The sequence below is a fragment of the Alcanivorax sp. NBRC 102024 genome (assembly GCF_001602235.1).
GTDB lineage: Bacteria > Pseudomonadota > Gammaproteobacteria > Pseudomonadales > Alcanivoracaceae > Alcanivorax.
In genome coordinates this window covers 1-111,467 of record NZ_BDAS01000009.1, presented here as the reverse complement: position 1 = coordinate 111,467, position 111,467 = coordinate 1, and the positions used below count along the sequence as shown (strand labels likewise).

112 protein-coding genes, 2 tRNA genes, 2 pseudogenes and 1 riboswitch (1 of these 117 running past the window's edge) are annotated in these 111,467 nt (G+C 58.7%); of the genes and pseudogenes, 56 read left to right on the top strand and 60 right to left on the bottom strand.

All coding sequences use genetic code 11. The features are described from left to right. Together A0251_RS13885 and A0251_RS17710 are read right to left on the bottom strand one after the other, a co-directional pair. Nucleotides 1–1,257: the 5' portion of a sodium:solute symporter gene (locus A0251_RS13885; protein WP_062817439.1), read on the bottom strand. 288 nt of this gene lie to the left of the window's left edge; 1,257 of the gene's 1,545 nt are visible here — the first part of the coding sequence; it begins with the start codon at nt 1,255–1,257; its stop codon lies off the left edge, out of view. A 72-nt stretch (nt 1,258–1,329) separates the two neighbouring features. After that, nucleotides 1,330–1,929 carry a cold-shock protein gene (locus tag A0251_RS17710; protein WP_082810900.1) on the bottom strand — a complete coding sequence of 200 codons (600 nt, stop codon included), beginning with the start codon at nt 1,927–1,929 and terminating at the stop codon, nt 1,330–1,332. Nucleotides 1,930–2,192: 263 nt separating this feature from the next. On the opposite strand from A0251_RS17710, the gene A0251_RS13875 reads away from it, so the two are divergent. Next, the gene (locus tag A0251_RS13875) at nt 2,193–3,239 is read left to right on the top strand and encodes a GNAT family N-acetyltransferase (protein ID WP_082810899.1); all 1,047 of its coding nucleotides are present in this window, start codon (nt 2,193–2,195) and stop codon (nt 3,237–3,239) included. 376 nt (nt 3,240–3,615) lie between these two features. Here A0251_RS13875 and A0251_RS13870 read toward each other — a convergent pair whose 3' ends face one another. From A0251_RS13870 to A0251_RS13835, 8 genes are all read right to left on the bottom strand, one after another. After that, nucleotides 3,616–3,981: a hypothetical protein gene (locus A0251_RS13870; protein WP_062817437.1), complete on the bottom strand. Its 366-nt coding sequence runs from the start codon at nt 3,979–3,981 to the stop codon at nt 3,616–3,618. A gap of 194 nt (nt 3,982–4,175) precedes the next feature. Then, nucleotides 4,176–6,083, bottom strand: coding sequence for a M48 family metallopeptidase (locus A0251_RS13865; RefSeq protein ID WP_062817436.1), 1,908 nt, complete (start codon nt 6,081–6,083; stop codon nt 4,176–4,178). A gap of 10 nt (nt 6,084–6,093) precedes the next feature. Continuing rightward, nucleotides 6,094–6,681: a LemA family protein gene (locus A0251_RS13860; protein WP_062817435.1), complete on the bottom strand. Its 588-nt coding sequence runs from the start codon at nt 6,679–6,681 to the stop codon at nt 6,094–6,096. Between the two features lie 319 nt (nt 6,682–7,000). Then, on the bottom strand, nt 7,001–7,456 hold the full coding sequence (locus tag A0251_RS13855) for a DUF962 domain-containing protein (protein ID WP_062817434.1): 456 nt from the start codon (nt 7,454–7,456) through the stop codon (nt 7,001–7,003). Between the two features lie 160 nt (nt 7,457–7,616). Then, nucleotides 7,617–8,528, bottom strand: a complete 912-nt coding sequence (gene cyoE / locus A0251_RS13850; protein ID WP_062817433.1) for a heme o synthase — start codon at nt 8,526–8,528, stop codon at nt 7,617–7,619. Nucleotides 8,529–8,530: 2 nt separating this feature from the next. Further along, complete coding sequence (locus A0251_RS13845) at nt 8,531–9,601, bottom strand: heme A synthase (RefSeq protein ID WP_062817432.1); 1,071 nt, start codon at nt 9,599–9,601, stop codon at nt 8,531–8,533. Nucleotides 9,602–9,614: 13 nt separating this feature from the next. Then, nucleotides 9,615–10,229, bottom strand: coding sequence for a hypothetical protein (locus A0251_RS13840; protein WP_062817431.1), 615 nt, complete (start codon nt 10,227–10,229; stop codon nt 9,615–9,617). After that, nucleotides 10,229–10,981: an SURF1 family protein gene (locus A0251_RS13835; RefSeq protein WP_062817430.1), complete on the bottom strand. Its 753-nt coding sequence runs from the start codon at nt 10,979–10,981 to the stop codon at nt 10,229–10,231. The genes A0251_RS13840 and A0251_RS13835 overlap by 1 nt, the downstream gene beginning before the upstream one ends. Nucleotides 10,982–11,141: 160 nt before the next feature. On the opposite strand from A0251_RS13835, the gene A0251_RS13830 reads away from it, so the two are divergent. Next, entirely contained in the window at nt 11,142–11,399 is a 258-nt protein-coding gene (locus A0251_RS13830) for a twin transmembrane helix small protein (RefSeq protein WP_062817429.1), read from the top strand. Between the two features lie 476 nt (nt 11,400–11,875). Here A0251_RS13830 and A0251_RS13825 read toward each other — a convergent pair whose 3' ends face one another. Then, on the bottom strand, nt 11,876–12,205 hold the full coding sequence (locus tag A0251_RS13825) for a DUF1820 family protein (protein ID WP_062817428.1): 330 nt from the start codon (nt 12,203–12,205) through the stop codon (nt 11,876–11,878). A 401-nt stretch (nt 12,206–12,606) separates the two neighbouring features. On the opposite strand from A0251_RS13825, the gene coxB reads away from it, so the two are divergent. The 4 genes from coxB to A0251_RS13805 are packed head-to-tail and all read left to right on the top strand — an operon-like array spanning nt 12,607 to nt 16,950. Continuing rightward, nucleotides 12,607–13,815: a cytochrome c oxidase subunit II gene (coxB, locus tag A0251_RS13820; RefSeq protein ID WP_062817427.1), complete on the top strand. Its 1,209-nt coding sequence runs from the start codon at nt 12,607–12,609 to the stop codon at nt 13,813–13,815. A gap of 14 nt (nt 13,816–13,829) precedes the next feature. Beyond that, entirely contained in the window at nt 13,830–15,437 is a 1,608-nt protein-coding gene (gene ctaD / locus A0251_RS13815; RefSeq protein ID WP_062817426.1) for a cytochrome c oxidase subunit I, read from the top strand. A gap of 29 nt (nt 15,438–15,466) precedes the next feature. Further along, nucleotides 15,467–16,042 (top strand): cytochrome c oxidase assembly protein, encoded by a 576-nt coding sequence (locus A0251_RS13810; protein ID WP_062817425.1) that lies wholly within the window; start codon nt 15,467–15,469, stop codon nt 16,040–16,042. 29 nt (nt 16,043–16,071) lie between these two features. Beyond that, entirely contained in the window at nt 16,072–16,950 is an 879-nt protein-coding gene (locus A0251_RS13805; RefSeq protein ID WP_062817424.1) for a cytochrome c oxidase subunit 3, read from the top strand. Nucleotides 16,951–17,209: 259 nt separating this feature from the next. Here the strand turns inward: A0251_RS13805 and A0251_RS13800 are convergent, their stop codons facing one another. From A0251_RS13800 to A0251_RS13790, 3 genes are all read right to left on the bottom strand, one after another. Next, on the bottom strand, nt 17,210–17,869 hold the full coding sequence (locus A0251_RS13800) for an alpha/beta hydrolase (protein WP_062817423.1): 660 nt from the start codon (nt 17,867–17,869) through the stop codon (nt 17,210–17,212). Nucleotides 17,870–18,023: 154 nt separating this feature from the next. Then, complete coding sequence (rapA, locus tag A0251_RS13795; protein ID WP_062817422.1) at nt 18,024–20,930, bottom strand: RNA polymerase-associated protein RapA; 2,907 nt, start codon at nt 20,928–20,930, stop codon at nt 18,024–18,026. 64 nt (nt 20,931–20,994) lie between these two features. Then, nucleotides 20,995–21,780 carry a helix-turn-helix domain-containing protein gene (locus A0251_RS13790; protein ID WP_062817421.1) on the bottom strand — a complete coding sequence of 262 codons (786 nt, stop codon included), beginning with the start codon at nt 21,778–21,780 and terminating at the stop codon, nt 20,995–20,997. Between the two features lie 143 nt (nt 21,781–21,923). On the opposite strand from A0251_RS13790, the gene A0251_RS13785 reads away from it, so the two are divergent. From A0251_RS13785 to A0251_RS13770, 4 genes are all read left to right on the top strand, one after another. Continuing rightward, nucleotides 21,924–22,310 (top strand): hypothetical protein, encoded by a 387-nt coding sequence (locus tag A0251_RS13785; RefSeq protein ID WP_062817420.1) that lies wholly within the window; start codon nt 21,924–21,926, stop codon nt 22,308–22,310. A gap of 132 nt (nt 22,311–22,442) precedes the next feature. Beyond that, nucleotides 22,443–22,622, top strand: a complete 180-nt coding sequence (locus tag A0251_RS13780) for a hypothetical protein (protein WP_062817419.1) — start codon at nt 22,443–22,445, stop codon at nt 22,620–22,622. A gap of 69 nt (nt 22,623–22,691) precedes the next feature. Then, a complete protein-coding gene (locus tag A0251_RS13775) occupies nt 22,692–22,883 on the top strand; it encodes a DUF1272 domain-containing protein (protein ID WP_062817418.1) in 192 nt (63 codons plus the stop codon). Next, a complete protein-coding gene (locus tag A0251_RS13770; RefSeq protein ID WP_062817417.1) occupies nt 22,870–23,718 on the top strand; it encodes an alpha/beta fold hydrolase in 849 nt (282 codons plus the stop codon). The genes A0251_RS13775 and A0251_RS13770 overlap by 14 nt, the downstream gene beginning before the upstream one ends. Before the next feature lie 111 nt (nt 23,719–23,829). Here A0251_RS13770 and uca read toward each other — a convergent pair whose 3' ends face one another. The 11 genes from uca to A0251_RS13715 form a co-directional block, all read right to left on the bottom strand. Beyond that, nucleotides 23,830–27,417, bottom strand: a complete 3,588-nt coding sequence (gene uca, locus A0251_RS13765; RefSeq protein ID WP_062817416.1) for an urea carboxylase — start codon at nt 27,415–27,417, stop codon at nt 23,830–23,832. A gap of 86 nt (nt 27,418–27,503) precedes the next feature. Next, nucleotides 27,504–28,145, bottom strand: coding sequence for an urea amidolyase associated protein UAAP2 (locus A0251_RS13760; protein WP_062817415.1), 642 nt, complete (start codon nt 28,143–28,145; stop codon nt 27,504–27,506). Between the two features lie 10 nt (nt 28,146–28,155). Next, entirely contained in the window at nt 28,156–28,872 is a 717-nt protein-coding gene (locus tag A0251_RS13755) for an urea amidolyase associated protein UAAP1 (RefSeq protein WP_062817414.1), read from the bottom strand. Nucleotides 28,873–28,888: 16 nt separating this feature from the next. Further along, the gene (locus tag A0251_RS13750; RefSeq protein ID WP_062817413.1) at nt 28,889–29,680 is read right to left on the bottom strand and encodes an ABC transporter ATP-binding protein; all 792 of its coding nucleotides are present in this window, start codon (nt 29,678–29,680) and stop codon (nt 28,889–28,891) included. Between the two features lie 2 nt (nt 29,681–29,682). Further along, nucleotides 29,683–30,501 (bottom strand): ABC transporter permease, encoded by an 819-nt coding sequence (locus tag A0251_RS13745; RefSeq protein ID WP_062817412.1) that lies wholly within the window; start codon nt 30,499–30,501, stop codon nt 29,683–29,685. Between the two features lie 61 nt (nt 30,502–30,562). Next, nucleotides 30,563–31,627: a putative urea ABC transporter substrate-binding protein gene (locus A0251_RS13740; protein ID WP_062817411.1), complete on the bottom strand. Its 1,065-nt coding sequence runs from the start codon at nt 31,625–31,627 to the stop codon at nt 30,563–30,565. A gap of 56 nt (nt 31,628–31,683) precedes the next feature. Next, nucleotides 31,684–31,823, bottom strand: a riboswitch (guanidine-I (ykkC/yxkD leader). 232 nt (nt 31,824–32,055) lie between these two features. Beyond that, the gene (locus A0251_RS13735; protein ID WP_062817410.1) at nt 32,056–32,841 is read right to left on the bottom strand and encodes a dienelactone hydrolase family protein; all 786 of its coding nucleotides are present in this window, start codon (nt 32,839–32,841) and stop codon (nt 32,056–32,058) included. Nucleotides 32,842–32,923: 82 nt separating this feature from the next. Beyond that, nucleotides 32,924–33,271 carry a hypothetical protein gene (locus A0251_RS13730; RefSeq protein ID WP_231865977.1) on the bottom strand — a complete coding sequence of 116 codons (348 nt, stop codon included), beginning with the start codon at nt 33,269–33,271 and terminating at the stop codon, nt 32,924–32,926. A gap of 45 nt (nt 33,272–33,316) precedes the next feature. Continuing rightward, the gene (locus A0251_RS13725) at nt 33,317–33,859 is read right to left on the bottom strand and encodes a glutathione peroxidase (RefSeq protein ID WP_156478297.1); all 543 of its coding nucleotides are present in this window, start codon (nt 33,857–33,859) and stop codon (nt 33,317–33,319) included. Nucleotides 33,860–33,930: 71 nt separating this feature from the next. Next, nucleotides 33,931–34,293: a HopJ type III effector protein gene (locus tag A0251_RS13720; RefSeq protein ID WP_062817409.1), complete on the bottom strand. Its 363-nt coding sequence runs from the start codon at nt 34,291–34,293 to the stop codon at nt 33,931–33,933. Nucleotides 34,294–34,484: 191 nt separating this feature from the next. Further along, the gene (locus A0251_RS13715) at nt 34,485–34,880 is read right to left on the bottom strand and encodes a hypothetical protein (RefSeq protein WP_062817408.1); all 396 of its coding nucleotides are present in this window, start codon (nt 34,878–34,880) and stop codon (nt 34,485–34,487) included. Between the two features lie 69 nt (nt 34,881–34,949). Between A0251_RS13715 and A0251_RS13710 the strand changes: the two genes are divergently transcribed. The 8 genes and pseudogenes from A0251_RS13710 to A0251_RS13680 all read left to right on the top strand — a co-directional run bounded on the left by A0251_RS13710 (nt 34,950) and on the right by A0251_RS13680 (nt 39,610). Then, entirely contained in the window at nt 34,950–35,270 is a 321-nt protein-coding gene (locus tag A0251_RS13710) for a GIY-YIG nuclease family protein (protein ID WP_062817407.1), read from the top strand. After that, entirely contained in the window at nt 35,254–35,844 is a 591-nt protein-coding gene (locus A0251_RS13705) for a LemA family protein (RefSeq protein ID WP_062817406.1), read from the top strand. The genes A0251_RS13710 and A0251_RS13705 overlap by 17 nt, the downstream gene beginning before the upstream one ends. After that, on the top strand, nt 35,841–36,557 hold the full coding sequence (locus tag A0251_RS13700) for a YgcG family protein (protein WP_231874239.1): 717 nt from the start codon (nt 35,841–35,843) through the stop codon (nt 36,555–36,557). The genes A0251_RS13705 and A0251_RS13700 overlap by 4 nt, the downstream gene beginning before the upstream one ends. Before the next feature lie 14 nt (nt 36,558–36,571). Further along, nucleotides 36,572–37,183: a TPM domain-containing protein gene (locus A0251_RS13695; protein ID WP_062817405.1), complete on the top strand. Its 612-nt coding sequence runs from the start codon at nt 36,572–36,574 to the stop codon at nt 37,181–37,183. Nucleotides 37,184–37,464: 281 nt separating this feature from the next. Further along, complete coding sequence (locus tag A0251_RS13690; protein ID WP_062817404.1) at nt 37,465–37,677, top strand: hypothetical protein; 213 nt, start codon at nt 37,465–37,467, stop codon at nt 37,675–37,677. 164 nt (nt 37,678–37,841) lie between these two features. Continuing rightward, the gene (locus A0251_RS13685) at nt 37,842–38,369 is read left to right on the top strand and encodes a hypothetical protein (RefSeq protein WP_062817403.1); all 528 of its coding nucleotides are present in this window, start codon (nt 37,842–37,844) and stop codon (nt 38,367–38,369) included. Nucleotides 38,370–38,484: 115 nt separating this feature from the next. Next, a pseudogene (locus A0251_RS17250) lies at nt 38,485–38,685 on the top strand (tyrosine-type recombinase/integrase); the annotation flags it as partial. Next, nucleotides 38,678–39,610 (top strand): hypothetical protein, encoded by a 933-nt coding sequence (locus A0251_RS13680; protein WP_062817402.1) that lies wholly within the window; start codon nt 38,678–38,680, stop codon nt 39,608–39,610. The pseudogene A0251_RS17250 and the gene A0251_RS13680, both read left to right, overlap by 8 nt. A gap of 70 nt (nt 39,611–39,680) precedes the next feature. On the opposite strand, the gene A0251_RS13675 is transcribed toward A0251_RS13680, so the two are convergent. Further along, nucleotides 39,681–39,757 (bottom strand) — tRNA-Met (locus tag A0251_RS13675). A 215-nt stretch (nt 39,758–39,972) separates the two neighbouring features. Between A0251_RS13675 and iscR the strand changes: the two genes are divergently transcribed. The 4 genes from iscR (at nt 39,973) to A0251_RS13655 (ending at nt 43,271) form a co-directional block, all read left to right on the top strand. Further along, nucleotides 39,973–40,437, top strand: a complete 465-nt coding sequence (gene iscR / locus A0251_RS13670; protein WP_062817401.1) for a Fe-S cluster assembly transcriptional regulator IscR — start codon at nt 39,973–39,975, stop codon at nt 40,435–40,437. 134 nt (nt 40,438–40,571) lie between these two features. Next, the gene (locus A0251_RS13665; protein WP_062817400.1) at nt 40,572–41,723 is read left to right on the top strand and encodes an IscS subfamily cysteine desulfurase; all 1,152 of its coding nucleotides are present in this window, start codon (nt 40,572–40,574) and stop codon (nt 41,721–41,723) included. 95 nt (nt 41,724–41,818) lie between these two features. Next, a complete protein-coding gene (locus A0251_RS13660; RefSeq protein WP_062817399.1) occupies nt 41,819–42,385 on the top strand; it encodes a heme NO-binding domain-containing protein in 567 nt (188 codons plus the stop codon). 322 nt (nt 42,386–42,707) lie between these two features. Further along, on the top strand, nt 42,708–43,271 hold the full coding sequence (locus tag A0251_RS13655; RefSeq protein ID WP_062817398.1) for a heme NO-binding domain-containing protein: 564 nt from the start codon (nt 42,708–42,710) through the stop codon (nt 43,269–43,271). A 28-nt stretch (nt 43,272–43,299) separates the two neighbouring features. Here the strand turns inward: A0251_RS13655 and A0251_RS13650 are convergent, their stop codons facing one another. The 7 genes from A0251_RS13650 to sufB form a co-directional block, all read right to left on the bottom strand. Then, the gene (locus tag A0251_RS13650; protein WP_156478296.1) at nt 43,300–43,746 is read right to left on the bottom strand and encodes a SufE family protein; all 447 of its coding nucleotides are present in this window, start codon (nt 43,744–43,746) and stop codon (nt 43,300–43,302) included. Nucleotides 43,747–43,845: 99 nt separating this feature from the next. Further along, a complete protein-coding gene (sufT, locus tag A0251_RS13645) occupies nt 43,846–44,391 on the bottom strand; it encodes a putative Fe-S cluster assembly protein SufT (protein WP_062817396.1) in 546 nt (181 codons plus the stop codon). A gap of 1 nt (nt 44,392) precedes the next feature. Then, complete coding sequence (locus tag A0251_RS13640) at nt 44,393–44,752, bottom strand: iron-sulfur cluster assembly accessory protein (RefSeq protein ID WP_062817395.1); 360 nt, start codon at nt 44,750–44,752, stop codon at nt 44,393–44,395. A gap of 149 nt (nt 44,753–44,901) precedes the next feature. Then, nucleotides 44,902–46,116 carry an aminotransferase class V-fold PLP-dependent enzyme gene (locus A0251_RS13635; RefSeq protein WP_062817394.1) on the bottom strand — a complete coding sequence of 405 codons (1,215 nt, stop codon included), beginning with the start codon at nt 46,114–46,116 and terminating at the stop codon, nt 44,902–44,904. Next, entirely contained in the window at nt 46,116–47,342 is a 1,227-nt protein-coding gene (sufD, locus tag A0251_RS13630) for a Fe-S cluster assembly protein SufD (protein ID WP_062817393.1), read from the bottom strand. The genes A0251_RS13635 and sufD overlap by 1 nt, the downstream gene beginning before the upstream one ends. Next, nucleotides 47,339–48,094, bottom strand: coding sequence for a Fe-S cluster assembly ATPase SufC (gene sufC / locus A0251_RS13625; RefSeq protein WP_062817392.1), 756 nt, complete (start codon nt 48,092–48,094; stop codon nt 47,339–47,341). The genes sufD and sufC overlap by 4 nt, the downstream gene beginning before the upstream one ends. Nucleotides 48,095–48,235: 141 nt before the next feature. Then, complete coding sequence (gene sufB / locus A0251_RS13620) at nt 48,236–49,675, bottom strand: Fe-S cluster assembly protein SufB (RefSeq protein WP_062817391.1); 1,440 nt, start codon at nt 49,673–49,675, stop codon at nt 48,236–48,238. Nucleotides 49,676–49,984: 309 nt separating this feature from the next. Between sufB and ndk the strand changes: the two genes are divergently transcribed. The 12 genes from ndk to A0251_RS13560 all read left to right on the top strand — a co-directional run bounded on the left by ndk (nt 49,985) and on the right by A0251_RS13560 (nt 64,230). Beyond that, nucleotides 49,985–50,416: a nucleoside-diphosphate kinase gene (gene ndk, locus A0251_RS13615; RefSeq protein WP_062817390.1), complete on the top strand. Its 432-nt coding sequence runs from the start codon at nt 49,985–49,987 to the stop codon at nt 50,414–50,416. 82 nt (nt 50,417–50,498) lie between these two features. Beyond that, entirely contained in the window at nt 50,499–51,644 is a 1,146-nt protein-coding gene (rlmN, locus tag A0251_RS13610) for a 23S rRNA (adenine(2503)-C(2))-methyltransferase RlmN (protein WP_062817389.1), read from the top strand. Continuing rightward, nucleotides 51,641–52,423 carry a type IV pilus biogenesis/stability protein PilW gene (gene pilW / locus A0251_RS13605; protein WP_062817388.1) on the top strand — a complete coding sequence of 261 codons (783 nt, stop codon included), beginning with the start codon at nt 51,641–51,643 and terminating at the stop codon, nt 52,421–52,423. Before rlmN ends, pilW begins: the two co-directional genes overlap by 4 nt. After that, entirely contained in the window at nt 52,420–53,334 is a 915-nt protein-coding gene (locus A0251_RS13600; protein ID WP_062817387.1) for a RodZ domain-containing protein, read from the top strand. The genes pilW and A0251_RS13600 overlap by 4 nt, the downstream gene beginning before the upstream one ends. A 20-nt stretch (nt 53,335–53,354) precedes the next feature. Beyond that, nucleotides 53,355–54,473, top strand: coding sequence for a flavodoxin-dependent (E)-4-hydroxy-3-methylbut-2-enyl-diphosphate synthase (ispG, locus tag A0251_RS13595; protein WP_062817386.1), 1,119 nt, complete (start codon nt 53,355–53,357; stop codon nt 54,471–54,473). 51 nt (nt 54,474–54,524) lie between these two features. Continuing rightward, nucleotides 54,525–55,793 carry a histidine--tRNA ligase gene (gene hisS / locus A0251_RS13590; RefSeq protein ID WP_082810896.1) on the top strand — a complete coding sequence of 423 codons (1,269 nt, stop codon included), beginning with the start codon at nt 54,525–54,527 and terminating at the stop codon, nt 55,791–55,793. A gap of 177 nt (nt 55,794–55,970) precedes the next feature. After that, on the top strand, nt 55,971–56,612 hold the full coding sequence (locus A0251_RS13585; RefSeq protein WP_062817385.1) for a tetratricopeptide repeat protein: 642 nt from the start codon (nt 55,971–55,973) through the stop codon (nt 56,610–56,612). Further along, complete coding sequence (gene bamB / locus A0251_RS13580; protein ID WP_062817384.1) at nt 56,612–57,751, top strand: outer membrane protein assembly factor BamB; 1,140 nt, start codon at nt 56,612–56,614, stop codon at nt 57,749–57,751. Before A0251_RS13585 ends, bamB begins: the two co-directional genes overlap by 1 nt. Before the next feature lie 128 nt (nt 57,752–57,879). Then, a complete protein-coding gene (gene der, locus A0251_RS13575) occupies nt 57,880–59,286 on the top strand; it encodes a ribosome biogenesis GTPase Der (RefSeq protein ID WP_062817383.1) in 1,407 nt (468 codons plus the stop codon). A 77-nt stretch (nt 59,287–59,363) separates the two neighbouring features. Then, nucleotides 59,364–61,442, top strand: a complete 2,079-nt coding sequence (locus A0251_RS13570; protein ID WP_231874245.1) for a TonB-dependent siderophore receptor — start codon at nt 59,364–59,366, stop codon at nt 61,440–61,442. A 2-nt stretch (nt 61,443–61,444) separates the two neighbouring features. Then, nucleotides 61,445–62,302 carry a hypothetical protein gene (locus A0251_RS13565; protein WP_062817382.1) on the top strand — a complete coding sequence of 286 codons (858 nt, stop codon included), beginning with the start codon at nt 61,445–61,447 and terminating at the stop codon, nt 62,300–62,302. Further along, on the top strand, nt 62,299–64,230 hold the full coding sequence (locus A0251_RS13560; protein WP_062817381.1) for an ATP-binding protein: 1,932 nt from the start codon (nt 62,299–62,301) through the stop codon (nt 64,228–64,230). The genes A0251_RS13565 and A0251_RS13560 overlap by 4 nt, the downstream gene beginning before the upstream one ends. Here the strand turns inward: A0251_RS13560 and xseA are convergent. Further along, a complete protein-coding gene (gene xseA, locus A0251_RS13555) occupies nt 64,175–65,533 on the bottom strand; it encodes an exodeoxyribonuclease VII large subunit (protein WP_062817380.1) in 1,359 nt (452 codons plus the stop codon). The two genes, A0251_RS13560 and xseA, sit on opposite strands and share 56 nt — an antisense overlap. A 479-nt stretch (nt 65,534–66,012) precedes the next feature. Here xseA and guaB point away from each other — a divergent pair, with 479 nt between their 5' ends. Together guaB and guaA are read left to right on the top strand one after the other, a co-directional pair. Next, nucleotides 66,013–67,482 (top strand): IMP dehydrogenase, encoded by a 1,470-nt coding sequence (gene guaB / locus A0251_RS13550; protein WP_062817379.1) that lies wholly within the window; start codon nt 66,013–66,015, stop codon nt 67,480–67,482. A 97-nt stretch (nt 67,483–67,579) separates the two neighbouring features. Next, nucleotides 67,580–69,151 carry a glutamine-hydrolyzing GMP synthase gene (guaA, locus tag A0251_RS13545; protein WP_062817378.1) on the top strand — a complete coding sequence of 524 codons (1,572 nt, stop codon included), beginning with the start codon at nt 67,580–67,582 and terminating at the stop codon, nt 69,149–69,151. Nucleotides 69,152–69,492: 341 nt separating this feature from the next. Here guaA and cadR read toward each other — a convergent pair whose 3' ends face one another. After that, nucleotides 69,493–69,903: a Cd(II)/Pb(II)-responsive transcriptional regulator gene (cadR, locus tag A0251_RS13540; protein ID WP_197461939.1), complete on the bottom strand. Its 411-nt coding sequence runs from the start codon at nt 69,901–69,903 to the stop codon at nt 69,493–69,495. Nucleotides 69,904–69,981: 78 nt separating this feature from the next. On the opposite strand from cadR, the gene A0251_RS13535 reads away from it, so the two are divergent. After that, nucleotides 69,982–70,887 (top strand): cation transporter, encoded by a 906-nt coding sequence (locus A0251_RS13535; RefSeq protein WP_062817377.1) that lies wholly within the window; start codon nt 69,982–69,984, stop codon nt 70,885–70,887. A 102-nt stretch (nt 70,888–70,989) separates the two neighbouring features. Here the strand turns inward: A0251_RS13535 and A0251_RS13530 are convergent, their stop codons facing one another. The 6 genes from A0251_RS13530 to A0251_RS17420 form a co-directional block, all read right to left on the bottom strand. Beyond that, nucleotides 70,990–71,898 carry a cation diffusion facilitator family transporter gene (locus A0251_RS13530; RefSeq protein WP_062817376.1) on the bottom strand — a complete coding sequence of 303 codons (909 nt, stop codon included), beginning with the start codon at nt 71,896–71,898 and terminating at the stop codon, nt 70,990–70,992. A 123-nt stretch (nt 71,899–72,021) separates the two neighbouring features. After that, nucleotides 72,022–72,129 (bottom strand): DUF6316 family protein, encoded by a 108-nt coding sequence (locus tag A0251_RS17735; protein ID WP_404840820.1) that lies wholly within the window; start codon nt 72,127–72,129, stop codon nt 72,022–72,024. Between the two features lie 164 nt (nt 72,130–72,293). Further along, complete coding sequence (locus A0251_RS13525) at nt 72,294–75,440, bottom strand: efflux RND transporter permease subunit (RefSeq protein ID WP_062817375.1); 3,147 nt, start codon at nt 75,438–75,440, stop codon at nt 72,294–72,296. A 13-nt stretch (nt 75,441–75,453) separates the two neighbouring features. Then, a complete protein-coding gene (locus A0251_RS13520; RefSeq protein ID WP_062817374.1) occupies nt 75,454–76,668 on the bottom strand; it encodes an efflux RND transporter periplasmic adaptor subunit in 1,215 nt (404 codons plus the stop codon). Between the two features lie 23 nt (nt 76,669–76,691). Beyond that, nucleotides 76,692–77,963, bottom strand: coding sequence for a TolC family protein (locus A0251_RS13515; RefSeq protein WP_231874238.1), 1,272 nt, complete (start codon nt 77,961–77,963; stop codon nt 76,692–76,694). A gap of 102 nt (nt 77,964–78,065) precedes the next feature. Next, nucleotides 78,066–78,413, bottom strand: a complete 348-nt coding sequence (locus tag A0251_RS17420) for a hypothetical protein (RefSeq protein WP_156478295.1) — start codon at nt 78,411–78,413, stop codon at nt 78,066–78,068. Nucleotides 78,414–78,520: 107 nt separating this feature from the next. On the opposite strand from A0251_RS17420, the pseudogene A0251_RS17245 reads away from it, so the two are divergent. Then, nucleotides 78,521–78,778: pseudogene (locus tag A0251_RS17245) on the top strand (mercuric reductase); the annotation flags it as partial. Nucleotides 78,779–78,793: 15 nt separating this feature from the next. On the opposite strand, the gene A0251_RS13510 reads toward A0251_RS17245, so the two are convergent. Continuing rightward, the gene (locus A0251_RS13510; protein WP_062817372.1) at nt 78,794–79,750 is read right to left on the bottom strand and encodes an arsenic resistance protein; all 957 of its coding nucleotides are present in this window, start codon (nt 79,748–79,750) and stop codon (nt 78,794–78,796) included. Nucleotides 79,751–80,479: 729 nt separating this feature from the next. Between A0251_RS13510 and infC the strand changes: the two genes are divergently transcribed. The 8 genes from infC (at nt 80,480) to A0251_RS13470 (ending at nt 86,435) form a co-directional block, all read left to right on the top strand. Beyond that, nucleotides 80,480–81,040, top strand: a complete 561-nt coding sequence (infC, locus tag A0251_RS13505) for a translation initiation factor IF-3 (protein ID WP_062817371.1) — start codon at nt 80,480–80,482, stop codon at nt 81,038–81,040. Nucleotides 81,041–81,078: 38 nt separating this feature from the next. Then, nucleotides 81,079–81,273, top strand: a complete 195-nt coding sequence (gene rpmI, locus A0251_RS13500; protein WP_062817370.1) for a 50S ribosomal protein L35 — start codon at nt 81,079–81,081, stop codon at nt 81,271–81,273. Between the two features lie 26 nt (nt 81,274–81,299). Beyond that, nucleotides 81,300–81,659, top strand: a complete 360-nt coding sequence (gene rplT, locus A0251_RS13495; protein WP_062817369.1) for a 50S ribosomal protein L20 — start codon at nt 81,300–81,302, stop codon at nt 81,657–81,659. A 263-nt stretch (nt 81,660–81,922) separates the two neighbouring features. Then, a complete protein-coding gene (gene pheS / locus A0251_RS13490) occupies nt 81,923–82,942 on the top strand; it encodes a phenylalanine--tRNA ligase subunit alpha (protein ID WP_062817368.1) in 1,020 nt (339 codons plus the stop codon). Between the two features lie 98 nt (nt 82,943–83,040). Continuing rightward, the gene (gene pheT, locus A0251_RS13485; RefSeq protein ID WP_062817367.1) at nt 83,041–85,416 is read left to right on the top strand and encodes a phenylalanine--tRNA ligase subunit beta; all 2,376 of its coding nucleotides are present in this window, start codon (nt 83,041–83,043) and stop codon (nt 85,414–85,416) included. Nucleotides 85,417–85,441: 25 nt separating this feature from the next. Beyond that, a complete protein-coding gene (gene ihfA, locus A0251_RS13480; protein ID WP_062817366.1) occupies nt 85,442–85,744 on the top strand; it encodes an integration host factor subunit alpha in 303 nt (100 codons plus the stop codon). Beyond that, on the top strand, nt 85,725–86,084 hold the full coding sequence (locus A0251_RS13475; protein ID WP_035249051.1) for a MerR family transcriptional regulator: 360 nt from the start codon (nt 85,725–85,727) through the stop codon (nt 86,082–86,084). Before ihfA ends, A0251_RS13475 begins: the two co-directional genes overlap by 20 nt. Before the next feature lie 274 nt (nt 86,085–86,358). After that, nucleotides 86,359–86,435, top strand: a tRNA-Pro gene (locus A0251_RS13470). A gap of 346 nt (nt 86,436–86,781) precedes the next feature. On the opposite strand, the gene A0251_RS13465 is transcribed toward A0251_RS13470, so the two are convergent. Then, entirely contained in the window at nt 86,782–87,480 is a 699-nt protein-coding gene (locus A0251_RS13465) for a hypothetical protein (RefSeq protein WP_035249049.1), read from the bottom strand. 191 nt (nt 87,481–87,671) lie between these two features. Here A0251_RS13465 and A0251_RS13460 point away from each other — a divergent pair, with 191 nt between their 5' ends. The 3 genes from A0251_RS13460 to A0251_RS13450 all read left to right on the top strand — a co-directional run bounded on the left by A0251_RS13460 (nt 87,672) and on the right by A0251_RS13450 (nt 90,352). Next, a complete protein-coding gene (locus A0251_RS13460; RefSeq protein WP_197461938.1) occupies nt 87,672–89,018 on the top strand; it encodes a winged helix-turn-helix domain-containing protein in 1,347 nt (448 codons plus the stop codon). 376 nt (nt 89,019–89,394) lie between these two features. Further along, on the top strand, nt 89,395–90,105 hold the full coding sequence (locus A0251_RS13455; RefSeq protein ID WP_062817365.1) for an inovirus Gp2 family protein: 711 nt from the start codon (nt 89,395–89,397) through the stop codon (nt 90,103–90,105). 49 nt (nt 90,106–90,154) lie between these two features. Then, a complete protein-coding gene (locus A0251_RS13450; protein ID WP_062817364.1) occupies nt 90,155–90,352 on the top strand; it encodes an AlpA family transcriptional regulator in 198 nt (65 codons plus the stop codon). 243 nt (nt 90,353–90,595) lie between these two features. On the opposite strand, the gene A0251_RS13445 is transcribed toward A0251_RS13450, so the two are convergent. From A0251_RS13445 to A0251_RS13435, 3 genes are all read right to left on the bottom strand, one after another. Continuing rightward, entirely contained in the window at nt 90,596–90,952 is a 357-nt protein-coding gene (locus tag A0251_RS13445; RefSeq protein ID WP_062817363.1) for a hypothetical protein, read from the bottom strand. Nucleotides 90,953–91,035: 83 nt separating this feature from the next. Then, nucleotides 91,036–91,824 (bottom strand): hypothetical protein, encoded by a 789-nt coding sequence (locus A0251_RS13440; RefSeq protein ID WP_062817362.1) that lies wholly within the window; start codon nt 91,822–91,824, stop codon nt 91,036–91,038. Between the two features lie 38 nt (nt 91,825–91,862). After that, the gene (locus A0251_RS13435) at nt 91,863–92,423 is read right to left on the bottom strand and encodes a DUF4339 domain-containing protein (protein WP_062817361.1); all 561 of its coding nucleotides are present in this window, start codon (nt 92,421–92,423) and stop codon (nt 91,863–91,865) included. Nucleotides 92,424–92,665: 242 nt separating this feature from the next. Here A0251_RS13435 and A0251_RS13430 point away from each other — a divergent pair, with 242 nt between their 5' ends. After that, nucleotides 92,666–92,995 carry a helix-turn-helix domain-containing protein gene (locus tag A0251_RS13430; RefSeq protein WP_197461936.1) on the top strand — a complete coding sequence of 110 codons (330 nt, stop codon included), beginning with the start codon at nt 92,666–92,668 and terminating at the stop codon, nt 92,993–92,995. On the opposite strand, the gene A0251_RS13425 is transcribed toward A0251_RS13430, so the two are convergent. The 8 genes from A0251_RS13425 to A0251_RS13390 all read right to left on the bottom strand — a co-directional run bounded on the left by A0251_RS13425 (nt 92,992) and on the right by A0251_RS13390 (nt 100,097). Next, a complete protein-coding gene (locus tag A0251_RS13425) occupies nt 92,992–93,867 on the bottom strand; it encodes a hypothetical protein (RefSeq protein WP_062817359.1) in 876 nt (291 codons plus the stop codon). The two genes, A0251_RS13430 and A0251_RS13425, sit on opposite strands and share 4 nt — an antisense overlap. Before the next feature lie 104 nt (nt 93,868–93,971). Beyond that, on the bottom strand, nt 93,972–94,979 hold the full coding sequence (locus tag A0251_RS13420) for a YqaJ viral recombinase family protein (RefSeq protein WP_062817358.1): 1,008 nt from the start codon (nt 94,977–94,979) through the stop codon (nt 93,972–93,974). Then, nucleotides 94,976–95,476, bottom strand: a complete 501-nt coding sequence (locus A0251_RS13415; protein ID WP_231874237.1) for a hypothetical protein — start codon at nt 95,474–95,476, stop codon at nt 94,976–94,978. Before A0251_RS13415 ends, A0251_RS13420 begins: the two co-directional genes overlap by 4 nt. 84 nt (nt 95,477–95,560) lie before the next feature. Continuing rightward, nucleotides 95,561–96,508, bottom strand: coding sequence for a DUF932 domain-containing protein (locus A0251_RS13410; RefSeq protein WP_404840819.1), 948 nt, complete (start codon nt 96,506–96,508; stop codon nt 95,561–95,563). Between the two features lie 120 nt (nt 96,509–96,628). Continuing rightward, on the bottom strand, nt 96,629–97,123 hold the full coding sequence (locus tag A0251_RS13405; RefSeq protein ID WP_062817356.1) for a RadC family protein: 495 nt from the start codon (nt 97,121–97,123) through the stop codon (nt 96,629–96,631). An 82-nt stretch (nt 97,124–97,205) separates the two neighbouring features. Next, nucleotides 97,206–97,400 carry a hypothetical protein gene (locus A0251_RS17640; protein WP_230457875.1) on the bottom strand — a complete coding sequence of 65 codons (195 nt, stop codon included), beginning with the start codon at nt 97,398–97,400 and terminating at the stop codon, nt 97,206–97,208. Nucleotides 97,401–98,074: 674 nt separating this feature from the next. Continuing rightward, nucleotides 98,075–99,409, bottom strand: coding sequence for an ATP-binding protein (locus A0251_RS13395; protein ID WP_011588647.1), 1,335 nt, complete (start codon nt 99,407–99,409; stop codon nt 98,075–98,077). 19 nt (nt 99,410–99,428) lie between these two features. Beyond that, nucleotides 99,429–100,097, bottom strand: a complete 669-nt coding sequence (locus A0251_RS13390) for a response regulator transcription factor (RefSeq protein ID WP_062817477.1) — start codon at nt 100,095–100,097, stop codon at nt 99,429–99,431. Nucleotides 100,098–100,302: 205 nt separating this feature from the next. Here A0251_RS13390 and A0251_RS13385 point away from each other — a divergent pair, with 205 nt between their 5' ends. The 5 genes from A0251_RS13385 to A0251_RS13365 all read left to right on the top strand — a co-directional run bounded on the left by A0251_RS13385 (nt 100,303) and on the right by A0251_RS13365 (nt 107,274). Next, entirely contained in the window at nt 100,303–100,836 is a 534-nt protein-coding gene (locus tag A0251_RS13385; RefSeq protein ID WP_062817353.1) for a plastocyanin/azurin family copper-binding protein, read from the top strand. Between the two features lie 88 nt (nt 100,837–100,924). Continuing rightward, on the top strand, nt 100,925–102,706 hold the full coding sequence (locus A0251_RS13380) for a copper resistance system multicopper oxidase (RefSeq protein WP_062817352.1): 1,782 nt from the start codon (nt 100,925–100,927) through the stop codon (nt 102,704–102,706). Beyond that, nucleotides 102,703–103,452 carry a copper resistance protein B gene (locus tag A0251_RS13375; protein WP_011588644.1) on the top strand — a complete coding sequence of 250 codons (750 nt, stop codon included), beginning with the start codon at nt 102,703–102,705 and terminating at the stop codon, nt 103,450–103,452. The genes A0251_RS13380 and A0251_RS13375 overlap by 4 nt, the downstream gene beginning before the upstream one ends. Before the next feature lie 129 nt (nt 103,453–103,581). Beyond that, entirely contained in the window at nt 103,582–104,934 is a 1,353-nt protein-coding gene (locus tag A0251_RS13370) for an APC family permease (RefSeq protein ID WP_081737601.1), read from the top strand. A gap of 30 nt (nt 104,935–104,964) precedes the next feature. Continuing rightward, entirely contained in the window at nt 104,965–107,274 is a 2,310-nt protein-coding gene (locus A0251_RS13365; protein WP_007151136.1) for a heavy metal translocating P-type ATPase, read from the top strand. Between the two features lie 414 nt (nt 107,275–107,688). Here A0251_RS13365 and A0251_RS17235 read toward each other — a convergent pair whose 3' ends face one another. The 6 genes from A0251_RS17235 to merT form a co-directional block, all read right to left on the bottom strand. Beyond that, nucleotides 107,689–107,898, bottom strand: a complete 210-nt coding sequence (locus tag A0251_RS17235) for a hypothetical protein (RefSeq protein WP_082810895.1) — start codon at nt 107,896–107,898, stop codon at nt 107,689–107,691. 5 nt (nt 107,899–107,903) lie between these two features. Further along, nucleotides 107,904–109,553 carry a mercury(II) reductase gene (gene merA, locus A0251_RS13355; RefSeq protein WP_082051506.1) on the bottom strand — a complete coding sequence of 550 codons (1,650 nt, stop codon included), beginning with the start codon at nt 109,551–109,553 and terminating at the stop codon, nt 107,904–107,906. Beyond that, nucleotides 109,546–109,782 carry a mercury resistance system transport protein MerF gene (locus A0251_RS13350; RefSeq protein WP_062817350.1) on the bottom strand — a complete coding sequence of 79 codons (237 nt, stop codon included), beginning with the start codon at nt 109,780–109,782 and terminating at the stop codon, nt 109,546–109,548. The genes merA and A0251_RS13350 overlap by 8 nt, the downstream gene beginning before the upstream one ends. A gap of 73 nt (nt 109,783–109,855) precedes the next feature. Further along, nucleotides 109,856–110,113: a mercury resistance system transport protein MerF gene (gene merF / locus A0251_RS13345; protein ID WP_033988342.1), complete on the bottom strand. Its 258-nt coding sequence runs from the start codon at nt 110,111–110,113 to the stop codon at nt 109,856–109,858. A 2-nt stretch (nt 110,114–110,115) separates the two neighbouring features. Beyond that, nucleotides 110,116–110,412: a mercury resistance system periplasmic binding protein MerP gene (merP, locus tag A0251_RS13340; protein WP_022519794.1), complete on the bottom strand. Its 297-nt coding sequence runs from the start codon at nt 110,410–110,412 to the stop codon at nt 110,116–110,118. Nucleotides 110,413–110,425: 13 nt separating this feature from the next. Beyond that, the gene (gene merT, locus A0251_RS13335; protein ID WP_027965778.1) at nt 110,426–110,776 is read right to left on the bottom strand and encodes a mercuric ion transporter MerT; all 351 of its coding nucleotides are present in this window, start codon (nt 110,774–110,776) and stop codon (nt 110,426–110,428) included. A 73-nt stretch (nt 110,777–110,849) separates the two neighbouring features. Between merT and merR the strand changes: the two genes are divergently transcribed. After that, complete coding sequence (gene merR, locus A0251_RS13330; RefSeq protein WP_006911920.1) at nt 110,850–111,296, top strand: Hg(II)-responsive transcriptional regulator; 447 nt, start codon at nt 110,850–110,852, stop codon at nt 111,294–111,296. The last annotated feature ends 171 nt before the right edge of the window (nt 111,297–111,467 follow it).

Sequence of the window (111,467 nt, the reverse complement as noted above, 5' to 3'; positions counted from 1 at the left end):
GGTGGACGTGTCCTGCAGCGTTTTGGTGTCTGCCTCATTCAGCCACAGGGCTCCGGCAATCATCAGGCCGGTAACGGCCACCGCGATGCCCCAGGCCACTTTCAGATAGTGGCGGTCATCCTGGCCGGGGTGAAAATGGCGGCGGTAGAGGTCCACCACGCTCACGGTCGTCACCGAATTGATGCTGGAATCCAGCGAACTCATGGCCGCCGCCAGGGCCGCAGCAATCACCAGGCCCGCCACGCCGGCGGGCAGGTAGTTAGTGATGAAATAGGGCATCAAGGTTTCAGCGCGAGCTTCGCCACTGAGAATGGCGCCGGCCTGGACATCCGGATAGACCTGAAAGAACACCCACAGGGCCGTGCCCAGAAACATGTAGAACGCCCAGATGGGCAGCGCAGTGAACAGGTACACCCACAGCCCCTTGCGGGCTTCCGCGGTAGACTGGGAGGCACAATACCGCTGTACGGTATTCTGGTTGCTGGAGTATTCGGTGAGCCAGTTTGTCAGGCCGATCAGCAACATCATGGTGGCGGTTTTTTCGCTCAGCGATAGTGACCAGGAGGTCTCGCCGGGAGCGCCGTCCTCCCAGGGGGCAAGGGCAAATTTTCCGGCCTTGCCTGCCTGATCAAAAATTTGTCCGAGCCCGCCGGGCAGGGCCTCCAGTACCACCCACAGGCAGAGCAGCCCGCCCAGCAACAGCACCACGGTCTGCAGCACATCGGTCCAGATCACCGCATCAATGCCACCAATTACCGTATACAGGCCCACAAAAAGCCCGCCGAGGACGATGGCCGTGGCAGGGGACAGGTCGGTGACCTGCTGGATCAGCAGGGACAGCAGCCACAGGATCATCGCCAGGCGCACTATCTGGGCGACGAGGAAGGCAACGGCTCCGTAGACACGGATGGAGGGGCCGTAACGTTGTTCCAGAAATTCATAGGCGCTGGTCATATTGCCGCGTCGAAAATACGGCAGGAAAACAAACGCCGCCACCAGCATGGCCGGCAACAGGGCCAGGTTGGGCAGGTAGCGAAGCCAGTCGGTCTTGAACGCGTCGGCCGGGTAGGCCAGGAAGGTGATGGAGCTGATGGAGGTGCCTACCAGAGACAACCCGATGACCCAGCCGCGAAAGCGGCGGCCACCCACAAAGTATTCCTCGGTACTGGTGTTGCGTCGGGAAAAGTAGATGCCGATGCCCAGCACCACACACAGGTAGCCCGCCAGGACCACCCAGTCAGCCGTTGCCAATGTCATTATTGTTCTCTCGATACAGGCAACCGGCGACCGGCAGCGCGCCTGCTGGCGTGTTGCCGGTCGCGAGCAGCGTTATTGTTCGATGTAAACGTTATCGGCCTGCTCGCCGCGGTCGGACATGCGGGTGTCAAAGCTGACCCGGGTGCCGGTGCGCAGGCTGCGACGACCGCCGTTCTGTACCGCCTTGAAATGTACGAACAGTTCTTCGCCACTATCGGTGAGGATGAAGCCGAAGCCCTTGTTGGGGTTGAACCACTTCACTTCGCCACGCTGCTGGCCATTCCCGCCCACCAGCGGCAGTTTGGACGGTACCAGTTTGCCCAGTGGCAACAGCGGCAGCAGGTAGACCAGCACCGGCAGCCACAGCCACCACTGGTCCGCAAAGACCACACTGCCATGGCTGGCCACCAGGCCGGCCAGATAGAAGAACACCGCCACGTGCAGAGGCAGGCGTTGTCCGCCACCCAGCAGACAAACCAGATTTACCACCGCCGCCAGCAGCAGGCCCAGGCCGGTTTGCTGACTGTGGATATTGGAGATTTTCACCACGGCAAGATTCTCGTGGAGGGTGACCAGTGCCATTTCCGGAGCAAAAAGCAGCCAGGCGCCGGGAATGGCCAGTAACAGGGCTGCAACCACATAAAAAACGGTCAGGGGTTTAGAGACATTCATGAAATTGACGTTACCTTGTTGAGCGATGAGTGATAAAAGTAGCTGATTCTGGCCAAAACGCCGCTGTTCCGCGGAGAATATGCGGTCACAATGGGTGGCGCCGGCCTGAAACAGTCTCTGTAAACCGCCGGGAAACGAGGCGGTATTGCACGGTGTCACTGTTTGCGACGGGATCCCAGCCGTCGACACAGGTTATTGAACCGTACAATTTGCGCATTGTACCCAAGCCGGCGACGAAACTCATGCGGCATTCTGGAGAGGCTGTGTCTGTATACCCCTTCCTAGGCAAGGATTTTTTCGATGCCCTGCAGGGCTGTGGGGCCGTTGCCCCGAAAACCGGCTGGCAACCCTGCCACCTGGAGACAGAGCAGGGCTGGATGCCTCTCTATCTGCGCAGCCATTCCCGGGGCGAGTATGTATTCGATTACAGCTGGGCGGAGGCCTATCACCGCCATGGCCTGGCTTACTATCCGAAACTGGTCACCTCGATTCCTTTTACGCCGGTTACCGGGCCCCGTTGGCGTGGTGAACTGTCTGCAGCGTCGCTCTGGTCCGGGGTAAAGGACAGGATGGCTGAACATCAGGCCAGCGGCTGGCACCTGCTGTTTCCCGATGCCGCTGCGCGGGAACAGTTGCAGGAACTGCCATTGGTATCCCGGCAGGCCTGCCATTTTCGCTGGCTGAACCGGGACTACCGGGACTTTGAGGATTTTCTTGGCCAGTTCCAGTCCCGCAAACGCAAGAATCTGCGCAAGGAGCGGCGACGCGTCCAGGAGCAGGGGCTGACTATTACCCGTCATCATGGTGACCGGATCAGCGCCAGCGATTGGGCGTTCTTCTACCAGTGCTATGCCAGCGCGTACCTGAAGCGAGGCCAGTTGCCCTACCTGAACGAGGCCTTCTTTTCGGCTGTGGGCGAGCGGTTGTCGGAACAACTGATGCTGGTACTGGCACGGGACGGAGAGCGTCCCGTGGCGGCCGCATTATATTTTTTCGATGCAGAGTGTCTGTACGGACGGTACTGGGGGTGTCTGGAAGAGCGGGACGCCCTGCATTTCGAGCTGTGTTACTACCAGGGCATCGAGTTTGCCATTGAGCAGCAGTTGGCGGCGTTTGATCCGGGAGTCCAGGGGGAGCACAAGATTCTCCGTGGCTTCGAGCCGGTGATTACCTGGTCCATGCACCATTTGCGTGAGCCGGCTTTTCACCGCGCCATTGCGGATTTTTGCCGGGAAGAGGCGGTGCACGTGCAGCGTTACCGGGAAGAGGCCATGACGCTGTTGCCGTTCAGAAAAGGGGGCGGAGACTAGCTACAAGCTACGCTTGTTGGGTAGGCAAAGGTTGGAAAATTCCCGGAATATTGGCGCTTCGACGAAGTCGCTGTGGGAACGGAGCGTAGCGAAGTAACGCACGTTGTTCCGTGCGGCCCGAAGGGTGAGCGAAGGGAATAACCCCGCTTGAGCCGCGAACCGCGCTTGCGCGGAAATCGGTCGCAGGGAGATCAGGAATGCCAGCGCTCGACAGGTCTATCCAAATCCCCCCCTGATGCCATCTCCCATTCGCCATGCGAGCATGGGCTCCAACGGGGTTGGTGGGTGGCATGGAAGGAATCGCGCCGCCAGCGACGCACCAGCGGCAAGCTGAATACCTTGCCGGAATTCCCGATCTTCGGTTTCGTATTTGGTGTTAAGCAGCCACTTGCTGTTCGCGCTGGTAGTAAATCGCCATGGTAACCAGATCGCAGAGATCGGCGTTGGGGTGGTCCGGGGATTTCGGCCCCAGGTTGGCGGTGACATCTTCCAGCTCGCTGCCATAGGGGTCATTCAGGTCGGCCAGGAACTCCCAGGCGTGGCCCTGATGATCCACCAGGGTGCCGGTGTAGACGCCATCATCAAAACGGCAAACGCTGGAAAATACGGTGCTGGTGAGAGCAAAGCCGCGGGCGGTGATCCAGTCAGTCAGCGCCGGGTCCAGGCTGCCGTCGCGGATTTGTGTGGTGATGCTGGCCACAGCATCCCAGGCATTGCGAGTGCTGGCTTTGTTCGGTTCCATGGCGTCTTCCTCGACCTTGCTTCCGGATCGTCCTTGAATGCGGCTGGCTTATCACACGGCTTGCGACCGGTGGCAGCGTTATGGCGATGACTGCATTGTGCCTGCAATCAAAAGCCGGTACAGCGGCGATTTGCCGCAAAAAGTGTAAGAGATATCGGACAAATGAACATTATTCATTTTTTTGATGTGCGCATTTAGCCGTGTTGTCGGCCTGCGAAAAGGGGCGGCAAGGGGCACTCCATCAAGGCGGATATGGCGCGCAGCATTTCGGCTTCGCTCACCTGCACTTTGCCGTCCACCAACACCAGGTCCGCCAGCCCGTCGATCACCGGGCCCTTGAGCAGGGGAGACAGGTCGGCAAGCCGATCCAGCGCCTGTCCCAGTCGTTGACTGCTGCACTGGGACAGAGGCAATAGGGTGCGAGCCTCCGGCAGCAGTCCATGACTGGCTTGTCGGAACAGGGCCCGGGCCTGCTCGTCGCGAGCGCCACTGGTCCAGGTCATCACCGAGAATGCCAGTTGCAGCTCACCTGCCACTGAGCGGTAGCGATTGAAGCGGGTGTGACGGTTGCGCCTGGCGTGATCGTCGAGTTGCTGTCGAGCCAGGGCGACCAGTGCCCACTCAAACAGGGTGGTGCGCTGGTCGGCCTGGGTCAGGCTTGTCAGCCGCTCCAGAATAGCCTTGCGCTGGGCTGAAGGTTGCCCCTTGAGGGTAGGAAGTGCCAGATCGATGATGGGCAGGCGCAGTCGGCTGCCCAGCTCGGACAGTTGCTGGCGCAAGGGCAGCAGATCAGACAGGTGTTCGCCCAGGCCGGCGCTCTGCAGAAGGCGTTGTGGATCGCTGTCCGAGCTGCTGAGTATCAGCGCATACAGGGCCAGTTCGGCCTGGTGCGGGTTGTGAAGCTTTTTGTGCAGATCGGCAGGAAGGGTCTCCAGCAGGGTGCGGGCATAGCCCAGGTCCGCGTCGCTGACTGTCCCCACCCGCCGGGACGTTGCCGGCTCGGCCACAGTCGGCTCGACGCTGGCGCCACTGTCTCCCTGGAATGCTGACACACCTTCCGGTACGGATGCGGTGGATGGCGTGGCGGCCTGGGTCGCCGAACGTGCGCGGGTGCGGGCCCGGGCAACCCAGTCGCTGCCCAGGGCGCCAAGACGGTCATCCAGTGGGGGGTGGGTGGCGAGCAGATTGCGAAAACGAAACCCCAGGGTTTCGCCGAAACACATATGGCTCATGTCTTCGGCGTGTACCGAATCCAGGTGGGAGCCGTCGCCGTTACGGATCTTGATCAATGCACCGGCCAGGCCGGCCGGGTTACGGGTGAACTGTACCGCGGAGGCGTCGGCCAGCAACTCTCGCTGCCGGGAAATGGCGGCCTTGATCAGCCGACCGAAAAACAGGCCCAGATAGCCCACCACTACCAGAGCCAGCGCTACCAGTATCAGGCTGTTGCCCTTGCGGTTGGAGGTGCTGCGACGGGAGGAGCCGCGCAGCATGAATTCGCCGATCTTGCCCACTGCCAGAATGCCCGCAAGCACGGCGATCAATCGCAGATTCAGGCGCATGTCAGCGTTAAAAATATGACTGAATTCATGGGCGATCACGCCCTGGAGTTCGTCCCGGTCCAGTTTTTTCAAGGTACCATGGGTGACCACCAGCACGGTTTCCGAGGGGCGGAAGCCGGCCACAAAGGCGTTAATCGCCTCTTCCTTGTCCAGAACATAAAGCTGAGGGGCGGGGATGCCGGAGGCGATACTCATTTCCTCCACCACATTGATCAGTTTCTTTTCGTCGCCGTGCCGGGTATCCGGATCAATCGGGCGAGCGCCGAGCATGGCAGCAAGTCCCTTGCCTCCCCGCCGCAATTGCCAGGTCTTGAACAGGCAGCCACACACCATCACCAACAGGGTGAAGAGGGTGATCCAGAGCGTCAGAGGGTGACTAAACCACTGGCTGGGGGGGACCAGTTGTACATCCATCCACACGAAGGCCAGCAGCAATGCCAGATTGACGCAGAGGACCACCGCCGCCACCGCGAGAATAAAATACAGGACCAGCAGTCCGGTCTTGCGGCGGGCCCGCTCCTGATGCTGAAAGAAATCCATGGTGGCCGACTCAGAAGGTGACTTTCACCGCCTGACGTGCTTCCTCGGTTTCAATCTTGAGCAGTTGGGCTTCCTTGAAGCTGCCGAACAGGCCGCCGATAAAATTCTGCGGGAACTGTTCACGGTAGGTGTTGTAGTTCATCACCGCATCATTGAACGCCTGGCGGGCAAAACCGATGCGGTTTTCCGTGCTGCTGAGCTCTTCCATTAATTGGGCCATGGTCTCGTTGGCCTTCAGATCCGGGTAGTTTTCGCTGAGGGCGAAGAAGTTGGCCAGGGAGCCGGAGAGCAGGGATTCGGCCTTGCCCAGATTGCGGACCGCGCCAGCATCGTCAGGATGGTCTGCAGCGGTTTTTTTGGCGTTCACTGCCTGATTACGGGCCTCAATCACCTGGGTCAGGGTATCTTTTTCATGGCTCATGTAGGCCTTGGCGGTTTCCACCAGATTGGGGATCAGGTCATGACGGCGCTGCAGTTGCACATCAATCTGGGCGAAGCCGTTCTTGAAACGGTTCTTGAGTGCAATCAAACGGTTGTAGACGGCGATGATGTAGATGATGACGGCGACGATCACACCGATAAAGATAAGAGTCCCCATGACGACAGCCTTCCCCGTGCAGTTTTATTGTGGCTATAAACTACTGCAAAAGTGTTAATGGGGAAAGGCGGCACTAGTAGGCGCCTGTAGGAACGGAGCGTAGCGGAGTAACGCACGCAGTTCCGTGCGGCCCGAAGGGTGAGCGTAGCCAGTACACCTCTTGAGGTGCGAATCTGAGCCCTGGCGAAGGAGTAGCGGTGATCCTTGCTTCAATGCTTTATCAATAAAATGCTTTTGGCGCTCACCTCTAACGCCTCCCTCGCTATCGCTCGGTTCGCACCTCGAGAGGTGCTCCTACAGTGGTTTCGTAGAGAGGCTGTCAGTATTTGATCCCCCACTTGCGATACAGAAATCCCATGATCCAGGCCGGACCGATCATCAGGTACTGGATATCCTCGAAGAAGGACGGTTTCTTGCCTTCCACTTTGTGGCCCCAGAACTGGCCGATCCAGGCGACCACGAACAGAACCAGGGAAACCCAGAAGACGCTGGCACCGCTGGCGGCAATCAGGGAGAGAACGAACAGGCAGGCCAGACTGAAAATCAGCATTCCTAGGGCAATGGGGCGGGAAAGACGCGCGTAATAGAGGGTGACGCCAACCAGGGTGAGAAAGGCCCAGAAGCCGGCGAAGAAGGGTGCAGGCAGTGCCCACAGGAACCCCACTATGCTGAAGAAGATCACCGGGACACAGATAAAGTGTACTTTCTTGTTCGTTGGGTTCTGGTGGCTCTCGCCGTAGGCGTCCAGCCACTCATCCATGCTGCGGGTAGTCATGATTTACTCCCTCGGTGTGTTTGGCGTTATCAGGAGTATCGCACCCAAAATGCAGCTCGGAAAGTTCGGCTGCGAGCGACGAGAAGCGAGTTGCGAAAGGCCTGGTCGGGCCTGGGGCTTGCTTTTCGCGACTCGAAACTCGTATCGGGAAATGCCTTGCTTACGCGCCAAGCCACCCGGCCACAGCCTGCGGCGTCACCGGCAGATAGTGGTCCACCAGCAGCGCGGTGAACAGCGCGAACAGATAGGTAATGGAATAGCCGAAGGTTTTCATCGGCAGCTTGGGGTCGGTGGAGAACCGCAGTCGCACCGCGTGGTAGAGAAACACCAGCCCGAGAATCAGGGCGCTGAGCAGGTAGATCAGGCCGCTCATGCCGGTGAGATAGGGCAGCAGGGTGCAGATAAACAGCAGGATGGTGTAGTAGAGCACCGATTCCCGGGTAAAGGGGATGCCGTGGGTCACCGGCAGCATGGGGATATCTGCCTTGGCGTATTCGTCCCGGCGGTGAATGGCCAGGGCCCAGAAATGCGGTGGCGTCCAGACGAAGATGATCAGCACCAGCAGCCAGGCGTAGGGATGCACTTCCCCGGTGACCGCCACCCAGCCCAGTAGCGGGGGAATCGCCCCGGCAATACCGCCGATAACGATATTCTGCGGGGTGGCACGCTTCAGATAGAGGGTATAGACGAAGGCGTAGCCGACGAAGCCGAACAGGGTCAGCCAGGCGGTGATCGGATTGACCAGAAAATACAGCATGACCATGGATGCGGCCGCCAGCAGCACCGCGAAGGCAATGGCGGCTTTTGGGCTCAGCTTGCCGGCCACCAGCGGGCGTTTTTCGGTGCGTTTCATTATCGCATCGATTTTCTGGTCCATGATCTGGTTGATGGCCGCGGACGACATCATGGCCAGGGTCAGTCCCAGGAACGCCGGAATGAAGATATCCATGGGCACCATGCCGGCTGGCTCGGTGGCCAGAAACATGCCGGCCACGGCAGTCACCATCAGCAGCATGACAACCCCGGGCTTGGTCAGGGCCAGATAGTCGCGCCAGGTGGCGGGTTGGCTCATGGTCACGCTCCTTGCGCTTTGGACGATGTTGACGCAGATGGTTTGCGCAGGCCGCATTTCACGTTGATGGCACGGATAAACAGCACCAGGCTGGCAAGCAGCAATACGGCCACGAAGTTATGGGCCACGGCCACATCCAGGGGAACGGCAAACATCACATTACTCAGCCCCAGGCCGATTTGCACCACCAGCAGGCCAAGGATCACCAGGGCAAAATTGCGGAAAAAGACGCTGCGGGCCCGCAGCAAGATTTTACCCACCAGTGCCAGTACCAGCAGGGTCACCAGCAAGGCGCCGAAGCGATGCATCACATGAATCGTGGTGCGGGCGTCGTTATCCAGCACGCCAAATTCGTAGTCCGGTTTGTCATGCTCGTGCCCCCAGAAAATAAAGGCCTCCTCGAAGTCCAGACGGTCCTGCCAGCCTTCTTCGCACACCGGCAGTTCGGTACAGGCGACCGCCGCATAGTTGCTGGCGGTCCAGCCGCCCAGCGCAATCTGCAGGATCACGGCTACCAGGGTGATCGAGGCAAGCGGTTTCAGCATGCGCACGTCGCAATCATTGAGGAAGCTGGGCCACCGGTAAAGCCGCGCCGTCAGAAGTACCAACAACGTGAATGTGGTGAATCCCCCCAGCAAGTGCAGCATCACGATGGTGGGTTGCAGCCCCATGGTGACGGTCCATTTGCCGAGAATCCCCTGGAAGATCACCAGAGCCAGCAGGAACAGGGGCAGTTTGACCGGTTGTTTCTCTTTTTTGCGATTGAGTAATGAGAGTGCGGCGATGATCAGGATCACCAGGCCCAGCTTGGAGGCAAAATAGCGGTGGACCATCTCCGGTACGGTTTTGTGCGCTTCGCGAAGGCTGCCCGGCATGGCGCTGTTGGTCGTGTTGACATGATCGATGGCTTTTCGAACATCCAGGTGTCCATAGCAACCGGGCCAGTCCGGACAACCCAGGCCGGCATCCGACAGACGTGTCCAGGCACCAAGGATAATGACGACTGACACCATAAGCACAGCCAGTACGCAAAAACGGCGCAGCCAGATTTGAGAGCGAGTAAGCGCTTGCATAGTTAGCGTTCCGTTAACCGATCAGAGACCCTTTCAGGGTGCGTTTGAGATCGACGCGGATGTTTTCCGCCTCTTCCAGGGTGGCATCCATGTTTTCGTGCGTGGGATAACGCATGAAGATCTGGCCGTCCGGGCTGACCAGGAAAATATCGCCAATCGGTTCACCGGTGGTCGTGTCGTAAACCGGTGCCAGGGCGGTATTCACGGTTTGCGGATCGGCATGAATGGAGACCATGCCGTCCACGTTATTGTTGAGGAAGTCGTTCAGGGCTTCGCTGGGCGGGGCCGTATGCAGGATTACGCGGCGCACCCTGTCCACATCGGCACCCAGGGTCAGGCGTACCTGGCGAATCTGGTAGTAGAGACCATTCTTGCAGCGGGTGTCACAGTCGCTGCCTGCCACATACAGGATGGTCCACAGGCCGGCCATGTCGTCGCCGTTATAGTTTTCACCCTCTTCATCGACGGCATTCAGGGTGGCCATGTCGATATGGGGAATCAGCAGTTGGCCCTTGTTTTCCCTTGGCAGTTCCCAGGGGTCTATCAGAAAGCGACCCGCCAGAAAAAACAGGATAAAAGGGGCAACGATTGCCACCAGAGTGGCAATGTTCTTGATCCGTGGAGACATTAGGTGTCCTCTCGGGTTCTGCGCCGGTTGCGCACGGCGGCGGCAACATATATCAGCAGTGCGGCCAATGCCAGTGCAAACCACTGCAGCGCATACGCCTTGTGTTTGTCCGGGCCCATGGGGGCGATGTCCTGCCAGGGGCGAGGCAAGGGCACCTGGCCGCCCAGAGCCAGATCCGGGCGCACCCGGATTTCGAAGGGCGCCAATTCTACCCCAAGTTTTTCGCCAATGGCGTCAAAATCCACTTTCTGTACACGCAAAGGCCACTGATTGTCGGGCAATGGGGCATTCTGCAGGACAAATGTCTCCCGGGAGGGGCGATACACCGTGCCCTCCACCGTAATTGTCCCGCTGATGGCGGCTATCTCCGGCAACTGCTCCCGGCTGGCGCCGCGAGGCAGCCAGCCCCGGTTGATCAACACCCAATGATTCTCCGGGGTCTGCAGGGGGGTAAGAAGATAGTAACCGGCGATTCCATCGCGGATGCGGTTGTCCAGCAGCACGTTGTGGGTGTTATCCAGTCTGCCGGAGAGCGCGGCTTGTCTGTGAAGGGGGGCAGGATCAGCCAGCAGGGCGGGCAGGCCTGCTGCCGGTTGGCGAGCCTTTTCTTCCTGTGTCGCCAGCCACAGACGTTTTTCCTCGGCCCGTTCCAGCTGCCACCAGCTCAGCCGCAGGCAGATGGCTACCACCGCAAGGGTAGCCAGAAAGGCGATCCAGGACAGAACCGGGCGCCGGTTCTCGGTGTTTGACATGATCTTTGCTCTCGCGATTGCAGCATCCATGATGAATGGGCTGCAGCGGATAGTGCGTGCACTGGCAGGTGCGGCCATTACAATGGCGGCACAGTATAGTAAAGCCCGCTTGACGCCAAGCGCGTGTCAAGACCGAGGGCCATCGAGACGGAGTGTATGTATGTGGTGGGTGAAACTGATAGTCATCGTGCTGTTGATTGCGGCGGTGGTTTCCCTGGGCCGGGCGCTGTTCTCCCTGGTCAAGGATGATGGCAAGTCCGGCAAGACCATGCGTGCCCTGGCCTGGCGGGTAGGGTTTTCGGCGGTGATCTTCCTGTTCATTCTGCTGAGCATGATGATGGGCTGGATTCAGCCTCACGATGTGAATCCCACCAAACGTTACGGTCAGCCCATCGAGCAGAGCGCCCCGGCCCAGTAACGCTCCCTGTCTATATAAGAAGAAGCGGCTTGTAAAAGTCAGGTAAAAACGGGCCGGGTCCCCGAACTTCTCCTGAGTGCCGGCCTCTCACCTGACGAGCCCGCCGGGTGCGGGCACAGTGTGGTGAAGGGCCAGGAAATGGATGGCCAGGGAGCAGGATGCACTTCACCCCATCCCCGAATTGTCTGGAGGCTGCGTTATGGAATGGATAACCCGAGTGATGGTGGTTCTGTTCGTGCGGTTGCTGGCCCGGGCCGAGCAGGTGGCGCTCAATACCGGCGACCCGCTGCGCGATTCGACGAAACCCCGGGTTTGAACCCGATCACATTTTTTTCCGGTGGGTGGAACCTTTTTCCCCGCCGGTGGACCAATCAGGTAAGCAAGATACGTTTTCTCCTCTTGTAACATCAGGCAACCCTCGGGGCGTTCAGTAAGACTGGCGCCCTTCTTTTTTGTCTGGTGTCCGGCGAGAAGGGTTACTTCTTGGGTGCCGGCCCCGGCGGCATGGGAAAAGCGGTGATATTGTTGCCGCTGGACTCGATGATCTTGCCGACGCCTTCCTTTTCCACCTCATCGATACGGATCACCGCGTGCAGGGGAATAAAGGAACGCATCACATCGTTGAATTCCCGTTTCAGCTTTTCCTCCCCCGGGTCCACTACCAGGCTGGCCCGCTCTCCGAACAGAAAGTCTTCCACCTCGACAAAGCCGTAAAGGTCGCTTTGGTATATCTGTGAGGCATAGATCTCGTACACATGACCTTGATTGTGGAATATCACCCGATAGATTTGACGTCGTTTTGACATGGATGTGGTACAAGCTGTGTGTGGTAAAGGGGAGCGGAGTCTAGCACGATGAGGGAGGGCTCGTATCTGCCTGAAAGGCTTGATAAACCCTACCTTTCGGCTGGACTTTGGCCATCCGAATGACTAGAGTTGGCGCCCATATATGCAGTGGGGCAATTTGCCGCACCTGTGGCTATCCGGCGAAATTGATCATGCTGATTTCTAGCTGTTTGATTTTATTGGATTTTGCCACCCGTATGATCCCTATTGGTGGCCGCCCCCTTGGTCGCTGAGGTCTGCGGGTCAAGGCGTTGGCTGCGGCTCCACCGCATCATCCTGAAACTTCGCTTTCCAGGTGCCGGTGACGGCAAAGAACAAGCGTGCCCTACGAGGCCATGCTGGGGAAAACAGGGAGCAAACGCATGCAGTCAACTCTGTTCCACCGCGCGGCGGCGGGTCTGACGTCACTGATGATCAGTGGTATGACCTTCGCCAGCGACTGGACCGAACGTTCCGACCTCGACCTGCGACCGGGGGTGACCCAGGTCAGTCAGGATATTCAAGATCTTCACACCACCGTGCTCTGGATTGTGACCGTTATTGGTCTGCTGGTGTTTGGCCTGATCGTGTATTCCATGATCCGCCATCGCCGCGCCAAGAACCCCAATCCGGCCACCTTCCATGAGAATGTCTTTCTGGAAGTCCTCTGGACCGTGATTCCCTTCGTGATTCTGATCGCCATGGCGGTGCCTGCCACCCGGGTTCTGGTGCAGATCGACGACAGCGCAGAATCGGAACTGACGGTGAAGGTGACCGGCTACCGCTGGAAGTGGAGCTACGAGTACCTGACCTACGAAGACGACAACGACATTGGTGTGTCTTTCTTCTCCAACCTGGCGACTCCCCCGGAGCAGTACAACAACCCGGTGCTGTCCGGTGGTCTGTTCCCCTATGGCACCGCCAAAGAGCTGGTCGGCAAGGAAGCTCCCGAGAAAGATCACAACTACCAGCTGGAAGTGGATAACAAGCTGGTCATTCCGTCCGGCCAGAAAGTTCGCTTCCTGGTAACCTCCGACGACGTGATCCACTCTTTCTGGATCCCCGATTTCGGTGGCAAGAAAGACGCTATCCCCGGTTTCGTCAATGAAATGTGGGCCAAGGTTCCGGAAGGCAAGGAAGGCACTTACTACGGTCAGTGCGCCGAGCTTTGCGGCAAGAACCACGCTTTCATGCCGATCGCAGTGGAAGTGGTCAGCCAGGACGAATTCAAGACCTGGATTGCCGAAGAGAAAGAGAAAGCCGCCTCCGGACCTGACCTGACCCCGTTCAGTGGTCTGGATCAGGCGATGGAAGAAGGCAAGCAGGTCTATGCCAGCGCCTGTGCACTGTGCCACGGCGCCAATGGTGAAGGTGGTATCGGTCTGCCGTTTGCGGGTACCGATTTCTCCACCAAGCCGGAGTACCTGAACGAACACATCGATGTGCTGGTTAATGGCCGTGCTGCCATGCCTGCATTCAAGGCTCAGCTGACTCCGCGCCAGATTGCCGCGGTAGTGACCTACGAGCGTAACGCATTCGGCAACGACACCGGCGACCTGATCCAGCCCGCCGACGTTAACGACCACGAATAAGGGAGGGGATAGCAATGTCTACTGCAGCTGCAACCCATGATGATCACCACGATCATCACCACGCCCCGACCGGCCTGAAACGTTGGCTGTTCAGCACCAACCACAAAGATATCGGTACTCTGTACCTGTGGTTCAGCTTCGCCATGTTCCTCGCTGGCGGCTTCATGGCCATGGTGATTCGTGCCGAGCTCCTCGAGCCCGGCATGCAGTTTGTCGATCCGGAATTCTTCAACCAGATGACCACCGTACACGGCCTGGTCATGGTGTTTGGTGCGGTAATGCCCGCCACGGTTGGCCTGGCCAACTGGATGATTCCCTTGATGATTGGTGCGCCGGATATGGCGCTGCCGCGGATGAATAACTGGTCCTTCTGGATTCTGCCTTTCGCCTTCGCGATCCTGATCGGTTCCGTGATCATGAGTGCCTTCGGTGATGGCAACCCCAGTGCGCCGAACTTCGGTTGGACTTTCTACGCTCCGCTGTCCACCAAATATGGCCCGGACTCCACGGACCTGTTCATCCTGTCCGTCCATATGATGGGTATTTCTTCCATCATGGGTGCCATCAACGTGGTCGTTACCGTCTTCAACATGCGTGCCCCAGGCATGACCCTGATGAAGATGCCGCTGTTCGTCTGGACCTGGCTGATCACCGCCTTCCTGCTGATCGCGGTTATCCCGGTACTGGCCGGTGCAGTCACCATGATGCTGACTGACCGTCACTTCGGCACCAGCTTCTTCGATGCCGCCGGTGGTGGTGATCCGGTCCTGTTCCAGCACATCTTCTGGTTCTTCGGGCACCCCGAGGTGTACATCATGATCCTGCCGAGCTTCGGTATCGTGTCAGCGATCATCCCGGCCTTTGCCCGCAAGCCGCTGTTTGGTTATGCCTCCATGGTGTATGCGACCGCGTCCATTGCGCTGCTGTCCTTCGTGGTCTGGGCCCACCATATGTTCACCGTGGGCATGCCGCTGGCCGGTACCCTGTTCTTCATGTACATGACCATGCTGATCTCCGTTCCCACCGGTGTGAAGGTGTTCAACTGGGTGGCTACCATGTGGCGCGGCTCCATGAGCTTCGAGCTGCCGATGAAGTGGGCCATCGCCTTCGTGGTGCTGTTTACCTGTGGCGGTCTGTCCGGCCTGATGCTGGCGATCACTCCGGTGGACTTCCAGTACCACGACACCTACTTCGTGGTGGCTCACTTCCACTACGTACTGGTGACCGGCGCGATCTTCTCCATCTTCGCCGCCGCCTACTACTGGCTGCCGAAGTGGTCCGGCGTGATGCCCAACAAGACCCTGGGTGAGCTGCACTTCTGGAACTCCCTGATTTCCGCCAACCTGCTGTTCTTCCCCATGCACTTCGTGGGTCTGGCCGGCATGCCGCGTCGTTACGCTGACTACGCGCTGCAGTTTGCGGACTACAACTTCTGGATTTCCATTGGTGGCTTCTGGTTCGGTCTGTCCCAGCTGCTGTTCCTTGCGGTCGCCGTGCTGTGCGCCATGAAGAAAGGCGAGAAAGCCCCGGCCAAGCCGTGGGATGGGGCCGAGGGTCTGGAATGGGAAGTGCCGTCTCCGGCGCCGTTCCACACCTACGACACCCCGCCGGTGGTCAAGTAAGTCCCGGATAACGGACAGGAGCGGGCACCATGAGTGAAAAACAGCTCAGCGTGGAAGAACGCAACCAGCGTACGCTGAAGAAGCTGTTGATCTGGGCGGTAGCCATGTTCGGCTTCGCCTTTCTCATGGTGCCGTTCTATAACGTTATCTGTGACATCACCGGTCTCAACGGCAAAACATCCAGTACGGCAGCCACCGATGTTCCCGAACAGGTGGTGGCTGACCGTACCGTGACCGTGGAATTCATTACCCAGAAAGGCGATGGTCTCACAGGAGAATTCACCTCCGAGACCAAGCGGGTCAAGGTACATCCGGGGGAAATCACCCTGGTGCATTTTTACGCCAGCAACCCGACATCAAAGGACATGATTACCCAGAGCATCCCTTCCGTGTCACCGGGGGAAGCTGCGCGCTACCTGCACAAGACCCAGTGTTTCTGCTTTGATCAGCAGACCCTGGCGGCTGGAGAGCGCAAGGACATGCCGATGATTTTCTATCTGGACCCGGAAATTCCCGGTCACATTAATCAATTCACTCTGTCCTATACGATCTTCGATGTGACAGAGCGGGTCGCCGGTAAAAATAACAGCGTGGCTGTGAACTGATAACAGCCGGTTGTAGAGGAGATTTTCGAATGGCTACTGAAAAGTATTACGTTCCCGAGAGCAGCCCGTGGCCGCTGACCGCGTCCATCGGCCTGTTCATGACCGCCATTGGCGGTGCCAAGTTCATTCAGCAGAGCACCATGGATACCATGGAGCCGAACTTCTTCGGCAAGCCGCTGTTCTTCATTGGTCTGGCCTGGTTGCTGCTGGTGATTGCCGCCTGGTGGCGCGACACCATCAAGGAATCCGTGGGCGGTCTGCACAGCAACCAGCTGGGCGGGTCCTATCGCCAGGGCATGCTGTGGTTCATCTTTTCCGAGGTGATGTTCTTTGCCGCCTTCTTTGGCGCCATGTTCTACACCCGCTGGTTGATCATTCCGTGGCTGTCCGGTGAAGGCTCCAACGCCATGACCCACGAACTGCTGTGGCCGGGTTTCCAGGCCATGTGGCCGCTGACTGTGACCCCGGACGGTACCACCACCACGCCCATGGGGGCCTGGGGTCTGCCGGCCATCAACACCGCCATCCTGCTGGTTAGCTCCATTACCCTGACCATTGCCCACCACGCTCTGCTGGAAAACCAGCGTGGCAAGCTGATCATCTTCCAGGCCATTACGGTGGTACTGGGTGTCATCTTCCTGGGTCTGCAGGGCCTGGAATATGTGCACGCCTATGACATGGGTCTGACGCTGGATGCAGGCATCTACGGCAGCCTGTTCTTCCTGCTCACCGGCTTCCACGGTGCCCACGTGACCATCGGGACCATCTTCCTGTTTATCACTCTGATCCGTGTGATCAAGGGTCACTTCAGCCCGGATAACTGCTTTGCCTGGGAAGCGGGTGCCTGGTATTGGCACTTTGTGGACGTGGTCTGGCTGTTCCTGTTCGTGACCGTTTACTGGTTGTAAGCAGGCGGCAGCACGCTTCACGCTGCAGGCAACACCAAAAAAGCCGCGCTCCGAGAGGATCGCGGCTTTTTTGTTTCGATCTGAATGGTGTGAGTAACGCCCCGGCGAAGGGCCGTTATCGAGGCGCCATTGTGAATGGCGTTGGAAAGAGAGTAGAGATGACCGCGTTGGAGCCTTGCTTGCAAGGCGAAAGGCTATCCTTTTTCACAAAGCTAGCCAGGCCTCGCCTTGCAAGCAAGGCTCCAACAGAAAGGGAAGATCAGTCTGAGAGTACGCGGCTCAGCCACTGCCCGATATCGCGGATCTGTTCCAGGCAGACCATGTGCTCCATGGGATAGGTCAGGTATTCCGGCGCGAAGCCCATAGTGGTCAAGGTGTCTGCGGCGCGACGACCCAGCACTTCCGGGACCATCGGGTCCTGGCTGCCGTGGCAGATCATGACGGGCAGGGACGCATTGGCAGCAGACGGTGTGACCGGCATGGCCATATAGGTGGACAGGGTCAGCAGCCCGGCCAGCTTCTGCGGGTAGCGCAGTGCAGCCTGGTAGGCAACGGCACCGCCCTGGGAGAAACCGGCGATGACGATCCGATGGGCGGGAATGCCGCGCTGGATTTCCCGTTCGATCAGAGCGTCTACGGCATCTGCGGACGCCAACACGCCGGCCTCGTCCACCTTGCGGTCGATATCCATGGCCAGAATGTCGTACCAGGCAGGCATTACCATGCCGCCGTTAACAGTGACGGGAATGTCCGGCGCATGGGGAAAGACAAAGCGTACCGGCAATGCAGCGGGCAACTGCAACTCCGGTACGATGGGCTCGAAATCGTGGCCACTGGCCCCAAGGCCATGCAGCCAGATCACGGTAGCCGTGGCGTCGCCGGCCGGCTCGATTTCCACACACTTCAACAGTTCGCTCATGCTTTGTCCTTGTCTGTCATGGGGCTGCCCTTCCTCGTTGGAGCCTTGCTCGCAAGGCGAAGGGTTGGTCAAGCCAGGCGCCTATGAAACCTTCGCTTTGCGAGCAAAGCTCCAACGGCGAGGTTTGGGGGCTGCTGCTCCTCGTACCTCGATTTCACGCCCCGCCGGCCACAATCACGCGCACGGCTTCCAGCTGACAGCGGGCTTCGCCGAGTACTTTTTCCAGCGCCTCAGTCTGGGCTTCCAGCGCCTGGATCTCCTCATCGCGCACCGCCGGGTTCTTGGCTTGCAGGGCTTTCAGACGGGCCAGTTCATGGGCCTGTTCCCGGCGCATTTTTTCCAGGGCATCGTCGATGGTGCCGCGGGCCTCTTCGGCGGCGCGGGCTTCATCGGCCTTGAGCAGTTTGTCCAGCAGCGGCTTCTGGCTGCCGACAATCTTGCGGCTCAGTGGCTTGTCCATCTTGTGGCATTGCTGGCTCAGGCCCTCGTGGCTGATCGCCTGGCTGATGTTCTTGCCGTTGGCATCCAGCAAGTGGCGAATCACCGTGGTGGGCAGGAAGCGGTCCGCCTGCAGGTATTTGGGGGCCACCGCATCGATGGTGTAGATGGCCTCAATCAGCAGGGTGCCGGCATTGATCTTGGGGTTTTTGAGCAGACTCACGGCAGCCTTGCCACGGTGTTCGGTAAGCAGCATGTCCAGGCTGCCGGTGACCATGGGATGCTCCCAGGTAAGGAACTGCATGTCATCCCGGGCCAGTGCGGTGGCCCGGTTGTCGGTCATGGTCACGCCTTCCTCCGGCAGCCCCGGGAAGGCATCGCGCATATGCGGGCCGGGTTTGAGGATCACGGCGGTGTCGGAATGGTCTTCCTGATCCACACCGTAGCGATCGAAGACCCGCTGCATGAAGGGCAGGGGGCTGTCGTTATCGGAGTCGGCGAGGGCCTGTTTCAGTTGTTCGGCCCGATCGTTGTCGAAGGAACTCAGCTCCAGCAACCGGTCGCGGCCGGTTTCCATCAGGGTATGCAGTTCATCGGCAATGGTGCGGGTCTCCGACACCAGGGCATCAATGGCGGTGTATTCCGGGTCGCCACACAGCAGCGGTTCCAGGGCATCGCGGCTACGCAGGTAGATGTCGTGGCCGGCCGGGTTGGTGTGCTCGAAGGCATTCATGCCTTCGTGGTACCAGCGGAACAGCACTTCCTGGGCGTGGGCCTCAAAGTAGGGCACATGGATCTGGATGTCTTCAGTCTGGCCGATACGGTCCAGCCGGCCGATGCGCTGTTCCAGCAGGTCCGGATTCAGCGGCAGGTCCAGCAGCACCAGATGGTGGGCAAACTGGAAGTTCCGGCCTTCGGAGCCGATCTCGGAACAGATCAGCGCCTGGGCACCATCCACATCATCGGCGAAGAAGGCGGCAGCCCGGTCCCGCTCGATCAGGTCCATGTCCTCATGGAACATGGCCACGTTCATGCCCAGCTTGTAGTTGCAGTGGGCATGCAGATCGGTGGCGGTATGGCGGTTGGCACAGATCACCAGCACCTTGTCTTTGCGGTGTTCCTTGAAGAACTTTTCCAGCCAACTGACCCGAGGGTCCAGGGTGCACCAGCGGTCGTCGTGGAACAGGGTTTCCGGGTGCAGATGGCCTTCCCGTTCCTCGTCGCTGTCGTACTGGTATTCCTCCGGCAGCGGTAACGGAATGCCGTGCACGTGGCGGGTCGGGAAGCCGGCAATGTTATGACGGGTGTTGCGGAACATGACCCGGCCGGGGCCCGAGCGGTCCAGCAGTTCGGCCAGAATTGCCTCGCGCTGGTCTTCGCTGATAGTCATGTCCGGCAGCAGGCGGGCTGCCTCGGCCTTCAGGTCAGCGGACCAGCTGTCCTCGTCATGGAGCTTGCCGGCCAGGCTGGCGATTTCCTGGTAGTGGGTCTGTTCCTCGCGGAAGGCCTCCAGGCTGGGATAGCGGTCCGGGTCCAGCAGACGCAGGCGCGCATAGTGGCTTTCCAGACCGAGCTGTTCCGGGGTGGCGGTGAGCAGCAGCAGACCACGGGCCTGGCGGGCAATGGTCTCTACCCGCTGGTAATCGTCGCTGGGGGTGTCTGGCGCCCATTCCAGGTGGTGGGCTTCGTCCACCACCAGCAGATCCCAGTCGGCAGCCGCCAGCTGGTCGATATCGCACTCGGCAAGAAAATCAGTGCTGCACAGGATCAGCTGTTCACTGAGAAAGGGGTTGTCCCAGGTCTGCTCTGCGGCCTCGTCGGCGTCATCGCCCCCGTCGTTCTCCGCGGCGGCTTTTTCCTCTTCGATAATCTGCGCCAGCATATCCTTGATGCTGGTTTGCGGCTGCAGCGCGTTAAGCCGCTCCGCATCGAAAATGGAAAAATGCAGATTGAAACGACGCACCATTTCCACAAACCACTGGTGCACCAGCGGTGAAGGCACCACCACCAGCACCCGCTTGGCACGGCCGCTGAGCAATTGCTGATGGAGAATCAGACCGGCTTCGATGGTCTTGCCCAGGCCCACTTCATCGGCGAGCAGTACCCGGGGAGCGAAGCGGTTGGCCACCTGGTCGGCAATGTAGAGCTGGTGGCCGATCAGGTCGATGCGCGGGCCACGCAGTCCCTTGATGGTGGACTGCTGTTGCTGGCAGTGAGCGTTCAGCGCATCCACCCGCAGTTCGAACCAGCGATTGGAGGACAACTGGTTGGACAGCAGGCGATCCAGGGCGGTGGTCAGGCGCAGTTTGTGGCCCAGATGGGTTTCCGGCACCGGCTGCACGTCTTCTGGTTGGCCCAGTGGGTGAGCCATGTAGACCTTGAGGCCGTTGAGTTCGTTGACCTCGGTCACCACCAGCTCCAGCTCGTCGGCGGTGCGGATGGTATCGCCGGTGCTGAAGATGACCCGCGACAAGGGAGCGTTGTTGATGGCGTAGGTACGCTCCTCTTCTACCGCCGGGTAGCCCACGGTGACCAGTCGGTAATCCAATTCCTTGATGATGCCGAGGCCCAGTTCGGTTTCGGATTCGCTCAGCCAGCGCTGGCCGGGGGTAAAATCAGTCATTATCACTGCCGGTTGATTCTCGGGGGGCGAATTATACGGGTTTGCGCCTGCCCCTTCGATGGGGTTATTGAATCTGCTTGCGAAACCAGCGGCGGGTGGCGTCATCGGCGGGGAAAAAGTGCTCGATACACAGCTCTTCCATCACCACATCCAGAGCGGTGCCGAAACTGGCCAGGGTGGAGAAGCTGCGCAGGCGTTGCCCGGCCAGGTGGATATCCAGAGCCAGCATGGGCTCGTTGCGGTCGCTCGGCGGGTCCCGGTGGAGCAGGGTCTCCACATCCGCCAGTGCTCCGAGGCGTTCCAGCAGGCGGGTCAGCGCCGGGGTCGGACGGGCTTGCTGGTCCCGATGCAGGCGCCGTAACAGAAAGCTTGCCACTTCCTCCCAGTTGGCCAGGAAAGGCCGGTAACCCTGGGGGTGAAACACCAGTTCCACCACATTGGTGGTCTGTGGGAAGGGGCCACGCTCCTGCATCATCATGGCCATCAGCTGTTGCTGTGCCTGATTGGCCATCAACACGTTCCACTGGGCATCCAGCACCACGGCAGGGAAAGGATTGTGATTGACCAGCATGACCTCCAGCGCCTGGCGCACCGGTGCCATGGACTCGCTGTCCAGATCGGTTTCACTGAAGGCCGGGGCATAACCGGCGGACAGCAGCAGCCGATTGGTGTCCCGGCAGCTCAACTCCAGCTCCATGGCCAGACGTTTGAGCATCTGCGAGCTGGCCTGGCTACGGCCGGTCTCGATAAAACTCAGATGTCGACTGGAAACGTCCGCACGCAGAGCCAGATCCAGTTGGCTCAGGCGCCGTGTCTTGCGCAGTTCAGCGAGTATCTGTCCGGTCTGCATGGGCTCTCCTGGAGCGGGGTTGTCCGAGTGCCGGGTAAGCATGAAAGAGCGTGGCAGGCTTCACCATTACCTCTGAGGTAATTGTTCCTCTTCCCTGATCAGGGAAATCTGAATGTACCACTTAATCAAATCGGAGGTGCATCATGCCTTGGACGTCTCTTAAATCTGCTCTGCTGTTCAATGCCCTGTGTTCTACCATTTTGGGAGTGATTCTGCTGTTTTACCCCAGTGCCGTGGCGGCGCTGATGGGTGAGTTCAATCCGCTGATCCTGATGGTACTTGGCGCCGGGCTGCTGCTGTTTGCCGCCGATGTGGCCTGGGTGGCTACCCGCAAGCCGATTTCTCAGCGCCTGGCCAAAATGATCACTACAGCGGATGCTGCCTGGGTGGTGGCCACCCCGGTGGCCATGATCGTGGCCGCTCCCTGGCTGTCCTTTTGGGGCCAGATCCTGCTGCTGGATGTGGCGTTACTGGTGGCGTTTTGTGCGCTATGCCAGCGGCGGGGCCTGCAACGTCAACAACTGGCCTGAGCGAGTGCCGGGGCCTGGCAGGGGCTCCGGTTTCTTTATCAAGGAAATGACATCTCTCGCCATGGGCTGCTGACGCTTTGAACGGGAAATTACGCTATCCTCGGTGGATCGTTATCAAGATGTGCTGTGGTCATGGGCGATATTCTGCCGTTCAAGAAACCGGAAAAGAAAACCCCGCGCAAAGGCATGTGTCAGCATGGCTTTCATAAATGGGTGGTGTGCAAGGACAAGCAGTTCGATGTGAAGCAGGGAAAGCTGGTGACGGTGTATCGCTGCGAGCGCTGCGGCAAACAGAAAGTGAAGGCCTACTAGCTGCGTGTTGAAGAGCCCGTTTCACGCTGAGCATGCAACGGGCACTTCGACAGCCTGCAAGGACATTTCATGCTGAAGATGAAAACACAGTGCGAGACCTGCCAGCGTCTTTTGTCGGCCCAGGCAGAAGCCTATATCTGCTCCTACGAATGCACTTACTGCGTGGACTGTTGCACCGTCCATGCCAGCCGTTGCCCCAATTGTCAGGGGGAGCTGGTGCGTCGCCCCCGCCGTCAGGAGGCCAGCAATGAGGGCGGCTGAATCCGTCTCCCTGCCTGCCGGTGCCGGTTATAGGCTTCCCTTGCAGTGGTTTGCCGCCGAGGCTGCTGCTGCCACGGTGGTGGTGATGCCGGCGTTGGGGATGGGGGCACGGTTCTATCAGCCCCTGGCTTTGGCGATGCAGGACAAGGGCATTAATGTGGCTCTGCTGGAACAGCGCGGCCACGGCGACAGTCCATGGCGTGCATCGCGCCGTTGTGACTGGGGGTTTCGAGAGACCCTGATCAATGAAATCCCCGCCGCCCTGGAATGGCTGACGGCCACCGCGCCGCATCAACCGGTTTATCTGATGGGCCACTCCCTGGGCGGGCACTACGCCGCCATGGCGGCGGGGCTCTATCCCCAACAGGTGAATGGGGTGATTCTGGCTGCCTGCGGCAGTCCCTGGGTGGGAGGCTTCAACGGTGACACTGCACGGAAGTTAAAATGGCTCTGCAGACTGATTCCGCCGGCCTGTGCGTTGCTCGGCTATTACCCCGGAAAGCAGTTGGGTTTTGGGGACCGTGAGGCCCGGACGCTGATGACGGACTGGCTGGCCGTGGCAAAAACCAACCGCTATCAGGCCAGTGGTCTGAGCAAGGACCTGGACAGTGGCATCGCCGCCTATACCGGTCCGGTGCTTTGCCTGCGCATGCAGGATGATGCCTTTGCGCCCCGGGAATCGGTTCACGCGGTCAGCGACAAATTCATTCAGGCCGAGGTGGAACATCGTGTCCTCAATGCCCAAGTATTGGGTGACAAGGCGGACCACTTCCGCTGGGCGCGCAAACCTGAAGCGGTCACGCAGACCATAGCGACCTGGTTGGATAATCTCTGAAAAAGCGCAAAGGCCTGGCTGGAGGGTCCCCTCTCCCTTGAGGGGAGAGGGACAGGGAGAGGGTGAGAGGCACCAAGGCTGGCCCATCGCTCCAGCCTTGTTCCTGTCGGTTCAGTCCAGCACCATGATCGCCTGGCCGGCATTGATCTGCTGACCTTCCTGGCGGTTGATGGCAACCACCTTGCCGCTTTCCGGGGCGCTGATCTCGATTTCCATTTTCATGGATTCCAGTACGGCTACCACGTCGCCTTCGTTCACGGCGTCCCCTTCGCTCACGTTCAGTTTCCAGATGTTGCCGGCCACCGGGGACTCCACCGGGGTGCCGGCCACCTCTTCGGTGACGTTGTCTGCATCCAGATCCTGTGCAGACTGGAAGTGGATCTGGCCGCTCTCCACCCAGCGTTGCAGTTCTTCATCAAAGGCCCGGTTACGTGCTTCGGTGAATTGGGTAATGTCCTGCTGGTTGTCATCCAGAAAACGCTGATACTCGCTCAACTTGAAGGTGGTTTCTTCCACCTTGATGGGATAGTCCCCTTTGGGGAAATCCCGGCGGATCTGGTTGAGTTCTTCGTGGCTGACTTCATAGAAGCGAATCTGGTCGAAGAAGCGCAGCAGCCAGGGTTTGTCGAAGGCCCCGGTTTTTCGGTAACGGTTCCACATCTGCAGGGTGCGGCCCACGAACTGGTACCCCCCGGGACCTTCCATGCCGTACACGCACAGGTAGGCGCCGCCAATGCCCACGGAGTTTTCCGCGGTCCAGGTACGGGCCGGGTTGTACTTTGTGGTGACCAGACGGTGACGCGGATCGTAGGGCGTGGCCACCGGCGCACCCAGATACACATCGCCCAGCCCCATGACCACATAGCTGGCGCTGAACAGGATCTCTTTTACCTCATCGATGCTGTCCAGGCCGTTGATGCGGCGAATGAATTCCAGGTTGGAGGGGCACCAGGGGGCATCCTTGCGCACTGACTGCATGTATTTCTCGATGGCCTGGTGGCAGGCCTGGTCATCCCAGCTCAGCGGGATATGCACGATCCGGGAGGGAACCTCCAGATCATCCTGTTGTTGCAGGGCCCGTTCGGCTTCGGCCAGCGTTTTCAGCAGGGTGTGACGGGGCAAGCGTTGCGGATCGAAATGCACCTGCAAGGAACGGATGCCCGGGGTCAGCTCAATCACGCCGTCGAGGTTCTGTTCTTCCAGCCACAACATCAACGCATCAGCCCGGAAGCGCAAACGCAAGTCCAGCACCAGCGGGCCGTATTCCACCAGCAGGTAGCGATCACCGGCGGCGCGGTAGATCACATCCACACCCACTTCCTGCTCTGACAATGTATTGAGAACCGGCGTGGTGATGGGCGCACTTTCTACCTGTTTGTTCGGCTCACTGAGTGAAGACAGGCAGGCGTCCTGTTCAGCCGCCAGGGCGTCCGCATCCTCCAAGCTGATGGCCTGGAAGCGCAGGGTGTCGCCGGCTTTCAGTTGACCCAGCTTCCAGCGGTCGGCCATGACCACCGTGGCGGGGCAGACAAAGCCCCCCAGTGACGGTCCGTCCGGGCCCAGGATCACCGGCATGTCGCCGGTGAAATCCACCGTGCCCACGGCGTAGGCGTTGTCATGAATATTGGACGGGTGCATGCCCGCTTCACCACCGTCACTGCGCGCCCATTCGGGTTTTGGGCCCACCAGACGAATACCGGTTCGGCTGGAGTTGTAGTGCACCTGCCAGTCGGTGGCGAAGAACATGGCCATGTCGTCGTCGGTGAAAAAGTCCGGCGCGCCATGGGGGCCGTAGATCACCCGCAGGGTCCACTGTTTGCCCAGCGCGGGTTTGAGACTTTCCGGGATCGTCACCTTGCTGGCGGTGCCGCTATCTTCAGAAAAGTGCAGCACATCTCCGGTGCGCAGGGCACGACCGCCGTGGCCGCCAAACTGGCCCAGGGTAAAGGTGCTGCGTGAGTCCAGGTAAGGAGTGCACTGGATGCCACCGGCGATGGCCAGGTAGGCCCGGGCGCCTTCGCCGCTGACCTTGCCCAGTTTCAGTACCTGGCCAGGTTTTACGGCAATGGCCTGGTAAGTTTTCAGCGACATGCCATCCAGGGTGGCCTGCATGTCCGCACCGGTGAGGGCAATACGGGTGGCCTGGTTGAATTTCAGGGTCGGGCCGTTGAGTGTGAACTCCAGTCCGGCCGCATTCTCCTCATTACCCAGCAAACGGTTTGCGAGACGGAAGCTGAGGTTGTCGAAGGGGCCGGACGGCGGCACGCCCACCGGCCAGTAGCCGCTGCGACCCGGGTAGTCCTGCACCGTGGTCATGGTGCCGCCGGCCAGTACATCCAGGGTAAAGGGGGCGTAGCTGAAAGCATTCAGATAGCGGGTGGTCATGCGGCCTTCTGCGAACACCGGGTCGGTGAGGATGGCGCGGACATAGTCCCGGTTGGTTTCGATGCCTTCCAGGGTGATGCTGTCCAGCGTGTCGCTGAGTGCGGCCAGGGCGCTGTCACGATCCCCTTCGTGGATGATCACCTTGGCCAGCATGGGATCGAACAGGGGAGAGACGGTGAGGCCGGCTTCCACCCAGTGATCGATACGCAGTGCATTGCCATCCGCCTGCGGAAACTCCACGGCAGTGAGCAGGCCGGCGCTGGGCTGGAAATCCTTGTTGGGATCTTCCGCATACACCCGTGCCTGAATCGAGTGGCCGTCAGGATGAAAGGGGCCGAGGGAATCCAGTGGTGGCAGATCACCGGCGGCCAGCTTGACCATCCATTCCACCAGATCCACGCCGAAGACCTGTTCGGTGACACCGTGTTCCACCTGCAGGCGGGTGTTTACTTCCAGAAAATAAAACGCGTTGGAATCCTGGTCGAGAATGAATTCCACGGTGCCGGCATTGCGGTACTGCACCGCTTCCATCAGGGCCCGGGCGGTGTCCTGCAGTTCGCTGCGGACTTCATCCGGCAGATTGGGCGCGGGGGTTTCTTCCAGCACTTTCTGATGGCGGCGCTGGGCGGAACAGTCGCGCTCGCCCAGGGTGATGGCCCGGCCCTTGCCATCGCCGAACACTTGCACTTCGATATGGCGGGCGCGGGCGATGTATTTTTCGATAAAGACGCCGTCATTGGAAAAGTTGTTGGCACTGAGACGGCGCACGCTGTCCCAGGCCTTGTCGAGACTGTCGGCGTTTTCGCAGATCTGCATACCGATACCGCCACCGCCGGCGGTGCTTTTCAACATCACCGGATAGCCAATCTCTTCAGCCGCTTTCAGGGCCGCATTCTTGTCGGTAAGCAGATCCGTGCCGGGCAACAGGGGTACGCCGGTTTTTTGTGCCAGTGTCCGGGCGGTGTGCTTGAGACCAAAGGTATCCATTTGTTCCGGCGTGGGGCCGATAAAGGCAATGCCACGGGCCTCGCAGCCTTTCACAAAATCTGGGTTTTCACTGAGGAAACCATAGCCGGGGTGGACGGCATCCACGCCGTGCTGTTCCATCAGCGCAAACAGTTTGTCTTGGTTCAGGTAGGTCTCGCGGGCGTTTCCCTCGCCAAGACAGTAAGCCTCATCGGCCTGGCTCACATGCAGGGAATCCCGATCCGCTTCGGCAAAGACGGCAACGGCTTTCACGCCGAGGGTCTTGAGGGTGCGGGTGACACGGGTGGCGATGGCGCCGCGGTTGGCAATCAGAACCTTGTTGAACATGGCATTGTCTCTTCGACAGGCGACGGGTCGTCCCGTCGATTCACACCTTGGCCGCCGAGGTCGTCCCCGGGGAAATTGATCGGTACTCAGTCGTTCCAGATCAGGACTTCAATGGGTGTCGGGTTATAGCCGTTGCAGGGGTTGTTCAGCTGCGGGCAGTTGGAAATCAGTATCACCGTATCCATACGGGCGGTCAGTTCCACATACTTGCCCGGTGCAGAAATGCCGTCTTCAAAGGTGAGTCCTCCGTCGGCAGTCACCGGCACATTCATGAAGAAATTGATGTTGTGAGTGATGTCCTGCTTGGCCAGATGGAATTCCGGGTGTTCGTTTACGGCCAGCATCCAGCTGTCGCGACAGGCATGCATGCAGCGCTTTTCCAGGTCGTAGCGGACAGTGTTGCTTTCCGTGGCACAGGCGCCGCCCAGGGTGTCATGACGACCGCAGGTGTCGGCAACAATCTCCAACAGCGGATTCATGCGGTTGCTCATTAGTGTAGTGCCGGCGGTGAGGTACACATTGCCCTGTTCACGGATGGTGTCCATGGCGCTGTACCGCTCGGCGGGATCCTCGGCGCTGTAGAACAGGGTGTCGGCGGCCTGGTTTCCTTCCAGGTCCAGCAGACGCACGGTCTGACCCTTCTTGATGGTGCGGATAAAATAATCACCGGCAGCCACCACTTCACGGAAGCAGGCCTGTTCCGGTTGTCGTGTGCTTTCCTTGATCATGGTCAGCTCCTTATAAACCCAGATGATAGAGGCGGTTGTTTTCAAAGGCGCGACCGTTTTCCGGACGGAAGTTCTTACAATAGTCATCGTCAGCAACCGGATCGGCTTTCCGCATCTCAATCTGTACCGGTTTCATCGGGTATTCCTCTGACGGATTCAGCGGATGTGGACAGGTGTGGAGAATCACCAGGGTGTCCATCTCAAAGCGAAGAGTGATGCTGGCGCCGGGCGTTGCCGCAGATGCATCGAACACCAGGTTGCCGTCGCCATCGGTGGTCACTCTGGAGAACAGGTTCAGGTTGGCGGCCATGTCCCGTTCGGTGAGGCCGTATTTGGCCAGCTCGGTAAGAAAGCTGTGCTCGCCGCTCAGCGTCCACTGGTTGTGGCAATCCTGGTAGGAGCGCACCGCATATTTTTCCTTCAGGGTTTTCTCGCTGAGGGTGCCGCATACGGTGTCATGCCAACCAAAATCGTCTTCCACGATAGAGGCGAACACCCGGCCCATGTCCGAGTACAGGCAGTGGCCTTTGCTCAGCTTGAAGGTGTGCTGGCCCTTGAGACTGTCCGGGGCGTTATAGCGTTCCAGCAGCATTTCCGGGTTGTACATCAGCACCGACAGGTTGGCACCGCCTTCCTGGTCGGTAAAACGCAGCTGCATGCCGCGTCGTACCCGCAGCGACCAGTGGGCGCTGCCAGGCAGGAGGGTGGTGTAAAGGCTTTCGTTCATGGCGAAGTCCTAGTTGTCACAGGATGTTGTTAAGAGCGCGGCTGGTTTCGCCCACGTTCTGGTTGATATTGCTCAGGGTGCCGCTGGCGCAGTCCCCTACCGGCAGGTCATAGGTAACCTTGGCGCCATAGGCATTCGGTGCCTGCGGGTCCAGCCGGGGCTTGTCAAACACCCACAGGCGAGTGCCAAGGTAGAACCCCTCGGTGATATCGTGGGTGATCATGAATACGGTCAGGTTCTGCTCTTTCCACAGGCTCAGCACCAGTTTGTGCATGTCCGCCCGAATACCCGGATCCAGGGCACCGAAGGGTTCATCCAGTAGAAGGATACGGGGACGTTTGATCAGTGCCTGGGCCAGCGCCAGGCGTTGCTGCATGCCGCCGGACAATTCATGGGGATACTTGTCGGCAGCGTGATCCAGCCCCACGGATTCCAGCATTTGCAGTGCGGCCTGGCGGAGCTGTTTGCGTTTCTTGCCCATGCTGATGCCCAGCCAGCGGCTGGCTTGCAGTTCGCCACCCAGCATCACGTTTTCCAGTGCGGTCAGGTGGTTGAGCACCGAGTAGCGCTGAAACACGATGCCGCGGCTTTCATCCGGCTCGCTGGGCAGGGGCTTTCCATCCAGCAACAGCTCACCGCGGCTGGGCGCCTCGGTGCCCAGCAGCATTTTCAGGAAGGTGGTCTTGCCGCACCCGGAGGCGCCGACAACGGTGACGAATTCGCCTTCCCGCACAGTGGCATTGAGCCGTTCCAGCACCACCTGATCGCCATACTCCTTCCACAGGTTTTTCATTTCGATAATGGCCATGGTCAGTGTCCTTGCTGATGGAACCAGGGGTAGCGCCATTGCGAATAGCGACGCAGCAGGAAGTCGATGGCAAACGCCAGCAGGGTGATCCACACCACATAGGGCAGAATCACATCCATGGCCAGATAGCGCCGCACCAGGAAGATGCGATAACCCAGCCCTTCGGTGGCGGCGATAGCCTCGGCGGCGATCAGGAACAGCCAGGCCGGGCCCAGGGACAGCCGTACGGCACCGATCAACCGTGGCATCAGCTGGGGCCAGACCAGCCGGGTGATGATCTGCCAGGTATTGGCGCCCAGGGTTTGTAACTTGATGATCTGCTCGTTGGGGATTTCCAGGGCACGCTGTTGCAGATCACGAATCAGAAACGGGGTAATACCGATGATGATGAGCATCACCTTGGCCAATTCACCCAGGCCGAAAATAATGAACAGCACCGGCAGGATCGCCATGGGTGGCACCAATGACAAACCGGTAACCAGGGGGGACAGAGTGGAGCGGATATAGGGAATGGTCCCATTGCCGATCCCCACCACCAGGGCAATCAGGGCACTGATGGCCACGCCGATACCCAGCCGTTGCAGGCTGGCCATGGTGTCGTTAATCAACAGATAGTCGCCGCTGCGTTTGCTGGGTTCGAATGCCATGCGCTGGATGGCATCCACAAAACTGCCCAGCGCCGGCAGCAATTTGTCGTTGGGGTTTGCCGTCAGACGCGCATCGGAGGCCACCATATAGACAATCAGCAACAGCACGAAAGGCAGCAGACCCAATGCCCAGGTGCCCACGCGTCCCGGTTGACGGTTGATCAGTTTTTTCATGGCAATTCCCGGTGATGGTTGAAGCGTCAGACGCCTTGATCCGGCGTCTGACGGTTTTTCTCTACAGCGTTCCTTCCGCTGCCATTGCCATGTAATCCGGGATAAAGCGCAGCTTCACATTGCTGTCGCTGCCGTAGATGCCTGCGGGCGTTTCAATACCCACAAAGCCGGCGTCCGGGGCGCCTTCGCCCAGCAGCCCATGCTGGAAGGAAAATTCCGCCACTTTCTGCATGGTGTCTTTCAGCTCCGGGCTGTTGACGAAGGCCACGGCCTCGGCGGGCTGATAGAACATGCGGGTGGATTCCAGTTGCGCTTCATAGCCGGCCAGGTCAGTGCCGGAGGCGTTGGCCATGAAGCTCCGGGCGGCCTTGCCGGCCTCATCATCGGCGGACATGGTGGCCATGATTTCGTACCAGGCGCCGGTGAGTGCCTTGCCGAATTCCGGGTTGGCTTTCAGGGTGTCGGTGTTGACCACCATCAGGTCGATGATTTCACCGGGGATCTGCGCCGAGTCGAACACCTTGTGGCTGTCCGGCATGGCGGTGATTTCGCTGAGCAGCGGGTTCCAGGTGGCCACGGCAGTGACACCTTTGGTGGTGAAGGCGGAAACCAGATCCGCATCCGAGGTATTCACCACGGTCAGGTCGCGCTCAGTCAGCCCCACGGTTTCCAGTGCCCGCGCCAGCAGGTAGTGGGAAACGGACAGTTCCACCAGGTTCACCTGCTGCCCCTTGATGTCGGCCAGCTTGTCGGTGCCCTTGAGGACCACGCCGTCGTTACCGTTGGAGAAGTCACCCACGATCAGGGCGGTGGAATCCACGCCGCCGGCGGCGGGAATGGTCAGCGCGTCCATGTTGGTCATGGCGCAGCCGTCATAGGCGCCGGCGGTGTACTGGTTGATGGATTCCACATAGTCATTGATCTGCACCACGTCGATTTCGATGTCGTACTTGTCGGCCCATTTGTCGACGATCTTCTGTTGGGCGCCATAATCCCAGGGCATCCAGCCCACATAGATGGACCAGCAGATGCTGAAGGAGTCTTTGGCCAGTGCGGTCACCGGCATGAGGGAAGTGAACAGGGCAATTGCTGCAACGGCAGCGGTCTTGCGTACGGAAAGGGTCATCTCGGACCTCCTTGGCTACGGACGATGAGGAATCCAATGACAACGTGGTCATCGTGTCCTCCCGGGCTTTTGTCCCGCCGTGTAACCTTCAGCCGCGAATCATGCCAACGACTGCAAGAAGGTCGACTGCTCTCGGACCAGGCATCGGCTGCGCTGTCTGTCGGCGCAGGCGACCGGAACCCTAGCGGTCTATTGGTTCAAATTGTGTTGAGTTGGAAGCCTCTGAATGACTGGGCATGCAAGGAGTCATTGAGAGGCTTCCTAATGGCAACGTGGCCATTCGATTCCTCTCTTTGAAACGAAGCAAAGGGGATGCCAAGTGGTGATAGTAAGAAAAATCAGTAGGTTGGCGCAGAGGGAAAACGAATCGGGAAGAAAGGTGGGCAGTGACGGGGCATTGCCAGCAGCAATGCCCCCAACTGGTGCGGTTATTCCGCGTGGGGTTGATGTTCGATGAAATCCACCAGCGCCTGCCAGCTCACCTGGTCCGCATGGGCATCGTAGCCCACCGGCATGTCAAAGCGTTCCGCCACCGCATCCGCCTTCGGATTGGTGAAACTGTGTTTGACGCCGGGGAAGCTGAGCAGCTGGAAATCGGCACCGGCCTCGGTCATTTCCTTGACGAAGCCGGTGACCTGTTCGGCAGGCACCATCGGGTCGGCCTGGCCGGTTGCCGCCAGAATTCGCGCCTTGATGTCACCTGGCTGGGCGGGTGTGTCGGTGCCCAGGGTGCCATGGAAGCTGGCTACACCGGCCAGATCGGTCCCCATGCGGGCCTGGTTCAGGACCACGCCACCGCCGAAGCAATAGCCGATGGCGAACAGGCGACCGGCTTCTACCTGTTGCTGTTTCAGCATCATCTTGCGGGCGGCTTCGAAACGGGCATTCATCTTCTCCGGCTCGGCCATGGCAGATTTCATGAAGGCTTCCGCATCCTTCGGGTGAGTGGCCACCTTGCCGGTGCCATACATGTCCACCGCCAGGGCAGTATAACCGGCCCGGGCCAGCATACGGGCACGGTCGCGGGCATAGTCATTCAGTCCCCACCATTCGTGGATCACGATCACCCCGGGGCCAGGTTTTTTCTGTTTGTCATTCAGGTACATGATGCCGGTGCCGAGATCGTCGGGCAGGGTGACACGGGTTTCAATGATGTCGCTGAATACGGTTTGACTCATCATAAACAGGGATACCATCAGCAGCAGTCGTTTCATTGCAGGTCCATCGTGGTAGTGGGTTGGGGCGCCTCTCGATCACCGATTGCGAAGGCGGGCTTGCAGGATATTCGGAGGCTTCCTAGTCGTGCCATACCCAGCGTAGGGGTTCACCGAAATCGTCGTAGATCAGCTTGCGGCTGGGGCGTGGGGTCAGCCGTTGGCGGCGAGGTTTGTGCTTGCGCGCATCAATGGCCGCGGCCACCTGGCTCAGGTCCGTGCGTTCGGGCTGTCGCGGGCCGTTGAACAGGACAGTCTGGTGTCCCTTGCCGTGGACAGGATCCGTGCCACTCACGCCACGGGGGATCTCCTTGATCTTTCCGCCCTTGGACAGATAGCGCTCCATGTCGCGCTCAAGCTGGTGGCGTTGCTGTTCTTTGCTGCTGCGAACCTTCACAGGACTCACCGCCGGATAATAATGGGTGACCATTCACAATATCAGCCTCTGGGGGAGGCATCTACCTCCTGACCGGGCTCACTGGGCCAGCGTATCGCGGATGGCCGCTTCCAGCTCTCCCCCTCGCGGCTCGGCGGAGGCCGGGAAATGGCGGATATCCTTGCCGTCCGGGGAGATCAGGTACTTGTTAAAGTTCCAGCCCGGTGCCTGGGTGGCGGCGCCCAGGGCCTGGAATACCGGGTTGGCGCTGTCGCCTTTCACCGCGCTGGTGGCTGCCATGGGGAAGGTGACGCCGTAATTCACATAGCAGACTTCCGCTGTATCGGACTCGCTGTCCAATTCCTGACGAAAATCATCCGACGGGAAACCCAGGACGATCAGCCCCTGTTCCCGGTAAGTCTGGTACAGCGCTTCAAGATCCTTGAATTGGGGGGTGTAACCGCACTGGCTGGCGGTGTTGACCACCAGTGTCAGCTTGTTGCGGGTCAGCGCGCACAAATCCAGTGTCTGCTGGGAGTGCAGCTTTCTGACGGTGGTGTCCAGGGCGTCGGCACACTCATCCGCCGCTTGCGCCGCAGGGGTCAGTAACAAGACAAAAAGAAAGCCCAGGTAACGCACCATGATGATCACTCCATGAAATTGTCTGCACAGGATTCATGAAAGCTGATCAAGATGGCGCGAAGAGAGTCACATTATCGGGCAACCAGTGCCGGAGTCTCGAAATGCACCTGTTTCAGGCCATGGCGCATAAAGGTACGGATATTGGCGTGGTCGCTGCCTTCCGGGTTCCCCAGCACATCGTGGCGGAAGAAATGCCCGAAGCAGGCGAGCGTCTGCTCATCGGACAGGTTATTGAGCTTGGCGAACGCGAAAATCTTGCAGGACCCCTCATTGGTGCCGGCTTCATTCACCACCTGGTCGTCACCACTGCCATTGGTAAAGCGGGCAGGGGTGTAGTCATAGTGCTCGGCGATGACCTCTTGAACCTGCTCGAAGGCAACGGCATCGGGAACCAGTTTCAGAGCAAACAGCAGGGTTTGAAGGGAATTGCTCATGGGGAGTCCTGTTCCTGTCAGAGAAAGGCGCAAAGGGTAGCGGCATCAACGGAACAGGGGAAGGGGGGAGACATGGTTACCCGTTGGAGCCTTGTTCACAAAGCGAAGCGGTTCCCAAACTACTTTGGGTATTCGCCTTGCCAGCAAGGCTCCAACGGTGGGTGCTGCCCGTTCTTCTTTCGGAGAGCCCGTTACTGTAGCGCCGGGTCTTTCGGCATCACCATGCCCGTGCCCTGCAGCGGGTCACAGTTCTTCAGCACCACCTTGCCTTCGAGCATGTTGCCCCGGGAATATTCCTGGAAGATGCACTCGTTGGTTTCCGGGTTGTAATTCTGGATCCATAGGTTGTCGCCTTTCCAGGTGGCACCGATGTGGTACTGCTCTTCAGGCACCTTGATGTTCATGGTGCCGCCAAAGCGTTTCACAAAAATCTGTTCCAGCCAGAAGTAGTAGGCCAGGGTTGCCACCAACCAGATTACGGCGGCAATAATCAGTGCGGGTTTCCATTTGCCCAGGCGAACGCCGATGCCGAACAGGGCACCGATGACAAGTACTGCAACGAGAAACCAGTAAAGGTAGGTAATCATGTTTTCTTCCTTGTTGTCTGAATCGTCTCTGGCATCATAGCAGCCAGTAAAAAGCGGGATGTAAAAACCATGCAAGAGTGGTGGGTGTATATGCTGCGCTGTGCGGACCGGACGCTCTATACCGGTATCAGCACCGAGCCGGCTCGACGCCTTTACGAGCACAACCACAGCCCGAAAGGTGCACGTTACACCCGTGCCCGCCGGCCGGTACAGCCGGTGCTGCTGGTGCCTGCGGGAGACCGGGCGTCGGCCTCGCGGCTGGAAGCTCGGCTCAAGCGGTTGACCCGTAGCGAAAAACAGCAGTTACTGGCGAACCTGCGCGATGACAAGCGCAAGGAACCGCTGTCATTCTGGATTGAAGGAGCAGAGAACCATGACACTTTGGCGTAGCCTTTTTCTGGTCATGCTGGCCGGCTGGCTCAGCGGCTGTGGCATCAACAACATTCCCACCTATGACGAACAGGTAAAGGCCGCCTGGTCGCAGGTGGAAAACCAGTATCAGCGCCGGGCCGACCTGATCCCGAATCTGGTCAATACCGTGAAGGGCTACGCCAGTCACGAGAGAGAGGTGCTGGTGGACGTGACCGAGGCGCGGGCCAAGGTGGGGTCCATCCAGGTGGATGGCAACATACTCAATAACCCGGAAAAACTGAAACAGTTTGAGCAGGCCCAGCGTCAGCTCGGCTCCGCCCTGCAACGGTTGATGGTGGTGGCGGAACGCTACCCGGACCTGAAGGCCAATCAGAACTTCCTGGCCCTGCAGTCGCAACTGGAAGGTACAGAAAATCGCATCAGCGTGGCGCGCCGTGATTACATCGCCGCCGTGCAGCAGTACAACACCGAAATCCGGACTTTCCCGGGGCGGCTGTGGCACAGCTTCCTGTACAGCGACATGGAAATCCGTGAAACCTACGAAGCCACCGCCCAAGAGGCGGATCAGGCGCCGGCCGTCAGCTTCGAATGATGCGCTTATTCACGCTGCTGATCCTGTTGTTGGCGTCGCCCTTGTGGGCGGCGCCGGAATTTCCCGAACTCACCGGCCGGGTGGTGGACAACGCCAACCTGATGACCGCCGCCCAGCGTCAGAGCCTGAGCCAGGCACTGGCCTCGGCGGAACAGAACACCTCCAACCAGGTGGTTGTGGTCACCCTGGCAGATCTGCAGGGCTATGAGATCGCTGATTACGGTTACCAGCTGGGTCGTCACTGGGGCATCGGTAGCAAGGAATCCGATAACGGGGTCCTGCTGATCGTCGCCCCCAATGATCGCAAGGTGCGTATCGAAGTGGGTTACGGCCTGGAGGGGGTGCTTACCGATGCCCTCTCCAGCGTCATCATCCAGCAGGAAATCCTGCCCGCCTTCCGCCAGGGCCAGTTCTACGGTGGCATCCAAGCCGGTGTCACCGCTATACAGGCAGCCATCAAGGGCGAATATCAAGGCGAGCGACAACCCCGTGATAAACCCAGTGGGCTCAAGGCTCTGCTGATACTGATCGGCATGGTCGTGGTCACCTTCCTGCTGTCCTTTGGTGGCGGCGGGGGCCGGGGTGGCCGACGTGGCGGCATGTTTATGCCGGTGCCCATGGGCGGCTTTGGCGGCGGTGGTGGTTTCGGTGGCGGCGGCTTCGGCGGCGGCGGTGGTGGATTCGGAGGCGGTGGCGCTTCCGGTGGTTGGTAACGGGGAGATTGAGAATGTTGCTGGATAAGAATGCACAGGATGCCCTGGCCCAGGCCATCAACGCCCAGGAAAAACGCACGGATGCCGAGTTGGTCACCGTGCTGGCTCGCCAGGCGGATGACTATCGTTATGTGACCCTGCTGTGGGCCGCGCTGCTGTCCCTGCTGGTGCCGGTGGCGCTGTTATTCCTGCCGGTCTGGCTGACGCCCTTTGAAGCCTTGCTGCTGCAATGGGGCGTCCTGCTGGTGCTGGCGGTACTGTTCCGCCTCAAGCCGGTGCAGTTCCGGGTCGTGCCCCGTCGCCTGCAACGGATGCGTGCCGCCGGCCTGGCCCGGCAGGCGTTTCTGGAGCAGGGCCTGCACCGCACCCGTGGCGGCACCGGTCTGCTGATTTTCGTCAGCGAAGCGGAGCACTACGTGGAAATCCTGGCGGATCAGGGCATTGCCCGGCATGTGGACGACAGCGAGTGGCAGACCATTGTGGATGCCTTCATTGCCCGGGTGAAAGCCGGCCGGGTGGCGGAAGGCTTCCAGGAATGCGTGGCCGCCTGCGGTGACAAACTGGCCACCCACGTGCCTGCCACGGAGTCCAAAAACGAGCTGCCCAACCACTTGATCGTGCTCTGACCGACGAACGGTTAACTCCTTCATTTTCCTCACAAAAAGCCTGCCCTGTGCAGGCTTTTTTACTGTGAAATCAGATATTTGACTGAATTCGCATTTTCTTGAATATGAGCAAACAGGGTTATTGCACCGGGTAAAAGCTTCCGGTAACAAGAGAGAGCAAAGGTAAAACGCACGAATAAAAATACCGGCTCACCCCGAATAAGGACTGAGCGGTCGTCACCTCAAAGCAGGGTCGCCATGGACCTTGATGTAGCTGCTTTGACACAGCGAGGAGAGAGACGATGAGACTGTTTCGCGAAAAGAGCGCTGCTGCCATCCCCCCGGTGTTGATCACCGAGTCCAACGACGTGGAGCGCCTCAAAGCCATTGCCCGCAATACCGCCGCCTTCGATCTGGGTGTCCAGGAGGTGGAATGGGAAAACGACCTCCCCGATGATCACGGCTGCATGCGCCTGAAACTCAGCGGCGACTATTACTTCGTGATCCGTCCCTGAGAGTGCGGGGCGTCTTGCAATATACCGTGATGTGGGTAGCCGGCGTGGAGTCAACCGTTACAGGCGAAGAACGCGACGCCTGAGACGGCGCTCACCCCTCTGGTATCCTTCCTGCCTCGTGATAAAGTCGTACCTGAATCAACAATGATCGCAGGGAGCGACACATGAAAACCCCTTTGCTTGCTACCACCGCCATCCTCGGCGCTATCACTCTTTCCACCCCGGTCTTTGCCTCTCACAGTGTCTATGGCGTGCTCAAAGGCGGCTGGACCGATCTGGATGACCGGGATATCCCCTCCGAAGTGGACACCACCGATACCACCGTCTCGCTGCTGGGTGGCGTCAGCTTTCCCCTGGCCCGCGATAGCTTCTTCGTTGGCGTGGAAGGCGGCGCGGTGTGGCTGGGTGACTATGGCGACGGCAATGAAGTCGACATCTCAGGCATCGAAGCCGCCGCCATCGGCAAGGCCCGCATCGCCACCGGCACCGACCTGTTCCTGCGCGCCGGCGCCCTGCGCTGGGACGCGGAATTCGACCACGGCAGCGACGAAGACGGCACCGACGGTTTCTGGGGTGTGGGCTTCAGCTACGGCCTCGATAACCTGAAATTCCGCGGCAGCGTGGACCGCTATTCACTGGATGACGCGGATGTGGAGGCGTATACGCTGGGGCTGGAGTATCGGTTTAACTGATTGGTTGACGGCACACAGTTTGTGGATGGGGGGCACGGAGCAAGACCTGACCCCCAGATATTCACTTCAATACCTGCCGTGATGCCTTCCGGTCAGCCTAAAGCGAACCGGCTTTAACACCCCACAACAGCAAACCCACATCCTCTGCCACACCTTCGCCAGCCACTACATGATGAATGGCGGTGATATCCTCTCCCTGCAGCGAGTCCTAGGCCATGGGAACATCACCATGACAATGCGTTATGCTCATCTAAGCTCGGATCACTTGTCTTCAGTTTTGTTGAAGAATCCAGTTCCGGCCATTATTAATGCCTGAAGATAAGGGAGGGAGCTCCTTGGCTGCGTTGGTTTTTTTTGAATTTGTACTGTTCTTTAATTTAATGGGGATGTGGCTTTGTTACGTTTTTGATAAAAAGATAAAGGAGAAGGTCTATGATGGCCGGTTCGCTTTTATTGTAAGAGATTCGCTTTTGCCGCGTTTTATTTTTATGGGGTCGGTTTTTATTTGGGCTGTTTTTGCTCAGGTGATTTATTGGGGCGGTGATGGGGTCGAGAATTTTATAAATAAGGTTTTGTTTTTTTGGTTGTTAGTCTCGTTTTTATGGTTTTACCTAGACAACATTAGATTTTTAGAGAAAGTGGTTTTTTCGCCATACTTTAAGTTGTTTGCGGCTGCTTATGGTGCAGTTGTTGCTGTATTTAGTTCTTTTTATGTTGACTCTTACCTTTCTCAGCTTGTTGGTATGCCTGCTTCTTTGCTAGGTGGGGTATATGCTGGGATGGTTGTAATCTTCTCGCTATTTCTTTGGGGGGCGACGGTTTCGGTTTTTTTGCTGTTTGTTAGTTTTTTATATGCGCTTCAGAAAGGTGATGATTATAAGGAAGAAGCAGCTATGATTTTTTGCGGCTTTGTCCCTCTTGTGGTGGTTGTCAGTATTGTTCTTTTTTCTGATGAGTTTTTAGGGTCCCCTAATATCGAGAGAAGAATAGTTGAGTACGCTTATTACGATAATTTCAAAGTCGCAGTTGCTGAAGAGAAAATTGAACATTACCGAAGGGAGGATGTTAGAGATGTCAAATGGTGTACGAATCTCCCTGTCACTGAGAAAATTTTATTTCTTCCTAATGCCCAGGTCTCTCGGGCCCGAGAGGTTGATGGAGTGTACCGCTTTCAAATTGAGGACTGCGCCAGAGATCCGATCAAGGTAGGAAAAGAACCGTCTGCCTCAAACCAGAAGTAGGCAACCGGTAGTCAACTTGTAGACAACCACAAAAAAAGGGTTAGAGATTGCTCTCTAACCCTTTGTATTTTGGTAGCAAGGGGCGGACTTGAACCGCCGACCCCAGCATTATGAGTGCTGTGCTCTAACCAGCTGAGCTACCTTGCCATTTGAGGCCGCGAATTTTCCGCGAGGGAGGGGTGGGTGTCAAGCGCTGGGTGCCTGTGTGGGCAATGTTTGATCAGTTGTTGGCAGGGGGAGGGAATTTCTGCCATAGTTGCAGGTCAAATGAAAATGATTCTTAATTGTGAGCCATTAATACTTGACCAAAATGCTCAGGATTACTACGCTTCACGTCAAATACACGCAATAAGGGTGTGGATATGCGCTTGACTACAAAAGGTCGCTACGCGGTGACGGCGATGCTGGATCTGGCATTGCATGCGGCCACGGGCCCGGTATCGCTGGCGGATATTTCCGATCGCCAGGGCATATCCATTTCCTATCTGGAGCAGTTGTTCGCCAAGTTGCGCCGTAGTGGCCTGGTGAACAGCGTGCGTGGGCCGGGCGGGGGCTATCAGCTCAGCCGGCCCAGCGAGGATATTGATGTGGCTGCAGTGATTGCGGCGGTGGATGAATCCGTGGATGCCACTCGCTGTGGCGGTCACGGGGATTGTCAGGAGGGCGACACCTGCCTGACCCATCACCTGTGGTGCGATCTTTCCGACCAAATTCAGGCGTTCCTCAGTGGTATTTCCCTGGGGGAGCTGGTGGCTCGCCAGGAAGTGAAGCAGGTGGCCCAGCGCCAGGACCGTCAGCACCAGCGTCTGCCAGTCAGTAGCCTGTAAGCGATTTCTACACCCCCAACGTTACCCGTGGCGGCGACGGGTCTTTGCCCGGCCGCAACGCTGACGGTGTGGATTCAGGTATAATTTCGTCTCCGTTGCTTCGCCAACTCCCAATCGTTACAAGCCAAGTCGCCATGAGCCAAGCTGTCTATCTCGACTATGCGGCAACGACCCCGGTAGACCCGGCGGTGGTTGATGTGATGGTCCGTCATCTCGGTCCCGAAGGGACCTTCGCCAACCCGGCCTCCCGCAGCCACCTGTATGGCTGGCTGGCGGAGGAAGCGGTGGAATCTGCCCGCCGTCAGGTGGCGGACCTGCTGCAGGCGGACCCGCGGGAGATCGTCTGGACCAGCGGTGCCACCGAGGCCAACAATCTGGCCATCAAGGGCGTGATCGAAGCCCGAGGGGGTGGCCATGTGATTACCAGTGCCACGGAACACAAGGCGGTGCTGGATGCCTGTGGCTGGCTGGAAAAGCAGGGCCACCCGGTGACCTACCTGAAACCGGCTGCGGATGGTCGTATTGATCCGCAGAGTGTGGCCGAGGCGTTCCGTGAGGACACCGTGCTGGTGAGTGTCATGCACGCCAATAACGAGACCGGGGTGATCAACGATATCGCCGCTATCGGCGCCCTGTGCCGCGAAAACGGTGTGTTGTTCCATACCGATGCGGCCCAGAGTGTGGGTAAGCTGGATCTGGATGTGCAGGCCCTGCAGGTGGATCTGTTGTCCGTGTGTGCCCACAAGATTTATGGGCCCAAAGGGATTGGTGCCCTCTATGTGCGCCGTGCACCGGATGTGAAGGTGGCCGCCCAGATTCATGGCGGTGGCCATGAGCGGGGCATGCGCTCCGGCACCCTGGCCACCCATCAAATCGTCGGTATGGGCGAAGCGGTTGCCCTGGCAGCCCGTTTGCGGGACGAGGAAGGTCCCCGTATTGCCGGGCTGCGTGATCGTTTGTGGCAGGGCATCAGCCAGCTGGATGGGGTGAGCCTCAATGGTGAGGGGGCGCCGCGCTTGCCGGGGCACCTCAATGTGGCCTTTGCCGACGTGGATGGCGAAATGCTGCTTACTGCCATGAATCAGGCGGCGGTGTCTTCCGGCTCCGCCTGCACGTCCGCGTCCCTGGAGCCGTCCTATGTGCTCAAGGCCATGGGCGTGCCGGATGCACTGGCCCACGGCTCCATTCGCTTCTCCGTGGGGCGCTTTACTTCGGAGGCGGATATCGACAGGGTGATCGACAATGTGACCCAGGTGATCCCGCGATTGAGAAAGGTGGCGGGTTAATCCTAACCGGCGGCGGGTTTTATCCCCCGAGCGGTTTTCTGCACGGTAGTACCTCCCTGCTATGGTGAATACACACCTGAATGGGAGGGGGTTCTATGCACGGCGTCATTATTTCCAACCTGAAAAAATACGTGGAAGAAAAACTGGGCGAGGACGCCTGGGATAGTCTGCGCGACAAGGCCGGGCTGACCGGCAAGGCCTTTATTCCTATCAGCATGTACCCGGACAGCGATCTGGATGATCTGTTGGCGGCGGCGGTGGAAATCACCGGGCAAGGCCGTGATGACATTCTCAAGGATTTCGGTGCCTGGGTGATCCCGCCATTGATGAAAATGTACCGTTCCTTTATCCCCGAGGATTGGGATGCGGTGACCTTTCTGAAAAATATCGAAGAGCGGATTCACGAGCGGGTGGTGCGCATGAAAGATGCCAGTGCCAAGCCGCCCCATATCAACGTGTCAGAAATTTCCCCGGGTCTGCTGGAGGTGGAGTATCAGTCCCATCGGGATATGAGCTATCTGGCACTGGGCTGTGTGTATGGCGTGGCCGATTATTATGGGCAAAAGGCGACGCTGATGGAGGAGAGGCGGGTGGTGGGTACCCACAGGACCTTCATCATGCGGATCTCCGCCGGGGAGCAGACCCAGCGGGATGCGGTCTGAACGGCGCTGAAGCTAAAGACAGCGTTAACCCATTATCCGTTGGCACCTTGCTCGCAAGGCGAAGGGCAGACCGCTGGCACCGCGCCAGACCAATCCCCTTCGCGTTGCGGGCAACGCGCCAACGGTCCTTTCTTGCCTCGCCCTGATGCGTTCCCGCCAGGGGATGAATCGCGCAAAAACCGAAAAATGTGACCGCCTATGTCACCCGGCGTCCAGTCGCCTGTTGATCCCGGCGCCAGTGGTGGCGCCGGTCGGTTGGACGGTCGTGCCGGCGGCACAGCTCTTGCTGTGTTAACGGAAGAGCCGGCTCGGGAGCAATGACATGCATGGCGTGATCGTGACCAATTTCAAGCGGTATCTGGATGAATTCATCGGCATCGAAGCCTGGAAGGAGGTGGTCTCCACCGCCGGGTTGCAGGGCAAGACCTACCTGCCGGTGGCACTGTATCCGGATGCGGAAATGGAGGCGCTGCTGCGGGCGGCGGAATCTGCCACCGGCCTGCGCCGGGATGATCTGCTGGCGGATTTCGGCGAGTGGGTGATCGGGCCGCTGATTGACATGTACCAGGCCATGATTCCTGCGGGCTGGGACGCCATGACCTTCCTGCTCAACATGCAGCAAATCCACGAGCGGATTCTGCGACTCAAGGACCCGGCGGCGACGGCGCCGAAGATCCAGGTGCACAAGCGCGGCGACGATACCCTGGAGATCCACTACCTCTCCCAGCGCAATATGGCGGCGATGATTCATGGCTCGGTGAAGGGGGTAGCCGCCTATTTCAATGAAACGGCCAGCTTGCTCGGCTCTGAGGCGGGAGAGGGCGGCGAACAGCGGTTTGTGTTCCACATTCAGCCAAACAAGACCCAGGCCCGGGAAGCGGTATAGCGTTTGGCTCGCAGGGGCCCGTAGCGGGTCAGGCTGTCAGGGACTGGGCCTGTTGTTTGATCTTGCCGACCATGGCACGCAGACCGTTGCCGCGGGTGGGGCTCAGGTGGTTTAGCAGATCAATGCGGTCAAAGAAGGCGTCCATGTCGTAATCGTGAATCGCCTGGGGGGATTGGCGGTTCAGGGCGGACAGCACAATGGCAGCCAGGCCCTTGACGATCAGGGCGTCGGAATCCACCGCCAGATAAAGGGTGTCCGCGTCGCTGTCGTAATCGGTTTCCAGCCACACCTGGCTCTGGCAGCCGCGCACGAATCGGTCTTCGGTTTTCAGTTCATCAGGCAGTTCGGGCAGCTGCTTGCCCAGGTCGATGATGTAGCGATAGCGCTCTTCCCAGTCATCCAGGAATTCCAGGTCTTCACTGATGTCCTCGGCGGTAATGTCTTTGCCCAGGGTGATGCTGTGGATATCGAACACGTCGCTTGCACTCCAGAGATAGCTGCAAGCTACAAGCCCCAAGTCTCAAGCTAAACCCGGGGTTCCCCCTTGTAGCTTGAAGCTTGTGGCTTGCAGCTTTTAAAACATTCCCAGCTCGAGCTGAGCCTCTTCACTCATCATATCGCGGCTCCAGGGCGGGTCGAACACCAGGGCCACTTCCACCTTGTCCACGTTGGGCACCTTGCCCAGCCGGTCTTCCACATCGCCTACCAGTACCGGACCCATGCCGCAGTTGGGGGCGGTCAGAGTCATGCGCACCTGCACCACGTTCTGGTCATCGCGCCGGATCACATCACAGCCATAGACCAGGCCCAGCTCCTTGATGCTGACCGGAATTTCCGGGTCGAAGATGGTCTGCAGGGTGCTGTCCAAGTCGTCCTGGCGCACGCTGCCGTCCTCGTTGGCGGGGGCGAAGTCCAGCTTCAGGGGCTCCTGGCCGATGGCGTCCGCGTCGGTGCCATCAATGCGCGCCATATTGCCATTGATGGTCACCGTGTAGGTGCCACCCAGGGCCTGGCGCAGATTCACGAAGCTGTTCTTGGGTATGGTGATGCGGGTGCCGTCCGGCACCTTGCGGGCCGGCACGTCACGCTGAACGACGACGGTTCTCTGTTCTTGCGCCAATTCAGACCTCGTCCACGGTGAAGCTTTCGCCACAACCGCATTCGCCGGTGGCATTGGGGTTGCGGAACTTGAACAGGCTGTTGACGCCCTCGGTGACGTAATCAATGACCAGGCCATTGAGCATGGGCAGCCATTTCTCCGGCACGTAAAGGTTCACGCCGTCGATCTCGAACAGCTTGTCGCCGTATGTGGGTTCTTCCACAAAGTCCAGGGTGTACATGAACCCGGAGCAGCCGGATTCGTCCAGATCCAGACGGATGCCGCTGGCACTGGCGCGCTGGATTTCCCGCAGGGCCTGTTTGTTGGCAGCCTCGGTCAGGTGAAGGGTGACCTGGCCGGGTTGGAATGTCTGAACTGTCATGAAATTACCTACCTTGCATTAGCGCATGGTTCGTAGAAGCGTCGCTGGCGGCGCGATGACTTGCGATCAGCGCTGGCTTATCGCGCCGCCAGCGACGCTCCTACGGAAAGGTTTTCCGTGTTGCGTGCCGCCTGTTGCGTCTGGCGTTATCAGAGAAAGGTCTTCACCTTCTCCAGCGCCTCGAACAGGCGATCCACCTCATCAAGGGTATTATAAATCGAGAATGACGCCCTGACTGTGCCAGGAATGCCGAGCGTGTCCATCAGCGGCATGGTGCAGTGATGGCCGGTACGTACCGCCACCCCCTGTTTGTCCAGCAGCATGCCCACGTCCGCCGGGTGAGCGCCTTCCAGCAGGAAGGACAGCACACTGACCTTATTGGCGGCGGTACCGATGATTTTCAAGCCGTCGAAAGCCTCTGCCTGTTTGGTGGCGTGAACCAAAAGGGAGTCTTCATGGGCTTGCAGTGCCTCCCGGTCCTGCTGATTGAACCAGTCGATGGCGGCGGCCAGGCCGATAGCCCCGGCAATATTGGGGGTGCCGGCTTCGAATTTGTAGGGTAGCTGATTCCAGGTGCTCTTTTCGAAACTCACCGTTTCGATCATTTCGCCACCGGTCTGATAGGGCGGCATGGCTTCCAGCAGCTCGCGGCGGCCGTAGAGTACACCGATGCCGGTGGGGCCGAACAACTTGTGGCCGGAGAAGGCGTAGAAATCCACATCCAGGGCCTGCACATCCACCGGAAAGTGGCTGACTGCCTGGGCGCCGTCGATCACGGTAATCGCACCGGCCTCACGGGCCTTGGCGACCATGTCCTGCACCGGATTCAGGGTGCCCAGGGCATTGCTGGCATGGCCGATGGCCAGGATTCGGGTGCGCTCGCTGAGCAGCTGGTCAAAAGCCTCCAGGTTCAGGCTGCAATCCTCGCGCAGCGGGATCACTTTCAAGGTGGCGCCGGTGGCCAGGCAGGCCTGTTGCCAGGGCACGATATTGGCGTGGTGTTCGCTGGTGCTGATCAGCACCTCGTCGCCGGGCTGCAGGCGCTCACGGCCGATGCAATGGGCGACGATGTTGATGGACTCGGTGGTGCCCTTGGTCCACAGGATCTCTTCGCGGCTGGCGTTCAGGAAGCGGGCCACGGTTTCCCGGGCACCCTCGAACTGGCCGGTGGCCAGGTCGCTGAGATGGTGGGCGCCCCGGTGCACATTGGAGTTCACCGTGCGGTAGTACTGCTCCAGCACATTCAGCACCGCGGCCGGTTTCTGGGTGGTGGCACCGTTATCCAGATACACCAGCGGCTTGCCGTTAACCTGTTGATCCAGGATCGGGAACTGCGCGCGAAGGGCTGCCACATCAAACGTCATTACGCGGCGTCTCCGGCCGGGTTGGCATGGGTCAGTTCTGCTTCCAGCCAGGGCTGGGCCCACTCGGTCACGGCCCCATGGGGCAGGGCCATCAGCAATTCGTTAACGAAACCCAGGCTCAGCATGCGCTTGGCTTCGGCAGCGGGGATGCCGCGGGATTGCAGGTAGAACTGCTGACCGGCATCCAGCTGGCCGACGGTGGTGCCGTGGGCACACTTCACGTCGTCGTTGTAGATTTCCAGCTCCGGCTTGGTGTTGATTTCGGCACCGGGGTTGAGCAACAGGTTCTTGTTGGACAGCTCCGCATTGGTACCGCTGGCGCCCGGGTGTATATGGATGCGGCCATTGAAGACCGCCTTGCCGCTTTCACCGGCCAGGCCCTTGAAGTTTTGATCGGACTGGCAATTGGGCACCGCGTGCTCCACGCACAGCTGGTTGTCCACGTGGCTCTTGTCGCGCACCACGAAGATGCCTTTCATATTCAGTTCGGCGCCGCTCTTGCTGACCAGGGCGCGCACGTCGTTGCGGCGCAGGCGGTTGCCGGTCATCAGCTGGTAGCTGTCCACCTTGCTGACGCCCTGCTGATCAATGATCAGGGTGCCGATGTGCAGGGTGCTGGCCTGCTCACCCTGCAAGCGGTAGTGAGTGAGCTGGGCGTTGTCGGCGGTGATCAGGGCGGTGACCGCATTGGTCAGGGCCTGGCCTTCCGCGTGATAATGCTCAATGACGGTAGCTTCGGCGCCGCTGTTGAGTTTGACGATCACGCGGGGGTTGCAGTGTGCCGGCGCGTCACTGGCACTCTGGATCTGCACGTGGATCGGCTGCTCGATACGGGTATTGGCGGCCACTTCCAGTACCACCGGCTGGCCGCAGACGGCGCCGTTATAGGTGGCAAAGGGGGTCTGCAGGCCGTTTACCGCGGGTGCGTCATGATGGAGATTGACGCCGGCGGGCAGGGTGCTGCCCTGCAGCTGACCATTGTTGATGGTGACCACAAACTCGCTCAGTGCCGGCAGGGGCTGGCGGATCTCGCCATTGGCAACCGCGTTCAGGTGACCGTCGGCCAGGGCCTGCAACGAGGTGTACTTCCAGCGTTCGGTCTTGCGTTCCGGGAAGCTGGCAGCCTCCAGGTCGGTCAGCGCATCGCCGTCACTGCCGTGGCGGCGGGCGTTGGCCAGGGCCTGGGTTTTCAGGTCAATGGCGAGGTCGCTTGCAGAGAGACTCATGCGGACTCCTCTTCTCCTGTGAGCCAGCCGTAGCCTTTCTTCTCCAGCTCCAGGGCCAGTTCCTTGCCGCCAGACTTGATGATCTGGCCGTTGGACAGCACGTGCACAAAGTCCGGCACGATGTAGTCCAGCAGACGCTGATAGTGGGTGACCAGCACGATGCCGCGCTCCGGGCTGCGCAGGGAGTTAACGCCCTTGGCCACGGTCTGCAGGGCGTCGATGTCCAGGCCGGAGTCGGTTTCGTCGAGCAGCGCCAGTTTCGGCTCCATCAGCAGCATCTGCATGATTTCGTTGCGCTTTTTCTCACCACCGGAGAAGCCTTCGTTGACGCCACGCTTGAGGAAGCTGGCGTCCAGGTTCACCTGTTTGCAAGCCGCACGGGCCTGGCGGAGCAGGGTGACCGAGTCCCACTCTTCCTTGCCCTGGGCACCGCGCACGGATTCCAGTGCCGCCTTGAGGAATTCCATGTTGGAGACACCGGGGATTTCCACCGGGTACTGGAAGGCCAGGAACAGGCCAGCCTGGGCGCGCTCTTCCGGTTCCAGGTCCGCCAGGCTCTTGCCTTCAAACAGGGCTTCACCACCGGTGATTTCGTAGTTGTCACGGCCGGCCAGCACATTGGCCAGGGTGGATTTGCCGGAGCCATTGGGGCCCATGATGGCGTGGACTTCACCCGGGTTCACGGTCAGGTTGAGGCCCTTGAGAATCGGCTTGTCCGCTACGGTGGCGTGCAGATCACGAATTTCCAGCATGTTTTGATGCGCCTTTCGGTTGGGCTGGGTTCCAGCCCCGGTTAATCAGGGTGTTGTAGGAGCCATGCGTGCATGGCGAAGGGGTTGCGATGGTTCGCCATGCGAGCATGGCTCCTACAGTGTCATCGTCAGGGAAGGGGCTTAGCCCACGGCCCCTTCCAGGCTCACTTCCAGCAACTTGCCCGCTTCCACGGCGAACTCCATGGGCAGCTCCTTGAACACCTCTTTACAGAAGCCGTTCACGATCATGGAGACCGCTTTTTCCGGGTCGATACCGCGCTGGCGGCACAGGAACATCTGGTCGTCACTCACCTTGGAGGTGGTGGCCTCGTGCTCAATGGTGGCCGAGGGGTTTTTCGACTCGATGTACGGGAAGGTGTGCGCGCCGCAGGTGTCGCCCAGCAACAGGGAGTCGCACTGGGTGAAGTTGCGGGCGTTTTCCGCCCGGGGGCTGATCCGCACCAGGCCGCGGTAGCTGTTGCTGCTGCGACCGGCGGAGATGCCCTTGGAAATAATGGTGCTCTTGGTGTTCTTGCCCAGATGGATCATCTTGGTGCCGGTGTCCGCCTGCTGCATGTGGCGGGTCAGGGCCACGGAGTAGAATTCACCGATGCTGTTGTCGCCACGCAGGATCACGGAGGGGTACTTCCAGGTGATGGCGGAGCCGGTCTCTACCTGGGTCCAGCTGATCTTGCTGTTTTCGTGGGCCACGCCGCGCTTGGTGACGAAGTTGTAGATGCCACCCTTGCCGTTTTCGTCGCCCGGGTACCAGTTCTGCACCGTGGAGTACTTGATCTCCGCGCCGGGCAGGGCCACCAGCTCCACCACGGCCGCGTGCAGCTGGTTTTCGTCCCGCTGGGGCGCGGTGCAGCCTTCCAGGTAGCTTACATAGCTGCCTTCGTCGGCGATGATCAGGGTGCGCTCGAACTGGCCGGTGTTGGCCTCGTTGATACGGAAGTAGGTGGACAGCTCCATGGGGCAACGCACGCCCTTGGGGATGTAGACGAAGGAGCCATCGGAAAACACGGCGCTGTTCAGGGCGGCATAGAAGTTATCGCCCTGGGGCACCACGGAACCCAGGTATTTCTGGATCAGTTCCGGGTGGTTCTGGATGGCCTCGGAAATGGAGCAGAAAATCACGCCCGCTTCCCACAGCTTCTCTTTGAAGGTGGTGAATACGGAGGAGGAGTCGAACACCACATCCACGGCAACGCCGGCGAGCATTTCCTGCTCGTGCAGGGGAATGCCCAGTTTTTCATAGGTGGCCAGCAATTCCGGGTCCACCTCGTCCAGACTCTTCGGGGCGTCATCCAGGCTCTTGGGCTTGGAATAGTAGGACACCTTGTTGAAGTCGATAGGGTCGTGGTGCAGATGGGCCCAGCCCGGGGAGGGCATTTCCTGCCACTTGCGGTAGCTGTCCAGGCGCCATTCGAGCATCCATTCCGGCTCTTCCTTCTTGGCGGACAGGAAACGGATGACTTCCTCGCTCAGCCCCGGGGGCAGGGTTTCGGTGTCCACCGTGGTGGTGAAACCGGCCTCGTAGTTGGAGCGGATCAGTTTGTCCAGTTCAGCTTGGCTCATAGGTCAGGGCCTGATGTTGAATACCAGAGTAATTTAGTCAGGTATTATACGCCATTCGTGAGCGCTGTCGACCACTGGCCGGGGAGAAGCGGGCTTTCGGCCGGCTCCCGGTGGTGGCAGGGCGGCAGGCCCGTGGCGGGGGCGGCAACGGTATCATAATTCACCCTGCTTGCGTATAATCCGCCGGTTCCAAAGGGGTGGCAGTGGTCTTTGCGTCCGCAAGGTGCCGGATTGCCCCTTCTCTGCCTGGGGGAGCTTGTTTTGGGTTCCCGGGGACCATTTAACGTAAATTCTGGAGTGAACTGACTGATGGCTGTTGAGCGCACCCTCTCTATCATCAAGCCTGATGCCGTGGCCAAGAACGTAATTGGCGACATCGTATCCCGTTTCGAGAAGGCTGATCTGAAAGTGGTTGCCATGAAAATGGTACACCTGAGCGACGAACAGGCCGGTGGTTTCTACGCCGAGCACAAGGAACGCCCCTTCTTCAAGGATCTGGTGTCCTTCATGACCAGCGGTCCGGTGATCGTGCAGGTTCTGGAAGGCGAAGACGCCGTGACCAAGAACCGTGACCTGATGGGTGCTACCAACCCCAAGGATGCGGAAGCCGGAACCATCCGTGCCGATTTCGCTCAGACCATTGACGAGAACGCGGTACACGGCTCTGACTCCACCGAGTCTGCTGCCCGTGAAGTGGCTTACTTCTTCGCTGACGAAGAACTCTGCCCGCGCACCCGCTAAGATAGCGAGTGAGCACCTCCAGCCACGGCCTCTGGCCGTGGTTGGCGTTTAAAGGAAACCCGGTTTCCTACTGGAGAATGCAATGACAACCCAACAGAAGGTCAATCTGCTCGGTCTTTCCCGTCCGCAAATGGAAGAATTCTTCCTGGCGATGGGCGAGAAGAAGTTTCGTGCCCAGCAGGTACTCAAATGGATCCACCACCATCAGGCGGATTCCTTCGAGCAAATGACCGATGTGGGCAAGGCATTGCGCCAGAAACTGTCCGAGGTGGCGGAAATCCGTGGCCCGGAGGTCGCCCATGAGAGCATCAGCCGCGATGGCACCCGCAAATGGGTGTTCGAACTGAGCGGTGGGGGTTCTGTGGAGACCGTTTTTATTCCTGATGGTCGCCGTGGCACCTTGTGTGTGTCGTCCCAGGTGGGCTGTGCCGTGGACTGCAGCTTCTGCTCCACGGGCAAGCAGGGTTTCCAGCGCGATATGACCAGCGCCGAGATCATCGGCCAGGTGTGGCAGGCCAGCCGTGCCTTCGGTCCCCGTCGCAATCTCGGCGAACACCCCATCACCAATGTGGTGATGATGGGCATGGGCGAGCCCATGCTCAATTATGACAATGTGCTTACCGCCATGCGCATCATGAAAGATGACCTGGGTTACGGTATCGGCAAGAAGCGCATTACCCTGTCCACCTCCGGCCATATTCCGAGGATGGACCAGCTCAGCCAGGATCTGGATGTGTCGCTGGCCGTCAGCCTGCATGCACCCAATGACGAGCTGCGCAACGAATTGGTGCCGCTGAATCGCAAGTACCCGCTGAAAGAATTGATGGCGGCCTGCAAGCGTTACAGCGACAACATCACCCACCGTCACAACACCATTACCATGGAATATGTGATGCTGCGTGATGTGAATGACAAACCGGAACACGCCCGTCAGCTGGTCAAGCTGCTTAACGGTATTCCGGTGAAGGTCAACCTGATCCCGTTCAATCCTTTTCCCCATGCCGGTTACGAACGGTCACGGAAAAGCGATATTCTGGAATTTCATAAGTACCTGAATGACAATGGATTGCTGACCACCGTAAGGACAACGCGCGGTGACGATATCGATGCCGCCTGTGGTCAGCTGGTGGGGCAGGTGCAAGATCGGACCCGGCGCAGTGAGCGCTGGAAGCAATCCATTTTTCATCGCTCCGAACAAACCGATAACAACACAGCGCAAGCGCAATGAGACGTTTTTTTCGGGTTTTTCCAGGTCTGCTGATCGCAGGCCTGTTGGCCACCGGGTGTGTCACGGTGGAATCGGGGCAACGGGAAGTCAATCTGGATGATGCGGTGAGCAGCCGCGTGGCGGCCGGGCTGCAGTACCTGCAGCAAGGCGATCCTGCCGAGGCCCGTCGTCATTTCTCCCGGGCTCTTGAGCATAAAGATGACAGCGCCGTGGCGCACAATGCCATGGCTCTGCTCTACAAATACGAGAATGACCCGGAGCGGGAAGAATTCCACTACAAAAAAGCTTTGCGGGCAGATCGTGATTACGCGCCGGCGCTGAACAACTACGGCACCATGCTGTACAGCCGGGGCGCTTATCAGGAAGCGCTGGAAAAGTTCAAGCGCGCCGCGAACGACCCGTCCTACCAGGGCCGCGGCAGTGCCTGGTCGAATATAGGCCGCTGTTACCGCCAGCTCGGTAATGACGAGGCGGCACAAAAGGCGTTTGTGAAAGCCATCCGTCTCGACCCCCGGGCCGTGATGCCGAATCTGGAACTGGCGGAGCTGTATTTCCGGCAGGACCGTATGCGTCTGGGTTGGGATTATTACCAGCAGTATCTGCAGCGCAGTGGCCGCCAGAGTGCCCGGTCACTATGGCTGGGCATTCGCCTTGCCAGCGATCTGGGGTACGCGGATCAGCAGTCCAGCTATGAGCTGGCACTGGAAAATATCTATCGTCGCTCAGCGGAATACCGCGAGTGGCAGAATTGGAAAGCCTCTCAGGAGAGCGGGAAATGAGCGATAACATGGTCGTGCTACCGGGTGAACGTTGTCGCAAAGCCCGTGAGGCACTGGGCTGGACCCCTGCCGAAGCGGCAAAGCGCATGCACCTTTCCCAGAGTTACCTGGTGGCTCTGGAGGCCGATGATTACGAGCGTCTGCCCGAAGCAACCTTCGTTAAAGGGTATCTGAAAAATTACGCCAAGCTGTTGGGACTGCCGGCGGATGAAATCGCCAATACCTTCCAGCAGATGGTGAACGATGATGCCTTCGACAAGCCGCTGGATCTGCCCAAGATGGCCCCGCCGCCGTCCGTGTGGCGCAAGCCGTTGCTGGCGGTGGTGGCGCTGCTGGTCGTGGTGGCGTTGCTGATCTGGCTGTGGCCGGAAGAGGAAGCGCTGGCGCCATTGTCCAACTCTGGCATGAATACACCGGAAGAGCGTGCGTCTGTTCCGGCCGATGAAGAGGTCGGCGGCGAAACTGGCCCTTTTTCCAGTGAGCAGGAGCCGGCCCCGGAGCAGGGCGCCGGTGACCCGCTCGCCCCCCAATCCCTTGACGATACCGCCAACGACGACCAGCCTGAAGAGACCGGGGCTGCGGTAGACGGCGAAGGCGTAGAGAGTGCAGACAGTGCGGACCGAGTCGAAAGCAGCGACGAACCGGCCCCGAGCATGCTGGCCGAAAACGGCCTGGACCGCCTGTTGATGGCTTTCTCCGGCAACTGCTGGATCAGCGTCAAGGACGCCACCGGCCGCACCCTTCGCCAGGGTGAGCAGCAGGGCGGCACCTCTTTGCAGCTGGATGGCAAAGGGCCGTTCAGCCTGACCCTGGGTGATGCCGGTGCCGTTGATGAATTGATCCTCAACGGTGAGGTTGTCACCTTACCGACGAATTCCCCCGGTACAGTTGTGCGAGTCTCCATTCCCTGATTCGCGAGGGCAGAAACACCATGGAACCGGAAGTCAAAATCCAGCGCCGCAAGACCCGTCAGATCTTTGTTGGCAATGTCCCGGTGGGCGGCGATGCCCCCATCTCCGTGCAAAGCATGACCAACACCGAAACCTGCGATGTGGACGCCACGGTTGGCCAGATCCGCCGCTTGCAGGATGCCGGTGTGGATATCGTGCGGGTATCGGTGCCCAGCATGGAGGCTGCCGAGGCGTTCGGAAAGATTCGCCAGCAGGTGGATGTGCCGCTGGTGGCGGATATTCACTACGACTACAAGATTGCTCTGGCCGTGGCAGAACGGGGCGTGGATTGCCTGCGTATCAATCCGGGCAACATCGGGCGCGAGGACCGCATCAAGGCAGTGATTCAGTGCGCCAAGGACAAGGGATTGCCGATCCGTATCGGCGTCAACGCCGGCTCCCTGGAAAAGGAATTGCAACGTAAATACGGCGAGCCCACGTCCGATGCCCTGGTGGAATCCGCCATGCGCCATGCGGACATTCTCGACCGCTATGATTTTCAGGACTTCAAGGTCAGTGTGAAGGCCTCCAATGTCTTCATGACCCTGCAGGCCTACCGCAAGTTGTCTGCCCAGCTGGAGCAGCCCCTGCACCTGGGTGTCACCGAAGCGGGGACCTTCCGTTCCGGCACGGTGAAATCCGCCGTGGCGCTGGGCGCACTGCTCATGGAAGGCATCGGCGATACCATCCGCATTTCCCTGGCCGCCGACCCGGTGGAAGAAGTGCGGGTCGGTTTTGATATTCTGAAAAGTCTGAACCTGCGCAAGAAAGGCGTGAATATCATCGCCTGCCCCAGCTGTTCCCGGCAGAACTTCGACGTGATCAAGACCGTCAACGAGCTGGAAGCCCGCCTGGAGGACATCAATGAGTCCGTGGATCTGGCCGTCATTGGCTGCCTGGTGAATGGTCCCGGCGAAGCCCGGGAAGCGGATGTGGGCCTCACCGGCGGCACGCCCAACAACCTGTCCTATGAAGACGGCAAGAAAAGCCACCATGTGACCGCGGAGAATCTGGTCGATGAACTGGAGCGCATGGTGCGGGCCAAGGTGAAGAAACAGCGCGAAGACGAAGCCAAAGGCATTATTGCCAGAAGCGAATAACAAGTCGGACGTCGCGAGTCGGACGTCCGACTTTTTTACCAAGGACATTCAGTGAGCAAGAAGATTACCTCCATCCGCGGGATGAACGACATCCTGCCGGAACAGACCGGTCTTTGGCAGTGGCTGGAAGACCGGGTGCGCGGCGTGCTGGCCAGCTACGGCTATCAGGAAATCCGCATGCCGGTGGTCGAGCAGACCGACCTGTTCAAGCGCAGCATCGGTGAAGTCACCGATATCGTCGAAAAAGAGATGTACACCTTCGAGGACCGCAACGGCGACAGCCTGACCCTGCGCCCGGAAGGAACCGCCAGCTGCGTGCGTGCCTGCGAGCAGCATGGTTTGTTGTATAACCAGACCCAGCGCCTCTGGTATACCGGCCCCATGTTCCGCCACGAGCGCCCCCAGGCTGGCCGCTACCGCCAGTTTCACCAGATCGGTGTGGAAGTGTTCGGCATTAGCGGCCCGGATATCGACGCGGAAGTGATCCTGCTCACCGCCCGACTCTGGAAAGCCCTGGGTCTGGCGGACAAGGTCACCCTGGAGCTCAATTCCCTGGGCGACAGTGAGGACCGTGCCCGCTATCGCGATGCCCTGGTGGAGTACCTGAAAACCCATTTCGACCGTCTGGATGAAGACTCCCAGAAGCGTCTGGAGCGCAGCCCCCTTCGCGTACTGGACAGCAAGGACCCGGGTACCCGCGAAGTGCTCCAGGATGCGCCGCAGCTGGCGGAATACCTCAATGCCGATGCCCGCGAGCACTTTGACGGCCTGAAAGCCTTGCTGGATGCCAACGGCATTGCTTATAAAGTGAACCCCTATCTGGTGCGCGGTCTGGATTATTACGGCAAGACCGTGTTCGAGTGGACCACCGAAGCGCTGGGCGCCCAGGGCACTGTGTGTGCCGGTGGCCGTTACGATGGTCTGGTGGAACAACTGGGCGGCAAACCCACCCCCGGTGTAGGCTTTGCCATGGGCGTGGAACGGCTGATTCTGTTGATTGAGCAGGAAAAGCCGGAACTGTCTGCCCCTGTGGACGTCTATGTGATGGCCATGGGCGATGTGCTGGCACCGACCATGGCCCTGGCTGAACAGTTGCGCGATGCCTTGCCCGGTCGCGGCATCCAGCTGCATTGCGGCGGTGGAAGCTTCAAGAGCCAGATGAAAAAGGCGGACCGCAGCGGTGCCGCCGTCGCCCTGATCATGGGTGAAGATGAATTGGCCAGCGGTGTGGTTACGGTGAAGCCGTTACGTGGGCAGGCCGAACAGAAACAGGTCGCCCAGGGCGATGTCACCAACGCGCTGATATCATTTCTGGAATAAAACGATTTGCGGCAGGCGGCAAACGTCATGACGCGATCACACAGGAACAGCAACGGCGCTGATCGTGTCGCCGTGTAAAACGTGTTCCTCACCGGCGTGAATGGCAATGCCGGGTAAACGCAATACCCAAGCGTCGGGAAGAATGCTTCCCGGCAATAAAAACGAAAGGAGAGCAGGGTGGTCGATTACATCCGCGACGAAGAAGAGCAGGTTGAACGCATCAAGGCCTGGTGGCAGGAAAACGGGACTGCGGCAGTCATCACCGTGGTGCTGGCGGTGGCGGCACTGATCGGCTGGCGCCAGTGGCAGGGCCACCAGGGTGAGCAGGCAGCCGAGGCTTCCACCGAATACCAGGTCATGCTGGAAGCCCTGTCTGCCAATCCCATGGACAAGGCGGTGATCAATGACAAGGCAGACCTGCTGATTGAGGATTTCGGCAGCAGTGCTTATGCGGATTATGCGCGTCTTGCCAAGGCCAGCCTGGCCGTACAGGACGGCGATTACGACACGGCGGTGAGTTTGCTCCAGCCAGTGGCGGATGACGGTGCCACCGATGCGCTGAGTTACACCGCCAGCCTGCGTCTGGCGCGGGTGTTTCTGCAACAGCAGGCCTGGGACAAGGCCGATGCCCAGCTTTCCGGGCGTTTCCCGGACGCCTTCAATGGCATGGCGCTGGAGCTGAGAGGGGATCTGGCCAAGGCTCAGGGCGAGGCAGAGCAGGCCCGTGATCTGTATGCGCAGGCCCTGGATGTCCTGCAGGACGGTGGTGAAAAAGACCGTGTGCAGATGAAACTGGACGACTTGAAAAGCGCTTCCTGATGAAATTTCTCTTCCCCATCGTGCTGGCCGGCCTGGTGCTGGCCGGCTGTAGCTCCAACCCCAATGCCATTGAACCCAATGACCTGCCGGACTTCGAGGCCACTTACAAGGTCAAGCGGCTCTGGAAAGAAGGTGTGGGTGACGGGGTGGAAGACAGCCAGCTGTCCCTGCGCCCGGCGGTGACCGAACAGCAGGTCTTTGCCGGCGATGTGTTCGGCAACGTCTATGCGGTCAGCCGTGATGAGGGCAAGCGCCAGTGGCGGGTGAAGACCGAAGACCGCATTGCCGGTGGTTTTTATGCCGGTTACGGCATGGTGCTTTACGGTACCCGTGAAGGCATGGCAGTGGCCCTGTCCATGGAAACCGGTGAGACCCTCTGGCGCACCCGGTTATCCGGTGAGGCCCTGGCCATCCCGACCAGCGATGGCAGCATTGCGGTTTTCCAGACCCAGGACGGCCATGTAAATGGCCTGGATGCCGAGACCGGGGAACAGATCTGGGACTATGAAACCCCTGTGCCGACCCTGACGTTACGCGGCCTGGCGCAGCCTACCCTGGACAACGGCAAAGTCTATGCCGGCTTCGCCAATGCCAAGCTGGCGGCGCTGGATCTGGAAAATGGCGTTCCCCTCTGGGAACAGCGTATTGCCGAGCCCACCGGGCGTTCCGAACTGGATCGTCTGGTGGATGTGGACGGTAACCTGATCGTGGAAGGCGGCGGTGTGTTCGCGGTGACCTTCCAGGGCAAGGTCGCCGTGGTCGACCAGGAAAACGGTCGTCCGTACTGGGACAAGGAAATGTCCAGCGCCCAGACCATCAGCACCCGCAATGGCAGCCTGTTCGTGGCAGACGACAAGGGCGTGGTGCGCGCAGTGGATATGCGCAGTGGCAGCGTTCTGTGGAAGCAAGACAAGCTCTATGGTCGCCGTCTTACCGGGACCTCTGTGCAAGGCAACCACCTGGCGGTTGGCGATTTCGAGGGCTACCTGCACTGGCTGGATGTGGATGACGGCAGCCTCGTCGCCCGCAAACGTCATGATCGTGATGGCTTTGCCGGCACCGCGGTCAGCTACGACGGTGTGCTCTACGTGCTCAGCTATGATGGCAAACTGGCCGCGTACCAACTGAAAGAACGTTAATCTTTACAGAGGGAGCGGCGCAGTGGCCGCTCCCTCTGTGCCTTCCCCTGTTTTCCTGATTTTCTTCTCTCCGCCTCTACCACCGAATTGCGTTACCATAGCGCCTAGACATCCTTGCAGAGACATCTATGAAACCGGTCATCGCCCTGGTGGGGCGGCCCAATGTGGGCAAATCCACCCTGTTCAACCGACTCACCCGAACCCGTGACGCCCTGGTAGCGGATTACCCGGGCCTGACCCGTGACCGCAAATACGGTGACGGCAGACTGGGGGACTACCTGTACACCGTGGTGGACACCGGCGGTATCGGCGAGAACGATGATGGCATTGATGCGCCCATGACAGAGCAGTCATTGATGGCGGTGGGAGAGGCGGACCTGGTGTTGTTCCTGGTGGATGGCCGGGCCGGTCTGACCGCCGCCGATGAGCAGATCGCCATGGAGCTGCGCAAGCTGCCCAAGCCCACCTATCTGGTGGTGAACAAGACCGATGGCATCGACCCGGATACGGCCATGGCCGATTTCTATACCCTCGGCCTCAATGAGGTGTTGCCCATCGCAGCTGCCCATGGCCGGGGTGTGCGCAGCATGATCGAAACCGTGCTGGCGGCCTTTCCGGACCTGGAGCCCTATTACGATGAACAGGGCGAACCGGTGGATACCAACGACGGCAGCATCCGTGTGGCCGTGCTGGGTCGTCCCAATGTGGGCAAGTCCACCCTGATCAACCGCATGCTGGGGGAAGAGCGTGTGGTGGTCTTCGATCACGCCGGCACCACCCGGGACTCCATCGAGATCCCCTTCGAGCGCATGGACAAGGCCTATACCCTGATCGATACCGCCGGGGTAAGGCGCCGTGGCAAGGTCGCCGAAATGGTGGAAAAATTCTCCGTGATCAAGGCGCTGCAGGCGGTGGATGCGGCCCAGGTGGTGGTGCTGGTGATCGATGCCCGTGAAGGCATCACCGATCAGGATCTGCATCTGCTGGGCTATGTGCTCGACAGCGGCCGCGCCCTGATGATCGCCGTGAACAAGTGGGATGGTCTGGATGCGGACCACAAGGAACGGGTGCGCGTGGAGCTGGGACGGCGCCTGGAATTCGCCCCCTGGGTAAAGATCAAGTTTATCTCCGCACTGCACGGCACCGGGGTGGGCGATCTGTGGGGCATGATTGAAAAAGCCTGGGATTCCGCCTTTATCAAGGTAGGCACCAACGAGATGACGCGGATCATGGAAAGTATTACCGCCGGCCATCCGCCGCCGCGTAATGGCCGTTTCCGCGCCAAACTGCGTTACGCGCACCTGGGCGGCAACAATCCGCCTACCATTATCTTGCATGGCAACCGTACCGAATCGTTGCCGATCAGCTACAAGCGCTTTCTGGAAAACCGTTTCCGGGAAGCCTTGAAACTGGACGGCACGCCCATCCGGCTGGAATTCAAATCCGGTTCCAATCCTTTTGAAGGGCGCAAGAACGTACTGACGGATCGCCAGGTGCACAAACGCAAGCGCATGATCAAGCGCTTCAAGAAGTAACCCCGCAGCACGGGGGAGGGGGTCGCATCAAACGTCGGGGATCGTGGGGCAAACATTGGGGGCAAGGTTTGCTGGTCGTGGCCTGTGGGCAGAGCGTGCAGGCCATGGAGCCCATGATGCCACTGGCGGATGCCCCGGCCATGGTGCTGACCCCCGCCCGTCTCAGCCAGCCCCAGTCCGAGGCGCCTGCCAGCGTCACCGTCATTGACCGTAATCTGATCGAAGCCAGCGGCGCCCGTGAGCTTTATGAAGTGCTGCGGCTGGTGCCGGGCATGTCAGCGGTCAAAGTGGATGGCAACGTGCCCACGGTGGCCTACCACGGTACCCAGGCCCGGGACTCACGCCGCATGCTGGTGCTGCTGGATGGCCGTAGCCAGTATCAGCCCGGCCTGGCACGGGTGAACTGGAATGACATGCCGGTAGACATCCGTGATGTGGAGCGCATCGAAGTCACCCGTGGGCCCGCCGCCGCCGCCTATGGTGCCAACGCCTTTACCGCGGTCATCAACATCATTACCCGCGATCCCCGTGATATCAGCAAACACACCCTGGCGATACAGGGCGGCAATAACGGCATCCGTGATGGCTATGCCTCCGCCGCCGGCCGCACGGACAGCGGTGCCTGGCGGGCGTCCCTGTCCCGGCGCGCGGATGACGGTTACGACGAACCCTTTGAAGGCCGCGAGCTCAACGACGCCAAGCGGATTGAAACCCTGAATGGGGAATGGGTTCATGAACTGGATGGCCAGAATACCCTGATCCTGCAGGCCGGCGGCAGCCAGAGCCGGCTGGAGCGCCAGCAGGAAGCGGGGGTGCAGGATCTCGGCAGCTACCAGCAGGACCCGGTGCAACAGGGTCAGCGCACCTTTGCCTCCGTGCAGTGGCAACACACCTTCAATCAGTCCCACCAGTTGCAAGTGACCAGCTATGGCCAGTACACCCGGGATGTGACCGATTTTTCCGTGTGCTACCGGGATCCGCTCACCGGCCAGTTCGGGCCGGGCGGGGGCGTGCTGTTTTCCCGGGAGCTGCGCGAGCTGTATCTGGAAAATGATCGGGATGTGGGGGCCACCTTTGCGGCGGCCCAGACGGATCCGGATTTCGCCAACCGCTACGCGACTTTGCAGGCAGCCAATGCACCTTTCTGTGCCGGCAGTGCGCTGGATATCGAGGAAGAACGCTATGACCTGGAAATCCAGGATACCCTGCAGATGGGCGACCGGGTGCGGTTGGTCAGCGGCCTGAATTTGCGCCATGACCGGGTGAGCTCCGACAGCTATCTGTCCGGCACCTACGACAACGTCAGCTACCGCGCTTTCGGTAACCTGGCGGTGGATCTGCTTCGTCCGCTGACCCTGAATCTGGGCGGCTATTGGGAGCGGGATCGCATTTCCGGGCAGCATTTCAGCCCCCGCCTGGGGCTGAACTGGCGAGCCGCGCCGGGCCACAGTTTCCGCTATGTATTTTCCAAGGCCCTGCGCACCCCGGATATTTATGAGGACCAGGCGCGTACCAATATTCGGGCCCGCGAGCTGTCGCCGCTTTTTGCGGCCAATACGGAAGCCCTGCTGGGCTGGTCCCCGGCCAATTTCTTTATCACCCAGACCAGCCCTGGCACGCTCAAGCCGGAGCGCATTCGCTCCTGGGAGCTGGGATACTATGGGCAGTTCTCCGGCCTGGAGCTGGACGTGCGCTATTTCCAGGAAGCGCTCACCGACCTGCTCAGCCATGCCCTCAACCCCTTCGAGTTCGAGCCCAATAACGAAGGCCGTGTGGACCATCAGGGTACCGAAGCCCAGTTGAGTTGGCGGCCGGGCGTGAACCATTTACTGAGACTGACCGGGGCCCACATCCATACCCGCGTCAACAAGAAGACAGAAGGGCGTCTGGCCGCCCGGGATAGTGCCAGTGCCCTGTGGGCCTGGCAGTTGAGCGACAACTGGGGCCTGTCCAGCGCCTATTATCTCGCCAACGACTACAACGACAATGTGTTCGAGCGTGTGGACCTGCAGGTGCGTTTGCGGCATCGGGTAGGCGGCACGGAGCTGGAATGGAAAGGGGTGGTTCAGCATGCTCTGAACAAGCAGCCCGTGGTCTTCCAGGAAAACCGTTATCAGGAAGACCGTTTCTGGTTGGGACTGGCGGTGAGGATCTAGGGATGAACAGGCAGGGACGCCTCATCCTGTTGGTGTGGCTGGCCTGGCTGGCCCCGTCCCTGTGTGCCCAGACCCTGTTGCCGATTCACGTTCTCGCCGATGAGGGTCCCTTCCGGGACAGTTTTATTCAGGCGCTGGACGCCGCCGCGATACCGCCCCTGACCCGGGTGGCGGATCCGCAACAGGCAGAACTGCTGATCGCCATCGGTGATCGACAGTTCCGTCGCGCCCAGAAACTGGACAAGCCCTTGCTCGGCGTCTACGTGAGCCGCTCGGCAGTTGCCCTGGCTCAGCGCAAGCGTTGCCAGTGTCAGGGCATCTGGGCCGGGGTGGCGTTGCACGATCAGTTAGCCATGCTGGAAGTGATGATGCCCCTGGCCCGCCGGGTGGGAGTCATTGTCGGCCCGGAAAGTGCCTGGACCCCGGGCATGGTTCAGGATTATCAGGGGCGGCTGGGCCTCACCCTGTTGCCCGTGTCGTCGGTTGAAGTGTTGGGGGATCGGCTCCGGGAGCGGCTGGCCGACTTCGACGCCCTGTTGCTGCCGGTGGATGGTCAGCTGTTCGGTCCCGATACGGCCAAGCTGATTCTGCTGACCAGCTACCGGTTGCGCCGGCCTGTGTTCGGTCCGGATCAGGCCTATGTCCAGGCGGGCAGTGTGGCCAGTCTGTATGCCAGTGGGGCGGATCTGGTGGCGGAGACGCTGGTGCATCTGCAGTTCTTTCACAACAGCCGGCGGTTACGCCGCTCCGGCTTTGTTCATACCCCGACCATCGCCGTCAACGAACACGTGGCTAACAGCTTTGACATGGTTTTCCACGACATCGAATCCCTCCGTGACGCCATGGAGGCCTCTCCATGAGAAAAGGCACCGTGAAAAAGGGGGCGGGAATCCGCAAGCAGCTGCAGCTTCTCGGCCTGGTACCGGCTCTGATCATGCTGCTGCTGTTGCTGGTCGCTCTGACCTGGCAGCGCTTCGAGGATGCGGACCGGGAGCTGCGGGAACTGGGCAGTTATCTGGCCCAGCAGATTGCCTCCTCCTCGGAGTACGGGGTGCTGGCAGGCAACTACAATGACCTGCGCCGTCAGGCACGGCTGGCCATGCAGCAGGCGGACCTGCAGTACGTGGTCTTCCACGACGGCGAGGGCAAGGTGTTGCTCTACGAAGGGCGAGACCAGAAGCAGGATCACAGCGATGTCCTGGAGTTCCACTCCGGCATCTACCGCCAGCCGGTCTCCGACGGTGACCCACTCCAGGAAAAGGCCGCAGACAGCAATCCCGAGCGGATCGGTGAAGTCGTGCTGGGCATGTCCAGCGCCCGGTTACTGGCGCGGCAGAAAGAAATTTTATTGGCCAGCCTGCTCCCCGCCCTGTTCGCCATCATCATTGGCCTGTGGATCGCCCATTACCTGGCTCGCCAGATCGCCTCCCCCCTGGGGTATCTCTCCGGTTTGCTGCGCACCCTGCGCAATGGCGACTATCAGGTGCGTGGCAGCAGTTATCTGCGCGGCGAGCTGGCCGAGCTGCAGGATGATATCAACGAGCTGGCCGGTAGCCTGGAAGGGGCCCATCGGGAGCAGCAGACGGCCATCGATAAACTGCGCCATGCCCATCGTCAGGCGCAGACGGCCAGCCAGGCCAAGAGCGACTTTCTGGCCATGATGAGCCACGAGCTGCGCACGCCCATGAACGGGGTGCTGGGCATGCTGCAATTGCTGGAAGAAACCGCCCAGAGCGAAGAGCAAAACGAATACACCCGCGCAGCGCTGGAATCCACCGGACATCTGCTGGATGTGATCAACGACATCCTCGATTTTTCCCGCATCGAAGCCGGGCGCATGGATCTGGATCCGGTCTTTTTCGAGCTGTTGCCATTGCTGGAAAATTGTGTGGCCACCTTCCGCTACATGGCGGAGAGCAAGGGGCTGTACCTGCGTCTGGACAATGCCGGGATGCTGGCCGGCAAAATGGTGCGCAGCGACCCCACCCGGTTACGGCAGGTGCTCAACAACCTGATTTCCAATGCGGTGAAATTTACCCAGGAAGGGGGTGTGGCCCTGGAAATCACCGCAGAGCAGATTCGCGATGACTGGCTGGACCTGACACTGGCGGTACATGACACCGGGATCGGTATCCCCCAGCATCGCCAGAGCGACCTGTTCAAGGCCTTCTCGCAGATTGATTCGTCCACCTCCCGGCGCTTTGGGGGCACCGGCCTGGGGCTGGCTATTGCCCGCCGACTCAGCGAAATGCTGGGCGGCACCCTGACCGTGAGCAGTGCGGAGGGCGGGGGCAGCACCTTTACCCTGTCGTTGCGCTTGCTCTATCGCAGCCAGGCGCCGGCGCCGCTGGCGGTACCCGCGCACGAGGAAGACCGCCGCGGCGGGCTGCTGTTCGGCCTGGTGTTGCTGGTGGAGGATAACGAGGTGAATCAGCTGGTGGCGCGGCGTTTGCTGGAACATATGGGCGTCACCGTGGTGACCGCCAGAAACGGGCACGAAGCCCTGGAAAAAGTCCGTCAGCGGGATTTTGACTGCATTCTCATGGATGTGCAGATGCCGGTGATGGATGGCCTGGAAGCCACCCGGGCCTTGCGGCAATGGGAGCGCGAACGGGGGCGGGCGCCGATCCCGGTGGTGGCGCTCACCGCCAATGCCATGGACGAAGAGCGCGACCGCTGCATGGTGGCAGGCATGAACGCCCACCTGGCAAAACCCTTTCGGCGCCAGCAGCTTACTCGGGTGCTGAGCCCTTATCTGACCCCTGAACACGCTCAACCCGGGCGCTGACCTCGCCGTCCGCCAGGCGGGTGGTGAGCATATCGCCGGCCGCAATCTGCGCAACGGAACGCACCGCCTGTTCGCCCTTGAAGGTAATGCTGTAACCGCGTCCCAGGGTTTCCAGGGGACTGGCGGTGTGCAGCCGTTTGCCCAGATTGCCCAACTGCACTTGCTGTTGCTGGATAAGACGCAGCAAGGGTTGGGGCAAGCGTTTTTCCAGGGTCTGCAGCCGTTGCTGGCGGTCGGCCAGCAACCGTTGTGGAGACTGCCTGACCAGCCGCTGTTGACTGGGGCGCAGGCGGCTCTGCAGCAGTGCCAGCCGTTGTTGCATGTGCCGCTGCAGGCGCCCCTGCAGTTCATCCAGTCGCTGGCTGCTCTGTTCCAGAGAGTGGCGCGGCGAGCGCAGGCGCTGGCTCAGGTGACGCAGCCGTTCCTGGGGCGCGCGCAGCTGCTGGGCCATCACCCAGCGCAGACGCCGGTGCAGGCCGCCCAGCCGTTGTGTGACCACCGACAGATCCGGGCTCACCAGTTCGGCGGCGGCGGACGGGGTCGGTGCGCGCATATCCGCAGCAAAGTCGGTCAGGCCGGTGTCGACCTCGTGGCCCACGGCAGAGACGATGGGAATCGGGCAGGCGGCCACGGCCCGGGTAAGGGCCTCATCGTTGAAAGCCCACAGATCTTCCAGGGAGCCACCGCCACGACCGATGATCAGCACGTCACATTCGTCCCGGCGAACCGCCAGATCCAGTGCCTGGCAAAGTTGCCCCGGGGCATCGTCTCCCTGAACCGCCGCCGGGTAGATCACCACCGGAATGGACGGACAGCGACGTTTGAGTACCTGCAGGATATCGCGGATGGCGGCGCCGCTGGGGGAGGTGATCACGCCGATCTGGCCAGGCCAGGCGGGCAGGGCGCGTTTGTGTTCCTGGGCGAACAGGCCCTCCGCCTGCAACTGGGCTTTCAGCGCCTCGAACTGGGCTTTCAGTGCCCCCTGTCCGGCGGGCTCCATGTGCTCCACCACGATCTGGAAGTTGCCGCGGGGCACGTAGAGGGTGACCTTGGCGCGCACCAGCACCTGCTGGCCATTCTGGGGATTAAAGTCGAGCAGTCGGTTGCGATTTCGAAACATGGCCCCATTAATCTGGGCACGCGAATCTTTCAGACTGAAATACCAGTGGCCGGAAGCCGGACGGGAAAAGTTGGACAGTTCTCCCTGCAGCCAGATGAGCGGAAAGGAGCCTTCCAGCAGGCCCTGGGCTTCCAGGTTCAGTCGGCTGATCGATAGCGGTTCGGCGCGGGATGAAAAGGTCATCGCGGGAGGGTAGCGATTTTCCTCCGACCTTGCCAGCGCTCTGATTGTGTACCACGGTGGGTTTGACGTATAATCGCCCGCCTAATTTCCGGGGGTGGCCCAGGGAGTCTCTGGATAGCCCCTTGCGTACTCAGTCTTTCAGGCTGGCTCACAATCTAGGCGCACTTTTGAAGGCAGGCTGGTTGCCTGTCGAGAAAGTGCAACAACGAGTGTGGGCCAGCCTGGAAGACCCGAAGGGCGAGGCCTGAAACGCACATCTGCTGCGCTTTGGCTCTTGAAAAGGGAACCACCCTTCCCGTCGAGCCAAAGCACAACAGCTGCACGCTTCAGGCCACGCTGAGCACGCAAGGGGCTATTCAGAGACTCCCACTGCCGCCTTAACCGGCGGCACCCGGTCCTCCTCCTTAACTCCGGGTGCGCCCGACAGAACCCCAATCAGCGGTTCTGGCCGGGAACCCTCTCACTTCCTACGGTGCAATATGCTCAGAATCGTGCAAGAAGCATTGACGTTCGACGACGTTCTGCTTGTACCCGCCCATTCCAATGTGCTGCCCAAGGATGTGTCCCTGAAATCGAAACTGACCCGGGACATCGCCCTCAATATTCCGCTGGCGTCAGCAGCCATGGATACGGTCACCGAGCACCGCCTGGCTATTACCATGGCTCAGGAAGGGGGCATCGGCATTCTCCATAAAAGCATGGAAATTGCCGACCAGGCCCGTAACGTGCGGATGGTAAAGAAATACGAATCCGGCGTTGTCAAAGATCCGATCACCGTCAGCCCGGACACCACCGTGGCCGAGCTGCTGCGCATCACCGAAGCCAACAAGATCTCCGGTGTGCCGGTCGTGGAAGGCGATCAGGTGGTGGGCATCGTGACCAGCCGTGACACCCGCTTCATCACCAATTACGACCAGTGCGTGAAAGACATCATGACCGGCAAGGACCGGCTGGTGACCGTGCAGGAAGGCGCCGGTGCAGATGAAGTCCAGGCGTTGCTGCACAAACACCGCATCGAAAAAGTGGTGGTGGTGAATGGCAGCGGTGAGCTGCGCGGCATGATTACCGTGAAAGACATCGAAAAAGCAGCCAAGTACCCCAACGCCTGCAAGGACTCCCAGGGACGCCTGCGGGTCGGTGCAGCCGTTGGCACCGGTGCCGGTACCGACGAGCGCGTTGCCGCTCTGGTAGAAGCCGGTGTGGACGTGATCGTGGTGGATACCGCCCACGGTCATTCCCAGGGCGTAATCGACCGGGTGGCCTGGGTGAAGAAGCACTTCCCCGAGGTGCAGGTGATCGGCGGCAACATTGCCACCGCCGCCGCCGCCAAGGATCTGGTTGCCGCCGGTGCGGATGCTGTGAAAGTGGGCATCGGCCCGGGCTCCATCTGTACCACCCGTATCGTGGCCGGTATCGGCGTGCCGCAGATTACGGCCATTTCTGATGTGGCCGAAGCGCTGAAGGGCACCGATGTTCCCTTGATCGCTGACGGCGGCATCCGCTTCTCCGGTGACATTTCCAAGGCCGTTGCCGCCGGCGCCAGCGCCATCATGATCGGCTCCCTGCTGGCCGGCACGGAAGAAGCGCCGGGGGATGTGGAACTGTTCCAGGGCAGCTACTACAAGGCATACCGTGGCATGGGTTCCATGGGCGCCATGTCCGGCTCCACCGGTTCTTCCGACCGCTACTTTCAGGATGCCGCCGCCGGTATCGAGAAGCTGGTGCCGGAAGGCATCGAAGGCCGGGTACCCTACAAGGGCCCCATGAGCGCCATCGTCCACCAGCTGATGGGCGGCCTGCGTGCCTCCATGGGTTACACCGGCTGTGCCACCATCGAAGAGATGCGCACCAAGCCGGAATTCGTGAAAGTCACCAACGCGGGCATGAAGGAATCCCACGTGCACGATGTGACCATCACGAAAGAGGCGCCGAACTACCCGGTGGGCTGAAGTCCATCACGCTTCGACATGTTTTATTGATTCAGGGCCGGCGCTGCCGGCCCTTGTATTTACAGCCTGCCAGCCAGGCGCCAGCGGAAAGCGAGCCATGAAAGATATCCATGCCCAGCGCATCCTGATTCTGGACTTCGGTTCCCAATACACCCAGCTGATTGCCCGCCGGGTGCGGGAAATCGGCGTGTACTGCGAAATCCGGGCCTTCGACATGACCGCCGAGGAGATCCGCGAATTCGCGCCAAAGGGCATTATCCTGTCCGGTGGCCCGGAATCCGTCACCGCCGCAGAAACCCCCCGTGCCCCGGAAGCGGTGTTCGAGGCCGGTATCCCGGTGCTGGGCATCTGCTACGGCATGCAGACCATGGCCGAGCAGCTGGGCGGCAAGGTCATTGCCGGTGAAAAGCATGAATTCGGCTACGCGCGCGTGGAAAAGGCGGAAAAGAATCGCCTGCTGGACGGCATTGTCGACCACGAAGAACAGGGCAAGGAATACCTGGATGTTTGGATGAGCCACGGTGACCGTGTCGGCGAAATGCCTGCCGGGTTCGTCACTACCGCCACCACCGGCAGCTGCCCCATCGCTGGCATGGCTAACGACGAAAAACGCTTCTATGGCATCCAGTTCCACCCGGAAGTGACTCACACCCTGCAGGGCGGTCGTCTGCTGGAACGCTTCGTGCGTGAACTGTGCGACTGTGAAGCCCTGTGGACCCCGAGCAACATCATCAACGATGCCATCGACACCATCCGCGAGCAGGTGGGCACCGATGAAGTGATCCTGGGCCTGTCCGGCGGGGTGGATTCCTCCGTGGTGGCGGCGCTGTTGCACAAGGCCATTGGCGACCAGCTCACCTGTGTATTTGTGGACAACGGCCTGCTGCGTCACCAGGAAGGTGACCAGGTCATGGAAATGTTCGCCGACAACATGGGCGTGAAAGTGATCCGCGTGGACGCGGAAGACAACTTCCTGGGCAAGCTGGCCGGCGAAGCGGACCCGGAAAAGAAGCGCAAGATCATCGGCAACACCTTCATCGACATCTTCGACGAAGAAGCCGGCAAGCTGAAGAACGCCAACTGGCTGGCCCAGGGCACCATCTACCCGGATGTGATCGAATCCGCCGCCAGCAAGACCGGTGGCGCCCATGTGATCAAGAGCCACCACAACGTGGGCGGCCTGCCGGAAGACATGAAGCTCAAGCTGGTAGAACCCCTTCGTGAACTGTTCAAGGACGAAGTGCGCAAGATCGGCCTGGAGCTGGGGCTGCCCTATGACATGGTCTACCGCCACCCCTTCCCGGGGCCGGGCCTGGGCGTGCGTATCCTGGGTGAAGTGAAAAAGGAATACGCCGACACCCTGCGCCTGGCAGACCATATCTTTATCGAAGAGCTGCGCGCTGCCGGCCTGTACCACAAGACCAGCCAGGCGTTTGCCGTGTTCCTGCCGGTCAAGTCCGTGGGCGTGGTGGGCGATGCCCGCCGCTACGAATACGTGGTAGCCCTGCGTGCGGTGGAAACCATCGACTTCATGACCGCTCGCTGGGCGCACCTGCCCTATGAGTTTCTGGAGCTGGTCTCCAGCCGGATCATCAACGAGATCCCCGGCATCAGCCGCGTCACCTACGACATCTCGTCCAAGCCACCGGCCACGATTGAGTGGGAGTGACCAGCAACAACAGGCACTCCCTGGTAACGTCTGGCAATGACAGGCATTAATACAACCCAGCGCCATTGCTGGGTTGTATGTTTTTGGACTTTGATTAATTATCTGGAATTACCCGGTTTTTCTATTTGAACCTCAGTGCATCCACCAGCAAGCGAAACAGCGGGGATGATTGACGGCGACTCGGGTAATACAGGTAATAGCCGTCATAGGTGGTAAACCAGTCATTCAACAGACTAACCGGTTTTCCGCTGTGCAGTTCTTCTCTCACCATTGCGGTCGGCACCCACGCTGGAAAAATGCACCTGTTACAGAACGTTCAGGAGAGTTTTTGGAACCGGGTGTCAGCCGCTCGAAACCGGAGTAGCCGACAAATTCCGCAATATGCCGCATTGCTCGACTGTCCGACGGTTTGAACAGCTGCGGCGCAGCATTCTCAGTTGCTCGTTCAGCCTGGTGAGTTCCTGGATACGCGCCTCCACCTGCTCGATATGCCTATCCATCATCCGATTCACGTCATCACATTGTGCGCCGGGGGAACGGCTTAATCCCAATAATTGCCGGATCTCCGGCAAACTGAGATCCAGGCTGCGACAGTGCTTGATGAACAGTAATTGCTCAACGGCAACTTCATCGTACAGGCGAAAATTACCTTCACTGCGTTCTGCGGAGGCAATCAATTGTTCCTTTTCATAATGCCGGATGGTTTGCACGGAGCAGCCAGTCACTTTCGACAGTTCGCCGATTTTTATCATCTCTCAATATTCCGATTGACTCTATAGTTGTTATAGAGTTTATAGTGACCGTCTGTACATTCTCAAGGGCTTTTTTCGATGTCTGACCCGTGTAATGACAACTGCCAGAGCAACAAGATTGCCAGTGCCCCCACTTCTGGGATAGCGAATACTGATACGGCTTTTCAACATGGCTATGTCAGTGACTACCGGGTACCAAAAATGGACTGCCCGTCGGAAGAGGGGATGATCCGCATGGCTCTGGACAGTATTGAGCCCCGGGTTTTACTGGAGTTCGATACACCGAATCGGAAGGTGCGGGTATTCCATGGCGACAATGGGGCTGCCATCGAGGAGAGGATGCGTTCCCTGGGGCTGGGTGCCACGCTCGAAAAAACCACCCCGGCGGGGGAAGAGGATTTAGTCCTGGCCAGGGAGAAGGAAGAGGCAACCGCCCAGGTCGAAGCCGGTATACTGAAGTGGTTGCTGGCCATCAACGGCGTTATGTTCGTGGTTGAACTGACGGTAGGCTGGCTGGCGCAATCCACTGGCTTGATAGCGGATTCTTTGGACATGTTTGCTGATGCCGCGGTCTATGGCGTCGCCCTCTATGCGGTGGCGAACAGCCTTCGCACCAAGCTACGCGCGGCGCATTTGTCAGGCTGGCTGCAGTTGATTCTGGCGCTGGGAGTCCTGGCTGAAGTCGGGCGGCGATTTGTCTTCGGCAGCGAACCCGTATCCGCGTTAATGATGGGTTTTGGTTTTGTGGCCCTGGCGGCCAACGTCTGGTGTCTGGTGCTTATCGCAAGAAACCGGCATAGCGGCGCACACATGAAAGCAAGCTGGATCTTTTCCGCTAATGATGTCATCGCCAATTCGGGGGTTATCCTCGCCGGTGTATTGGTCGCCTGGACGGGTTCCCGTTATCCCGACCTGGTCATTGGTCTGATTATCGGGCTGATTGTGTTGAATGGCGCCCGGCGTATTCTGCAACTGCGCTATTAGTCTCTGGTCCTTTCTCGCTGCTCGGATTCATGCCGGCAGAATTCCGCGCCTGGGCGGCCTATTGAAATAGTCTCCGCTCTCGTCGGTGCTTACGGAGAATCTTTAACCATGCCCATAGGTGTGGGCATCCTTGTGCATGTGGTCCGGGTGTTCGAATTCCAGTGTCGAATGACTGATATTGAATTCCTGCGCCAGAGCCTGTTTTATCCTGTACTTGATATTCTCAAGTTGATCCCATGCACTTTCCTCGATAATCACATGAGCTTCCAGCGAGGCATCGTGTTCGCCCATCTGCCAAAAATGCACGTGATGAAGATCGATAACGCCTTCGATGTTGGACAGGGCAACAATGACGGCATCGGTATCGATATCCACCGGGCTGCCCAGCATGAGGGTTCTGATAGTACCGCCGATTTCTGTCAGACCCAGGTAGAGAATGTAGCCCGCGATGCCGATGGTGATGGCAGGATCAACCCAGCGCATGTCGTAGAGCAAAATAAGAGTCCCGCCAATGACCACGGCGATCGACGCGAGTGCATCCGACAGATTGTGAAGAAACAGTGCGCGGATGTTGACGCTGTCTTTTTGCATCGAATAGGTGAGCAACGCTGTCAATGCGTCCACGGCCAGAGCGATACCACCCAGCCAGACGACCCACCAGCCCTTTACCTCTGGAGGATCGATTATCCGCATGCCACCTTCGTAAATCAGGTAGAACCCGATAATGATCAAGGTAGTGTAGTTGATGAGGGCTGCAACCACTTCAATGCGTCCATAGCCAAATGTCATCTTTGCGTCAGCCGGGCGGCGCGCAATTTTTTGCGCCGCGAACGCGATGACGAGTGACGCCATGTCAGAGAAGTTATGCAAGGCGTCCGCGATAAGGGCGAGACTGCCGGCAACGATACCTCCCCCAATCTGAGCCAGGGTCAGGATCCCGTTCGCCCAGATGGCGATGGCAACGCGTTTATCCTTGGTCTCCGGGGCCATATGCACATGGTCGTGGCTCATTGGACTAACCTCGTTTGGTGTCTATGTATAAAAAGCTGCTGTATTCGGCTTACTCTGTGCCTTGGTGCCTTGGTGCCTTGGTGCCTTGGTGCCTTGGTGCCTTTGTGGATTTTGGGCCAGTGTTTATTTATCCTTTTTGACAGTTTTCAGGAATTCCGCAAGGCTGTCTTCGGCCGCTTTTTTGTTCGGGAATGGCCCGATGTTCTGACCTTCACGGGTTAAAAATACCAGTCACTGTTAATGGCGTGGATGCGATGTGTTCGAAAGTGTGGAGCTTCCTTCGGGTCATCTTTTCGTTGCTTGGGTGGATCGTTCATAGTCTTTCCAGGATATAAACCGCAATAAAAGAACGTTGAAAAAATCATGGGGAGATCCCCCCCATGATGGAGTGTTGGTTAACTATCAGTGTCGTGCTTAATGTCACCTGCGGGCGTGGAGTTACTGGCACTTCTGCCATGCAACAACGCATAGAGCACAGGGAGTACAAACAACGTCAACAGGGTGGACGAGATAATCCCGCCGATCACTACGGTCGCCAGAGGACGCTGTACTTCGGCGCCGGTGCCGGTATTGAGGGCCATGGGTACAAAGCCGAGACTAGCGACCAAAGCGGTCATCAATACCGGCCGTAAGCGGATCAGGGCGCCTTCGACAATGGCCTTCATCAGGTCACCCTGCTCGTGCCACAGATCGCGGATAAAGGCGATCATCACCAGGCCGTTTAACACCGCCACCCCGGAGAGGGCGATAAAGCCAACACCCGCCGAGATGGACAGGGGCATGTCTCGGAGCCACAGGGACAGAACCCCGCCGGTGAGGGCCAGTGGCACGCCGGTGAAGATGATCAGGGCATCCTTGAGGGAGCCGAAGGCCATCACCAAGAGTGCGAGGATAATGGCGAGGGTTACGGGCACCACGATGGCAAGCCGCTGACTGGCGGACTGCAGTTGCTCGAAGGTACCGCCGTAATCCAGCCAGTATCCGGCGGGTAGATCCACGTCGTCCGCAATGCGCGCCTGTGCTTCCTCGACAAATCCGCCCAGGTCGCGGTCCCGCACGTTGGCGGTGACCACCACCCGACGCTTGCCGTTTTCCCGGCTGATCTGGTTGGGCGCCGGAGCCAGCTCCAGCTCGGCCACTTCCGACAGGGGCACATAGCCGCCGTCCGGCAGGGGGACTGGCAGGTCCGCGAGGCTGTCCACATCCCGGCGGATGTCTTCGGGAAGACGCACCACCAACTGGAAGCGGCGGTCGCCTTCGTAAATCAGGCCGGCGTTTTCGCCCCCGACACCGGCTGCCACCAGATCCTGGAGATTATCCACCGTCAGCCCGTAGCGGGATAGCGCCATGCGCTTGGGGTGTACCGACAGCATGGGCAGGCCGGTCACCTGTTCGACCCGGGTATCGGCAGCGCCCTCCGTGGATTCCACAACCTCAAGGACGTCGTTGGCCGATGTCAGCAACTGATCCAGGTCATCGCCGAACACCTTGATGCCGAGATCGGCGCGCACGCCGGAGATCAGCTCGTTGAAGCGCATTTCGATGGGTTGGGTGAACTCGTAATTGTTGCCAGGCAGTTGCGTTACCGCGTCCTCCATTTCCGCCACCAGTTCATCCTTCGTTTTGTCGGGGTTCGGCCATTGGCTGCGGGGCTTCAAGATGACAAAGTTGTCTGCCACGCTGGGGGGCATGGGGTCGGTGGCCACTTCCGGCGTGCCGATCTTGGCGAACACCTTGTCCACCTCCGGAAACGCCTTCAGCCGTTCTTCCAGCTGCGACTGCATCTCGATAGATTGCTCCAGTCCGGTGCCCGGGATGCGCAGGGCATGGAGTGCAATATCCCCTTCATCCAGTTGTGGAATGAATTCCGCCCCCAGGGTGGTCGCCAGCCAGAGACAGGCCGCTACCAGCGCGGTCGCGCCCCCCAACACCAGCCAGCGGAACCTCATAGCCACCCGCAGCGCAGGCCTGTAGAGCGATTTGGCGCCGCTGATTACCGGGCTTTCCTTTTCGCTGATTTTGCCGCCCATAAAAACTGCCACAGCGGCGGGCACCACGGTGAGTGATAACACCATGGCCGCCAGCAGAGCCATCACCACGGTGGCCGCCATGGGGTGGAACATTTTGCCCTCGACGCCGGTGAGGGCAAAGATCGGCAGGTACACCACGGTAATAATGGCGACACCAAACAGGCTGGGGCGTATGACCTCGTTGGTGGCCTCGAACACCAGTTGCAGTCGCTCCTTGAGTGCCAGTTGGCTTTGGTGCTGGGCCTGGGACAGGCGCCGGATACAGTTCTCGACGATGATGACCGCGCCGTCGACGATCAGGCCGAAATCCAGCGCGCCCAGACTCATCAAATTGGCGGACACGCCAGACCGCACCATACCGGTGATGGTGGCGAGCATCGAAAGCGGAATGACAGCTGCCGTGATCAAGGCGGCGCGCAGGTTGCCCAGCAACAGAAACAGCACCACGATCACCAGCAGTGCCCCTTCAAGCAGGTTTTTCTCCACCGTGGCGATGGCCTTGTCCACCAGCGCCGTGCGGTCGTATACCGCCTCCACCTTGACGCCGTCGGGCAGCGAGGGCTGAATGGCGTCCAGTTTCTCGGCCACGGCCTGTGCTACCGCCCGGGAGTTTTCTCCCACCAGCATCATGGCGGTGCCCATCACCGTTTCCTTGCCGTCGCGGGTGGCGGCTCCGGTGCGCAGCTCCTTGCCAATGGCCACTTCAGCTACATCGGCTACCCGGACTGGCGCACCATCCCGGTTGGCAATCACCACCTGTTCAATATCGCCAATGGTGGCCAGCTGCCCGGGCGAGCGCACCAACAGCTGTTGGCCGTTGCGTTCGATATAGCCGGCGCCGCGATTGGTGTTATTGGCCCGCAGGGCGCTGACCAGTTCATCCACCGTGATGCCGAACTCCAGCAACCGTTGGGGCGACGGCGTAACGTGGTACTGCTTGTCGTAGCCGCCAATGGTGTTGACTTCGATCACGCCGGGCACCTGGGCCAACTGGGGTTTGATGATCCAGTCCTGGATCTCCCGCAGTGCCGTAGCGTCCAGCGGACTGCCATCCGCTTGAGCGGCGCCGGGCAGGGCTTCTACGGTGTACATGAAGATTTCGCCAAGACCGGTGGCGATGGGACCCATCTCCGGCTCCAGCCCGGGGGGCAGCGCGCTCTTGATGGCGCCCAATCGCTCATTGATCAGATTGCGGGCGAAATAGATGTCCGTGCCTTCCTCGAACACCACCGTGACCTGGGACAGGCCGTAGCGGGACAGGGACCGGGTATAGGACAGGTTGGGCAGGCCGTACAAGGCTGTTTCCACCGGAAAGGTAATGCGCTGCTCCGCCTCCAGAGGCGAATAGCCCGGTGCCTCGGTGTTGATCTGTACCTGGACATTGGTGATATCCGGCACCGCGTCGATGGGCAGGCGCTGAAAACTCCACACGCCCACGCCGACCAGCACCAGAATAAGGGATAACATTAAAAACCGCCGCTCTACCGAGAGACGTAAGATGGCATTGATCATCATAGCCTCCTGGTTAGTGGTCGTGGGATGCGCCGGATTTTTCGATATCGGCCTTGATCAAATAACTGTTTTCCACCACATAGCGATCGCCTGCTTGCAGGCCGCCCAGCACCTCAGTCAGGTTGCCGTCGCTGCGGCCCAGCTCCAGTGGGCGGATCTCGTAGGTGTCATCCACCTGAATAAACACCACGGTCCAGTCCCGGAAGGATTGCAGGGCGCGGTTGTCAACCACCAAGGGGGCCTCCACCGTTTCCACCACGATATCCCCGGCCACCAGCAAACCGGGGGTCAGCAGTCCCTCGGCATTGTCGACTTCGACCCGGGCCAGGGTGTAGGGCGCGTTGCCGGGTGCCGGCAGCAGGTGGCGGATGGTGCCTTCCCGCTCGATGCCGTCAGCCTTCAGTCGGACTTTCTGGCCAATGGCAACCTCGGCCCGTTGGCCGGGGAAGACCTTGAATTCGGCCCACAGAGTGGTCAAATCGGCAATGGCGAATAGGGGTTGCTCCCCGGTCATTTCCCCGTTGCTGATCCGGCGCTCAATGACAATCCCGTCGATGGGCGCGCGCAGTGCGTAGGTCTGCAGACTTTCGTTGGATTCTACTTGAGCGAGTACGTCACCACGTTCGACCCGATCGCCCAAATTGACATTCACCAAAGTGGCTACACCGGGGAAGCGGGCATGCACCCGGGCAATCTGTTGCGGTGCCGTGGTCAGGCTGCCGTAGGTGGTGAGGCTGCGCTCGATGGCACTCGGCCCGGCTGCGGCCGTTGTGATACCCGCTTTATCTGCGATATCCGGGGCGATCCGGGTGCGACCTTCGTGGGATTCCCAGTGCCATCGGTAGTTCTTGCCGTCCATGGCGAGGCTCACTTCTACGTCGAAGGAGTGGGGTTCGGTCACCACACCATCCCCCAGCCAGTAGTCCCCCTGGTAGGCGAAGTCGAAAGTGTCCGCTTGCCCACCCAGGCGGGTGAGCTGGACATTAAGGTCAATATCATCGGTAACGGCGCGGCCAGCCTTGGTGACCCAGGCCCGGTATTCCGGGGGAACGCCCTGCTCAAAGATTTGCAGTTCGACGGTGGCGTCGTTCTGTTGCAGCAGTATGCCGCCGTGAGGTCCTTTAGCCTCGGCCTGCGATTCGTCGTGTTGTTCCTCGGCAGCTTGTAAGGGGCTGATGGCAAGGCAGGTGGCCACCAGAATCAGACAGAGTTGTTTTATCAGTTGCATGGTGTGAATCCTGAATTCGTGGATTAGCGCGCCGGGACGCCCGGAACGGCGGCGAGAGGCTGTGCCGTGAGTTGTTCGATCAGCGCCTGGTTGAGCAGCGCCGTGGTGGCGGCGTCGACCAGTGCCTCCCGTGCTGAGAGCAGCTCCCGCTGGGCGGCGGTCCATTCCACATAGCTGTAGCGGCCGCGTTCGTAGGCCTCGCGGGTCTGAGTGAGTGCCTCGGTCAGGTCGGGAAGCATTTGGCCGCGAACCTGCTCAACAGCCTCGATGCTTTGTTGCCGCAAGTGGTAGGCGTCGAACAGGCGCGAATGGAGGCGCAGCAGGGTATCCTCCCGGCGGAGTCGGACCTCATCCCGCGCCGCCAGGGCGGCCTGCACCTCGCCGCGATTGCGCCGTCCGGAAAAGAGCGGTACCGAGAGCCCAGCGGTCAAGGCGGTATCATCCGTCTCTTCGAAACGCCGGATGCCGACCTGCCAACGGATGTCGCTCTCGGACTGGCTGCGCGCCAGCTGAATCTCCGCTTCGCGGATACGCTGTTCGCTGGCGTAGATTTGAATGGCCGGGCTGTCGCTGACCCGCTGGTACAGGGCCTCGAAGTTGTCGGAGGAACCGAACTGGAACAGATCGCCTTCCAGCATTTGAAAGTCCGGGCTGGTATCACCCCACAGCGAAGCCAGAGCCATTTTCCGGCTCTCGTAGGCGGCTCGAAGACGGGACTGCTCAATACGACTCTGGGTGAGCGCGGCCCTGGCGCGCAGGACTTCGGCCTGGGGCGCAGCGCCCCGGTCGGCGCGGCGGGTGACGATCTCGTGGGTGGCCTCGGCCAGCGCCACGGCTTCAGCGGTCAGTTCCAGTTTTTCCTGCAGGGCCAGTGTGGCGACAAAGCGCTGGGTCACCTGTCCCAAGAGATCCAGGGTCTCGGCCCGGCGCTCGGCCTCGACCTGGCCGTATCGTGATTCAACCACGCTGACGCGGGACTGACGCTTGCCGCCAAGTTCGAGAACCGATGACAGGGATAGGGTGTACTCTGCCCCGTCAACTCCTCGCAGATTGTCGCTGCCGAGGAAGTTTTCCACTTCCAGACCGGCCTCCAGGGCAGGATTTTGATCTGCCGTAACGCGGCGACCCTCAAGGCCCTGAAGGCGAAAATCGAAGACCTGGAGGCCGGGGTTTTGCGCCATGGCCCGCGAGAGGGCCTCGGACAGAGTGAGCGGTTTGTCACCGGCGTGTGCCAGGGCAGAACCGAATGCCAGCGCTAGAAGGCAAAAGGCATGGATAATAAAGTGGCACGGCATTGCGCGCCGCCCGTTTTTTACGGGCATTCTGAAAAGCATGAGACTGCTCCTACGAAATTCTAAATGACGGTTATTCCCCGGGTGGGGAAGATATTCGCAGGGTCAGGAAATGGGAGGGCGGAAAAGGGAGGATTGAACCCCGGTGGTGAAGTTGGCTTGGTAGTCGGACAGTACTATTCCCGCCGTCACGCCGGAAATGTCTGTGAGGGTTCCCAGCAACACCATGTGAAAGCAGCTGTGGCTGTGATGACAATGGTCCGCTGAATGACTGGGGCTGTCGGGAGACGACTTGGTTGCCTGATTTTCGTTGGAAAAATCCGCTGATTCGTGTGAATGCGCATCATAATGTGGTATTGCGGGGTTGTGCGGTTGTGTTTCATAGGCAATAGACGCCACTGACTGCAAAGCAATCAACAGCGTCATTGCGACTATGAAACAGCGTTTAATCATGCAAGTGGTCCCGGAATTTGATCGTGAGCCTAGCAGAAAGGCAACCACATTGAAACGACTGGCCCACCCATGGTGTTACGTGAGTCAGTAGTGCGCTGCCCTGAGTGGCGGGCGATTGCACCGACCAACCGCAGTTCGTCTATGTGGCCGCCGCCGGGGGGCGGCCGGGCCGGGATCAATATGGCCGGCGGCGACGTTATGTTCGATCTTCGCGCCATGCCGGTGGTCATGGCGATGCGGACCAATATGACCGTGCAGGAATTGGCTGAAGAGCTGTTTCCCTACTGACCATGGTGGAAGGGCTCAAGCTCTGCGCCCAGACTTTTACCACGGATGTGATTCAATTGTCCTGTTGCGCCGGGTAAGGCTGCGTTCCCGGCTCAGTCGGCATTCCTGATCAGGCGCGGCAGCCAGCGCAGATACGCCACCATGCCGAACAACTCGACCAGGGACTGGAACACAATGACAACGATAGCGGCACGCCAGGGCTCCGGCAGTGACAGGGCCAGTGGCAGCATAACGAAGGAGTTTCGGGTACCAAAGCTGAACGTGAGTGTGCGGCCGATAGTGGGTGTGAACCCGAATAGCTCACTGAGCCCCTTGCCGATAACAGCAGCGGCAACCAGATAAAGTACAAAGACCACGAGCGCGGACCACAGCAGGGCGCCATTGTCGATCACCAGGCTGACCTGGGAGCCGGCAATCAGAAACACCACCAGCGCCAGCAATGGCACGGGCAGCCACCCAAGCCAGTCCACCAGTGTTTGCGCTCGCTGGTGCTTTTCCGTCAGCCGTTCGGTTAACCAGGCCAGGATCAGCGGAGTGACAATCAGTCCGAAGAAGGCTGGCAGCAAGTGGCTGCCAACCGCCAGTTCAATGGCGATATTGCCCATGAAGAGCCAGATGTAAACAGGCAGCAAAATGAGCTGCACAATCAGCAGGATCGGCGCGGCCGCGATGGCCCGGGCACCGTCCCCGCCACCGAGATGGGTAAAACTGATAAACCAGTCCGTACAGGGTACCAGCAGTACCAGCAGCACGCCGAGACGAATAGCGGGATCATCCGGTAACAACCACAATAGAAGACCAACGACCACTGGTATCAGAATAAAATTGCCCGTCAGCAAAGCGGCCAGAAAGCGGCGATCACGAAATGCCGACCTGAGATGTATCAGTGGTACCTGAGTGAAAGTGGTGTACAGGAGAACGCCCAGTGCGGGCCAAAGTAGCGCTTCCCAATGACGGGTCTGCTCTGGTGACATCCAGCCGATGGCCATGCCGGCCAAGATGGCTAGGAGATAAAGCCAGACTTGATATCGTTCCAGTTGTTCGCGCATTTAAGGCTGTTCCCGCTGTTTTTCGAGAGCACGATAGTATCATTGGTGCGCAATGAACTCCCGACACTTGCCCTGAGCATTTCGGCAGGCTTATCGAGGGGGACTGAAAACTCTTTAGGTTGGGTCGGGGGAGATACGGTAAAATGGTTAGCGTCAGCGTTATACCTTTTTGCCGACAGTAGCGGGGATGGGCGTCTCCACAGGGTTGGTGGTTTTTTTACCCGGTTTGGCTGGTTCTGACCCTGTTGAGAGGGGCTGTCAGTAAAAAAATGAAATTATTTTCAAGGAATTTCTGAGTATGGTATTTTTCATGGCATTACCGATTATCAGTAAAATAAGCTATTGAAAATAAAAGATAAAAAATTCTTATTGATAATAGAGTGGGAATAAGTCTGAAACCGGCTAAACCCACCCTGTAGGAGCGTGGCTGGCGGTGCGATTCGCCTTCCCGGCGGCAAGCATCCCGCCGCCAGCCACGGGAATATACCGGTCCGGGCGCTTGAAAAGTGTCCGGATTTGCTTAAAATACGCTCCCTTGCCGGTTTTCAGGCGCTGTTATGCAGTGGCCTGGCAGGAGAGAGACCGCTCAACCGGCCAGAATTCATTCCGTTTCAGTCAGTTGCGCACGCCGGCCGCAGGGGTCGGGGTTGTTGTGCCCGTTGTGGTGGCATACAATGCGCGCCTATTTACTGAGGCGATGAGGCGACTCGTCTCGTTTTCGATAACAGATTGGAGGTTCACGACATTAAGCGTGGAGGCAAAGGCCGCGAGCAGCGCGCCAATATAAATCAGCAAATCCAGGCAACCGAAGTACGGTTGATTGATGTGGACGGTGAGCAGGTCGGTATTGTGACCCTGCAGGAAGCGCTGGAGAAAGCCACCGCAAAACAGCTGGATCTGGTGGAAATCTCCCCTGGTGCGGAACCGCCGGTTTGCCGAATCATGGATTACGGCAAACACCTGTTTGAAGCCAAACAGAAGGCCAAGGAAGGGCGCAAGAAACAGCGCCAGACCCAGGTCAAGGAAATCAAATTCCGTCCCGGCACCGACATTGGTGACTATGAGGTGAAACTGCGTAACCTCATTCGTTTCCTCGAGGCCGGCGACAAAGCGAAAATCACCGTCCGTTTCCGCGGCCGGGAGATGGCTCACCAGGAACTGGGCCGGGAGCTTCTCGCACGTGTCGAGAAGGACCTGGAAGAATACGGTTCCGTTGAGCAACGTCCGAACATGGAAGGGCGCCAGATGATCATGGTGCTCAGCCCGGGCAAAAAGAAGAAGCAGTCCTGATCGACTGTTTAATTAATTCACCAACTTGAGAAGGTACCATGCCTAAAATCAAGACAAATCGTGGGGCTGCCAAGCGTTTCAAGAAAACCGCCTCCGGTTTCAAGCGCAAGCAGGCATTCAAAAACCACATCCTGACCAAGAAGTCTTCCAAGACTATCCGTCAGCTGCGTCCGAAAACCGAGGTACATGATTCTGATGTAGCTCTGGTTAAACGCATGATGCCCTACGCATAACTGATACGGTTTTTGGAGACTGAAAAATGGCACGAGTAAAGCGTGGTGTGCAGGCCCGTCGCCGGCACAAGAAGATTCTCAAGCAGGCTAAAGGCTACTACGGTGCCCGCAGCCGTGTATTCCGTGTAGCGGTTCAGGCCGTTACCAAAGCCGGTCAGTACGCGTACCGCGACCGTAAGGTTCGCAAGCGTCAGTTCCGTCGTCTGTGGATTGTTCGTATCAACGCCGCTGCGCGTCTGAACGGCCTGTCCTACAGCCGCATGATCGATGGTCTGAAAAAAGCGTCCATCGAAGTTGACCGTAAAGTACTGGCGGACATCGCTGTCCGCGATCAGGCAACCTTTAGCGCTTTGGCCGAAAAAGCCAAAGCGAGTCTCACCGCCTGATTACTGTTTCGTCCTAGACAAAACAGCATACTCAACGGGGGAAGAGCTCGCGCTCTTCCCCCGTTTTTGTTTGAAAAAAAGACCAGAGGCAAGCGACAAGCTGCAAGCTGCAACACGATTCCTCCATGCAGCCACACGAAAACGCTTTCCCCGCGCTGCACTGTATCGGCGCGGCTCAAGTGGTAGTCGGTTGGCAGGGTTCTGAACCGCGTTGCAGCTTGTAGCTTGCAGCTTGCAGCTTTCTAAAGACTGCGGAGTCTTCAATGGAAAATCTCAACGCCCTGGTGGACGCTGCCCTGGCAGACGTTGAACAGGCTGGCGATATCCGGGCCCTGGACGATGTCCGGGTGAAGTACCTGGGCAAGAAAGGCGAGATCAGCGCCCTGATGAAGGGCCTTGGCAAGTTGAGCGCGGAAGAGCGCCCCCAGGCCGGCGCGGTGATCAACGAAGGCAAACAGAAAGTCCAGGATGCTATCGCCACCCGCAAGCATGCCATGGAAGAAGCGGCCCTGGCCAAGCAGCTGGCCAGTGAAACCGTGGACGTGACCCTGCCGGGCCGGGGCGAACTGCCCGGCAACCTGCACCCGGTCACCCGCATGCGTCGCCGCATTGAAGATTTCTTCCTGCGTCTCGGCTTTGATATTTCCGAAGGGCCGGAAGTGGAAGATGACTTCCACAACTTCGAAGCCCTGAATATTCCGTCCCACCACCCGGCGCGGGCCATGCACGACACCTTCTACTTCGGTGACGGCCGTCTGCTGCGTACCCACACCTCGCCGGTGCAGGTGCGGGTGATGGAGCAGGGTAAACCGCCGTTCCGCATCATTGCCCCGGGCCGGGTATACCGTTGTGACTCCGACCTGACCCACACTCCCATGTTCCACCAGGTGGAAGGCCTGCTGGTGGACAAGGACGTCACCTTCGCCGACCTGCGCGGCACCGTGGCGGAATTCCTCAAGTTTGTATTTGAAGTGGAAGACCTGCCGGTGCGTTTTCGCCCCAGCTACTTCCCGTTCACCGAGCCCAGCGCCGAAGTGGACGTGGGCTGTGTCAGCTGTGGCGGTAAAGGCTGCCGGGTGTGTTCCCACACCGGCTGGCTGGAAGTGATGGGCTGCGGCATGGTGCACCCGAAGGTGCTGGAGCACGGCGGCGTGGACGCCAGTGAATACAGCGGTTTTGCCTTCGGCATGGGCGTGGAGCGTCTCACCATGCTGCGCTACGGCGTTAACGACCTGCGGATGTTCTTCGAAAACGACACCCGCTTCCTGTCCCAGTTCGGTTAAGGCGTTTCTGTACCGTCAGGCCGCCGTTGGCGCCTTGTTCACAAGGCGAATTCCCCGGCGGCCATACAGAAACTCCCATGATTTAAAGGAATTCGACAATGCGTTTTAACGAAGCCTGGTTGCGGGAATGGGTCAACCCCGCCATCGATACCGATACCCTGGTGAAGCAACTGACCATGGCCGGCCTGGAAGTGGACGCCGTGGAACCCGCCGCCCCGGCCTTCACCGGCGTGGTGGTCGGTCAGGTGGAAAGCTGCGAACCGCACCCGGATGCGGACAAACTCAGCGTCTGCCAGGTCACCAATGGCACCGACACCGTGCAGGTAGTCTGCGGCGCGTCCAACGTGCGCACCGGCCTGAAAATTCCCTTCGCCCAGGTGGGCGCGGTCCTGCCCGGCGACTTCAAGATCAAGAAAGCCAAGCTGCGCGGCCAGGAATCCAACGGCATGCTCTGCGGCGCCTCCGAGCTGGGCCTGGAAGACCTGATCGATGGCCTGATGGAACTGCCGGAAGACGCCCCGGTGGGCACCGATGTCCGTGATTATCTGCAGCTCAACGATGCGGTCATCGAAGTGGACCTGACGCCCAATCGTGCCGACTGCCTGAGCGTGCGTGGCATCGCCCGGGAAGTGGGGGTGATGAACCAGAGCCCGCTGGCCAACATGAACATCGACAAGGTGGCCCCGGCCATCGACGACACCCTCACCGTGACCCTGGCGGACAGCGAAGGCTGCCCCCGTTACCTGGGCCGGGTCATCAAGGGCGTCAACGTGAACGCCGACAGCCCCCTGTGGCTGATCGAGCGCCTGCGCCGCGCCGGCCTGCGCACCATCGACCCCATCGTCGACGTGACCAACTATGTGCTGCTGGAACTGGGCCAGCCTCTACATGCCTTTGATCTGGCCAAGCTCAATGGCGGCATCACCGTGCGCAAAGCCAACGCCGAAGAAAAACTGCTCACCCTGGACGACCAGGAGCTGACCCTGCGCGACGACACCCTGGTCATCGCCGACGACAGCGATGCCCTGGCCCTGGCCGGTGTCATGGGCGGCAAGCCGTCCTCCGTCACCAGCGACACCCGGGACATCTTCCTGGAATGCGCCTTTTTCGCGCCCCTGGCCATCGCCGGCAAGGCCCGCTCCTACGGCCTGCACACGGATTCCTCCCACCGCTTCGAGCGGGGCGTGGACCCGCAGCTGCAGAACGAGGCCATCGAACGGGCCACCGCCCTGATCCTGGAGATCGCCGGCGGCCAGCCGGGCCCGGTCAGCGAAGCGGTCGAAGAGAGCAAGCTGCCGCGCCAGGCGGAAATCACCCTGCGCGCCGATCGCATCGAAGGCCTGCTGGGCATGGGCCTGCCCGCCGAACAGGTGGAAGACATCCTCAGCCGCCTGGGCATGGAAGTGTCGACTCAAGAGAGCGGCAAGGAATGGATGGTGCTGGCTCCCAGCTGGCGCTTCGACATGGCCATCGAAGCGGACCTGATCGAGGAACTGGCGCGCATCTACGGCTATGAAAAACTGCCCAGCCGGGTGCCGGCCGGTTCCCCCTCCGGCGAGCCGGTGGCCGAGCAGACCGTCAACCAGCGCCGCCTGGGCGACGCCCTGATCGATCGTGGCTATCTGGAAGCGATCACTTACACCTTCGTGGAGCCCGGTCTGCTCAGGCAGGTGGAGCCACGGGTGGAGCCGCTGCCGCTGCTCAACCCCATCTCCACGGACCTGGGCGTCATGCGCACCACCTTGCTGGCCGGCCTGTTCAGCACCGCCCGCCACAACCTGAACCGCCAGGCCGACCGCCTGCGCCTGTTCGAAACCGGCCTGCGCTTCGTACCGACCGAGCAGGGGCTGGAACAGACTCCCATGATCGCCGGCCTGCTCTACGGCAGCGCCCAGCCGCAGAACTGGGAAGGCAAGCGCCCGGTGGACTTCTTCGACCTGAAAGGGGACGTGGAAGCGCTACTGACCCTGTCCGACGCCGACGCCTTCCGCTTCGAGCCTGGCGAGCACCCGGCCCTGCATCCGGGCCAGACCGCCGCCCTCAAGCGCGATGGCGAGGTGGTAGGCTACCTGGGTCGCATCCACCCGCGCCTGGCCGCCGATCTGGACCTGCCGACCCAGCTGTACGCCTTCGAGCTGGCCCTCGCGCCCCTGCAGCAAGGCGTGTTGCCGGCATTTGCCGGAGTCTCCGACCAGCCGCGTATGCGTCGCGATCTGGCCTTCGTGGTGGAGGATAGCGTGCCCGCCGGCGAGCTGGTGGCGGCGGTCCGCAATGCCTGTGACGAACGTCTCACAGGGGTTCGGATTTTTGATATATATCAAGGTGATAGCATCGGTGAAAATCGTAAAAGCCTTGCTTTGGGCTTGACCTTCCAGGACCGTTCGCGCACTCTTAAGGATGAAGAGGTAAACGACCTGGTGGATGCCGTAGTATCCCAGTTAAAACAACAGTTTAACGCCGCCTTAAGGGACTGATTAAGGAAGGGTTAGGGAGCTATTGATGGGAGCGCTGACCAAAGCGGACATGGCCGAGCGTTTGTTCGAAGAACTCGGCTTGAACAAACGTGAAGCGAAAGAAATGGTGGAGATGTTCTTCGAAGAGATCCGCCATTCGCTGGAAAACAACGTGCCTGTCAAACTCTCCGGCTTCGGCAATTTCGATCTCAGGGACAAGAGTGAACGGCCAGGGCGCAACCCGAAAACCGGTGAGGAAATCCCCATCACCGCCCGCCGGGTTGTCACCTTCCGTCCAGGACAAAAATTAAAACAACGGGTTGAGGCCTATGCTGGAACCAAGTCATAACGACGAATTGCCGGCGATTCCAGGAAAACGTTATTTCACCATCGGTGAAGTCAGCGACCTGTGTGACGTAAAGCCCCACGTGCTGCGCTACTGGGAGCAGGAATTCCCCCAGCTCAAGCCGGTCAAGCGCCGTGGCAACCGTCGCTACTATCAGCGCCAGGACGTGCTGATGATCCGCCAGATCCGCAGCCTGCTGTACGATCAGGGCTTCACCATCGGCGGTGCCCGCCAGCAGCTCACAGGCGGCGCCAATGCCGAACAGGCCACCCAGTACCACCAGCTCATCAAGCAGATGATCGTGGAGATGGAAGAGGTCCTCGACGTCCTCAAAGCCTCCTAAGCCCCATTCCCGTTGGAGCCTTGCTTGCAAGGCGAAAAAAGCCCCGGCAGCCAAGCTCCCGGGGCTTTTTCATGCTCGCGAGTCGCCGTTGGAGCCCATGCTCGCATGGCGAAGAGCCAACAGCCTTCCGCCAGCCCTACAGCAAACACCCATCCACCTGAACGAATCCCCCATCGCTCAAACCCTGATCAAACAGCACTTTACCGGTTCCATCCCCCCATCAAATCCGCTATGATTGCCGCCGCTTTGGTAGCTCTGCCTGCCAAGCACATCTCGGGGCGTAGCGCAGCCTGGTAGCGCACTTGCATGGGGTGCAAGGGGTCGGAGGTTCGAATCCTCCCGTCCCGACCAAATTAAGGTCGGAAAAACAAAGAGATAGGCCAGTCATGGATGACTGGCCTTTTTGGTTTTTAGGCGTCGCTTATGCTTTTCTGTGTTTCGTCACCGTTCCGTCACCGTTTCTCAATAGCTAATCCCTGTGGCTGGCCTGTCTCCTTTACTTTACGCGCCACTGACCTTTAGTTTTCCCTGATTGGTCAGGCGGTCCGTTTACAAAGGCCTGGCGCGTATTGGATGCCCGGCAAGATGGCTGAAGCTGTGCCGGATCACTCTAGAAAAGGGGTTGAGGGTACTCCATAGCTATGAGGCTGGGTGACGCTTGTAGTTGCAGCGTTGGGTGGATCACTTGGAGGTGGTGTCAGGGCGCTGAGTAGTTAGAAGTGCGAGACGCGTCAATTCGAGCATCCTCAAGGTGTCTTGCTGCCAGCTTTTTGGCTTGAGAGTCCAGGTCGTCCCTTTTGTTCGCATCGAGTTGTATGGGGTCCTGCAATCCCTGCCTTTCTAATTCCTGCCTTACAAGGTCTTTCTCTACTAGCTTTCTTATAAGTTCTTCATATTGCTTGAGAATGCCCGCATGCCTCGTATTTTCTTTCCGCAGGCGACCTAGCTCTTTGGTTTTTCTGTCCTCTACCAGTGAATTGCGCGTTTTTCTGGCGCCTTCGAGTCTTTGTTGATGCTCATTTCTCAGTTTCTCGATATGTGTTCTATCCTGGCAAATCAGAGCTGTCAGGTGGGCGCTTTGTGACACCTTTAGATATTTGGACGTACGTTTCAAAAACAGAGCTTCTTCTACGGGTAGCACAAAACTGAAAGTCCGCTTGTTTTTGTTCTTCCGGTAGCTGTAAGCATTCCATGCTCGTTTGATGCGTGCAAAAGCATCTGCCCCCAATCCGTTATTCCAAATTCTTTCCAGTGTCATCAAGGTCGGCTCGTTCTCTTCGTGGGGAGCTTTTACTGAAAGGGCTGATGGGGGGTTGTTTCGCAAATAGTGCCTGGCCCAATCTGACTTGTCCTTGTCGGAGCCAAGCCACTCTTTCGGTGGGATTGGTTTCTTCACTTTCAATGCTCCTAATGCTTGAGATTTTCATGACAAGTAAATCATACCGTATGAATTGACGTAAATATGATCATAATTGATAATGGGCAAAAATAGATATCATTTGTGCAAATATGTACCTTGGCAATGCTCTAGTATCCAGCTTTAACTGCTTGTCGTCTGAAGAGCTGCAGGCCGCTGAGCGATATTTTTTGACTGCCTTTATCTATCAATTTGGTATAGGCGAATGGGCTCAAACGTCTCTGGACCGTTTGGCGGGGAAGTTGGGAGTTAGTGAGAGATTAGCCCGTCATTCGATAGGGGTACTGGTTGACCAAGGTCTTCTTGATGCCCGGCGCGTTGAAGGTAGGACCGGAAGGCCGTCTTACGATTATCGACTTTCAAAGCTCGTTGCCGATCGGTTGAATCTCCAGGTTGGGCCAGTGAGTGTGGGACATGAGGGGCTGGTAAAGTCACTGCTCAGTATTCCCTCACCTGGAGGGTTGGAGGTCACGAGAAAGAAAGGTCGTACTTTTGGCCCTCCCAACCCTGATGCCCTGAGTGTCGGTAGCAAGCTGGTTCTTATAGTGTTGCTGACTGAGGCGGATTCCTGCGGTGTAGTCAGAAATTGTTCGACTTTTGGCTTGGCCAAGCAGGTGGGGATGTCAGTTCAAAGAGTACGCCGGCATTTGAGGAAGCTTTGGCGCTTAGGGTACATGCGAGATGTGGTTGCTGGGATTGTGAGTGATATAGGAATCGGCAAGTGCCCGAGCATCTATTTTCTCAACCTGGCTCACCCTATTTTTGAGGCTAGCTGGTGTGGTCGGGCGTTTGTCCTTCATATACAAAAAAAAGATCAGTACCACCCGGGCCGAGAGATTCCTCAGTTGATAAGGATTCTCAGTAATGGTTGTGAGGATGATTCCTACGTTGCCATTGAATATGACCGTAGAAACTATTTGTTGCCGGTGAAGTGTGAAGATGACGTTGCTAAAAGACTCAAAGATGCTGTGCTCGATGGGCTTGAAGAATATCTGCAGGCTGTTTTAGACGATTATGTAGGTCAAATATTGACCGATAGATACTTATTCATTGGCAGTCAATTTCTACCAGAACCAAGCATCAATCTGCGCTTAGAAATGGAGGCATTGCTATGTGTAAAGGAGAGAAAGGGTAGCGATGAGGCGGCCTCTAGAGCGGCGATGTTCCTATCTGGCTGGATATGGAGGGCTGCGTGCATGAAATCTGAAGTGCTAAGCAAAAAACTAGGGGTGATGCGTTTGCTTATGCCACCAGATGGTAGGATATCGATATTGCGATCAACAGAGAATGGTAAGTTGTTGATTTTAAAGGCTGTGGTTGCGCCGCCGCCAGGCAGAAATGTTACTCCGGGGATTTACCAAGGGGCTTCAATCGATTATGTAAAATCAACTAAGGAAATCAACCGTGTAGACTTGTCTACAAAAGAGCAGTATGAAATTGGCCTGCTTGTTAAGCCAAGTGTAAAGACCAAAAAGGAGGTTGTAGACACGGAAGTTGGTATTGAGGATGAGGGGTAGTTACATACCGTGGATAGCACTGATTTAAGCTGTGAATTGATGTCAGCCTTCAAGCTCAATAGTGTTATTGGTTTGTGGGCCTTCTGGGTACGATAACCCCGTTCCAGAACTCGTAATCGATTGTTTTAACTGGATAGCGCTATTTGGGCTCCCGTCTGTGGGGTAAAGGCCCTGTTGTGGGCTTTCAGTACTTGATAACCCGCTCTGAGTGTCGGTAATAGATATATATAGTCATAAAGTCACTTAGCCAGCCCACTTGTGAAGGCTGGTAAGTGCAGTTGGTTGAGTAACAGGCAGGCTGGACCAAACCAGCCTGCTCATGAGTAAATTTCAACCAGTGCGCTGGTACCTATGAAGAAACCATAGGTGCCAGACAATGAGAAAACGACATTCAAGCAACACCAACCTCAAACTCCACTATGAATCAGTCTGGGAGGGCTTGCCGGTACTGGCAAGGCCTGACCGTCCACTCGCGGTGAATTACCTCAAATCTATCCGGTCTACTTTGGACCGGGCCTTAAATGAGCACCCGAGAACGTGTGTCATCCATTTCGTTGCTAGGCTGCCGTACGGTTGGTCGGGCCCCAAAGGGGGGCAGGTAAGCGGCTTCATCAAATCTCTTCGTTCGCAGATCCGGTGCGATTTGAAGCGTAAGCGCAGCCAGGGAAGACGGGTTCATGACTGCCATGTTCGCGTGATCTGGTGTCGCGAATTCGGTGGGGAAGGGCAGCCCCACTACCATATTGCCATTATGGTCAATAGAGATGCCTATTCTGCTTTGGGGCGTATCTCAGGTCAGCAAGAGCCGGACTACCCTTGGTGGTTGGCGGAAGAGCAAGCAGTTAGCAACATGGCAGAGCGTATTCAGCGAGCCTGGGGTCGCACTCTTGGTCTGACTGGGAGCCAAGGAATCGGTTTAGTCCATTTCCCAGATAGCGCGATTCAGCTGATTTCAAAAGGGGCTTCTATGTATACCGCGCAATATCAGGGGGTGTTCAGGCGCATGAGCTACCTGGCAAAGGTGGATACCAAACTTTATGACGATGGGTTTAGGAACTTTGGCTGCAGCCAGAGAGGAGGTGAGTAAGTTTTTACGTTGCTGCGCTATCGCATGAACGAATGACCAGGAGAAATTCATGCGTTTCATGCGGCTCACAGAAGTTATCAAGGATACCGGTCTTGGCCGTTCTTCTATCTACAAGCGTATTGCTCAGGGAGAATTCCCCAAACCCGTGCCGCTTGGGGGAAGAGCGGTTGGCTGGGTATCTGATGAAGTTGAAGCTTGGATTCTGGAGCGAATAGAGGAGAGGGATGGGAGGGAGGTTGCCCATTGACGGCCATTAATCTTTCCTAGGGAATGGTTGACTTCGGAGCCTGCTACCTTGGGTTCAGCTGGGTACAAGGCGTGACTTCAATCTAGAAAGCAAACCCCGGCACTATTGGTGCCGGGGAGGCTTGTCCCTGACAGATAAGCCTTAGAGGGCGCCAGGCGAGCCACGCCGGGGCCAGAATATCGGTCCCGGGAAGTCGGCGTTGAGGCCCCAATGCAGCACCATGGTGCGGGTATCATCAATCGGCTAATCCTTTTTGTATATGACGGTCACTGTGCCGGCGGGTTTGTTCTTTCCTATCTCATAATCAGGATTGAACGTGGCGAGGTTATGGGCAGCAATGCCAATCACTGAGGCAAAGCCTGCAACCTGTGTAAAACCGGTTGGGATCGCGAAACTTGCTAAAGAGGCGGCTCGGTACTCTGTGTATACCCGGCATCGCAGATCCTTCTTTTCAATCGCTCCCTCGACCTTGTTTACCACGGAGCTGATATTTTTGACCGCTACAATTTGAAAAGAGGCTTTCTTGGCAATGAGTTCAGAGAGCTTTTCAGTAGTGATGTCTTCGGAGGTGTATTTTTCGATGTCAATATCTTTGCTCATTAGTTGTCCTTGGTTGAGGAGATGATAAAACGGGCAGATTCGCTGCCCGTTCAAGTCAGCGACTGGGTCTTATTGAAGTGTGATCAAAGCTCCGCTATTTGCTGTAGCGCATCTTTATAAGCAAATAGTGTGTCGAAGTTTTCGTTGTAAATTAGGTAGAGGGCGGACTGTATGTTCTCGTGTGGCGTTTCTTCGATGGTATCTTTGAATATGTTGGTATGATGCATGCTTCCGGAAAGCACCATGAAGCTGCCGTCCTCCATTACCACCCAGTCAATGGTTTCAAAGGCCCTGGCGCCTTTGTATTTATCAAGAGTTTCCTGAGCCAGAGAGAGGGACTCCTGGTTTTCTTTTTCAACCATTGAAATCTGGTTTTTTATGTTCCGTACCTCTCTTTCATGATTCTCTATATCTGTTAGTGATTGCTGTTTAACACGACGCCAAACCGTATAGGTAGAACCGTTTTCCGTTTTTGTTTCAGTCCAGGATTTGCCACTGTCGATATGGTCTTGAGCTTTCTTTAATAGCTGTTTTTGCCGCGCTATTTCTGATTCGAGGTCGTTTAACCTTTCCTGCAATGTGATTGGCCTACTATCATTCTTTGCGGCATCGATCATTTCATTTGCTGTGTCCCTGTAGTTCTTTTCGATATCCTTGAATTCACAGGTGTAGCGAACGATATCTCGGCCCCGTTCGTCTTCAATGATGGTCCAATCTGTGCTCTCACAAAGCTTGCGGCTATCCAGCGCTTGGCCAACCGTATATTCGGGAAGTAATTCAAGGCGCCCCTCCCTGATGACATCTATTTCGGAAGAGCACCCGGTTAGGGCTGCCAGAGAAATGCCTGCTAGGGCTGCTTTGAGGTTTTTCATGATGGCTCTCTTTTAAATTCGTCCGTGGAGTGATCGGCTTACGCACCAATCACAATTAGGAGGAAACAGACGATCCAGACGATGAAATACGCCAGGTTCTGCTTCAGGGTTTGCGCTCGTTGATAGAGATAGACGGGCACCAGCCACACCCAGCCACTAAATGTGCTGGTATCGGTACCGGATTTCTTGAGCTTCTTCTCGTCCAGGAAGGACAGTGCAATATTGAGAATCAGGGTGATGTAGATGAAATGCTCATTGGCGACGGCTCGTTCGGCGCGGTACTCGCTGCTGTGAACCAGGTAGGCCACAAAGTACTCCAGGGTGAGACCGATCAGTGGGGCAAACGCCAGGATCCACACAACGGTGTTGTTGACTTTGGCGCCGGTTAACGGCGGAGGGGTTGTGTCATCAAGATGCTCTCGAAGCTGGGTATCTTCGATGTTGGTCCAGTCGGGGAAGCCCTTCTTCCAGACGGATGAACCGTGGCGGAGTGTTCCGTTCTTGATCAGGGTGATGAGGTCGGTCTCGGTGACTCCGCCCTTCCTTTCGCCGTTCTGTTCATAAAACCAGATGTCATTCTCGATAGTGCTGTTTTCCATGGTTATTCCCTTTGATGGTTCCTTTCCGTGGTTTTCGGTAAGCATTACGCGAGCTTCCTCCCAGTACTGGCGGGGTTGTTGGTGTGATTTGTCGGTTTGGAAGGCGTGTCTCAGTTTCAGTGTTATGTAATTCAAGACTCTAAAAGTATTGCAATGCTGCACATGCAAGGTCAAGCATTACGATACGACAGGGGTATGGTGCTGCCGTAGCGTTGCTCTATCTGATTGATGGAGTGGGCGTGATGAGTTTTCCCGAGCGCCTGAAGGCGGCACGGTTGGCGTTGGGTCTGACCCAGGAGCAGTTGGGCTTTGAGCTGGAAGTGACCAAATCCACGATTTCTGCCTGGGAAAATGGCCGCGATGCGCCTGGATTCCGCCTGCTGCCGAAGCTGAAGGTGGTCCTGGGAGTCTCGCTGGACCACCTGATCTGCGGTGACGTGGCTGAAGGTGCCCCAGAGCCGGAGGCTGAGTACGGTGCCCAGGTGCGTAATGACGCCGAAGCCCAGCTGCTCAAACTCTACCGGCGTTTGCCTGTGAAGCGTCGCGAAGGCCTGCTCGCCATGATCGATTAACCCTCCTTCTTCTCAGCGAGTTTCTGGCTAAGCCCCCGTGCAGGTGGGGCCTCGTTCGGCGAGACTGGGCTATCCGGCACGAACTCCTCGACAACCTGTAACCCTTCCTCCTCTGAATACTCGAACTGGGCATTGAGCAGACCTGCTTGGGCAACCTTATCCAGTTCCGTCTGATTGATCCCCTGGCTTTCCCGCTGTTTGCTGGCTTCTCTGGCCTGACTGACCGCCTCCGCCATGCTCAAACCTGCTCGGAGTGTCAGATCCACGTAGTAGATCGGCGCCCGGTGACTCTGGGTGGTGCTCTTCCCGCGTAGCTTCAATTCCAGGGGCAGGGTGGTCAGGTTGCCGCCGCTGATGGCATGGAAGTAATGCAGCCGGGCAGCCAGGGTGCGGATGCTGTTGTAGCCGGTGGTCCGGAACACGAAACAGCCCAGTTCATCCTCTTCCCCGATGCGGACATAGAGGCGCCCGTAGGGCTTGCACAACCCATGGGCCCCGTAGTCACACATATCCGGTGACGGGCAGGGCAGTGGTGCTAGGCCCTGGTCGGTACGACGTCGGCAGGTCTCCCCGTCGCCACTGCACAGAGGGCGGCCACTCTTGCGCTCGAAGAAGGTGTATTCCGCCCGTAGATTCAGGTCTGGATCATTGAAGGGTAGGGTGACGGGGATGCTGCGCAGCTTCTTGCCTTGTGCCTCCTGACGCAGGGCCTCATCCAGCGGGTGCGGCAGCCAGCCCTCCCGAGTCTGGATCTGGGTGGTGAGGGTGAATTGGTCGTCTTTCTCCGGCAGACGCTTGCCGTTCTTCTCTACGACCCGGCCAATGCTGATACGGCCAATCACCGGCGGGGTAATGGCGAGTCCTTTGATCATGGGATTCTCCTGATATCTGGATAGATAAAACACACAGCAGCCGGGCAGGGCCCGGCGTTTATGCTGTAAGGCGTGGGGTATTGAGTGAGGTGATGCGAGAACGATCAGGTGTTGGACTTGATCAGAAACCGGCGACTGCCGGCACGGTGCTTGGGGAATTGCTGCAGTAGTGAGGGTTGAGCTTTGAGCAAGGCCTCGGTATTGAGCACGGTACTGTCCTTGCTGCGCTTCCAGCTCACCAGGCCTTCTATGAAATAAGCCCGTGCTGCCTCGCCCATGCGTTGCTGGATACGCTGCTTGAGCCGGGCTTCCCGCTCGGACAGCCGGGTCAGGCGATCCCGGATATCCAGCATCTCGTTGAAGTCACCATTGAGAGCTGCGTCGTCAATGAGATCCAGCGCTTCACCATCGTCGTAGGGATAGAGTGCCCGCAGCGCCTGGTCGGCGGAGTCGGAGCCATCGGCATCGGGTGGCGTGTCGGTCTCCACCAAGTGCCAGAAGGCGCGCTCCAGCTCGATCAGTTTCTTGATGACCGTCTCATCCCGCTCAATGCGGTGTATCTGCAACTCCTGCCCGCAGATCAGCACGGCCACGTCTGCGGCCTGCTTGCCGGTGACGGCCAGTTGATGCTGTACCTGACACTGGATGTACTCCGGTACCCCACCGGCCCAGAGCCGGGCACCATTGAGGCCGGTGGTTTTGCACTCCAGGATCTGAACCTCTGGATTCCCCACTACTGAGTAATCCAGATTGGCCAGCATCCAGGGCTTGTCCGCATCCGGGTGCTGGAGCACGGCATTCACTCGCCGTACCTTGTTGCCGGTGGCTTTGGCATAGGCCTCGGCCACCTTGGGTTCCAGCAGGTTGCCCCAGTACAACGGGGTGTGGATGTCGTCTGGGTCGGGAGCCGGTAATAGCCCATCCCGCCCGGTCTTGATCATCCACAGCTCCAGGGGGGACTGATACGGGTTTAGCCCCACCGCCGCAGCGGCATCACTGGCCCCGACACCTTGCTTGCGGACCTTGAGCCACTGCTCCCGGTTCATGCCCTTGGTGGACACCAGGCGCAGGGCCGGACGGGATGAGGGTTTGACAGCGCGGGGCGTGCTCATGAGTGACCTCCTTCCAGTTGGGTCAGACGTTCGGTAAAGCGATCATGGAGATTGATCAGCCGATGGGTCTGGGGCGTCTGATCCGAGGGGATCTCATGACTGCCGCCTTGGCTGAAGAAGGTGACCACCAGATCGGTGATCATCTGTTGGATGTCGGCGTTGGACGGCAAATTGCCGTCATTCTCGAGCAAATAGGTGCCCAGCTGTTCGCCCAGAATGGACACCACCTCGTACTCGAACACCCCAGGAAACCCTTGCGGGCCGTACCAATAGGGTTGCACCTGTTTCCAGATATCGGGGATGAGGTCACACAGGGTGCTGATCAGTTCGATACAGCCATTACCCCAGATCTCCAGAAGCCGGGTGCCGCGCTTTCTGTTCAGCATCACCCCTTCATGGAGGAAGGCGCCCCAAATGGCGGCCAGATGCGGGGAGAGGGGCGGCGCAGAGAGTCTGGCTTCCGGGGTCACGCGGCTATCGTGATTACGTTCTGTCATGGTCAGGCTCCAAACAATGAAAAGCCCGACCGGCTCAGAGCGGGTCGGGCTTTAGTCGAGGGAAAAGAGTGAGTAGGGAATCAGTCAGGCCACCAGTTCCAGAGTCTGGCTCAGGGCCCGCTGCTTGATCTGGGCGCCCTTGCCGAACCAGGCGGAGTCCAGTCGGTTGTCGGTGCTGCGGGCGCGGCGTTCGTGGTCCACGAACTCGGTCACTGCATTCAGCAGGCCGTAGGCCGTGTTCTTGGCAGACGGCAGCTCCGCGCCGCGACCGGCACCCTCATACAACGCCATGGCCTTCTTCATGGCCTGTTCGTTGGGCTTCACCAGCATGTCACCAGAGGAGTAGTTCACATCAGTGAAGATCGAGCGCATGACCTTCTCGGCGGTCTTGTGGGTGATGCGTCGTTCGCTGAGGGTTTTCAGACGGTACATAAAGTCATCCCAGGCGGAGACGGAGATCCCCAGCTGCTTCTTGACGGCCTGGGCATCGAAGGTGGTGCTGTGGCGAACCTTCACCGCCTGGCCAGCGCCATTGAGAGCAACTGCTAGGGTGTTATTGCACACCACCCGGATGCTGGTGAACTGGGCAGTGGTGGCCAGGGTGCCGTCACAGGCGGTGGCCAGCAGCACATAGCCGTTGGTCTGGTCATTGCCAGCCAAAGAACCTGTTTGCCCGGTGCGGGCCAGCGCCCAGAGCTTGCGGCCACCTTTAAGGACGCCAGCGGTTTCCAGTTCAAAGCCGGAGCGCTCGGTGAGGTCCCGGTAAAACTCCAGGATCTGCCGGGGCTGAACCACCTTGAAGCGGTTGCTCACTACGGACAGAGGCGCCTGATTATCTGATCGGAACAGCACCTTCTGATCCGGGAAGGATGAGATCTGTCCCAGGGATCCAGCCTCGCTGCTAATGAAGCGAACAGGAGTCTCACGGATCTCCCAGTCCATGCCGGCTTCCTGCATCCAGACATTGAGGGGCTGTTGGGCGGCGAGCTGGTTGCCCAGCCCGTGCCAGGGGGTGCGGCCTGCATAGGCCATGCTTTCGACAAGATGTGCCATGGTAAATCTCCAAGAAAAACGGTGAGCCCGAAACGGGCGGATTGGCGAATGAGAAGAGGGGGTGAGTCAGGGGTAGAGCAAAAGCAGAAGAGTGAAGGCTTAGAGCCAGCCACGCTGGGCCAGGCTGACCCACTCGGAGCGGGACACGACGAAGTGATCCAGTACCCGTACATCGATCAGGGCCAGAGCGTCCTTGAGTCGGGTGGTGATGGTGCGATCAGCCTGGGAGGGCTCACAGCACCCGGAGGGGTGGTTGTGGGCAAAGATTACGGCAGCGGCATTGCAGGCCAGCGCCTGCTGTACCACTACACGGGGATACACCGCCGCGCCATCAATGGTGCCGTTGAACAAGGGCTCGAAACTGAGCACCTTGTGTTTGTTGTTGAGGAAGATGGCCGCGAAGACCTCGTTTTTTTCCTGGGCCAGAGCCATCTGCAGGAACTGGGCAACATCGGTGGGCGCAGTGAGCGTATCTCGACCGGTGAGTTCATCCAGTAGGATGGTGGCCGCCGTACTGACAATCTCCTCGGGTTTAACACAGCCCTGCACGTGGTACAGGCCCTGCTCGTTCTTCACGAAAGTGGGAATATCCATAAAAACTCCAAAACGGCATAAAAAAGCCCGCACAAGGCGGGCTCTGGTATGTAGTGAAGGGGGGGCAAGTGCGAAATACGGGTTAATCGGTGTCGAGTCGAAAGGTGTGGCCGCAAGCCAGGCACTTCAGGTTGTCGAGAAAGGTTTGGTCGAGCTTGTCACCGAGAGCGGCACCGGCCTCTCCGCCGGCAACACCTCCGATCAGGCCGCCGATCACGGCACCGGCTATGCCGCCGAGCAGCGATCCTCCAGGGCCCGCGACATAGCCCAGCGTCATACCCACACGAGCGCCACTTGTGGCCGCCGCAACTCCACTCGCGGCACCCGCGGCTGTGCCGACAGAGCCGCATACCCTGCGCCCGGTGTGGAGCGCCGCTATCCGGATAGATTGGCAGCTGGGACATTGAATGATCATTAAACCTCCATGAAATGGGACCAGGAGGGTCATTCCTTCCTGGCTTCATGGGGGTGATATGTAGGTGAAAAAATCTGGAATCGAGACGTAGACTAGGTAACAGAAATGAAATTACTAAGTGGGAAGTCAGTTCAGGTGTGTGAATCGCCACCGGTTTGCTAGACACCTTTCAGCCATACAAAATGGTGGCCGCCGTACTGATAATCTCCTCAGGATTAACGTAGCCCTGTACGTGGTACAGGCCCAGCTCGCTCGAATATCCATAGAAACTCCAAAACGGCATGAAAAAGCCCGCACAAGGCGGGCTCTGGCATGCAGTGAAAGGGGGGGGGGTATAAAATTCATGATCAAAAGCATCGGTTTGCTGTTTTGGGTTGCAAGTAGAGCAAGTAGTGTTAGTGGGTGTAGATTCAGTATCCTTCAGGGAAAGCTCATTATAGAGCGGTCGAGATTGAACAGGCTGGACGAGACTCCAAATCATCATCCCAACTATTGATGAATTTGACTTGAAGCATAGAGAATGGAGGGTGAAGGTGTCAGTTGTCTGACCGGTCGCCGAATCGATCAGAACCAGGGATTACAACAACTGCAGTAAGGCCTCCTACCTTACTGGACGTGTAATGAACCTGTCCCTGATAACGCTCAACTATTGCGTGGACAATAGCCAGCCCCAATCCATGACCGGGTGTTTGCTCGTCCAGCCTCAATCCTCGCTTGCCCAATTGTGAGTGGGCTGTTTCTGATACGCCCGCTCCGTCGTCGCTGATGATAATTTTTAACTGCTCTTGATCTTCACTCAGCGTGAGCTCCACCCAGCGGGATGACCATTTGCCTGCGTTATCCAGCAAGTTGCCAAGGATTTCGTTCAGATCATGCTCCTCGACAGGCCAGCGATGGTTTTCAGGCAGATCCGTTGACAATTCAAAAGATTTATCGGGGTAGAGGCGGCCAAGCATCCACAGCAGATCCCGGGCCTGTTTGATCGGACATACACTTTGGCCGACCTGTGGACCCGCAAACCGGCTTCGCCGCATTTCGGCCTCAAGCTGAGCATCTATGTCGTCGAGGCGCGCCGCCATTTCCCATCTCAGCTTCTCATCGAGCGGGCGACTGGTGTCTTCCAGGATCTGTCTGACAGCCGCTATGGGGGTTTTCACGCTGTGGGAAAGGTTGGCAAGTGCGTCACGGGAGCGTTCCAGCCGGTCATCCAGTGAATCCAGCAGTCGATTGAGTTGCCGGACGAGGGGCTGGAACTCCTCCGGGCCGTCTGCGTTAATACGGGAGAGCTCGCCTGACTGAAGTTTTTTCAGGTTCATCTGAAGGCCCGCTATTGACCGCAGGGCCAGAGTGATTCCCAGCCATATGCTCCCGATCATCAGAATGACCAGTAAAACCGAGACGACGGCAGTCCAGATATGGAGTTTGGCCTGGCTCCGATGAAGCGCCTCCATATCCTCGGCAACAATGATCACGAAGGGGTTTCCGTCGACCGTGAAGGCACGGCGATACCCAAGCATTTGGGAAGGCGCAGCTGGTACCTCAGCATCCCTGGCTCTCACGGCTCCCTCCTGCCCGGAGGTGAGCAACGGCCTCAGAATCGGAGTCCAGGTCTCCGGTGAGATGGACTGCCCAGACGGAGAAGCGATGGCGATGGCGAAGGCGTGGAGGAGCACTTCCTGAAAATAGTCGCCGGTCTGGAGTGTATCAATCTGGCCACCGGATTGGCGGATCTGGTGTTCCAGAAAAGCTACCTCATCTTTCAAGCGGCGTTCTACTAAGTCCATGGTCATCCTCTCCAGCAAGGCCCCATGGATGATCCAAGCCAGTGCCATCAGACCAATGCCGGCCGGAAGCAGCAGAATCAGGAGCATCCCCCTGACTGAGCGAGGTCTAACGGCTATCGGCATCGAACAGGTACCCCTGACCACGTCGGGTCTTGATGGTGTCCGGTCCCACCAGCTTCCTGAGCCGCCGCACATACGCTTCGATCACGTTCTCGCTGGGTATGTCGTCGATGCTGTATAGCTGGTCGAGAAGCTGTTCTTTCGAGAAAACCTGCCCGGGACGACTCATCAGACATCGGAGCAAACGGAACTCCGTACCGGTCAGGCTATGTTCGGTCTCGTCACCGGCCCTTAACGTCTGGCGATTTTCGTCCAGCTCGAACCGGCCCGCTGTCAGGGTATCCATTATTCTGCCTTCGCTTCGCCGGACGATGGCGTGAAGTCGGGCAATCAGCTCTTCGGTCTGGAAAGGCTTCGCGAGGTAATCATCGGCGCCGGCCTTCAAGCCATTGACCTTGTCCTGCCAGTCTCCCCTGGCGGTCAGGATCAACACCGGGAAACTGACCTTATGCGTCCGCCACTGTTTCAGTACGTCCAGGCCGTTGCCGTCGGGCAGGCCCAGGTCAAGAATACCGGCGCGGTAACTTTCCTGCTGCCCGAGGTGCCGGGCTTCCCGTGCTGTACGGGCGGTATCCACGCTGAAACCGGCCTTTTCCAGATGGGCGCTTAGCCCGTTCGCCAGTAGGGAATCATCTTCCACCAGAAGTAATCGCATTCCTGATTTGCCTTCTCAATTTGAGGATCAAAGCCCGTCAGTATGGTTGTCCAAGCTGAATTGTGCCTGAACGAAAAAAATAATTCCGATTTTCAGCATGAATTCAGGTTGATGAGCGATGGTAGCAACCGTTTCTGGATATTGCTCAAGTTTTGAGTGAGACAACCCGGCCTCCAGGGCCAAATATGTTCAAGGGAGAAGATATATGACCATATCAAAATTTCTCGTTGCTGCTGCGGCTATCTCATTGTCGGCGACCGCCTTTGCCGCTGGAACCCATGGTGGAGGCCATGGTCACGGCGCTGCGAGTGGTGAGCCCGGCAAAGCCTCAGAGGTCAGCCGAACCATAACAGTCGAAATGTACGACAACTACTATGAACCGGAATCAATCACCGTAAGCCCCGGGGAAACGGTGCGGTTCATGGTGGAGAACAAAGGGAACCTCGTTCACGAATTCAACATCGGCACCCCAGAGATGCACGAGGGCCATCAGGAGGAAATGATGATGATGGTCGAGCATGGCGTCATCCAGGGCGGAAAACTCAACCACGACATGATGGAAATGGACATGGGGAACGGCCAGTCCATGAAACACGATGACCCCAACAGCGTCCTGCTGGAACCGGGCCAGAGCCAGGAAGTCATCTGGAAGTTTTCCGATAACACCAATATCGAGTTCGCCTGCAATGTGCCGGGTCATTACCAGGCAGGGATGTACGGTGACGTTAAGGTTCAGTAACTCAGCTCACTAGTGAAGCGTTGAAGCAGAGGGCTTACAGTATTTCTCCTGTGGGGTCCTTAGTGCAGTGCTATTTGGAGTAACAAGCGTGAAAATCCGTTTAGGTTCGGTGTTGTTAAGCCTGCTGATGTCTACATCGGTTATAGCCGGCGAATATGATCTCACGGTTGATCGGGTCGAAATTGATACCGGCGATTTCGTGAAAGAAGGTATTGGCTATAACGGTGCATCTCCGGGACCGGTTATGCGCTTCAAGGAAGGTGAAAACGTCAAGATCAACGTGACCAACAACCTCGATGAGATGACATCCATTCATTGGCACGGGCTGATTCTTCCCTTCGATCAGGACGGCGTGCCGGGTATCAGTTTCCCGGGAATCAAGCCGGGAGAAACTTTTACCTATGAATTCCCGATCCAGCAGGCAGGTACCTATTGGTTCCACAGCCATTCGGGCTTCCAAGAGCCGGACGGCGCCTATGGTGCGATTGTTATCGAGCCGAAAAAACGTGAGCCGTTCCGTTTTGACCGCGAATACGTGGTACAGCTGACCGACAAGCATCCCCATTCCGGCGACCGCATCATGCGCAACTTCAAAATGATGTCGGACTATTACAACCGCGAGCAGCAAACCGTGGGCGAGTTTTTCTCGGACGCGTCAAAGAATGGCCTGATGAATACGGTCCGAGACCGGATGGCCTGGGGCGACATGCGCATGATGAAAGCGGACGTTGAGGACCTGCAAGGCTTTACGGGTCTGATCAACGGTAAGGGGCCGGACCAGAACTGGACTGGGCTTTTTGAGCCGGGCGAACGCATCCGGCTGCGATTCATCAACTCTTCGGCCATGACCTACTTTGATATCCGGATTCCTGGTCTGGATATGACCGTCGTTCAGGCCGATGGCAACAACGTTCAGCCCGTTAGTGTCGATGAATTCCGGATTGGTGTAGCGGAAACCTACGACGTGATCGTACGTCCGAAGGATGAGCAGGCGTACACCATCTTCGCCGAATCCATGGGACGTTCCGGATACGCCAGGGCAACACTGGCCCCCGAAGAGGGCATGGAAGCGGCAGTGCCGCAACTGCGTGAAGCTGCCCGACTGACCATGGCTGACATGGGCGGTATGCCCGGTATGGACCATGGCAGCATGGCGGGCATGGATCATGGGAACATGGATATGAGCAGCTCGGGAGATATGTCCGGGATGGACCACTCCAACATGGGCAGCATGGATCATTCCAATATGGAAGGTATGGATCATTCCAACATGAAAGATATGGATCATTCGGGCATGTCCGGCATGGACCATGGTTCCATGGCGATGGGGACAGAAGAAAAAAGCGATCCTTTTTACGCCAAGGGCAGTGGCCTCATGCCCAAAGCTGCCAATGGCGGAAAGTTCCTCTCTTACGCTGACCTGAAGGCTCAGGATCCGTTGTATGAAGTTCGCGAGCCGACCCGGGAAATTGAGCTTCGTTTGACCGGCAATATGGAGCGGTATACCTGGAGCATTAATGGCGTCAAGTATGAAGACGCCGATCCGATTCGTCTCAAATACGGTGAGCGGGTCCGTTTCAAGTTTGTCAACGAAACCATGATGACTCACCCCATGCACCTGCACGGTATGTGGTCCATCCTTGATGTTGGCGCAGGCCAGTGGAACCCGATCAAACACACGGTCAGTGTGCAGCCCGGCACCACCGTTTACATGGAAACCGAGGTCGACGCGCCCGGTCAGTGGGCGTTCCACTGTCACCTGTCCTATCACGCGGCCGCTGGTATGTTCCGCAAGGTCATTGTTGAAGGTGGGCCAGAGTCGACGCAGGCCAAAACAGACGTGATTGCCAAAGATGGAGGTGAGGTATGAGCTGTATTCGATCAATTGTCGCAGTCAGCTTCCTTGCCTCTATTGGTGTCTCAACGGCGGTGACAGCTCAGGAAATGATCTCCGACACCACCGCTCGTAAACAGCCGCTCACAACCTGGGGTGTTCAATTCGAGGAGTTTGAATACCGCTACAGCGACGATGACGAGGAACTGGGCGTCTGGAATGCGGATGCTTTCTATGGCACCGACGAGTTCAAAGTCCGGTTGCTCACAACCGGGGAGTACGAGATAGAGGAGCAGGCCTACGAAACACTGGAAAACCAGCTGGTCGGCCAGATCCCCATCTCCAAGTTCTTCGACGCCAAAGCGGGCGTACGTTTCGATACGCCCGAGGGGCCGGACCGTACATATGCCGTTCTCGGTGTAGCCGGGCTGGCTCCCCAATGGTTTGAGATCGATGCAAACCTGTATGTCAGTAAGGATGGCGATACGTCAGCCGAACTGGATGCAGAGTACGAGCTGCTTCTCACCAACTACTGGATTCTGGCGGCAACGCTGGATGCCACGGTTGCGTTTAGCGAGGACCGGGAAATTGGCGTTGGTAAAGGACTGGTTTCTACCGAAACCGGACTCAGGTTGAGCTATGATCTGATCGACCGTGCGTTCTCGCCTTATGTGGGCGTGGTGCATGAGCGCAAATACGGCGATAGTGCCGACTTTGCCGAAGCGGACGGCGGCAGTACAGCAGATTGGTTTGCTGTGATTGGAGCGCGCATCGCACTCTGATCAGGTACTTAGGGGCTAAAGATATTTCTTTGGCCCGTTTTTCTCGACATTGATGCAAGTGAGATCTACCCAAGCTAGCATTGGCTATTTATTGAGTATCAAACGCCGTTCAAAACAACAGGAGGTTGTATGAGCAGCACGCACGACAGAACCACGCGCTATCAGAAAGGCAGTCTTACACTTCCGGGAACTGTTATGCTGGGCACCGGTGTCATGATTGGCGCCGGTATCTTCGCCCTTACCGGGCAGATGGCGCAGATGACTGGCGTTCTTTTCCCGTTGGCGTTTCTGGCCGCGGCGGTAATCGTAAGCTTCAGTGCCTATTCCTACATCAAAATTTCCAATGCCTACCCGTCAGCCGGGGGCATAGGCATGTACCTGCACAAAGCCTATGGCAATCGGTTACCGACGGCTTTCAATGCTTTGCTGATGTATTTCTCGATGGTGATTGCCCAGAGCTTTCTTGCGCGAACCTTCGGTTCTTACACCATGCAACTGTTCGATGGCGATGAAAGTGGCCGCATGGTGCCCATTCTTGGCGTCTCACTAATTCTGGCCGCGTTTCTGATCAATCTGTTGGGCAACCGAATGATTCAGGGCGTGGCTTCCTTTATAGGTATCCTGAAGATCGGAGGCATTCTGGTTTTCGGGCTGGTGGGTATCTGGATTGCCGACAGTGTTTCTGTTGATTTCTCTAGCCCCGGTGAGGCTGGAACCTTTGGCAATTTCCTGGGGGCAACGGCCCTTGGCATTCTGGCCTTCAAAGGTTTTACCACCATCACCAACAGCGGCTCGGAAGTCATAGACCCCAAGAGAAACGTGGGGCGAGCGATTATTATTTCCATCGCAGCCTGCGTGGTGATCTACACCCTGGTCGGTTTCGCCGTTGCCAGTAACCTGTCCCTGGCGGAAATCATCAAAACGCAGGACTACTCTCTGGCGGCCGCTGCGCGTCCCGCATTGGGCGACTACGGCGTCTGGTTTACCGTCGCCATTGCGATGATGGCCACCGCCGGTGGCATTCTGGCCAGTATTTTCGCCGTCTCACGCATGTTGGCCATGTTGACTGAAATGAAGCTGGTCCCCCACAGTCATTTCGGCATGCCCGGTAGCATCCAGAAGCACACGCTGGTTTATACCGTGGTGCTTGGGCTTATCCTCACGGCCTTCTTCGACCTGTCCCGAATTGCAGCGCTGGGCATCATTTTTTACCTGATCATGGACATTGCTATCCATTGGGGCGTTCTGCGCTATTTACGGGAGGATGTGAAGGCCAATGTGTGGGTGCCCACGGTGGCAATTGTTCTGGATTTGCTCGCTCTTGGTGGCTTCGTTTGGGTCAAACTGAATACTGACCTGTTTGTTATTGGCGTGGCGGTTGTCACCATGATTGTTATCGCAGTGGCCGAGCAACTGTTCCTGAAAAAGGCCACAGAAGCCGAAGAAGCGGGACACAAAGAATCTCATGCTCATCATCACTAATCACCAGAACTCGATAGGGAGGGATCGGCCATGACGGCTGAGCACACGGTCAAAGATCCTGTTTGCGGCATGTCGGTGAATCCACACTCGGCGGAACATCGCAGCGAGCATGGCGGGAAAACCTGGTATTTCTGTTCTTCGGGGTGCAAATCGAAGTTTGACGGCGACCCGGGACACTACCTCAGTGGAGAACAGAAACAGGACGAACCCGTGGCTCCGGGCACCATGTACACCTGCCCGATGCATCCGGAAATTCGCCAGCAGGGCCCCGGAGATTGCCCTATCTGTGGTATGGCCCTGGAGCCCGAGCAGGTAAGTCTGGATGACGGGCCCTCGGCAGAGCTCAAAGACATGACCCGTCGATTTTGGATTGGCCTGGTGCTGGCCCTGCCGGTATTGGTGCTGGAAATGGGCGGACATCTCACCGGCCTTGACCAGATCGTTGCCCCACAAATGTCCAACTGGATTCAACTGGTGTTGGCGACGCCAGTAGTGGCCTGGTGTGGCTGGCCTTTCTTTGTCAGAGGCTGGAAGTCCGTCGTCAGCCGCAATCTGAACATGTTCACGCTCATTGCCATTGGTACTGGCGTGGCGCTGATCTACAGCCTGGTGGCGACACTGGCGCCCCAGATTTTCCCCGACGCCTTTCGGCAGGAAGACGGTTCTGTCGCCGTCTACTTCGAGGCGGCTGCGGTCATCGTGGTGCTGGTTCTGTTAGGCCAGGTGCTTGAACTGCGGGCCCGGGAGAAAACCTCGGGCGCGATCAAGGCGCTGCTGGATCTGGCACCGGCGACGGCCCGAAAGCTGGATGACCAGGGCGACGAGTCCGATGTGTCGCTGGATCAGGTCAAGGTGGGTGATCGCCTGCGAGTGCGCCCGGGGGACAAGGTGCCGCTGGACGGTGAGTTACTTGAAGGCAGCTCCAACGTGGATGAGTCCATGGTGACCGGTGAGCCTCTTGCAGTCAGCAAAAAGTCTGGCGACCAAGTGATTGGCGGCAGTATTAACCAACAGGGCAGCTTTATCATGCGGGCCGACAAGGTTGGCCGGGACACCATGCTTTCCCAAATCGTGCAGATGGTGGCCAGCGCCCAACGCAGCCGCGCACCGATCCAGGGGCTTGCCGATAAGGTGGCGAGCTGGTTTGTGCCCACCGTGATCCTAATTGCCATTGTTGCCTTTATAGCCTGGTCATTCCTTGGGCCGACACCGCCCATGGCGTTCGGGCTGATTGCGGCGGTCAGTGTTCTGATCATTGCCTGCCCTTGCGCACTGGGTCTGGCAACGCCGATGTCGATCATGGTAGGTGTTGGCCGCGGCGCCCAAAGTGGTGTGCTGATCCGCGATGCGGAAGCCCTTGAACGCATGGAAAAGGTAGATACGGTGGTAGTGGATAAGACCGGCACGTTGACAGAGGGGCAGCCACAAATCACCCGAATTGTTACAGCGAATGGGTACGATGACGATGCTTTGATGCGTTTTGCGGGCGGACTCGAGAAAGGCAGTGAGCATCCACTGGCCCACGCCATTCTGGACAAAGCCAAGGGCATGGAGCTGAAGCTGCCGGATGCGGAAGACTTCGATTCTCCCAACGGTAAAGGGGTAACAGGAAAAATCGACGGCAAGCGGGTGCTGCTTGGTAATCGTCTTCTCATGGAGTCGGAGAATGTCGACACCACTAGATTTGACAGCGATGCCGACGAGCATCGCAAAGATGGTGCTACCGTGATTTTTGCCGCCGTCGATGGAAAAATCGCTGGGCTGTTGGCCATCTCCGATCCCATCAAGAGAACGACCCACGCGGCTATTGTCGCGCTGCAAAAAGACGGCATTCGAGTGGTCATGCTGACTGGCGATAACTACACCTCGGCCGAGGCGGTTGCTCGCAAATTGCATATCGATGAAGTGGAAGCGGAGGTACTGCCGGAAGATAAGGGCAAGATCGTCCAGCGTCTGAAAGATGAAGGGGGTGTTGTCGTGATGGCGGGTGATGGCGTTAACGACGCGCCTGCATTGGCAACGGCGGACGTGGGGGTGGCCATGGGCACCGGCACAGATGTGGCCATCGAAAGCGCGGGCATTACGCTGCTGCGCGGCGACTTGATGGGTATTGTAGAAGCGCGCCGTCTGTCGCTGGCGACCATGCGCAATATCCGACAGAACCTGTTCTTTGCTTTTGTGTACAACTCCGCGGGCGTTCCGATTGCGGCGGGGGTTTTGTACCCGTTCTTCGGGATACTGCTTTCACCGATCTTCGCGGCTGCTGCAATGTCGCTGTCGTCTTTCAGCGTGATTGTGAATGCATTGCGCCTGCGAGTTATCAAGCTTGGCCCTAAGTAATAATCGCTGGTGCCGTACACTATTGATCGAACCATAGAAGATGCTGATTTTGAGGCGGTTGACAAACGAGCGCGTCAGTCTCTCACGGATAACTGCTTCGGGGTGCTGATCGAAATCGACGTCAAAACCACGATGAAGGAGAAGCTGGGCACGGAAATACCTGCCTACCGGATCTTTGGGCATGCAATCCTAGGCCATCGGCGTGGAGCCTCGAGTAGGGGCTATTTTGCCATAGCTGGCGCCTTAAGCGACTTCATCCGTGATCTGTTGACCGTGATCAAGTTCCACGGGGTTTGCTCAGCCCGTTCAACTTTAATCGGGTATCCGGATTATCTGGTTGGTATGCGAGAGAGAAAGGTGGCCGACAAACTCAACCCACAACGGATTAGCTGGTTGATGGCTCGCTCAGTACGCTCACTTGCTAGAGAGCAGATACTTCACCAAACAGGCGATGCCCAGGACCAGCAGCAATAGTAGGGCAATTCCGATCACTGGCATTATCCAGCCCATCGCCCCCATCATCCCGCAATCGGGTAGTGTCGTGTTCATCGTGACAGAGCTCCCTGTGGTGTCCATGCCCAAAACCCGTGGTGCCGCCGCCAGTGGCACCACGGTCGCGCTCATATCGTTCACCCGGCACAGCAGGACAACTGCGTCACATCCTTGGTGAAAGTCTGGGCACAGAGCTTGAGCCCTTCCACCATGGTCAGGTAGGGAAATAGCTCATTGGCGATGTCGTGTACGGTCATGCGTGCGCGTAGCGCCATCACCGCCGTCTGGATCAGCTCACCGGCTTCCCCCGCCACCGCCTGCACCCCCAGCAACCGGCCCGAGTCGCGTTCGGCCACCAGCTTGATGAAACCACCGGTGTCGAAATTCACCAGCGCACGCGGCACGTTTTCCAGGTCCAGCTCGCGGGTATCGACGCTGAAGCCTTGCTCGATGGCCTCGGCTTCCGTCAGGCCGACGGTGGCCACCTGGGGGTCGGTGAAGATCACCGCCGGCATGGCGCTCAGGTCCAGGGTGGCTTCGCCCCCGGTCATGTTGACGGCAGCCCGGCTGCCCCCGGCGGCGGCGACATAGACGAACTCCGGCTGATCGGTGCAGTCACCGGCGGCATAGAGCCCCGGCACCGTGGTGTGCAGATGCTCATCGACCAGAATCGCCCCACGTGCGGTTTCCACGCCGAGGCTCGCCAGGTTCAGGGCCTCGGTATTGGGTGTCCGTCCGGTGGCCACCAGCAGTTGATCCGCCCGCAAGGTGCCGGCGTTGGTGTCGACAATGAATTCATTGTCGGTGTAGTCCACGCGGCTCGCCTGGGTCTGCTTGAGGACCTCGATGCTCTCGCGGCGAAACGCCGCCTCCACCGCATCCCCTACCGCCGGGTCTTCCTGGGAGAGCAGGCGGCTGCGGGCCAGCACCGTGACCCGGCTGCCCAGCCGGGCGAAGGCCTGGGCCAGTTCCAGGGCCACCACCGAGGCGCCGATCACAATCAGCCGCTCGGGAAGGGTGTCCAGGGCCAGCGCACTGGTAGAGGTCAGGTAGGGGGTGTCGGCAAGACCCGGGATCGGCGGTACTGCCGGTCGGGCGCCAGTACCGATTAAGGCGCGGTCGAAGTGGACGACCTGCTCGCCGCCCTCGTTCAGCTTGACCATCAGGCTATGGGCATCGATAAACCGGGCCTCGCCGTGCAGGACCGTGATGGCCGGGTGGTCGCGCAGAATCCCCTCGTACTTGGCGTCACGCAGTTCCTCGACACGTCGCTGCTGCTGCTCGAGCAGCTTGGCCCGATCCACCACCGGCGCCTGGGCGCTCAGGCCTGCATCGAAGGGACTTTCCGTACGCAAGTGGGCAATATGGGCCGCGCGAATCATGATCTTCGAAGGCACACAGCCTGTATTGACACAGGTACCGCCGACGGTGCCGCGTTCGATCAGGGTGATCCGGGCGCCGCGCTCGGCGGCTTTCAGGGCCGCCGCCATGGCGGCGCCGCCGCTGCCGATCACCGCGATGTGCGGGGCGTCTTCATCACGGCCCTTGGACACCGATGCGCCTGCCGGGGAAGTGGGCCCACTGTTGGCCAGTCGAGCTTGGTAGCCAAGTCGGGTCACGGCAAACGTCAACGCCGAGGCCGGTGTCTCCGGATCAACGGCTACCGATGCCGTCCCCTGAGGATAGGATACCTCCACCGACTGCACGCCGGGCAGCTTCTCCAGGGCTTCCCTGACATGATCCGCACAGCGGTCACAGGTCATGCCACTCACGTTGAGTTCAATCATCACGTTTCTCCGAGTCTTCATTAGTAAAGCCGGCATCCTGCTTCCGCTTGTGGTATCGCGCGTAGAGAGGTAAGCCGATGGCCAGGGCGGCAAACAGCAGGTAATCGAGATAGCCTGCCAACGCGGCCAGGCCCGCCGTACCGAATAGCACCAGGGCGATTGGCGCGCAACACAGCACCATCAACCCGGTGCCAAGCACGACGCTTAAAAATTTCTGCGAATCTTTCACGCTTATTCCTTCACCGTGGCGGGCAAGCTCGTAAACAACTCACCCGATGACCGCGATGTGCAGCTGCTTGATGTCACTCAGGGGGCGTATTCCTTGATTTGATAGAGCCGTTGTCACAACAGGCGTCGAACTGCTTCTTACGCCAAATCGCATAAATGGTCAGGCCGATGAAGAAGGCCAGGGCCGGCAATAACACAACGTCGAGATAGCCCGTCAGCCCCGCCAGGCCCACCGTGCCAAGCAGGATCACCAGGATCGGCGTAAAGCAGCACAATGCCACCAGGACGGTGCCGATCACGCTCACGCGCAGCAGGGGCTTGGGATTCTTCATGATCACTCTCGATCCGCTTGCGAGGATGTCGGGGTTGATGGATACCCAGCGTTGATGGTGGCCTCGGTCAATGCCTCCACCGACGTTCGGGCGTCGTCAAAGGTGACCACGGCCTCGAGATCCGCGTAGCTCACGTCGACTTGCGAGACGCCGTCCACCTTGTTGAGGGCGGCCTTGACGGTGATCGGGCAGGCGGCACAGGTCATGCCCGGCACCGACAGCGTCACGGTCTGCAGGGCCGCTAAGGCGGGCGTGCTGAGCAGGGCGAGTAGCGCGATGAAGGCGAAACGAGCTTTCATGGTAGATCTCCTTTTAATAGAACAGGGGCAAGATGTAGGGGAATACCAGGGCGATTAGCACCAGCAGCGATACGAGCCAGAAGATCGCCTTGTAGCCCGTCCTGACCCGTGGCACGGCACACACCTCTCCCGGCTGGCACTTTTCCACTGGCCGAAAGACGCGACGCCAGGCGAAGAACATCGCCACCAGCGCGACGCCGATAAAGAGCGGGCGATAGGGCTCCAACGCCGCCAGATTGCTGATCCAGGCGCCGGAAACGCCCAGCGTGATCAGCACCAGCGGGCCGAGGCAACACGCCGAGGCCAGGAGGGCCGCGACTCCTCCGGCGGCCAGGGGCCCTCGCCCCGTTTTAGATGTCCGCATTGACGATTCTCCTTTCGGGATGGGGGGAGCTACGATAAGGTTACTTCCGTAGCTTGGTACGGAGTCAAGCATCATGAAGAGACATGCAGATAAAGTGGCGGACACCATGACCATTGGCGGCCTGGCCAAGGCGGCCGGCGTCAATGTCGAGACAATCCGCTATTACCAGCGACGAGGGCTATTATCGGAGCCCGAACGCCCTCCCGGAGGTATTCGACGCTATAGTGCCGCCGATATCGACAGGTTGACGTTCGTGAAAACGGCGCAGCAGCTGGGCTTTAGTCTGGATGAGATCAGTGACCTACTTCGGCTGGAAGATGGCGCCCACTGTCAAGAAGCCAGTGCTCTCGCAGAGCACAAGTTAGGGGACGTTCGCGAGAAGATCGACAGGCTTGAAAGAATTGAGAAGGTGCTGAGCGAAATGGTCGACAGATGCCATGCACAACAAGGCAATATCACTTGCCCGCTAATTGCGTCATTGCATGAAGGGCTCAGAGAAGCAGAAGACCCAAGGGAGTAACTCACCTTCAGTTCGTTGAAAACAACGCGGTCAAAGAGTCGCGATCATCTATGGACCATGTCGACAAGGAAAGTTTGCATGACTAGCTTGCCTGACAACATCCTTCACCTTCCCGAGTACCACGTCCTAGGCACCAAGATGGAAGAGCATGATCTCCACTACCAGGTCGAA

What these genes read in the sequence shown, in the direction of transcription:
- A0251_RS17710 (WP_082810900.1), bottom strand. Translation starts at nt 1,929, where the DNA reads ATGAATGTCTCTAAACCCCTGACCGTTTTTTATGTGGTTGCAGCCCTG.
- A0251_RS13870 (WP_062817437.1), bottom strand. Translation starts at nt 3,981, where the DNA reads ATGGAACCGAACAAAGCCAGCACTCGCAATGCCTGGGATGCTGTGGCC.
- A0251_RS13865 (WP_062817436.1), bottom strand. Translation starts at nt 6,083, where the DNA reads ATGGATTTCTTTCAGCATCAGGAGCGGGCCCGCCGCAAGACCGGACTG.
- A0251_RS13860 (WP_062817435.1), bottom strand. Translation starts at nt 6,681, where the DNA reads ATGGGGACTCTTATCTTTATCGGTGTGATCGTCGCCGTCATCATCTAC.
- A0251_RS13855 (WP_062817434.1), bottom strand. Translation starts at nt 7,456, where the DNA reads ATGACTACCCGCAGCATGGATGAGTGGCTGGACGCCTACGGCGAGAGC.
- cyoE (WP_062817433.1), bottom strand. Translation starts at nt 8,528, where the DNA reads ATGAGCCAACCCGCCACCTGGCGCGACTATCTGGCCCTGACCAAGCCC.
- A0251_RS13845 (WP_062817432.1), bottom strand. Translation starts at nt 9,601, where the DNA reads ATGCAAGCGCTTACTCGCTCTCAAATCTGGCTGCGCCGTTTTTGCGTA.
- A0251_RS13840 (WP_062817431.1), bottom strand. Translation starts at nt 10,229, where the DNA reads ATGTCTCCACGGATCAAGAACATTGCCACTCTGGTGGCAATCGTTGCC.
- A0251_RS13835 (WP_062817430.1), bottom strand. Translation starts at nt 10,981, where the DNA reads ATGTCAAACACCGAGAACCGGCGCCCGGTTCTGTCCTGGATCGCCTTT.
- A0251_RS13830 (WP_062817429.1), top strand. Translation starts at nt 11,142, where the DNA reads ATGTGGTGGGTGAAACTGATAGTCATCGTGCTGTTGATTGCGGCGGTG.
- A0251_RS13825 (WP_062817428.1), bottom strand. Translation starts at nt 12,205, where the DNA reads ATGTCAAAACGACGTCAAATCTATCGGGTGATATTCCACAATCAAGGT.
- coxB (WP_062817427.1), top strand. Translation starts at nt 12,607, where the DNA reads ATGCAGTCAACTCTGTTCCACCGCGCGGCGGCGGGTCTGACGTCACTG.
- ctaD (WP_062817426.1), top strand. Translation starts at nt 13,830, where the DNA reads ATGTCTACTGCAGCTGCAACCCATGATGATCACCACGATCATCACCAC.
- A0251_RS13810 (WP_062817425.1), top strand. Translation starts at nt 15,467, where the DNA reads ATGAGTGAAAAACAGCTCAGCGTGGAAGAACGCAACCAGCGTACGCTG.
- A0251_RS13805 (WP_062817424.1), top strand. Translation starts at nt 16,072, where the DNA reads ATGGCTACTGAAAAGTATTACGTTCCCGAGAGCAGCCCGTGGCCGCTG.
- A0251_RS13800 (WP_062817423.1), bottom strand. Translation starts at nt 17,869, where the DNA reads ATGAGCGAACTGTTGAAGTGTGTGGAAATCGAGCCGGCCGGCGACGCC.
- rapA (WP_062817422.1), bottom strand. Translation starts at nt 20,930, where the DNA reads ATGACTGATTTTACCCCCGGCCAGCGCTGGCTGAGCGAATCCGAAACC.
- A0251_RS13790 (WP_062817421.1), bottom strand. Translation starts at nt 21,780, where the DNA reads ATGCAGACCGGACAGATACTCGCTGAACTGCGCAAGACACGGCGCCTG.
- A0251_RS13785 (WP_062817420.1), top strand. Translation starts at nt 21,924, where the DNA reads ATGCCTTGGACGTCTCTTAAATCTGCTCTGCTGTTCAATGCCCTGTGT.
- A0251_RS13780 (WP_062817419.1), top strand. Translation starts at nt 22,443, where the DNA reads ATGGGCGATATTCTGCCGTTCAAGAAACCGGAAAAGAAAACCCCGCGC.
- A0251_RS13775 (WP_062817418.1), top strand. Translation starts at nt 22,692, where the DNA reads ATGCTGAAGATGAAAACACAGTGCGAGACCTGCCAGCGTCTTTTGTCG.
- A0251_RS13770 (WP_062817417.1), top strand. Translation starts at nt 22,870, where the DNA reads ATGAGGGCGGCTGAATCCGTCTCCCTGCCTGCCGGTGCCGGTTATAGG.
- uca (WP_062817416.1), bottom strand. Translation starts at nt 27,417, where the DNA reads ATGTTCAACAAGGTTCTGATTGCCAACCGCGGCGCCATCGCCACCCGT.
- A0251_RS13760 (WP_062817415.1), bottom strand. Translation starts at nt 28,145, where the DNA reads ATGATCAAGGAAAGCACACGACAACCGGAACAGGCCTGCTTCCGTGAA.
- A0251_RS13755 (WP_062817414.1), bottom strand. Translation starts at nt 28,872, where the DNA reads ATGAACGAAAGCCTTTACACCACCCTCCTGCCTGGCAGCGCCCACTGG.
- A0251_RS13750 (WP_062817413.1), bottom strand. Translation starts at nt 29,680, where the DNA reads ATGGCCATTATCGAAATGAAAAACCTGTGGAAGGAGTATGGCGATCAG.
- A0251_RS13745 (WP_062817412.1), bottom strand. Translation starts at nt 30,501, where the DNA reads ATGAAAAAACTGATCAACCGTCAACCGGGACGCGTGGGCACCTGGGCA.
- A0251_RS13740 (WP_062817411.1), bottom strand. Translation starts at nt 31,627, where the DNA reads ATGACCCTTTCCGTACGCAAGACCGCTGCCGTTGCAGCAATTGCCCTG.
- A0251_RS13735 (WP_062817410.1), bottom strand. Translation starts at nt 32,841, where the DNA reads ATGAAACGACTGCTGCTGATGGTATCCCTGTTTATGATGAGTCAAACC.
- A0251_RS13730 (WP_231865977.1), bottom strand. Translation starts at nt 33,271, where the DNA reads ATGGTCACCCATTATTATCCGGCGGTGAGTCCTGTGAAGGTTCGCAGC.
- A0251_RS13725 (WP_156478297.1), bottom strand. Translation starts at nt 33,859, where the DNA reads ATGGTGCGTTACCTGGGCTTTCTTTTTGTCTTGTTACTGACCCCTGCG.
- A0251_RS13720 (WP_062817409.1), bottom strand. Translation starts at nt 34,293, where the DNA reads ATGAGCAATTCCCTTCAAACCCTGCTGTTTGCTCTGAAACTGGTTCCC.
- A0251_RS13715 (WP_062817408.1), bottom strand. Translation starts at nt 34,880, where the DNA reads ATGATTACCTACCTTTACTGGTTTCTCGTTGCAGTACTTGTCATCGGT.
- A0251_RS13710 (WP_062817407.1), top strand. Translation starts at nt 34,950, where the DNA reads ATGCAAGAGTGGTGGGTGTATATGCTGCGCTGTGCGGACCGGACGCTC.
- A0251_RS13705 (WP_062817406.1), top strand. Translation starts at nt 35,254, where the DNA reads ATGACACTTTGGCGTAGCCTTTTTCTGGTCATGCTGGCCGGCTGGCTC.
- A0251_RS13700 (WP_231874239.1), top strand. Translation starts at nt 35,841, where the DNA reads ATGATGCGCTTATTCACGCTGCTGATCCTGTTGTTGGCGTCGCCCTTG.
- A0251_RS13695 (WP_062817405.1), top strand. Translation starts at nt 36,572, where the DNA reads ATGTTGCTGGATAAGAATGCACAGGATGCCCTGGCCCAGGCCATCAAC.
- A0251_RS13690 (WP_062817404.1), top strand. Translation starts at nt 37,465, where the DNA reads ATGAGACTGTTTCGCGAAAAGAGCGCTGCTGCCATCCCCCCGGTGTTG.
- A0251_RS13685 (WP_062817403.1), top strand. Translation starts at nt 37,842, where the DNA reads ATGAAAACCCCTTTGCTTGCTACCACCGCCATCCTCGGCGCTATCACT.
- A0251_RS13680 (WP_062817402.1), top strand. Translation starts at nt 38,678, where the DNA reads ATGCCTGAAGATAAGGGAGGGAGCTCCTTGGCTGCGTTGGTTTTTTTT.
- iscR (WP_062817401.1), top strand. Translation starts at nt 39,973, where the DNA reads ATGCGCTTGACTACAAAAGGTCGCTACGCGGTGACGGCGATGCTGGAT.
- A0251_RS13665 (WP_062817400.1), top strand. Translation starts at nt 40,572, where the DNA reads ATGAGCCAAGCTGTCTATCTCGACTATGCGGCAACGACCCCGGTAGAC.
- A0251_RS13660 (WP_062817399.1), top strand. Translation starts at nt 41,819, where the DNA reads ATGCACGGCGTCATTATTTCCAACCTGAAAAAATACGTGGAAGAAAAA.
- A0251_RS13655 (WP_062817398.1), top strand. Translation starts at nt 42,708, where the DNA reads ATGCATGGCGTGATCGTGACCAATTTCAAGCGGTATCTGGATGAATTC.
- A0251_RS13640 (WP_062817395.1), bottom strand. Translation starts at nt 44,752, where the DNA reads ATGACAGTTCAGACATTCCAACCCGGCCAGGTCACCCTTCACCTGACC.
- A0251_RS13635 (WP_062817394.1), bottom strand. Translation starts at nt 46,116, where the DNA reads ATGACGTTTGATGTGGCAGCCCTTCGCGCGCAGTTCCCGATCCTGGAT.
- sufD (WP_062817393.1), bottom strand. Translation starts at nt 47,342, where the DNA reads ATGAGTCTCTCTGCAAGCGACCTCGCCATTGACCTGAAAACCCAGGCC.
- sufC (WP_062817392.1), bottom strand. Translation starts at nt 48,094, where the DNA reads ATGCTGGAAATTCGTGATCTGCACGCCACCGTAGCGGACAAGCCGATT.
- sufB (WP_062817391.1), bottom strand. Translation starts at nt 49,675, where the DNA reads ATGAGCCAAGCTGAACTGGACAAACTGATCCGCTCCAACTACGAGGCC.
- ndk (WP_062817390.1), top strand. Translation starts at nt 49,985, where the DNA reads ATGGCTGTTGAGCGCACCCTCTCTATCATCAAGCCTGATGCCGTGGCC.
- rlmN (WP_062817389.1), top strand. Translation starts at nt 50,499, where the DNA reads ATGACAACCCAACAGAAGGTCAATCTGCTCGGTCTTTCCCGTCCGCAA.
- pilW (WP_062817388.1), top strand. Translation starts at nt 51,641, where the DNA reads ATGAGACGTTTTTTTCGGGTTTTTCCAGGTCTGCTGATCGCAGGCCTG.
- A0251_RS13600 (WP_062817387.1), top strand. Translation starts at nt 52,420, where the DNA reads ATGAGCGATAACATGGTCGTGCTACCGGGTGAACGTTGTCGCAAAGCC.
- ispG (WP_062817386.1), top strand. Translation starts at nt 53,355, where the DNA reads ATGGAACCGGAAGTCAAAATCCAGCGCCGCAAGACCCGTCAGATCTTT.
- bamB (WP_062817384.1), top strand. Translation starts at nt 56,612, where the DNA reads ATGAAATTTCTCTTCCCCATCGTGCTGGCCGGCCTGGTGCTGGCCGGC.
- der (WP_062817383.1), top strand. Translation starts at nt 57,880, where the DNA reads ATGAAACCGGTCATCGCCCTGGTGGGGCGGCCCAATGTGGGCAAATCC.
- A0251_RS13565 (WP_062817382.1), top strand. Translation starts at nt 61,445, where the DNA reads ATGAACAGGCAGGGACGCCTCATCCTGTTGGTGTGGCTGGCCTGGCTG.
- A0251_RS13560 (WP_062817381.1), top strand. Translation starts at nt 62,299, where the DNA reads ATGAGAAAAGGCACCGTGAAAAAGGGGGCGGGAATCCGCAAGCAGCTG.
- xseA (WP_062817380.1), bottom strand. Translation starts at nt 65,533, where the DNA reads ATGACCTTTTCATCCCGCGCCGAACCGCTATCGATCAGCCGACTGAAC.
- guaB (WP_062817379.1), top strand. Translation starts at nt 66,013, where the DNA reads ATGCTCAGAATCGTGCAAGAAGCATTGACGTTCGACGACGTTCTGCTT.
- guaA (WP_062817378.1), top strand. Translation starts at nt 67,580, where the DNA reads ATGAAAGATATCCATGCCCAGCGCATCCTGATTCTGGACTTCGGTTCC.
- cadR (WP_197461939.1), bottom strand. Translation starts at nt 69,903, where the DNA reads ATGATAAAAATCGGCGAACTGTCGAAAGTGACTGGCTGCTCCGTGCAA.
- A0251_RS13535 (WP_062817377.1), top strand. Translation starts at nt 69,982, where the DNA reads ATGTCTGACCCGTGTAATGACAACTGCCAGAGCAACAAGATTGCCAGT.
- A0251_RS13530 (WP_062817376.1), bottom strand. Translation starts at nt 71,898, where the DNA reads ATGAGCCACGACCATGTGCATATGGCCCCGGAGACCAAGGATAAACGC.
- A0251_RS13525 (WP_062817375.1), bottom strand. Translation starts at nt 75,440, where the DNA reads ATGATCAATGCCATCTTACGTCTCTCGGTAGAGCGGCGGTTTTTAATG.
- A0251_RS13520 (WP_062817374.1), bottom strand. Translation starts at nt 76,668, where the DNA reads ATGCAACTGATAAAACAACTCTGTCTGATTCTGGTGGCCACCTGCCTT.
- A0251_RS13515 (WP_231874238.1), bottom strand. Translation starts at nt 77,963, where the DNA reads ATGCCGTGCCACTTTATTATCCATGCCTTTTGCCTTCTAGCGCTGGCA.
- A0251_RS17420 (WP_156478295.1), bottom strand. Translation starts at nt 78,413, where the DNA reads ATGATTAAACGCTGTTTCATAGTCGCAATGACGCTGTTGATTGCTTTG.
- A0251_RS13510 (WP_062817372.1), bottom strand. Translation starts at nt 79,750, where the DNA reads ATGCGCGAACAACTGGAACGATATCAAGTCTGGCTTTATCTCCTAGCC.
- rpmI (WP_062817370.1), top strand. Translation starts at nt 81,079, where the DNA reads ATGCCTAAAATCAAGACAAATCGTGGGGCTGCCAAGCGTTTCAAGAAA.
- rplT (WP_062817369.1), top strand. Translation starts at nt 81,300, where the DNA reads ATGGCACGAGTAAAGCGTGGTGTGCAGGCCCGTCGCCGGCACAAGAAG.
- pheS (WP_062817368.1), top strand. Translation starts at nt 81,923, where the DNA reads ATGGAAAATCTCAACGCCCTGGTGGACGCTGCCCTGGCAGACGTTGAA.
- pheT (WP_062817367.1), top strand. Translation starts at nt 83,041, where the DNA reads ATGCGTTTTAACGAAGCCTGGTTGCGGGAATGGGTCAACCCCGCCATC.
- ihfA (WP_062817366.1), top strand. Translation starts at nt 85,442, where the DNA reads ATGGGAGCGCTGACCAAAGCGGACATGGCCGAGCGTTTGTTCGAAGAA.
- A0251_RS13475 (WP_035249051.1), top strand. Translation starts at nt 85,725, where the DNA reads ATGCTGGAACCAAGTCATAACGACGAATTGCCGGCGATTCCAGGAAAA.
- A0251_RS13455 (WP_062817365.1), top strand. Translation starts at nt 89,395, where the DNA reads ATGAGAAAACGACATTCAAGCAACACCAACCTCAAACTCCACTATGAA.
- A0251_RS13450 (WP_062817364.1), top strand. Translation starts at nt 90,155, where the DNA reads ATGCGTTTCATGCGGCTCACAGAAGTTATCAAGGATACCGGTCTTGGC.
- A0251_RS13445 (WP_062817363.1), bottom strand. Translation starts at nt 90,952, where the DNA reads ATGAGCAAAGATATTGACATCGAAAAATACACCTCCGAAGACATCACT.
- A0251_RS13440 (WP_062817362.1), bottom strand. Translation starts at nt 91,824, where the DNA reads ATGAAAAACCTCAAAGCAGCCCTAGCAGGCATTTCTCTGGCAGCCCTA.
- A0251_RS13435 (WP_062817361.1), bottom strand. Translation starts at nt 92,423, where the DNA reads ATGGAAAACAGCACTATCGAGAATGACATCTGGTTTTATGAACAGAAC.
- A0251_RS13430 (WP_197461936.1), top strand. Translation starts at nt 92,666, where the DNA reads ATGAGTTTTCCCGAGCGCCTGAAGGCGGCACGGTTGGCGTTGGGTCTG.
- A0251_RS13425 (WP_062817359.1), bottom strand. Translation starts at nt 93,867, where the DNA reads ATGATCAAAGGACTCGCCATTACCCCGCCGGTGATTGGCCGTATCAGC.
- A0251_RS13420 (WP_062817358.1), bottom strand. Translation starts at nt 94,979, where the DNA reads ATGAGCACGCCCCGCGCTGTCAAACCCTCATCCCGTCCGGCCCTGCGC.
- A0251_RS13415 (WP_231874237.1), bottom strand. Translation starts at nt 95,476, where the DNA reads ATGACAGAACGTAATCACGATAGCCGCGTGACCCCGGAAGCCAGACTC.
- A0251_RS13410 (WP_404840819.1), bottom strand. Translation starts at nt 96,508, where the DNA reads ATGGCCTATGCAGGCCGCACCCCCTGGCACGGGCTGGGCAACCAGCTC.
- A0251_RS13405 (WP_062817356.1), bottom strand. Translation starts at nt 97,123, where the DNA reads ATGGATATTCCCACTTTCGTGAAGAACGAGCAGGGCCTGTACCACGTG.
- A0251_RS17640 (WP_230457875.1), bottom strand. Translation starts at nt 97,400, where the DNA reads ATGACGCTGGGCTATGTCGCGGGCCCTGGAGGATCGCTGCTCGGCGGC.
- A0251_RS13395 (WP_011588647.1), bottom strand. Translation starts at nt 99,409, where the DNA reads ATGCTCCTGATTCTGCTGCTTCCGGCCGGCATTGGTCTGATGGCACTG.
- A0251_RS13390 (WP_062817477.1), bottom strand. Translation starts at nt 100,097, where the DNA reads ATGCGATTACTTCTGGTGGAAGATGATTCCCTACTGGCGAACGGGCTA.
- A0251_RS13385 (WP_062817353.1), top strand. Translation starts at nt 100,303, where the DNA reads ATGACCATATCAAAATTTCTCGTTGCTGCTGCGGCTATCTCATTGTCG.
- A0251_RS13375 (WP_011588644.1), top strand. Translation starts at nt 102,703, where the DNA reads ATGAGCTGTATTCGATCAATTGTCGCAGTCAGCTTCCTTGCCTCTATT.
- A0251_RS13370 (WP_081737601.1), top strand. Translation starts at nt 103,582, where the DNA reads ATGAGCAGCACGCACGACAGAACCACGCGCTATCAGAAAGGCAGTCTT.
- A0251_RS13365 (WP_007151136.1), top strand. Translation starts at nt 104,965, where the DNA reads ATGACGGCTGAGCACACGGTCAAAGATCCTGTTTGCGGCATGTCGGTG.
- A0251_RS17235 (WP_082810895.1), bottom strand. Translation starts at nt 107,898, where the DNA reads ATGAGCGCGACCGTGGTGCCACTGGCGGCGGCACCACGGGTTTTGGGC.
- merA (WP_082051506.1), bottom strand. Translation starts at nt 109,553, where the DNA reads ATGATTGAACTCAACGTGAGTGGCATGACCTGTGACCGCTGTGCGGAT.
- merF (WP_033988342.1), bottom strand. Translation starts at nt 110,113, where the DNA reads ATGAAGAATCCCAAGCCCCTGCTGCGCGTGAGCGTGATCGGCACCGTC.
- merP (WP_022519794.1), bottom strand. Translation starts at nt 110,412, where the DNA reads ATGAAAGCTCGTTTCGCCTTCATCGCGCTACTCGCCCTGCTCAGCACG.
- merT (WP_027965778.1), bottom strand. Translation starts at nt 110,776, where the DNA reads ATGCGGACATCTAAAACGGGGCGAGGGCCCCTGGCCGCCGGAGGAGTC.
- merR (WP_006911920.1), top strand. Translation starts at nt 110,850, where the DNA reads ATGAAGAGACATGCAGATAAAGTGGCGGACACCATGACCATTGGCGGC.